The sequence below is a fragment of the Azospirillum oryzae genome (assembly GCF_900177515.1).
Taxonomy (GTDB): domain Bacteria; phylum Pseudomonadota; class Alphaproteobacteria; order Azospirillales; family Azospirillaceae; genus Azospirillum; species Azospirillum oryzae_A.
Genome location: NZ_FXAK01000007.1, coordinates 223,596 through 337,017, shown reverse-complemented (window position 1 = coordinate 337,017; position 113,422 = coordinate 223,596). Strand labels below are relative to the sequence as shown.

At 68.8% G+C, this 113,422-nt stretch carries 103 protein-coding genes and 4 tRNA genes (2 of these 107 only partly in view); 45 read left to right on the top strand and 62 right to left on the bottom strand.

From position 1 onward, the window contains the following. The 6 genes from B9N97_RS14060 to B9N97_RS14035 form a co-directional block, all read right to left on the bottom strand. Nucleotides 1-205, bottom strand: the 5' end (the start) of a protein-coding gene (locus tag B9N97_RS14060) for an acyl-CoA dehydrogenase C-terminal domain-containing protein (protein WP_085087479.1). Its footprint begins 1,616 nt before the window's first position; only the first 205 of its 1,821 coding nucleotides appear in the window; it begins with the start codon at nt 203-205; the stop codon falls past the left edge of the window. A 37-nt stretch (nt 206-242) separates the two neighbouring features. Continuing rightward, nucleotides 243-1,169 carry an electron transfer flavoprotein subunit alpha/FixB family protein gene (locus B9N97_RS14055; RefSeq protein WP_085087476.1) on the bottom strand — a complete coding sequence of 309 codons (927 nt, stop codon included), beginning with the start codon at nt 1,167-1,169 and terminating at the stop codon, nt 243-245. Between the two features lie 226 nt (nt 1,170-1,395). After that, on the bottom strand, nt 1,396-2,145 hold the full coding sequence (locus B9N97_RS14050) for an electron transfer flavoprotein subunit beta/FixA family protein (RefSeq protein WP_085087473.1): 750 nt from the start codon (nt 2,143-2,145) through the stop codon (nt 1,396-1,398). 210 nt (nt 2,146-2,355) lie between these two features. Beyond that, nucleotides 2,356-4,008 carry an acyl-CoA synthetase gene (locus B9N97_RS14045; RefSeq protein ID WP_085087470.1) on the bottom strand — a complete coding sequence of 551 codons (1,653 nt, stop codon included), beginning with the start codon at nt 4,006-4,008 and terminating at the stop codon, nt 2,356-2,358. A 167-nt stretch (nt 4,009-4,175) separates the two neighbouring features. Then, complete coding sequence (locus tag B9N97_RS14040) at nt 4,176-4,898, bottom strand: response regulator transcription factor (protein WP_085087467.1); 723 nt, start codon at nt 4,896-4,898, stop codon at nt 4,176-4,178. 65 nt (nt 4,899-4,963) lie between these two features. Further along, nucleotides 4,964-7,753: a cache domain-containing protein gene (locus B9N97_RS14035; RefSeq protein ID WP_085087465.1), complete on the bottom strand. Its 2,790-nt coding sequence runs from the start codon at nt 7,751-7,753 to the stop codon at nt 4,964-4,966. Between the two features lie 240 nt (nt 7,754-7,993). Here B9N97_RS14035 and B9N97_RS14030 point away from each other — a divergent pair, with 240 nt between their 5' ends. After that, nucleotides 7,994-8,317, top strand: coding sequence for a DUF485 domain-containing protein (locus B9N97_RS14030; RefSeq protein WP_085087462.1), 324 nt, complete (start codon nt 7,994-7,996; stop codon nt 8,315-8,317). Next, nucleotides 8,314-9,984, top strand: coding sequence for a cation acetate symporter (locus tag B9N97_RS14025; RefSeq protein ID WP_085087459.1), 1,671 nt, complete (start codon nt 8,314-8,316; stop codon nt 9,982-9,984). Before B9N97_RS14030 ends, B9N97_RS14025 begins: the two co-directional genes overlap by 4 nt. A 61-nt stretch (nt 9,985-10,045) precedes the next feature. Here the strand turns inward: B9N97_RS14025 and B9N97_RS14020 are convergent, their stop codons facing one another. Both B9N97_RS14020 and B9N97_RS14015 read right to left on the bottom strand, forming a co-directional pair. Beyond that, complete coding sequence (locus B9N97_RS14020) at nt 10,046-10,267, bottom strand: hypothetical protein (RefSeq protein WP_085087455.1); 222 nt, start codon at nt 10,265-10,267, stop codon at nt 10,046-10,048. Nucleotides 10,268-10,320: 53 nt separating this feature from the next. Beyond that, complete coding sequence (locus B9N97_RS14015) at nt 10,321-12,360, bottom strand: sensor histidine kinase (protein ID WP_085087453.1); 2,040 nt, start codon at nt 12,358-12,360, stop codon at nt 10,321-10,323. 306 nt (nt 12,361-12,666) lie between these two features. Here B9N97_RS14015 and B9N97_RS14010 point away from each other — a divergent pair, with 306 nt between their 5' ends. Both B9N97_RS14010 and B9N97_RS14005 read left to right on the top strand, forming a co-directional pair. Further along, nucleotides 12,667-12,909: a hypothetical protein gene (locus B9N97_RS14010; protein ID WP_085087450.1), complete on the top strand. Its 243-nt coding sequence runs from the start codon at nt 12,667-12,669 to the stop codon at nt 12,907-12,909. Beyond that, nucleotides 12,906-13,148, top strand: a complete 243-nt coding sequence (locus tag B9N97_RS14005) for a hypothetical protein (protein ID WP_085087447.1) — start codon at nt 12,906-12,908, stop codon at nt 13,146-13,148. The genes B9N97_RS14010 and B9N97_RS14005 overlap by 4 nt, the downstream gene beginning before the upstream one ends. Nucleotides 13,149-13,176: 28 nt before the next feature. On the opposite strand, the gene irrA is transcribed toward B9N97_RS14005, so the two are convergent. From irrA to B9N97_RS13990, 3 genes are all read right to left on the bottom strand, one after another. After that, nucleotides 13,177-13,599 carry an iron response transcriptional regulator IrrA gene (gene irrA / locus B9N97_RS14000; protein ID WP_432264200.1) on the bottom strand — a complete coding sequence of 141 codons (423 nt, stop codon included), beginning with the start codon at nt 13,597-13,599 and terminating at the stop codon, nt 13,177-13,179. Between the two features lie 222 nt (nt 13,600-13,821). Further along, on the bottom strand, nt 13,822-15,219 hold the full coding sequence (locus tag B9N97_RS13995; RefSeq protein ID WP_167393305.1) for an NAD(P)H-dependent flavin oxidoreductase: 1,398 nt from the start codon (nt 15,217-15,219) through the stop codon (nt 13,822-13,824). A 242-nt stretch (nt 15,220-15,461) separates the two neighbouring features. Further along, complete coding sequence (locus B9N97_RS13990) at nt 15,462-16,217, bottom strand: glycerophosphoryl diester phosphodiesterase (RefSeq protein WP_085087441.1); 756 nt, start codon at nt 16,215-16,217, stop codon at nt 15,462-15,464. A gap of 66 nt (nt 16,218-16,283) precedes the next feature. Between B9N97_RS13990 and B9N97_RS13985 the strand changes: the two genes are divergently transcribed. Further along, nucleotides 16,284-17,321, top strand: coding sequence for a lysine-2,3-aminomutase-like protein (locus tag B9N97_RS13985; protein WP_085087438.1), 1,038 nt, complete (start codon nt 16,284-16,286; stop codon nt 17,319-17,321). 10 nt (nt 17,322-17,331) lie between these two features. On the opposite strand, the gene B9N97_RS13980 is transcribed toward B9N97_RS13985, so the two are convergent. From B9N97_RS13980 to B9N97_RS13955, 6 genes are all read right to left on the bottom strand, one after another. Beyond that, the gene (locus B9N97_RS13980; protein ID WP_244560715.1) at nt 17,332-17,670 is read right to left on the bottom strand and encodes a GIY-YIG nuclease family protein; all 339 of its coding nucleotides are present in this window, start codon (nt 17,668-17,670) and stop codon (nt 17,332-17,334) included. A 79-nt stretch (nt 17,671-17,749) separates the two neighbouring features. Further along, nucleotides 17,750-18,280 (bottom strand): tryptophan-rich sensory protein, encoded by a 531-nt coding sequence (locus tag B9N97_RS13975; RefSeq protein WP_085087432.1) that lies wholly within the window; start codon nt 18,278-18,280, stop codon nt 17,750-17,752. 46 nt (nt 18,281-18,326) lie between these two features. Then, nucleotides 18,327-19,352, bottom strand: a complete 1,026-nt coding sequence (gene holA, locus B9N97_RS13970) for a DNA polymerase III subunit delta (protein WP_085087429.1) — start codon at nt 19,350-19,352, stop codon at nt 18,327-18,329. Between the two features lie 18 nt (nt 19,353-19,370). Beyond that, the gene (locus tag B9N97_RS13965; protein ID WP_085087426.1) at nt 19,371-19,913 is read right to left on the bottom strand and encodes an LPS assembly lipoprotein LptE; all 543 of its coding nucleotides are present in this window, start codon (nt 19,911-19,913) and stop codon (nt 19,371-19,373) included. Next, nucleotides 19,900-22,470 (bottom strand): leucine--tRNA ligase, encoded by a 2,571-nt coding sequence (leuS, locus tag B9N97_RS13960; RefSeq protein WP_085087423.1) that lies wholly within the window; start codon nt 22,468-22,470, stop codon nt 19,900-19,902. Before leuS ends, B9N97_RS13965 begins: the two co-directional genes overlap by 14 nt. A 91-nt stretch (nt 22,471-22,561) precedes the next feature. Beyond that, complete coding sequence (locus tag B9N97_RS13955; RefSeq protein WP_085087420.1) at nt 22,562-23,101, bottom strand: DUF3576 domain-containing protein; 540 nt, start codon at nt 23,099-23,101, stop codon at nt 22,562-22,564. Between the two features lie 334 nt (nt 23,102-23,435). Between B9N97_RS13955 and B9N97_RS13950 the strand changes: the two genes are divergently transcribed. The 3 genes from B9N97_RS13950 to B9N97_RS13940 all read left to right on the top strand — a co-directional run bounded on the left by B9N97_RS13950 (nt 23,436) and on the right by B9N97_RS13940 (nt 27,484). Then, nucleotides 23,436-24,596, top strand: a complete 1,161-nt coding sequence (locus B9N97_RS13950) for a porin (protein WP_085087417.1) — start codon at nt 23,436-23,438, stop codon at nt 24,594-24,596. Between the two features lie 354 nt (nt 24,597-24,950). Further along, nucleotides 24,951-26,045, top strand: coding sequence for a porin (locus B9N97_RS13945; RefSeq protein WP_085087414.1), 1,095 nt, complete (start codon nt 24,951-24,953; stop codon nt 26,043-26,045). Between the two features lie 350 nt (nt 26,046-26,395). After that, the gene (locus tag B9N97_RS13940; protein ID WP_085087411.1) at nt 26,396-27,484 is read left to right on the top strand and encodes a porin; all 1,089 of its coding nucleotides are present in this window, start codon (nt 26,396-26,398) and stop codon (nt 27,482-27,484) included. Between the two features lie 76 nt (nt 27,485-27,560). Here the strand turns inward: B9N97_RS13940 and B9N97_RS13935 are convergent, their stop codons facing one another. Further along, the gene (locus B9N97_RS13935) at nt 27,561-28,163 is read right to left on the bottom strand and encodes a hypothetical protein (protein ID WP_085087409.1); all 603 of its coding nucleotides are present in this window, start codon (nt 28,161-28,163) and stop codon (nt 27,561-27,563) included. 159 nt (nt 28,164-28,322) lie between these two features. On the opposite strand from B9N97_RS13935, the gene B9N97_RS13930 reads away from it, so the two are divergent. Continuing rightward, on the top strand, nt 28,323-29,066 hold the full coding sequence (locus B9N97_RS13930; RefSeq protein WP_244560714.1) for a YggS family pyridoxal phosphate-dependent enzyme: 744 nt from the start codon (nt 28,323-28,325) through the stop codon (nt 29,064-29,066). 27 nt (nt 29,067-29,093) lie between these two features. Here the strand turns inward: B9N97_RS13930 and B9N97_RS13925 are convergent, their stop codons facing one another. From B9N97_RS13925 to ribA, 3 genes are all read right to left on the bottom strand, one after another. Continuing rightward, the gene (locus B9N97_RS13925) at nt 29,094-29,651 is read right to left on the bottom strand and encodes a L,D-transpeptidase family protein (protein WP_085087403.1); all 558 of its coding nucleotides are present in this window, start codon (nt 29,649-29,651) and stop codon (nt 29,094-29,096) included. Further along, nucleotides 29,648-30,619, bottom strand: a complete 972-nt coding sequence (locus tag B9N97_RS13920; RefSeq protein WP_085087400.1) for a hypothetical protein — start codon at nt 30,617-30,619, stop codon at nt 29,648-29,650. Before B9N97_RS13920 ends, B9N97_RS13925 begins: the two co-directional genes overlap by 4 nt. 200 nt (nt 30,620-30,819) lie before the next feature. Next, nucleotides 30,820-32,082, bottom strand: coding sequence for a GTP cyclohydrolase II (gene ribA / locus B9N97_RS13915; protein WP_085087397.1), 1,263 nt, complete (start codon nt 32,080-32,082; stop codon nt 30,820-30,822). 280 nt (nt 32,083-32,362) lie between these two features. On the opposite strand from ribA, the gene B9N97_RS13910 reads away from it, so the two are divergent. Beyond that, nucleotides 32,363-32,893: a glycosyl transferase gene (locus B9N97_RS13910; protein ID WP_244560713.1), complete on the top strand. Its 531-nt coding sequence runs from the start codon at nt 32,363-32,365 to the stop codon at nt 32,891-32,893. Between the two features lie 144 nt (nt 32,894-33,037). Then, nucleotides 33,038-33,742 (top strand): response regulator transcription factor, encoded by a 705-nt coding sequence (locus tag B9N97_RS13905; RefSeq protein ID WP_085087395.1) that lies wholly within the window; start codon nt 33,038-33,040, stop codon nt 33,740-33,742. A 9-nt stretch (nt 33,743-33,751) separates the two neighbouring features. On the opposite strand, the gene B9N97_RS13900 is transcribed toward B9N97_RS13905, so the two are convergent. After that, nucleotides 33,752-34,528, bottom strand: coding sequence for a hypothetical protein (locus tag B9N97_RS13900; RefSeq protein WP_085087392.1), 777 nt, complete (start codon nt 34,526-34,528; stop codon nt 33,752-33,754). A 205-nt stretch (nt 34,529-34,733) separates the two neighbouring features. Here B9N97_RS13900 and B9N97_RS13895 point away from each other — a divergent pair, with 205 nt between their 5' ends. From B9N97_RS13895 to B9N97_RS13885, 3 genes are all read left to right on the top strand, one after another. Then, complete coding sequence (locus B9N97_RS13895; protein WP_085087390.1) at nt 34,734-35,645, top strand: MBL fold metallo-hydrolase; 912 nt, start codon at nt 34,734-34,736, stop codon at nt 35,643-35,645. A gap of 220 nt (nt 35,646-35,865) precedes the next feature. Continuing rightward, nucleotides 35,866-36,699, top strand: coding sequence for a YcbK family protein (locus B9N97_RS13890; protein ID WP_244560712.1), 834 nt, complete (start codon nt 35,866-35,868; stop codon nt 36,697-36,699). A gap of 142 nt (nt 36,700-36,841) precedes the next feature. Beyond that, complete coding sequence (locus tag B9N97_RS13885; RefSeq protein WP_085087385.1) at nt 36,842-37,423, top strand: histidine phosphatase family protein; 582 nt, start codon at nt 36,842-36,844, stop codon at nt 37,421-37,423. A gap of 38 nt (nt 37,424-37,461) precedes the next feature. Here the strand turns inward: B9N97_RS13885 and xth are convergent, their stop codons facing one another. Beyond that, complete coding sequence (xth, locus tag B9N97_RS13880; RefSeq protein WP_085087382.1) at nt 37,462-38,256, bottom strand: exodeoxyribonuclease III; 795 nt, start codon at nt 38,254-38,256, stop codon at nt 37,462-37,464. An 11-nt stretch (nt 38,257-38,267) separates the two neighbouring features. Beyond that, nucleotides 38,268-38,951, bottom strand: a complete 684-nt coding sequence (locus tag B9N97_RS13875; protein ID WP_085087380.1) for a fumarylacetoacetate hydrolase family protein — start codon at nt 38,949-38,951, stop codon at nt 38,268-38,270. A 401-nt stretch (nt 38,952-39,352) separates the two neighbouring features. Between B9N97_RS13875 and B9N97_RS13870 the strand changes: the two genes are divergently transcribed. From B9N97_RS13870 to B9N97_RS34995, 4 genes are all read left to right on the top strand, one after another. Beyond that, nucleotides 39,353-39,847 carry a MarR family winged helix-turn-helix transcriptional regulator gene (locus tag B9N97_RS13870; RefSeq protein WP_244560711.1) on the top strand — a complete coding sequence of 165 codons (495 nt, stop codon included), beginning with the start codon at nt 39,353-39,355 and terminating at the stop codon, nt 39,845-39,847. 280 nt (nt 39,848-40,127) lie between these two features. Further along, entirely contained in the window at nt 40,128-42,152 is a 2,025-nt protein-coding gene (locus B9N97_RS13865; protein ID WP_085087376.1) for a PPC domain-containing protein, read from the top strand. A 112-nt stretch (nt 42,153-42,264) separates the two neighbouring features. Then, nucleotides 42,265-42,633, top strand: a complete 369-nt coding sequence (locus B9N97_RS13860; RefSeq protein ID WP_208621221.1) for a terminase TerL endonuclease subunit — start codon at nt 42,265-42,267, stop codon at nt 42,631-42,633. 120 nt (nt 42,634-42,753) lie between these two features. Further along, the gene (locus B9N97_RS34995) at nt 42,754-43,173 is read left to right on the top strand and encodes a SoxR reducing system RseC family protein (RefSeq protein ID WP_143266709.1); all 420 of its coding nucleotides are present in this window, start codon (nt 42,754-42,756) and stop codon (nt 43,171-43,173) included. Between the two features lie 493 nt (nt 43,174-43,666). Here B9N97_RS34995 and B9N97_RS13855 read toward each other — a convergent pair. Then, nucleotides 43,667-43,757: transfer RNA gene (locus B9N97_RS13855), tRNA-Ser, on the bottom strand. Nucleotides 43,758-43,853: 96 nt separating this feature from the next. Beyond that, nucleotides 43,854-44,648, bottom strand: a complete 795-nt coding sequence (locus B9N97_RS13850) for an alpha/beta hydrolase family protein (RefSeq protein ID WP_085087373.1) — start codon at nt 44,646-44,648, stop codon at nt 43,854-43,856. Nucleotides 44,649-44,764: 116 nt separating this feature from the next. Here B9N97_RS13850 and B9N97_RS13845 point away from each other — a divergent pair, with 116 nt between their 5' ends. Next, on the top strand, nt 44,765-46,003 hold the full coding sequence (locus tag B9N97_RS13845; protein WP_085087370.1) for a glycosyltransferase family 4 protein: 1,239 nt from the start codon (nt 44,765-44,767) through the stop codon (nt 46,001-46,003). A gap of 73 nt (nt 46,004-46,076) precedes the next feature. Then, on the top strand, nt 46,077-46,955 hold the full coding sequence (locus B9N97_RS13840) for a TIGR01459 family HAD-type hydrolase (RefSeq protein WP_085087367.1): 879 nt from the start codon (nt 46,077-46,079) through the stop codon (nt 46,953-46,955). A gap of 46 nt (nt 46,956-47,001) precedes the next feature. Here the strand turns inward: B9N97_RS13840 and B9N97_RS13835 are convergent, their stop codons facing one another. Continuing rightward, nucleotides 47,002-47,325, bottom strand: a complete 324-nt coding sequence (locus B9N97_RS13835; RefSeq protein WP_085087364.1) for a ribbon-helix-helix domain-containing protein — start codon at nt 47,323-47,325, stop codon at nt 47,002-47,004. A gap of 258 nt (nt 47,326-47,583) precedes the next feature. Here B9N97_RS13835 and B9N97_RS13830 point away from each other — a divergent pair, with 258 nt between their 5' ends. The 8 genes from B9N97_RS13830 (at nt 47,584) to tagF (ending at nt 58,497) form a co-directional block, all read left to right on the top strand. Further along, nucleotides 47,584-48,768 (top strand): hypothetical protein, encoded by a 1,185-nt coding sequence (locus B9N97_RS13830; RefSeq protein ID WP_085087361.1) that lies wholly within the window; start codon nt 47,584-47,586, stop codon nt 48,766-48,768. An 11-nt stretch (nt 48,769-48,779) separates the two neighbouring features. Next, nucleotides 48,780-49,805, top strand: a complete 1,026-nt coding sequence (locus B9N97_RS13825; RefSeq protein WP_085087358.1) for an SH3 domain-containing protein — start codon at nt 48,780-48,782, stop codon at nt 49,803-49,805. Between the two features lie 240 nt (nt 49,806-50,045). Further along, entirely contained in the window at nt 50,046-50,315 is a 270-nt protein-coding gene (locus B9N97_RS13820; RefSeq protein WP_085087355.1) for a hypothetical protein, read from the top strand. A 143-nt stretch (nt 50,316-50,458) separates the two neighbouring features. Then, the gene (locus tag B9N97_RS13815; RefSeq protein WP_208621220.1) at nt 50,459-51,664 is read left to right on the top strand and encodes a BaiN/RdsA family NAD(P)/FAD-dependent oxidoreductase; all 1,206 of its coding nucleotides are present in this window, start codon (nt 50,459-50,461) and stop codon (nt 51,662-51,664) included. Between the two features lie 176 nt (nt 51,665-51,840). Continuing rightward, the gene (locus tag B9N97_RS13810) at nt 51,841-54,219 is read left to right on the top strand and encodes a transglycosylase domain-containing protein (RefSeq protein WP_085087350.1); all 2,379 of its coding nucleotides are present in this window, start codon (nt 51,841-51,843) and stop codon (nt 54,217-54,219) included. 222 nt (nt 54,220-54,441) lie between these two features. Further along, complete coding sequence (icmH, locus tag B9N97_RS13805) at nt 54,442-55,701, top strand: type IVB secretion system protein IcmH/DotU (RefSeq protein ID WP_085087347.1); 1,260 nt, start codon at nt 54,442-54,444, stop codon at nt 55,699-55,701. Between the two features lie 10 nt (nt 55,702-55,711). Next, entirely contained in the window at nt 55,712-57,811 is a 2,100-nt protein-coding gene (gene tssM / locus B9N97_RS13800; protein ID WP_085087345.1) for a type VI secretion system membrane subunit TssM, read from the top strand. Continuing rightward, the gene (gene tagF, locus B9N97_RS13795; protein WP_244560710.1) at nt 57,808-58,497 is read left to right on the top strand and encodes a type VI secretion system-associated protein TagF; all 690 of its coding nucleotides are present in this window, start codon (nt 57,808-57,810) and stop codon (nt 58,495-58,497) included. Before tssM ends, tagF begins: the two co-directional genes overlap by 4 nt. A gap of 7 nt (nt 58,498-58,504) precedes the next feature. On the opposite strand, the gene B9N97_RS13790 is transcribed toward tagF, so the two are convergent. After that, nucleotides 58,505-60,064: an adenosine deaminase family protein gene (locus tag B9N97_RS13790; protein WP_244560709.1), complete on the bottom strand. Its 1,560-nt coding sequence runs from the start codon at nt 60,062-60,064 to the stop codon at nt 58,505-58,507. Between the two features lie 184 nt (nt 60,065-60,248). Between B9N97_RS13790 and B9N97_RS13785 the strand changes: the two genes are divergently transcribed. The 4 genes from B9N97_RS13785 (at nt 60,249) to B9N97_RS13770 (ending at nt 64,558) form a co-directional block, all read left to right on the top strand. After that, nucleotides 60,249-61,907 (top strand): tetratricopeptide repeat protein, encoded by a 1,659-nt coding sequence (locus B9N97_RS13785; RefSeq protein WP_085087340.1) that lies wholly within the window; start codon nt 60,249-60,251, stop codon nt 61,905-61,907. Nucleotides 61,908-61,913: 6 nt separating this feature from the next. Next, entirely contained in the window at nt 61,914-63,221 is a 1,308-nt protein-coding gene (locus B9N97_RS13780; RefSeq protein ID WP_085087337.1) for an MFS transporter, read from the top strand. 105 nt (nt 63,222-63,326) lie between these two features. Next, nucleotides 63,327-63,563 (top strand): hypothetical protein, encoded by a 237-nt coding sequence (locus tag B9N97_RS13775; protein ID WP_085087335.1) that lies wholly within the window; start codon nt 63,327-63,329, stop codon nt 63,561-63,563. Nucleotides 63,564-63,847: 284 nt separating this feature from the next. Next, the gene (locus B9N97_RS13770; RefSeq protein ID WP_085087332.1) at nt 63,848-64,558 is read left to right on the top strand and encodes a helix-turn-helix domain-containing protein; all 711 of its coding nucleotides are present in this window, start codon (nt 63,848-63,850) and stop codon (nt 64,556-64,558) included. 59 nt (nt 64,559-64,617) lie between these two features. On the opposite strand, the gene B9N97_RS13765 is transcribed toward B9N97_RS13770, so the two are convergent. Continuing rightward, nucleotides 64,618-65,709, bottom strand: coding sequence for a PA0069 family radical SAM protein (locus B9N97_RS13765; protein ID WP_085087330.1), 1,092 nt, complete (start codon nt 65,707-65,709; stop codon nt 64,618-64,620). Between the two features lie 210 nt (nt 65,710-65,919). Here B9N97_RS13765 and ahcY point away from each other — a divergent pair, with 210 nt between their 5' ends. Further along, nucleotides 65,920-67,218 carry an adenosylhomocysteinase gene (ahcY, locus tag B9N97_RS13760; RefSeq protein ID WP_085090569.1) on the top strand — a complete coding sequence of 433 codons (1,299 nt, stop codon included), beginning with the start codon at nt 65,920-65,922 and terminating at the stop codon, nt 67,216-67,218. Nucleotides 67,219-67,288: 70 nt separating this feature from the next. On the opposite strand, the gene B9N97_RS13755 is transcribed toward ahcY, so the two are convergent. Both B9N97_RS13755 and B9N97_RS13750 read right to left on the bottom strand, forming a co-directional pair. Continuing rightward, nucleotides 67,289-68,734 carry an ATP-binding protein gene (locus B9N97_RS13755; protein ID WP_348520087.1) on the bottom strand — a complete coding sequence of 482 codons (1,446 nt, stop codon included), beginning with the start codon at nt 68,732-68,734 and terminating at the stop codon, nt 67,289-67,291. Continuing rightward, nucleotides 68,731-69,474: a response regulator gene (locus B9N97_RS13750; RefSeq protein WP_085087326.1), complete on the bottom strand. Its 744-nt coding sequence runs from the start codon at nt 69,472-69,474 to the stop codon at nt 68,731-68,733. Before B9N97_RS13750 ends, B9N97_RS13755 begins: the two co-directional genes overlap by 4 nt. Before the next feature lie 241 nt (nt 69,475-69,715). Here B9N97_RS13750 and B9N97_RS36750 point away from each other — a divergent pair, with 241 nt between their 5' ends. From B9N97_RS36750 to B9N97_RS13725, 4 genes are all read left to right on the top strand, one after another. Beyond that, complete coding sequence (locus tag B9N97_RS36750; RefSeq protein WP_085087324.1) at nt 69,716-70,351, top strand: Spy/CpxP family protein refolding chaperone; 636 nt, start codon at nt 69,716-69,718, stop codon at nt 70,349-70,351. Between the two features lie 173 nt (nt 70,352-70,524). Continuing rightward, the gene (locus B9N97_RS13740; protein WP_085087321.1) at nt 70,525-73,062 is read left to right on the top strand and encodes a helicase-related protein; all 2,538 of its coding nucleotides are present in this window, start codon (nt 70,525-70,527) and stop codon (nt 73,060-73,062) included. Between the two features lie 246 nt (nt 73,063-73,308). Next, entirely contained in the window at nt 73,309-73,698 is a 390-nt protein-coding gene (locus B9N97_RS13730; protein WP_085087311.1) for an RNA-binding S4 domain-containing protein, read from the top strand. 114 nt (nt 73,699-73,812) lie between these two features. Then, nucleotides 73,813-74,883 (top strand): Tim44 domain-containing protein, encoded by a 1,071-nt coding sequence (locus B9N97_RS13725; protein ID WP_085087308.1) that lies wholly within the window; start codon nt 73,813-73,815, stop codon nt 74,881-74,883. A gap of 63 nt (nt 74,884-74,946) precedes the next feature. Here B9N97_RS13725 and B9N97_RS13720 read toward each other — a convergent pair whose 3' ends face one another. The 14 genes from B9N97_RS13720 to B9N97_RS13655 form a co-directional block, all read right to left on the bottom strand. Continuing rightward, nucleotides 74,947-75,999 carry an ABC transporter ATP-binding protein gene (locus B9N97_RS13720; protein ID WP_085087305.1) on the bottom strand — a complete coding sequence of 351 codons (1,053 nt, stop codon included), beginning with the start codon at nt 75,997-75,999 and terminating at the stop codon, nt 74,947-74,949. Between the two features lie 19 nt (nt 76,000-76,018). Further along, the gene (locus B9N97_RS13715) at nt 76,019-77,218 is read right to left on the bottom strand and encodes an extracellular solute-binding protein (RefSeq protein ID WP_208621219.1); all 1,200 of its coding nucleotides are present in this window, start codon (nt 77,216-77,218) and stop codon (nt 76,019-76,021) included. A 171-nt stretch (nt 77,219-77,389) separates the two neighbouring features. Next, nucleotides 77,390-78,316: a GGDEF domain-containing protein gene (locus B9N97_RS13710; protein WP_143266707.1), complete on the bottom strand. Its 927-nt coding sequence runs from the start codon at nt 78,314-78,316 to the stop codon at nt 77,390-77,392. A 140-nt stretch (nt 78,317-78,456) separates the two neighbouring features. Continuing rightward, nucleotides 78,457-80,007 carry a chromosomal replication initiator protein DnaA gene (gene dnaA, locus B9N97_RS13705; RefSeq protein ID WP_085087300.1) on the bottom strand — a complete coding sequence of 517 codons (1,551 nt, stop codon included), beginning with the start codon at nt 80,005-80,007 and terminating at the stop codon, nt 78,457-78,459. 567 nt (nt 80,008-80,574) lie between these two features. Further along, nucleotides 80,575-80,835, bottom strand: a complete 261-nt coding sequence (rpsT, locus tag B9N97_RS13700) for a 30S ribosomal protein S20 (RefSeq protein WP_085087297.1) — start codon at nt 80,833-80,835, stop codon at nt 80,575-80,577. Between the two features lie 195 nt (nt 80,836-81,030). Further along, complete coding sequence (locus B9N97_RS13695) at nt 81,031-81,807, bottom strand: enoyl-CoA hydratase (protein ID WP_085087295.1); 777 nt, start codon at nt 81,805-81,807, stop codon at nt 81,031-81,033. Nucleotides 81,808-81,912: 105 nt separating this feature from the next. Continuing rightward, nucleotides 81,913-82,344: a hypothetical protein gene (locus tag B9N97_RS13690; RefSeq protein ID WP_085087293.1), complete on the bottom strand. Its 432-nt coding sequence runs from the start codon at nt 82,342-82,344 to the stop codon at nt 81,913-81,915. A 12-nt stretch (nt 82,345-82,356) separates the two neighbouring features. Next, entirely contained in the window at nt 82,357-83,199 is an 843-nt protein-coding gene (mutM, locus tag B9N97_RS13685) for a bifunctional DNA-formamidopyrimidine glycosylase/DNA-(apurinic or apyrimidinic site) lyase (RefSeq protein WP_085087289.1), read from the bottom strand. Nucleotides 83,200-83,461: 262 nt separating this feature from the next. Continuing rightward, nucleotides 83,462-84,412 carry a prolyl aminopeptidase gene (gene pip / locus B9N97_RS13680; RefSeq protein WP_085090567.1) on the bottom strand — a complete coding sequence of 317 codons (951 nt, stop codon included), beginning with the start codon at nt 84,410-84,412 and terminating at the stop codon, nt 83,462-83,464. 145 nt (nt 84,413-84,557) lie between these two features. Then, nucleotides 84,558-84,634, bottom strand: a tRNA-Arg gene (locus B9N97_RS13675). Between the two features lie 131 nt (nt 84,635-84,765). Beyond that, nucleotides 84,766-85,494, bottom strand: coding sequence for an ankyrin repeat domain-containing protein (locus tag B9N97_RS13670; RefSeq protein ID WP_167393304.1), 729 nt, complete (start codon nt 85,492-85,494; stop codon nt 84,766-84,768). 56 nt (nt 85,495-85,550) lie between these two features. Further along, nucleotides 85,551-86,972, bottom strand: coding sequence for a hypothetical protein (locus B9N97_RS13665; protein WP_085087283.1), 1,422 nt, complete (start codon nt 86,970-86,972; stop codon nt 85,551-85,553). Further along, nucleotides 86,969-87,346, bottom strand: a complete 378-nt coding sequence (locus B9N97_RS13660) for a hypothetical protein (RefSeq protein WP_085087280.1) — start codon at nt 87,344-87,346, stop codon at nt 86,969-86,971. The genes B9N97_RS13665 and B9N97_RS13660 overlap by 4 nt, the downstream gene beginning before the upstream one ends. A gap of 264 nt (nt 87,347-87,610) precedes the next feature. Further along, a tRNA-Arg gene (locus B9N97_RS13655) sits at nt 87,611-87,687 on the bottom strand. A 247-nt stretch (nt 87,688-87,934) separates the two neighbouring features. Between B9N97_RS13655 and gpt the strand changes: the two genes are divergently transcribed. After that, nucleotides 87,935-88,429 (top strand): xanthine phosphoribosyltransferase, encoded by a 495-nt coding sequence (gpt, locus tag B9N97_RS13650; RefSeq protein WP_063636029.1) that lies wholly within the window; start codon nt 87,935-87,937, stop codon nt 88,427-88,429. 167 nt (nt 88,430-88,596) lie between these two features. Next, a complete protein-coding gene (locus tag B9N97_RS13645) occupies nt 88,597-90,237 on the top strand; it encodes a hypothetical protein (protein WP_085087277.1) in 1,641 nt (546 codons plus the stop codon). Between the two features lie 24 nt (nt 90,238-90,261). On the opposite strand, the gene B9N97_RS13640 is transcribed toward B9N97_RS13645, so the two are convergent. The 4 genes from B9N97_RS13640 to B9N97_RS13625 all read right to left on the bottom strand — a co-directional run bounded on the left by B9N97_RS13640 (nt 90,262) and on the right by B9N97_RS13625 (nt 95,475). After that, on the bottom strand, nt 90,262-91,089 hold the full coding sequence (locus B9N97_RS13640; RefSeq protein ID WP_085087274.1) for an ABC transporter permease: 828 nt from the start codon (nt 91,087-91,089) through the stop codon (nt 90,262-90,264). Continuing rightward, the gene (locus B9N97_RS13635; RefSeq protein ID WP_085087271.1) at nt 91,086-92,036 is read right to left on the bottom strand and encodes an ABC transporter permease; all 951 of its coding nucleotides are present in this window, start codon (nt 92,034-92,036) and stop codon (nt 91,086-91,088) included. The genes B9N97_RS13640 and B9N97_RS13635 overlap by 4 nt, the downstream gene beginning before the upstream one ends. A gap of 27 nt (nt 92,037-92,063) precedes the next feature. Further along, nucleotides 92,064-93,569 carry an ABC transporter substrate-binding protein gene (locus B9N97_RS13630; protein WP_085087268.1) on the bottom strand — a complete coding sequence of 502 codons (1,506 nt, stop codon included), beginning with the start codon at nt 93,567-93,569 and terminating at the stop codon, nt 92,064-92,066. 112 nt (nt 93,570-93,681) lie between these two features. Continuing rightward, nucleotides 93,682-95,475, bottom strand: a complete 1,794-nt coding sequence (locus tag B9N97_RS13625; RefSeq protein ID WP_085087266.1) for an extracellular solute-binding protein — start codon at nt 95,473-95,475, stop codon at nt 93,682-93,684. Nucleotides 95,476-95,639: 164 nt separating this feature from the next. Here B9N97_RS13625 and ppa point away from each other — a divergent pair, with 164 nt between their 5' ends. The 3 genes from ppa to B9N97_RS13610 all read left to right on the top strand — a co-directional run bounded on the left by ppa (nt 95,640) and on the right by B9N97_RS13610 (nt 96,752). After that, nucleotides 95,640-96,197 (top strand): inorganic diphosphatase, encoded by a 558-nt coding sequence (ppa, locus tag B9N97_RS13620; RefSeq protein ID WP_085087263.1) that lies wholly within the window; start codon nt 95,640-95,642, stop codon nt 96,195-96,197. Between the two features lie 91 nt (nt 96,198-96,288). After that, nucleotides 96,289-96,552, top strand: a complete 264-nt coding sequence (locus tag B9N97_RS13615; RefSeq protein WP_085087261.1) for a hypothetical protein — start codon at nt 96,289-96,291, stop codon at nt 96,550-96,552. Further along, nucleotides 96,549-96,752 carry a DUF2283 domain-containing protein gene (locus tag B9N97_RS13610; RefSeq protein ID WP_085087258.1) on the top strand — a complete coding sequence of 68 codons (204 nt, stop codon included), beginning with the start codon at nt 96,549-96,551 and terminating at the stop codon, nt 96,750-96,752. The genes B9N97_RS13615 and B9N97_RS13610 overlap by 4 nt, the downstream gene beginning before the upstream one ends. A 34-nt stretch (nt 96,753-96,786) precedes the next feature. Here the strand turns inward: B9N97_RS13610 and B9N97_RS13605 are convergent, their stop codons facing one another. Continuing rightward, complete coding sequence (locus B9N97_RS13605) at nt 96,787-97,737, bottom strand: L-lactate dehydrogenase (protein WP_085087255.1); 951 nt, start codon at nt 97,735-97,737, stop codon at nt 96,787-96,789. A gap of 281 nt (nt 97,738-98,018) precedes the next feature. On the opposite strand from B9N97_RS13605, the gene B9N97_RS13600 reads away from it, so the two are divergent. Continuing rightward, nucleotides 98,019-100,715, top strand: coding sequence for a bifunctional acetate--CoA ligase family protein/GNAT family N-acetyltransferase (locus B9N97_RS13600; RefSeq protein ID WP_085087252.1), 2,697 nt, complete (start codon nt 98,019-98,021; stop codon nt 100,713-100,715). A gap of 318 nt (nt 100,716-101,033) precedes the next feature. Here B9N97_RS13600 and modD read toward each other — a convergent pair whose 3' ends face one another. The 5 genes from modD to B9N97_RS13575 are packed head-to-tail and all read right to left on the bottom strand — an operon-like array spanning nt 101,034 to nt 104,418. Then, complete coding sequence (modD, locus tag B9N97_RS13595; RefSeq protein WP_085087249.1) at nt 101,034-101,864, bottom strand: ModD protein; 831 nt, start codon at nt 101,862-101,864, stop codon at nt 101,034-101,036. Nucleotides 101,865-101,878: 14 nt separating this feature from the next. Continuing rightward, nucleotides 101,879-102,874 carry a magnesium transporter CorA family protein gene (locus B9N97_RS13590; RefSeq protein WP_085087247.1) on the bottom strand — a complete coding sequence of 332 codons (996 nt, stop codon included), beginning with the start codon at nt 102,872-102,874 and terminating at the stop codon, nt 101,879-101,881. Then, a complete protein-coding gene (gene folD / locus B9N97_RS13585; RefSeq protein WP_085087245.1) occupies nt 102,871-103,788 on the bottom strand; it encodes a bifunctional methylenetetrahydrofolate dehydrogenase/methenyltetrahydrofolate cyclohydrolase FolD in 918 nt (305 codons plus the stop codon). Before folD ends, B9N97_RS13590 begins: the two co-directional genes overlap by 4 nt. Nucleotide 103,789: 1 nt before the next feature. Next, a complete protein-coding gene (locus B9N97_RS13580; protein WP_167393303.1) occupies nt 103,790-104,131 on the bottom strand; it encodes a DUF167 domain-containing protein in 342 nt (113 codons plus the stop codon). A gap of 2 nt (nt 104,132-104,133) precedes the next feature. Further along, entirely contained in the window at nt 104,134-104,418 is a 285-nt protein-coding gene (locus B9N97_RS13575; RefSeq protein WP_085087243.1) for a YggT family protein, read from the bottom strand. A gap of 270 nt (nt 104,419-104,688) precedes the next feature. Between B9N97_RS13575 and B9N97_RS13570 the strand changes: the two genes are divergently transcribed. Beyond that, nucleotides 104,689-104,764: transfer RNA gene (locus B9N97_RS13570), tRNA-Ala, on the top strand. Nucleotides 104,765-105,016: 252 nt separating this feature from the next. Here B9N97_RS13570 and B9N97_RS13565 read toward each other — a convergent pair. The 5 genes from B9N97_RS13565 to trpB all read right to left on the bottom strand — a co-directional run bounded on the left by B9N97_RS13565 (nt 105,017) and on the right by trpB (nt 110,654). Then, nucleotides 105,017-105,943: a restriction endonuclease gene (locus B9N97_RS13565; protein ID WP_085087241.1), complete on the bottom strand. Its 927-nt coding sequence runs from the start codon at nt 105,941-105,943 to the stop codon at nt 105,017-105,019. Between the two features lie 95 nt (nt 105,944-106,038). Beyond that, nucleotides 106,039-107,400: a bifunctional folylpolyglutamate synthase/dihydrofolate synthase gene (locus B9N97_RS13560; protein WP_085087239.1), complete on the bottom strand. Its 1,362-nt coding sequence runs from the start codon at nt 107,398-107,400 to the stop codon at nt 106,039-106,041. Between the two features lie 34 nt (nt 107,401-107,434). Then, nucleotides 107,435-108,439 carry an acetyl-CoA carboxylase, carboxyltransferase subunit beta gene (gene accD / locus B9N97_RS13555; RefSeq protein WP_085087237.1) on the bottom strand — a complete coding sequence of 335 codons (1,005 nt, stop codon included), beginning with the start codon at nt 108,437-108,439 and terminating at the stop codon, nt 107,435-107,437. 155 nt (nt 108,440-108,594) lie between these two features. Further along, nucleotides 108,595-109,440 (bottom strand): tryptophan synthase subunit alpha, encoded by an 846-nt coding sequence (gene trpA, locus B9N97_RS13550; RefSeq protein WP_085087235.1) that lies wholly within the window; start codon nt 109,438-109,440, stop codon nt 108,595-108,597. Continuing rightward, nucleotides 109,437-110,654, bottom strand: a complete 1,218-nt coding sequence (trpB, locus tag B9N97_RS13545) for a tryptophan synthase subunit beta (protein ID WP_085090565.1) — start codon at nt 110,652-110,654, stop codon at nt 109,437-109,439. Before trpB ends, trpA begins: the two co-directional genes overlap by 4 nt. Before the next feature lie 239 nt (nt 110,655-110,893). Here trpB and B9N97_RS36745 point away from each other — a divergent pair, with 239 nt between their 5' ends. Further along, nucleotides 110,894-111,754: a response regulator gene (locus B9N97_RS36745; RefSeq protein WP_085087233.1), complete on the top strand. Its 861-nt coding sequence runs from the start codon at nt 110,894-110,896 to the stop codon at nt 111,752-111,754. Nucleotides 111,755-111,769: 15 nt separating this feature from the next. Here the strand turns inward: B9N97_RS36745 and B9N97_RS13535 are convergent, their stop codons facing one another. Both B9N97_RS13535 and B9N97_RS13530 read right to left on the bottom strand, forming a co-directional pair. Then, nucleotides 111,770-111,979, bottom strand: a complete 210-nt coding sequence (locus B9N97_RS13535; protein WP_014249082.1) for a cold-shock protein — start codon at nt 111,977-111,979, stop codon at nt 111,770-111,772. A gap of 288 nt (nt 111,980-112,267) precedes the next feature. Further along, nucleotides 112,268-113,422 carry the 3' portion of a sigma-54-dependent transcriptional regulator gene (locus B9N97_RS13530; protein WP_085087231.1) on the bottom strand. It continues 267 nt past the right edge of the window, so 1,155 of the gene's 1,422 nt are visible here — the last part of the coding sequence; its start codon lies off the right edge, out of view — the gene reads right to left on this strand; the stop codon is at nt 112,268-112,270.

Sequence of the window (113,422 nt, the reverse complement as noted above, 5' to 3'; positions counted from 1 at the left end):
CACCCTGGACGTCGCCGATGCGGTTCAGCGGGGCCAGGATGTTCTCGGCGATCTTCGCCGCCTCGCCCAGGATGCTGTCCACCATGTCGGGGCTGGCATCCTCGAAGCCCGGCAGAGCCGCCACATCGGCCATGCCGGCGAGGTGGTCGAGGACGAAGCGGATCTCTTTCAGCGGCGGGGTGTAGGGGATCGCGGCGGCGGTCATGGGGGACCTCTTCGGGTAACGGAAGGAATGAAAGGGATCAGACGGCCTGCTGCAGCTCCGGCAGCGCCTTGAACAGGTCGGCGACGAGGCCGTAGTCGGCGACCTGGAAGATCGGCGCCTCCTCGTCCTTGTTGATGGCGACGATCACCTTGCTGTCCTTCATGCCGGCCAGATGCTGGATGGCGCCCGAGATGCCGACGGCGACATAGAGTTCCGGCGCCACGATCTTGCCGGTCTGCCCGACCTGATAATCGTTCGGCACGAAACCGGCATCGACGGCGGCGCGCGATGCACCCACCGCGGCACCCAGCTTGTCGGCGATGGCCTCCAGCAGGTGGAAGTTGTCGCCCGACTGCATGCCACGCCCGCCGGAAATCACGATACGGGCGGAGGTCAGCTCCGGCCGCTCCGACTTCGACAGCTCGGCCGAGACGAAGCTGGACAGCGCGGGATCGGCCACGGCGGCGACGCTCTCGACCGGGGCACCGCCGGTGGCGGCAGCGGCTTCGAAGGCGGTGGTGCGGACGGTGACGATTTTCACCGCATCGGCCGACTGCACGGTGGCGATGGCGTTGCCGGCATAGATCGGCCGCTCGAAGCTGTCGGCGGAGACCACGGCGGTGATGTCGGAGATCATCGCCACATCGAGCAGGGCGGCGACGCGCGGCAGCACATTCTTGCCCACCGAGGTGGCGGCGGCCAGCACATGGCTGTAGCCGGGGGCGAGCGACACCAGCAGCGCCGCCACGGGCTCGGCCAGGGCATGCTCGTAGGCGGCATCGTCGGCGAGCAGCACCTTGGCGACGCCGGCCAGCTTGGCGGCCTGCTCCGCCGCTGGCGCGGCGTTGCGGCCGGCGACCAGAAGGTGGATATCGGCGCCGAGCTTGGCGGCGGCGGTCACCGCATGGGCGGTGGCAGGCTTGAGGGTGGCGTTGTCGTGGTCGGCGAGGATCAGGATGGGCATGGCGGATTCCTCTGTCGGACGGAGTGCGGGGAGTGCGGAGACTTGCCCCCACCCCGACCCTCCCCCGCTCTCAGCGGACCTATGGTCCGCCTGCCGCGTCAGCACAAAGCGGAGCTTTGTGCGAGAGCTGGGCGGGGGAGGGGGAAAGTGCTGATGCGGGAGAGCGGCGGCAGTTCCCTCCCCTGCGAAGCGGGGGAGGGTTAGGGTGGGGGCACCGGACAGGCGCTCAGATCACCCGCGCCTCGTTCTTCAGCTTGTCGACCAGCGTGGCGACGTCCGGCACCTTGATGCCGGCCTGACGCTTGGCCGGCTCGGCCACCTTCACCGTCTTCAGACGCGGCGTGACATCGACACCCAGCGCATCCGGCGTGATCGTCTCCAGCGGCTTCTTCTTCGCCTTCATGATGTTGGGCAGCGAAGCATAGCGCGGCTCGTTCAGGCGCAGGTCGGCGGTGACCACCGCCGGCAGCTTCAGCTCCACCGTCTCCAGACCGCCGTCGATCTCGCGGGTGACCGCGACCTTGCCGTCAGCGGCGACGACCTTCGAGGCGAAGGTGCCCTGGCCCCAGCCGAGCAGAGCCGCCAGCATCTGGCCGGTCTGGTTGCAGTCGTCGTCGATCGCCTGCTTGCCGAGGATCACCATCCCCGGCGCCTCCTTCTCGACCAGGGCCTTGAGGACCTTGGCGACGGCAAGCGGCTGGGTCTCGACGTCGGTCTGCACCAGGATGGCGCGATCCGCCCCCATCGCCAGCGCGGTACGAAGCGTCTCCTGCGCCTGGGCCGGACCGATGGAAACCACGACGATCTCGGTCGCGGCACCGGCTTCCTTCAGACGGACGGCCTCCTCGACGGCGATCTCGTCGAAGGGGTTCATCGAGAACTTCACGTTGGACGTCTCGACGCCGGACTGGTCGGTCTTCACCCGGATCTTGACGTTGTAGTCGACGACGCGCTTCACGGCGCAAAGGATTTTCATGGCGCGGGTCCCTAAGGATTGGGCAGCGTGTGGGCGTGGGAGGGCGTTGGCCCCCTCCCCATCCCTCCCCCGCCTTTGGCGGTGGAGGGGGCAGGACGCTTGTCGGCGTGACGTGATTGCCAAAGCGGCGGCAGTCCCCTCTCCCCTCGGCCGGCCGCAGGCCGGTCCGATAAGGGGGAGGGTCAGGGAGGGGGCAAAGTGCCCCGCCCCTTACAGCCCCTCGGTCTGCTTGCGCAGGACGTATTTCTGGATCTTGCCGGTGGAGGTCTTCGGCAGCGGGCCGAACACCACCGTGCGCGGGCACTTGAAGTGGGCCATGTGGGCGCGGCAGAAGGCGATGATGTCGGCCTCGGTCGCGGTGGCGCCGTCCTTCAGAGTGACGAAGGCGCAGGGCGTCTCGCCCCATTTCTCGTCATGGCGGGCGACGACCGCGGCCTCCAGCACCTCCGGATGCTTGTAGAGCACATCCTCCACCTCGATGGACGAGATGTTCTCGCCACCGGAGATGATGATGTCCTTGGACCGGTCCTTGATCTCGACGTAGCCGTCCTCATGCCAGACGGCGAGGTCGCCGGTGTGGAACCAGCCGCCGGCGAAGGCCTCTTCGGTCGCCTTGGGGTTCTTCAGGTAGCCCTTCATGACGTTGTTGCCGCGCATCATGATCTCGCCCATGCTGCGGCCGTCCTTCGGCATCGGTTCCAGCGTGAAGGGATCGGCGACGATCACCGCCTCCAGCATCGGGCCGCGCACGCCCTGGCGGGCCTTGATCGCCGCCTTCTCGTCCAGCGACAGGCCGTCCCAACGGTCGTGCCAGACGCAGACCACGGTCGGGCCGTAGCATTCGGTCAGGCCGTAGACATGGGTGACTTCCCAGCCCATGCGCTCCATGCCGGCGATGACGGCGGCGGGCGGCGCTGCGCCGGCGACCATCACCTTCACCTTCTGCTCGATGCCCTGCTTCAGCTCGGCCGGCGCGTTGTTCAGCATGTTCAGGACGATGGGCGCGCCGCAGAAGTTGGTCACCCGCTCCTCGCGGATCAGCTTCAGGACCGCATCGGGACGGACCTGACGCAGGCAGACGGCGGTGCCGGCGGTGACCGCAATGGTCCAGGGGAAGCACCAGCCGTTGCAGTGGAACATCGGCAGCGTCCACAGATACACGGGCGCGTCGCCCATGTTCCAGGACAGCGCGTTCGACACCGCGTTCAGATAGGCGCCGCGGTGGTGATAGACGACGCCCTTCGGGTTGCCGGTGGTGCCGGAGGTGTAGTTCAGCGCGATGGCCTGCCATTCGTCGGCCGGCAGGGTCCAGGCATGCTCGGTGCCGACGTCGCTGATGAAGGCCTCGTAATCGCGGTCGCCGATCAACTCGCCGCCGCTGTAGGTCGGGTCGTCGATGTCCACCACCGGGATCGGCGCGTCGAGCAGGGCCAGCGCCTTCCTGGCGACGCCGGAGAACTCGCGGTCGACGATCAGGATCTTCGCTTCGCCATGCTTCAGGATGAAGGCGATGGCCTCGGCGTCCAGGCGGGTGTTGATGGCGTTCAGCACGGCGCCGGCCAGGGGCACGCCGAAATGCGCCTCGAACAGTTCGGGCGTGTTGGCGGCCAGCATGGCGACGGTGTCGCCGGTGCCGATCCCGACATTCGCCAGCGCGGCGGCCAGACGGCGCACGCGGACGAAGGTCTCCGCCCAGGTCCGGCGGACCGGGCCATGGACGACGGCCAGCCGGTCGGGCCACACCGCGGCGGCGCGCTCCAGGAAGGTCAGCGGCGTCAGTGCGACGAAATTGGCGGCGTTGCGGTCGAGATCGCGCTCGTACGGATTGGCGCGGACATCGGCTGCGGCAGCAGATTCACTCATCGGACCGTTCTCCCCAGGGGTTCTTTGTTGCGCGCCGACATCGGGCGCGGCGGTGTTGGAAACAGCCTGTACCAGATCAGCTTTGCGCAACTTTCTCAGGATTATGACCAATTGTTATTGGCACTGTTTCGCCGGGGCGCGAGGGGGGCCCCGTCATCGCAACCCAATCACCGCAACCACGTCACGTCTCCCGCGAACAGGTAGCCGGCGCCGTAAACGGTCTTGATCAGCCGCGGCGCGCGCGGGTCCTCCTCGATCTTCTTGCGGATGCGCGAGACGCGGACGTCGATGCTGCGGTCATAGGGAAAATCGTCGCGGTCCTGATCCGGACCCTGCAGATGCTCGCGCGACAGCACGCGCTTTGGCGCCTTCAGCAGCATCAGCAGAAGCGAGGCCTCCGCCGCCGTCAGGCTTTCCTGCCGGCCGTCGTCGGCGGTCAGCGTCAGGTTGCCCAGATCGAACACCCAGGGACCGAAGCGCGCCCGCGCGGTCTCCGCGGTCGCGGCGGCGCCGGACAGCTGTTCGCGGCGGCGGATGGCGCTGTTGACGCGGGCGACCAGTTCGCGCGGCTCGAACGGCTTCACGATATAGTCGTCGGCCCCCAGCTCCAGCCCCAGCACGCGGTCGGAGGTGCCGCCGCGCCCGGACAGGATGATGACGCCGAACCGCACATCCTCCCACAGCTCGCGCACCAGGGTCAGGCCGTCCATGTCCGGCAGGCCGAGATCGACCAGGCACAGGTCGGGAGCCTGGCGCTGGATCGCCGCCCGCGCCTCGCGCCCGCTGGCCCAGCAGGACACCTCATAGCCGTAGCCCTCCAGCACCTCCGTCACCAGCCGGCGGATGTCGGCCTCGTCCTCGACCACATAGATGCGCTTCTTCAATCCCACGCGCGTTTCCCCTCGGCACTCGTCGCCCTGAATTTTTTCAGGTGCATTCCCTTGGCCCGATCATATCAGACCGGCGCGGGTTCGGCGGCGTGGCCGATGGCCGCCACCAGGTCCCGCTTGTCCCATGGCTTGCGCAGTATGACGGCATCGGCGGGCACGTCGCCATACTCGACGGCGAATCCGCTGACCAGAACCACCCGCATGGCCGGCCGCAGCAGCCGGGCGCGCCGCGCCAGCTCCACCCCCGACAAACCGGGCATGACGATGTCGGAGACCAGCAGCGACAGCCCGTCGATCTGCTCCACCAGCTCCGCCGCCTCGTCGCCGCTGGCCGCCTCCACCACCGAGAAGCCGAGGTCGACCAGCTGCTGGCGCATCACCTGCCGCACGTCGTCATTGTCCTCCGCCACCAGCGCAAGTTGGCCGGACCAGCCACCGGGCTGCGGTTCGGCCGAAGCCGGATCGGCGTCCGGCAGGCGCGCCACCGGCTCGGCCCGCGGCAGCAGCAGGGTGACGGCGGTCCCCTCCCCCGGCCGGCTGTCGATGCGCAGATAACCGCGCGACTGCTTGACGAAGCCGTAGACCATCGACAGCCCCAGCCCCGAACCCAAAGCCTTCGTCGTGAAGAAGGGCTCCACCGCACGGGCCAGCGCCTCCGGCGTGAAGCCGGTGCCGGTGTCGCTGACGCGGATTTCCAGATAATCGTCGGGCCGGACCGGCTCGTCGAAGGACTGGTCGCCCTCCACCCTGCGGATGCCCACCGCGATCTCCAGCCGCCCGCCGTTGGCCATGGCGTCGCGCGCGTTGATGGCGAGGTTGACCAGCGCGTTCTCCAGCTGGGTCTGGTCGGCGATGGTCCAGCACTCCCGCCCCTCCTCCGGCACGCCGATGGCGATGGAGCTGGGGAAGGAGCGGCGCAGCAGCACCGCCATGTCGCGCAGCAGGCCGCACAGCTCGATCGGTTCCGGCTTCAGCGGCTGCTGGCGCGAGAAGGCGAGCAGCCGGGCGGTGATGTCGGCGCCGCGGCGGCCGGCGCGCTGGGCCGGCTCCAGATAGGCGTCCAGCCCCTCCACCGCGGCGTAGCGGTCGCGCGCCGCCGACAGGTTGCCGATGATGATCGACAGCAGGTTGTTGAAGTCGTGCGCCAGCCCGCCCGACAGCTGCCCGACCGCCTTCAGCCGTTGCGCCTCCACCAGCTGGCGTTCGGTCTGCTTCTCGTCGGTGATGTCCAGCGTCAGCACGAACAGGCCGGTGACGGCGCCCTCCTCCAGTCCGCCCTCGCCGCGATGCGGGATCAGCGTCGTCTTGGTCACCATGTCGCGGCCGTCGCGCGGGAAGGCGTATTCGAAGGTCACCACGTTTCCCGACAGGCAGCGGTCGAGATGGGGACCGAGCGCCGCCATCGCGCGCCGGCCGACCACGGCGGCAAGGTCGCGGCCGATCACCTCGGCCTTGTCGCGCCCGACCAGCTCGGCCCAGCGCAGGTTGGCGAAGGTCAGCCGCCCGTCGCGGTCCAGCCCGGCGATGCAGGCGGGAATGGCGTCCAGGATCACGCGCTGCCGGGTTTCCGCCTCCGCCAGCGCGGCGGTGCGGTCGCGCACCCGGCTGTCCAGCGTGGCGACGGTGTCGCGCAGCTGCCGGACCATGCCGTCGAAGGCGGTACCCAGCAGCCCGATCTCGTCACCGCGGCGGATGCCGCTCTGGGCGTCGAGATCGCCGGCGCGCACCTGCGCCGCGGTGTCGGCCAGACGGCGCAGCGGCCTGACCAGCCGACCGACCGCGATGTAGCCGAGCAGGCTGCCCGCCGCCATCAGCGCCATGCCGATGGCGAGGATGCGGTTGCCCAGCACCACCGACGACCGCCGCAGCTCGTCCACATAAACGGACGAGGCGATGTACCAGTCGAACCCCTCGAAATGCCGGACCCAGCTGATCTTCTCATAGGCGTAGTTGCCGGGATCGTCGGGCTTGTCCCACAGGTAGGTCAGCGGCACCCCCTTGGCGGCGGCGACCTTCAGATCCTCGGCGATGGGACGCCCGGTTGCCGAATTCAGCCGGTCGCCGAAGGCCGTGCCCTCGATGTTCGAATTCGGGTGGATGATCATCCGGTTCGCCGAATCGAAGATGTAGAGATAGCCGGTGCGGGCGATGCGCAGCTTGCGCAGGGCCTGGCGCAGATCCTCGATGGCCTCGGCCTTGCGCCGCTCCACCTCAGCATCGACGTCGGCCAGATAGGCGCCGGTGCCGACGATGATGCCGCGCTTCGGCAGATCCTTGAAGAAGCTGAGCTTCGGCGCCCGCTCGTCGCCGTTGGGGCGCCACCACGGGTAGGTCTGGAACCCCTCGCCCTCGCGCTTTGCGGTGGCGACGATGGTGGGCAGGATGTGGCGGCCGAGATTGTCGCGCAGGTCGTCGGCCTTCCGCCCCTCATAGTCGGGCGACGGGTGGGACAGGATCACCGAGTCGTAGCCGATGGCCCAGACATAGTCGCCGTTGCCGTAGCGGAAGGCGTGCAGCCCCTCCATCGCCTCACGCCGGGCCTCCTCCATGGTGATCTCGCCGCGGTCGGCGCGGGCATAGACATGCTCGATATAGCCGACCGCCAGCTCCAGCACGTCGCGCAGGCGGGTCTTGTACGACTCCACCGTGGACGTCCGCTGCTCCTCCAGCCCGACGCGGATGCGGCTGACCAGCTCGAACACGTTGTCGAGGATGGTGCGGCTGGCGTCGCGCTCGATCTCGTAAGCCTTCTCCTCGATGAAGGGGACGGAGAAGACATAGGCCGCGGCGGAGAACAGCCCGAGCGAGATCAGGATCGCCGAGAACAGCCGGAGGAACAGGGGCGAGCGGATCATTTTCCGGGCGGTGCGGCAGGATTCGGGGAGTGGGGAGGCGCCGTCATCATCCCAGCTTCGCCGCCGCGCCTCAACGCGAATCGCGTGTGATTGTTGCCTGAATTGCGCTGAAACAATTCGTCATATTTCCGGGAAATTTGCGAAACAGTGTTTTGTTAGCCGAAAAGCCATAAGCCGAATCAGGCATCACCCAACGCATAACCCGACACATAACAAGGACGTCCAGCGTCTGGAGGAAACATGCACTCCCCCGCGAACAACCCGGTTTACGAGAGGGTCCGCCGGAACCCCAAATTCCAGGAACTGGTGCGCCAGCGCAGCCGGCTCGCCCTGATCCTGTCGGTCATCGTGCTGGTCGGCTACTACAGCTTCATGATGGTGGTCGCCTTCGCGCCGGACCTGCTGCACAAGCCGATGTCCGACGACTCGGTCCTCAGCGTCGGCTTTCCCATCGGGGCGGGGATCATCATCCTGTCCTGGCTGCTGACCGGCGTCTATTCCCACTTCGCCAACGGCCGTTTCCAGGACCTGACCGACGAGATCACGCGGGAGACGCTGCAATGACCGCCCGCCGCATCCTCCTGACGGCGGCTGCCGCCACCCTGTCCGCCGTGCCGGCGCTGGCCGCCGGCGATGTCGGGCAGTTGGAAAAGCAGCCGATCAACCTGTCGGCCATCGGCATGTTCATCGCCTTCGTGGTGATGACGCTGGGCATCACCTACTGGGCGGCCAGCCGCACCCGCTCGACTTCCGATTTCTACACCGCGGGCGGCGGCATCAGCGGTTTCCAGAACGGTCTGGCCATCGCCGGCGACTATATGTCGGCCGCGACGCTGCTGGGCCTGTCGAGCCTGGTGTTCGCCAAGGGCTATGACGGCTTCGTCTACACCATCAGCTTCTTCGTCGGCTGGCCGATCATCCTGTTCCTGCTGGCGGAGCGGCTCCGCAACCTCGGCCACTTCACCTTCGCCGACATCGCCTCGTACCGGCTGGACCAGGGCAAGATCCGCACCTTCGCCGCCATCGGCTCGCTGACGGTGGTGTGCTTCTACCTGATCGTCCAGATGGTCGGCGCCGGCCAGCTGATCAAGCTGCTGTTCGGGCTGGACTACAACGTCGCGGTGATCGTGGTCGGCGTTCTGATGGTGGTCTACGTCACCTTCGGCGGCATGATCGCCACCACCTGGGTGCAGATCATCAAGGCGGTGCTTCTGCTGGGCGCCGGCGTGATCCTGGCCTTCCTCGCCCTGTCGCGCTTCGGCTTCAGCCTGGAGGCCATCGCCAAGAGCGCCATCGCCTCGCACAAGGACGGCGTGAAGATCATGGGGCCGGGCACGCTGCTGGCCGACCCGGTGTCGGCGGTGTCGCTGTCGCTGGGCCTGCTGTTCGGCACCGCCGCGCTGCCGCACATCATGATGCGCTTCTTCACCGTCCCCAACGCGCGCGAGGCCCGCAAGTCGGTCTTCTACGCGTCGGGCTTCATCGGCTTCTTCTTCCTGATCGTCTGCGTGCTGGGCATGGCGGCGATCACCATCGTCGGCACCGACCCGCAGTTCTTCGAAGGCGGCAAGGTCGGCGGCAAGCTGATCGGCGGCGGCAACATGCCGGTGATGCATCTGGCCAAGGCGTTGGGCGGCGACCTGTTCCTGGGCTTCCTGTCGGCGGTCGCCTTCGCCACCATCCTGGCGGTGGTGTCGGGCCTCGCCCTGGCCGGCGCCTCGGCCATCGCCCACGACCTTTATGCCCGCGTCATCCGCAAGGGCGAGGCGACGGAGCGCGAGGAGATGCGCGTGTCCAAGATCGCGTCGCTGGTGCTGGGCGTGCTGGCCGTGGTGCTGGGCATCGCGTTCGAGAAGCAGAACGTCGCCTTCCTGGTCGGTCTGACCTTCGGCGTCGCGGCGTCGGTGAACTTCCCGGTGCTGATCCTGTCGATGTACTGGAAGGGGCTGACCACCCGCGGCGCGCTGGCGGGCGGCATCGCCGGCCTGATCTCCGCGGTCACGCTGGTGATCCTGTCGAACGCCGTGTGGGTCGTCGTGCTGAACAACCCGAAGCCGATCTTCCCCTACGAGCAGCCGGCCCTGTTCTCGATGACGCTGGCCTTCCTCGTCACCATCATCGTGTCGAAGCTGGACAGCAGCGCGTCGGCCCGTGCCGAGCGCGACGCCTTCGAGGATCAGTTCGTCCGCTCCCAGACCGGCATCGGTGCCGCCGCCGCGGCCAAGCACTGACAGCCTTGAACTGAGAAAAAAGCGCCCTTCCCCGGCACCGGGGAGGGGCGCTTTCCGTTTGTCAGCCCGCCGAAACGCTGTTGTCCTTGCGGCGCGACAGCTGCACCTGCCCGTCCAGGCATTTGACGTAGCCGGTCTTGCCCGGCTTCAGCCCGTCCAGGATGGTCACCAGCGCCCGCGGGATCGCCGCGAATTCCTTGGAGCCGCGCGACTGGCCGTTGTAGGCGGCGATGTGCTTGCGCAGCTCCTCCTTGGACACCGGCTTCCCGTCATTCCCGATCATCTCGTCCGCCTTTCGATCCGCATCACCGCCAACAGGCTTGAGTGCCGACAGGCTTACGCCGGCAATCCGTCCGCCGCAACCGGCGGGCCGACGCGGGTCGCCGGGAAGCGGATGGTGACGGTGGTGCCGCGGCCCGGCTCGCTGTCGATGCACAGGCATCCGCCATGCAGGGTCATCAGATCGCGGCAGATCGACAGCCCCAGGCCGGTGCCGCCGAACCGTCCGGGGATGCTGCTGTCGGCCTGCTGGAACGGCTCCAGGATACGGGTCAGCGCTTCCGCCGGAATGCCGATGCCGGTGTCGCGCACGGAGATGGCGATCCCGCCGTCCTCCTCCTGCACCGCGCCCACCGTCACCCGGCCGCCGCGCGGGGTGAATTTCACCGCGTTCGACAGCAGGTTCAGCAGCACCTGCCGCAACGCGCGCTCGTCGGCCAGCAGGCGGGGAAGGCCGGGGGCGCCGTCGACCGCCAGCAGCACGCCGCCGGCATCGGCCGGCACCGCGGCCAGCGCCCGGCAATTCTCGATTGTCCCAGCCGGTTCCAGCCAGCTTTCATCCAGCGTGTAGCGCCCGGCCTCCAGCTTCGACATGTCCAGCACGTCGTTGATGAGGTCGAGCAGGTGCCGGCCGCTGTTCTGCACATGGCGGGCATAGTCGCGGTAGCGCGGGCTGCCCAGCGGGCCGAACAGCTCGTGCAGCATGATGTCGGAAAAGCCGATGATGGCGTTCAGCGGGGTGCGCAGCTCGTGGCTCATGGTCGCCAGGAAGGCGCTCTTGGCGCGGTTGGCGGCCTCCGCCTGATCGAGCGCCGCGGCGAGCCGCGCCGCCGCCTCCACCCGTTCGGTGATGTCGCGCGCCTCCACCACCAGCACGGTCACCGCCCCCCGGTCGTCGAACACCGGCTTGATCGTCACGTCCATCACGCGGGTCGCCTCGTCGGACACCACATCCGTCTCGTAGCGGACGAAGCGTCCCGACGCCGCCTTTTCGATGGAGTTCCGAAATGCCGCCGCCAGTTCGTCCGTGCGGGCCCAGCCGCGGAACTCCCAGGCCGGGTGCCCGACCAGGGCTTCGGCCGGCAGCCCGGCCAGCGCGCAGGCCGGCTGGTTCAGCGCCAGAACCCGTCCATCGGGCGACAGCAATCCCATGATCTGGAAACTGCTGTCGAACAGCGCCTGCGACCGCCGGTCGCTGGCCCGCAGCGCCTGCGTAGTCGTCTCCAGCCGCCCGAGCTGCCGCAAGGCCAGCATGGCCAGCAGCATCACCACCACCGAAACCGCCGCGGTTTCCAGGACGCGTTTCCAGCGGTCGTTGTACCAGCCGGCCAGCACGTCGTCGGTGCGGATGCGGACATAGACGTACAGCGGCAACCCCGCCACCCGGCGGACCGTGCCGATGCGCTCGCGCCCTTCCGCCGGGTCGAAGCCGGACAGCGTCCGCGCGGCTTCACCGGCAGGCAGCCGCGGCAGAAAGGCGGCGAAGGCGGAGCGGTCCTGGTCCAATCGCAGACCGGTCCGCGAATAGGCCAGAACCGCGCCATTCTCGCGATAAAGCAGGATGATGCTGAGCGGCCCGATGTTCTGGCTGGCATAGAGCCGGGTGAAGCGGTCGAGGTCGAGCACCGCCACCGCCATCCCGCTGCCGTCCGTCAGGGGCCGGATCATGGCCGCCCGCCAGCCGCCGTCGGCCGTCTGGTATGGCCCGACGAAGGTCGCCGAGCCGCCGCGCACCGCGTCGGCCAGCGGGGTTCCGGCGACCGAGGCCATGTTGTCCAGGCCGGCGGCCTGCCGCACCCGCCCGTCGCGCTCGACGATCAGCAGGGTCCGCAGTGCCAGTCCGGGGCCGGAATCCATGCCCGGCGGCTCCGCCGTGCCGCCCAGCAGATGGGCGGGAATCCGCCCGCTCTCCGTCATCGCGTGCAGGGAATAGCCGGCAACGACCACGACGCGCCGGGCGTCCTCCTCCAGAAGGATCGACAAGTTGACGGTCTGGCGCAGCCCGTCCTGGATCGCCCGGTTGCGCGCACGGTCGAGGTCGGCGTAGGCGACCAGCCAGAATCCGGCGATCACCGCGACAAGCAGGCCGATTCGCAACGCGGCAACCGGCGGCAGGGACGACAGGCGCCACCGTCTCCCGCGTGCGCCACCGTCCGGTTCGGAGAGATCCGTCAAAGAGAATGGCCCGCCGCAACTGAATTCCGAAACGACGTCAAGCCGGAAAGGCCGGACGCGGCGAACTGTAGCATGCCGACGCGGGACATTTCACGTTCGCATACCCCTGATCCGTGCAGAAGTTGCAACGCGGTGCATGATGCCCGGTTCGGGAAAAGTTTGGCTCGACAAAGCCGCCCGCCCGCGCTTCTCTGCCCAACGACGATGTAAGGGAGGGTCCGGACCGGCATGCTGCAGGATTTCATCGATGGCCTGTCTCAGGGGCCGTTCTTGGGGCTGATGCTGTTCCAGATCGCCATCGTCTGGCCCTTGTCGCGCATCCTGCGGCGGGCCGGCTTCTCGCCGCTGTGGGCCCTGTTCTCGCTGGTTCCGCTCGGGCATGTCGTGCCCATCGGCGTGATGGCGCACAGCCGCTGGCCGGTCCTGCCGGCGCGTCAGGCGCGCAAGGTCAAGGCACGGAGGACGGCATGACGGAGACCGTGATCCATCTGGGCTTCTGGGAACTGCTGATCGGCTCGATCGTCACGATGTACATGCTGATCGCCGGCGGCTGGGTCCTGGCCAAGGCGGGGCGCAGCCCGCTGTGGATCCTGCTGCTGCTGTTCCCCTACATCAACGTCCTGGCGGTCTGGGCCTTCGCCTTCATGCGCTGGCCTTTCGTCGACCGCGCGCCCAGCGCCACCGAACCGGGGCCGGTCGACGGGACCTGAGCGCGAAACGGGTTCAGCAGAAACGGCTTCAGTGATCGTCCTGAATCAGCCGGACGATCACGTCGACGCGGGCGACGCGGGTGCCGGCGGGAGCGGCCGGAAGATTCTGCACCATCAGCCGGTCGGCGGGAATGTCCTCCAGCCGGCCGGTGGATTCGACGAAGAAATGGTGGTGATCGCTGGTGTTGGTGTCGAAATAGGATTTTCCCGATTCCACCACCACCTCGCGCAGCAGGCCGGCGGCGGTGAACTGGTTCAGCGTGTTGTAGACCGTCGCCAGCGAAACCGGCAGGTCGGCGGACAGCGCCTCGCCATGCAGCTGTTCGGCGGTGACGTGCCGGTCGCAACCTTCGAACAGCAGCCGGGCAAGGCCGAGGCGCTGGCGGGTCGGGCGCAGGCCGGCAGCGTTCAGCCGGTCGAGGACTCGCTTGAAGGGGCGTTCGGCGGTCATCATGGGCGTGGCCCCCGTGCTGTCGAATTCGGGATCGAACATAAGGTCCAACACTGAACCGCGGCACATGGCCGCAATCCGTTCAACTGTAAAACCATTCGGAAAGGCCGCGCAAGTTATTGTCGCACCGACGTCAACCGGACGGCACAAGCGCGGCGGGGAAACGCAAAGGCCGCCGGCGATGTCCCGCCGGCGGCCTTGCCCGTCCGATGATGGCCCCGGTCAGTAACCGGTGGCGATCCGTTCGACCAGCTGCTTCACCGTCGGGATGAAGCCGTCGTTGTAGTAGGGATCGCTGGCGAAGCGGTAGGCGTTGTGCCCGGCGAACATCAGCTGGTTTTCGCAGTCGTCGGTATGGCTGACCGCCTGGAGCGTCTTCTGGATGCAGAAGGAGCGCGGATCGGCGCGCTTGCCCGTCGTCCCCTCCTCGTTCTGCGCCCAGTTGGAGAAGCCGCAGGCCGACAGGCAGCCCATGCAGTCGACCTGATCGTGCAGGATCTTTTCCGACTGCTGGGGGGTGACGAAGACCAGCGTGCTGTCCGGCGTCTTCAGCGCGGTGGTGAAGCCCTGGGACAGCCAGCCCTCGGCGCGCTGCTTGTCGCTTTCGGTCACATAGACCGGACGGCCGCGCGGACCGACCGGGAATTCGGCCGAATGCTCGCCCACCGGCTTGGACAGGTAGGCGACCTGGCGCTCGGAGCGCGCCATCAGGTCCAGCAGGAACGGGTTCTTCACCGCCGACGAATAGAAGCCGGTGGGGGAGAAGCGGTTCAGGAAGACGTCGCCCGGCTGCAGCGCGACCAGCTTGCGCTTCCACGCCATGGAGATCGGGCTCTCCTGGGTCAGCAGCGGACGGGTGCCGAACTGGAAGGCGACCGGACCCAGGTCGGGGTTGTCGATCCAGTCCTCCCACTCCGACAGCCACCAGACGCCGCCCGCCATCACGATGGGGGTGTCGTTCAGGCCGAAGCTGTTCATCATCTGGCGCAGGGCCAGGACGCGGGGGAACGGATCCTCCGGCTTCTGCGGGTCCTCGGAGTTGGACAGGCCGTTGTGGCCGCCGGCCAGCCACGGATCCTCGTACACCACGCCGCCCAGATGCTCGCGGAACTTGTGGTAGGCGCGCAGCCACAGCGCGCGGAAGGCGCGGGCCGACGACACGATCGGGTAGTAATGGACGCCGTAGCGCACCGCGATCTCGGCGACCTTGTAGGGCATGCCGGCGCCGCAGGTGACGCCGTGGATCAGACCCTGGGCGCCTTCCAGCACGCCGTGCAGGATGTGCTCGGCGCCGCCCATCTCCCACAGGACGTTCATGTGGATGCGGCCATTGCCGTTCGACGTCTCGTGCGCGATGCGCGCCTGGGCAATGCCGCCCTCGATGCCGAAGGCGATCAGCTCGTTATGGCGCTCGCGCCGGGTCTTGCCCTTGTAGATCTGCGGCAGAAGGTTGCCGTTCTCATCATAGCTGTCGGCGTTGACACCCGAGAAGGTGCCAATCCCGCCGGCAGCCGCCCAGGCGCCGGAGCTTTCGCCGTTGGACACGGCAATACCCTTGCCACCCTCGACGAGCGGCAGAACCTCCCGGCCGGACATCGGCAACGGCTTCAACGCCTTCAACGAACCCTCCAAAGACCGAACGTGGCATCCCGTGGGACGCCGGACCAAAGCGGCGGACTACCAGACGACGAAAGGCTCCGCCGGAATCCGCGTGGGTTCCGGCGGGATCGCCAGTGCGGTTCTATATATGAGGAATTGGCGCGCCCTACGAGCGGATTCATCCCCCCGCGCAAAAAACGTTCACGATTTGCCGCAGTCGCGAACGGAAGCGTCAGCGTATCGACCGGTCCCCCGGCGGATCATCAGGCGTCCGATCCGGCGAGCGGTCCCAGTTCCCGCGCCAGCCGGCCGGGCGCGTCGGTGAAGACCGCCGACACGCCCCAACCGAACAGCGTCCGGGCACGCCCGGCGTCGTTGACGGTGTAGGACAGCACCGGCCGGCCGGTGGCACGGTATTCCGCGATGCTGTCGGCGGTCTGGCGGCTCTGGTCGACGTTCAGGGTGGCGGCCCCGATGCGGTCGGCGATCGCGGCCCAATCGGCCGGCGGGTCCCACAGCAGGTAGCCGCGCGGGATCTCCGGCCACAGCCGCTGCGCCACCTCCAGGCAGGGCACCTCGAAGCTGGAGAGCAGGAGCGGCCGGTCCGACGGCCACAGCGGCCGCAGAATGTTCAGCGCCACCTCCGCCGTGATCTCCTCCTGCCCCGGATAGGGTTTGATCTCAAGGTTCAGCCCGAGGCCCAGTTCGCGGATCAGGTCCACCGCCGCCTCCAGCGTCGGCACCCGTTCGCCGACGAAGGCGGCATCGAACCAGCGTCCGGCATCGAGCTGCTGCAGTTCCGCCAGATCCAGCAGCGGCACGGCGCCGGTGCCGGTGGTGGTGCGGTCCAGCGTGTCGTCATGGATCAGCACCGGCCGCTGGTCGCGGGTCAGCATGACATCCACCTCCACCCAGCGGGCGCCCTGGCGGGCGGCTTCGCGGATCGAGGCGAGGGTGTTTTCCGGAGCGCTTTCCTTGGCGCCGCGGTGGCCGATCAGGCGGGGAAGAGTCGACAGCATGGGTCTCGCAGGAGTAAGAGCGGTCGCTTTCCTACATGACCCATTCCGTCGAAGCGGGAAAGAGCGATGAAGGCCCTGCACAGCGTTTCCGATCTGGTGGCCGCCGGGCTGATGACGCCGGAGGCCGGCGAGGCCGTGCGTACGGTCGCCGACCGCTATGCCGTGGCGCTGACCCCGTACCTGCGCGAGACGCTGGCCGGACGTACGGACCCGCAGGATCCGCTCTATGCCCAGTACGTCCCCTCCCCCGCCGAGGCGTACAGCACGCCGGAAGAGCTGGAAGACCCGATCGGCGACGGCGCGCGTAGCCCGGTGAAGGGCATCGTCCACCGCTATCCTGACCGGGTGCTGCTGAAGCCGCTGCATGCCTGCGCCGTCTATTGCCGCTTCTGCTTCCGCCGCGAGATGGTCGGTCCCGGCGGCGAGGCGCTGTCCGCCGACGAGCTGGAGGCGGCGCTGGCCTACATCCGCGATCACCAGGAGGTCTGGGAGGTCGTCATCACCGGCGGCGATCCGCTGCTGCTGTCGCCGCGCCGGCTGCGCGGGATCGTCCAGGCGCTGTCGGCCATGCCGCATGTCGGCATCGTCCGCCTGCACAGCCGCATCCCCGCCGCCGACCCGGAGCGCGTCACCCCGGAACTGCTGGAGGCGCTGACCGCCCCCGATCTCGCCACCTGGGTCGCCGTCCACATCAACCATGCCGACGAGCTGACACCGCCGGTACGCGCCGCCCTCGCCCGGCTGGTGGAGGCCGGCATCCCGCTGGTCGGCCAGACCGTGCTGCTGAAGGGCATCAACGACAGCCATGCGGCGCTGGAGGCTCTGTTCCGCGGCCTGGTGCGCAACCGGGTCAAGCCCTATTACCTGCACCATCCCGACCTCGCCGCCGGCACCAGCCATTTCCGCCCGACCCTGGCCGCGGGGCAGGCGCTGGTGACCGGCCTGCGCGGCAAGCTGTCCGGCCTGTGTCAGCCCACCTATGTCCTCGACATCCCCGGCGGCCACGGCAAGGCCCCCGCCGCCGCGGCCTGGATCGAGGAGCAGGGCGAGGATCGATATCGCGTCACCGACTTCACCGGCCGGGTCCACGATTACCGGGGCTGAGCGCCCGCCCTCAGATCGCCTCCGCCCCCATCGTCGCCGCCCAATGGGCGACACGCGCCTTCAGCGCGGCGGTGCGGGCGAAGGCGAGGTCCTCGTCCTCCAGCCGTTCGACGATGTCGAAGGCCAGCGACTCGGGCCCATGGGCATTCCAGGCCGCCTGCAGGCTGCGGTGCGGACAGCCGCCCATCTTCAGCTGGAACCAGATCCGGTTCTGGATCTTGTCGAGATCGGGCGCGCCGCCCACCCACACCATACCGGCAGCCCCACAGCGGACGGCGAACACGCCGGCCACGCTCTTGCGCTCTTTGTAGGCCGCCACCGCCGCCTTGCGGTCCTCTTTGCCAACCACGCCCGGCCTCCCCGCATGCATCATCGTTCCCGACTGGTTATACCCGGGTGATATTCAGTGCAAGGATTTTATCCGGGTATTATCCCCAGAGGGCCGGGGTGCCGAACAGCGGATCGGGGTTGATCAGCGCGTTGTGGATGCCGACCACCGACGCGAAGCCGGTCCACAGGATCAGCGGCGTCCAGATCAGCGCGATGCTGCGGTCGTCCCGCGCCACCAGCGCGATGCAGACGGAGGTGATGATGAAGAAGGACACCGTCCAGACCGCGGCGAGGATCGAACTGCCCAGCGTGAAATAGACGAGGCTGAAGGTGGCATAGATCACCCAGGTCACCGCCTGCAGGCCGATCAGCAGGCCACGGCTGCGGATCCGCCGCGCCGGGTCAAGCAGACGGATGTCGCCCCAGATCTGGAAGACGTTCAGCGTGAACCACATCACCGGGAACACCCATCCCGGCGGCTGCAGCGGCGACGGCTGGTGCCCGGCGAAGGGCTGGCCGCCGCGTTCGACGAAGCCCCAGGCGTTGACGATGACCCAGAACAGCAGGGGTTGCCACCAGCGCACCCGGAAGGGGGCGGGCGGTGGCGCGGTGTCTATGGCGTCGCTCATGCCCCGCGAATTAGCGCACCGGCCCCAATGGTCAAGTCAGCGCCCCTTAGCGCCGGGCGCCCAGCGAAGCCAGTTGGAACAGCACGCGGGCGCAGAGCGTCTCGTCCGGCATGTTGGTGCGCTTGCAGTCGGCCTCGGCATCGACCAGCCGTTCCAGCGCCTGCCGGACATGGTTGGGCGACCAGTGGCGCGCCTGTTTGACCAGCCGGGTCTTCAGCTTGAAGAAGACCGGCGGGCGCAGCGACTCGACGGCGGCCTCCGGCGACTTGCCGGCGGCGACCTGGGCGGTCAGCAGCTGCAGGCGCTGGAAATGGCGCTGGGCGCCGCGCAGGATCGGCACCGGCGAGGTGCCCTCGGCGAACAGCCGCGCCAGCGAACGGTCGAGCGTGGCGAAATCGCCCTCCGCCGCCGCCCACACCGGCTCGTCCATCGACAGGGCGGCGCTGTCGCCGATGCAGGCCTGGGCATCCTCCAGCCGCACGCGCTTTTCACTGCCCATGTAGAGCGCCAGCTTCTCCACCTCGCCGCGGGCCACCATGCGGTCGCCGACGAGGTTGGCGGCCAGGAAGCTCAGCACGTCGGGATCGGCGGTCAGCCCATGGCCATGCAGGATGTCGGCGATGACGCGGCCGAGCGATGCCTCCTCCTCGACATAGCAGGGGATCGCGGCGGCGGCGTCCGCGCCTTCGAACAGAAGCCGCAGCTTGGAGCGGGCCGACAGGTCGCCCGACTCGACCACCACAAGGCTGTCGCCCGGCGGCAAATTCTCGAAGAAGGCGGTGAAGGCGGCGGTGCTGTTGTCCTCCGCGTCGCGGACGCGGATCAGGCGCCGGCCGCCGGTGAAGGAGATCGCCGCGGCCTCGTCCGCCAGCCGCGCCGGATCGTCGGCGATGGCGCGCCCCTGGAACTCGGCGACGCGGAACGGATCGGACAGGTCCTGCACCACCGTCTTGCCCAGCGTCTGGGCGCGGTCGCGCACGAGGCCCGAGTCGGGGCCATAAAGCAGCACCGCCCGAACCTTGCGGTCCGGGCTGCGCAGAAAACCGTCGATCGCCTTGGGCTGGAGCTTCACCCGTGCATCCCCGGCCGGTCAGGACCCGCGGCCGAGATACATGGCGACGCGGGTGGTGATGTCGTTGGAAATGTCCTCGAGCGCCCGGTCATAGGCGCTCTGCACCGTCACGATGGCGGCGTAATGCTGCTCCAGCGTGTTGTAGCTGATCATCGAGCGCGAGCTGGACTGGAACACCACCTGACCGGTCTGGGTGTCGGTCAGACGGTAGGGGGCGTTGACCAGCAGCTGGGCGCGCACCGCGGTGGCGTCCTTCTGCAGGGCCAGCTTCTGCTCCGATGCCGACAGCGCCACATCCAGCCGGTAGCGCGGATTGCTCGGCCGCTCCGACGGATAGAAGTTGTCGATCAGCAGGTTGCGGAGCTTCTGCCCTTCCCGGTCGGGGATCGACGCGATGTCGACCTCCATCAGCCGGTCCGCCGCGGCGGACCCAACCCCCTTGCCGCCGTAGAGCGGCTGGAAACCGCAGCCCGACAGCGACAGGGCGGACAGGCCGAGCGCGAGGGCGAACAGCCCCCGCGCCACAGCCTGACGGAACGGTCTGGTATCAGACGACGACATTGATCACCCGGTTCGGGACGACGATGACCTTGCGCGCCGGCTTGCCGTCCATGGCGCGCTGGACGTTGGCGTCGGCAAGCGCCGCCTGCTCCGCCGCGTCCTTGTCCATGTCGCGCGGCAGTTCCAGCGTGGCGCGCAGCTTGCCGTTGACCTGCACCGCGACCTTGACGCTGTCCTCCACCACCAGGGTGGGGTCGGCTTCCGGCCAGGGCTGGTCGGCCAGCAGGGTGGAGTGCCCCAGCTGTGCCCACAGCTCCTCGCCCAGATGCGGCATCATCGGGCCGACGAGACGGACCAGCGACTCGAAGCCCTCGCGCAGGACCCAGGCCTCGCCCTCGCCGGTGCCGTCCAGTTCGCCCAGCGCGTTGGACAGCTCGCGGACGCGGGCGACCGCCTTGTTGAAGCGGAACTTGTCGAGATCCTCCGACACGCCGGCGATGGTCTTGTGGACCAGACGGCGGGCGGCCTCGGCCTTCGGGCCGAACGACTCAAGCTTCGGAGCGCCGGCTGCCGGCAGTTCTACCGGCGCCTCGGTCACCATCCGCCACAGGCGGTTGATGTAGCGCCAGGCGCCGTCGATGCCGGCCTCGGTCCATTCCAGGTCGCGTTCCGGCGGGCTGTCCGACAGCATGAACAGGCGGGCGGCGTCGGCGCCATAGGTGCCGATGATGTGCGCCGGGTCCACCACGTTCTTCTTGGACTTCGACATCTTCTCGACGCGGCCGACGGTGACCGGCTCGCCGCTGTCGGCCCGGACCCACTCGCCCTTGTCGTTCTTCGTCAGGTCGGTCGGGGCCAGCCAGGCGCCGGTGCCGGCATCCTTGTAGGTCTCGTGGTTGACCATGCCCTGGGTGAACAGGCCGGTGAACGGCTCCTCCAGATCCAGATAGCCGCAGGTCTTCAGCGCGCGCGTCCAGAAGCGGCTGTAGAGCAGGTGCAGGACCGCATGCTCGATGCCGCCGATATACTGATCGACGCCCAGCCAGTAATCGACCGAGTCGCGGGTGAAGGCCGCATCCTCGGTCTTCGGCGAGCAGAAGCGGGCGAAATACCACGACGACTCGATGAAGGTGTCGAAGGTGTCGGTCTCGCGCAGCGCCGGCTTGCCGCAGGTCGGGCAGGTCGTGTGCTTCCAGGTCGGATGGTGGTCCAGCGGGTTGCCGGGCTTGTCGAAGGTCACGTCCTCCGGCAGCACGACCGGCAGCTGGTCGTCCGGAACCGGGACGATGCCACACGACTCGCAATGGATGACCGGGATCGGGCAGCCCCAATAGCGCTGGCGCGACACGCCCCAGTCGCGCAGGCGGTACTGGGTGGTGCGCTCGCCCTGGCCCGCCGCCTCCAGCCGCTTGCCGGCCTCCTCCTTCGCCGACTCGGTGTCGAGCCCGTCGAGGAAGGCGGAGTTCCGCAGCACGCCGGGGCCGGTGTAGGCCTCGGCCCCGACATCGAAGGTCGCCGGGTCGGCGTCGGCCGGGATCACCACCGGACGGACCGGCAGCCCGTACTTGCGGGCGAAATCCAGGTCGCGCTGGTCATGCGCCGGGCAGCCGAAGATCGCGCCCGTGCCGTATTCCATCAGCACGAAGTTGGCGACGTAGACCGGCAGCTCCCACGACGGATCGAAGGGATGCACGACCTTCAGGCCGGTGTCGAATCCGCGCTTCTCCGCCGTCTCGATCGCTTCCTCGCTGGTGCCCAGCCGGTTGCACTCGGCGATGAACTCGGCCAGGTCCGGGCTGGACGCGGCCAGTTCGGCGGCCAGCGGGTGATTCGGGGAGATCGCGGCGAAGGAGGCGCCGAACAGCGTATCGGGCCGGGTGGTGAAGACCTCCAGCTCCTCGTCGCGCCCCTTGATCTTGAAGCGGAAACGGACGCCGGTGGACTTGCCGATCCAGTTCTCCTGCATGATGCGGACACGCTCGGGCCAGCGGTCCAGCGTCTCCAGCCCCTTCAGCAGGTCTTCGGCATAGGCGGTGATCTTCAGGAACCACTGCGACAGCTTGCGCTTCTCCACCAGCGCGCCGGTGCGCCAGCCGCGGCCGTCGATCACCTGCTCGTTGGCGAGAACGGTGTTGTCCACCGGGTCCCAGTTCACCCAGGACTCCTTGCGGTAGGCGAGGCCCGCCTTCAGGAAATCCAGGAACATCTTCTGCTCGTGGCGGTAATACTCCACGTCGCAGGTGGCGATCTCACGGTCCCAGTCGATGGACAGGCCCATCGTCTTCAGCTGCCCGCGCATGGTCGCGATGTTCTCGCGCGTCCAGGCGGCGGGGTGGACCTTCTTCTCCAGCGCGGCGTTCTCGGCCGGCAGGCCGAAGGCGTCCCAGCCCATCGGGTGCAGGACGTTGAAGCCCTTGGCACGCTTGAAGCGCGCGATCACGTCGCCGATGGTGTAGTTGCGGACGTGGCCCATGTGGATGCGCCCCGACGGATAGGGGAACATCTCCAGCACATAGTATTTGGGCCGGGAGGCGTCCTCGCGCGCGGTGAAACAGCCCTTGCCGTCCCACACGCCCTGCCACTTCGCCTCGGTTTCCTTGACATTGTAACGCGACATGAGCGCGACGCCGTTTTCCGTTGTACCAGATGACCGGATGCTTGCCTGACTTGCCCCCACCGGCCCGAGAAGGCCGGCGGAGGCCGCCGCGTCAGCGGGCGGCGGCGTTCTGCGCGACGCGAAGCTGGCGGGCGCGGGTCAGCACCGCATCCTCCAGCTGGCCGGCGGTCTCCGGCCCGACCGCGACCTCGCGCCAGTCGTTGCCGGTCCGCTGCTGGCGGAACACCGACACCCGCACGCCGTCGGCGCGCAGCTGGCGGTCCATGATGTAGAGGTTGACCTTGAACCGCTCGTTCGGCGACTCGGGCGGGGTGTACCAGTCGGTCAGGATCACGCCGCCGAACGGATCGGCCGAAGCGATCGGCATGAAGGACAGCGTGTCGAGCGAGGCGCGCCACAGGAAGCTGTTGACGCCGATGCCGCCGGAGCTGTCCTGGTCGCCGCCGCGCTTGTTCTTGCCGAACAGGTTCAGGCCGCCGTCGGTGCCGAGCAGGCTGCCGAACTTGTAGTCCTTGTTCTTCATCTGCTCTTCGACGGTTTCGGTCTTGCCGCCCCAGCTTGCGCAGCCGGCGATCGAGACGGAAGCCGCGAGCAGTACAGGGACAAGGCGAAGGGCGGTCGAACGGCGCATGGTCGGGAACCCGGTTCAGAAATGGGGTTGCCGCGCGCGAGTCACGCGCGGAATGCCGGTGAACAGACCATAAGTGGACGGCCCCACGCAACAGCGGAAGCGTCTTTGCCCCGCCTCGCGACAACAGCACGACAACAGGCGGGGTCTGCCGGCTTCGACTGTGGCGGGGCGGACAGGGGGGCCTTCTTAGTGTGCTCCGTGCGACACACTGTCCCCCCAATGCAGCAATCGGGGAGATTTGCCGCTTGCTGGCAAGGGCGGGGGTGCGTACGAAAGTCTCAGCCAGGACGTCAACCAGGCTGAAACATCTGCTGCCAGGATGGAGGCAACAATCATGAACCGTTATCTGCTGGCCGGCGCCGCTGCCGCCGCTCTCGCTTTCGGCGCTGGCGCCGCCAACGCCCAGGCCAAGTTCGAAGTCAAGGTCGGCGGCGACGCCTACTTCGAAGCCGGCTACGTCGATCAGGATCTGGACTCCGGCCTGCGTTCGACCGAATTCCGCAACCGCATGCGCATCAACATCATCCCGTCCGCCAAGGCCGACAACGGCCTGGAGTACGGTGCCCGCATGCGTATCCGCGCCAACTCCGGCGCCAGCAACAACCGCACCACCGACGCTGACCGCGCCTACATCTTCGCGCAGGGCACCTTCGGTCAGGTCCGCATGGGCGTGACCAACTCGTTCAACGACGAGACTTACGTTTCGGCCCCGACCGACTACCTGCCGCTGGCGCTGGTCGATCAGGTCCAGAACTACTTCGGCCCGAACACCAACATCGGTGGCAACGGCCCGGCCACGACCGTTACCGGCAACAGCATCATTTGGCCGTCGCTGAACCCGGACGGCAACGCCACCAAGATCGTTTACTTCTCCCCGCGCTTCGCCGGTCTGCAGCTGGGCGCCAGCTACACCCCGCGTAACGACAGCTCGGGCACGGACGTGAACCGCGTCGACACCGTCGGCACCTTCGCCGCCGGCGGCAACGGCACCTACCAGGACATGGTGGAAGTCGGTGCGAACTACAACAACACCTTCGGCGGCGTGACCGTCAAGGCCAGCGCCGGTTACATGTGGGGTGATGCCGTCGGCAACGTCGCCGGCTCGAACTACAAGGACCTGAACGCCTGGCAAGTCGGCGCCAGCGTCGGCTACGCCGGCTTCGCCGTCGGCGGCAGCTACACCGACTTCGGCAAGTCGGGCCTGAACGACCGTACCGGCCTGTTCACCGAGAACACCCGCAACTGGGTTGTCGGCGCTCAGTACACCACCGGCCCGATCGTCGTCGGCGCCAACTACAAGAACGGCAAGGACGCCGGCTCGGTGGCCCTGGCTGGCGACCGCGAGCTGCAGGTCTACGAAATCGGCGTCGGCTACACCGTCGCTCCGGGTCTGACCCTGCAGGCTCAGTACGACTACTTCGACCTGGACGGCGAGACCTCGGCGCTCAGCGACAAGGGCAACGTCGTGCTCGTCCGCACCGTCCTGGCGTTCTAATCGATCCTCGATCGAACGTCCGGAAACGGAAAGAGAGGGCGGTGGCTTCGGCCACCGCTCTTTTTTTATGCCCAAAACCTGTGCCCGTGGCGCGGGCAGAGCGCCCAAAAGCTGGGCCTCAAATGCGCCAAAAAAGTGGCAAAGCCAATTTTCCCTTTTTTTTCAGCGAGTTAATTGTGTGCTTTTCCCGCAACTGTGTTGCGGATGCGTGAAAGCACGTCAGTTTCCCCCTTGCCGGGCAAAACAACTCGCGATTAAGTCATACACATAAGGTCCCTGACCGGAAGGTCACGGCCGAAAGCACAACCGCCGCTCCCGGTCAAAACGGGGCGTATGCACAAGGATGGACAATCCATGAAGCGCTCTCTCGTCATCGGCTGTGCAGCCGTCGCCCTCGCCGCCGGCTGCGGCACCGCCTCGGCCCAGTCCAAGTTCGACGTCCTGCTGGGCGGCGATGCGTTCTTCCAGGGCGCCTATGTCGACCAGGACAACGACAACGGCCTGCGCAAGACCGAGTTCGCCAACCGCTTCCGCCTGACCGTCACCCCGACGGCCAAGGCCGACAACGGCCTGGAATACGGCGCCCGCCTGCGTCTGCGCGCCAACAACGGCACCAGCAACGCCCGCACCACCGATTACGACCGCGCCTACATCTTCGTGAACGGCACCTTCGGTTCGGTGCAGGCCGGCGTGACCAACGGCCCGTCGGACGACTCGGGCGTCATCGGCCCGAACATCGACGGCATCTCGGGCAGCCCGGACGGCTTCTACAGCATCTACTACGGCGTCACCTCGCTGCCGTACGTGACGGGTGCGCTGCGCACGCTCGAGTCGGGCGACGCCAGCACCAAGATCGTCTACTCGACCCCGAGCTTCGCCGGCTTCAAGCTGTCGGCCGCCTACACCCCGACCTACGGCAGCAGCGGCACCGACGTGAACCGCCGCAAGAACGTCACCTACAACGACATGGGTGAAATCCAGGCCTACTATAAGGGCGCCTTCAGCGGCGTCGGCCTGGAAGCCAGCGTCGCCTACCAGTTCGCCCAGGCCCCGACCGGCTTCGAAGACCTGTCGTCGGTCCACGCCGGCGCCACCATCTCCTACGGCGCCTTCGCCCTCGGCGGCAGCTATGCCTTCAGCGGCGACAGCGGCTATGCCAATGGCCACACCGGCGTCGACGACAACCAGGTCTGGATCGTCGGTGCCCAGTACACCCTGGGTCCGGTGATCCTGGCCGCCACCTACACCGACGCCAAGGGCGCCAATGTCGGCACCGGTGCCGCCACCGCCGCCGACTATGCCCGCGCCCACATCTATCAGGCCGGCGTGACCTACACCGTCGCCCCGGGCCTGACCACGGGCCTGGAGTACAGCTACGTCGACAACAAGTCGGGCGGCATCAACAACGATGCCAACATCGTTCTGTGGGACACCCGCTTCGCTTTCTAAGAAGCGGTCCCCTGGCAGCAGACGCGAAGGCGGCGGAGAAATCCGCCGCCTCTTTTTTTGTTCCGCCGGCCTACTGGATCACCGCGACGTACCAGCCGAAAGAGTTAACCCTTCCGAGTGAGAATGCGGCGATCTCCTTGCAAGCAATCGCCGGAAAATCGCCAAACACTTAGTATATGAATTTACATGATCCGGGAGTGCGTGTTTTTCCCGTCACTGTCATCGGGATGCGGGGACTTCCACCATCGCGGCCACTTGTCCGCCGGTGGGTGACGGGATTAAGTCTTGGAGCACAAGACACCGCTCGCGCCCTGCTTCCCATGGGGCGCATGCATCCAGGATGACACCCCATGAAGCGCTCTCTCGTCATCGGCTGTGCAGCCGTCGCCTTCGCCGCCGGCTGCGGCACCGCCTCGGCCCAGGCCAAGTTCGATATCCTGTTGGGTGGCGACGCCTATTTCCAGGGCGCCTATGTCGACCAGGACAATGACACCGGGCTGCGCCAGACCGAGTTCGCCAACCGCTTCCGCCTCAACATCACCCCGACGGCCAAGGCCGACAACGGCCTGGAATATGGTGCCCGCCTGCGCCTGCGCGCCTCCGGCGGCACCGCCAACAACCGCAGCACCGACAGCGACCGCGCCTTCATCTTCGTGAACGGCGGCTTCGGCACGGTGCAGGCCGGCGTGATCAACGGCCTGTCGGACGAATACGGCATCATCAGCCCGAACGTCGAAGGCATCGAGGGCTCGCCCGACGCCCAGTACCTGAACTACTACGTGAACGCCACCGGCGCCCCCTATGTGCTGGGCAGCCTGCGCACGCTGGAGTCGGGCGACGCCAGCACCAAGATCGTCTACCTGACGCCGAGCGTCGCCGGGTTCCAGGTCGGCGCCGCCTACACCCCGGTGTATGGCAGCAGCAACACCGACGTGAACCGCCGCAAGAACAGCACCGCCTATCACGACATGGCCGAGGTCCAGGCCACCTACAAGGGCGAGTTCGGCGGCTTCGGCGTGGAGGCGAGCGCCGCCTACCAGTTCGCCAAGGCGGCCAGCGGGCTTGAGGATCTGTCCTCGGTCCATGTCGGCGCCAATGTGTCCTATGCCGATTTCAAGATCGGCGGCAGCTACGCCTTCAGCGGCGACAGCGGCTATGCCACCGGCACCCGCGGCGTGGACGATCAGCAGGTGTGGATCGTCGGCGCCAACTACACGCTGGGTCCGGTCATCCTGGCCGCCACCTACACCGACGCCAAGGGCATCGACAGCAACTTCGCCGGCCTGAACTCCCGCGCCCATGTCTGGCAGGCCGGTGTGACCTATACCGTGGCGCCGGGCCTGACCACGGGTCTGGAATACAGCTATCTCGACAACAAGGTCGGCGGCGTGAACAACGACGCCAACATCGTCCTGTGGGACACCCGCTTCGCCTTCTGAGCGCGCGCGATCCCCGACGGCACGAACGCGAAAGGCGGCGGAGAAATCCGCCGCCTTTTCGTTATTCCGGACCGCCTTATTTCTTCGGAGCGGATTTGGGCTGGTCGGCCTTGGCGTCCTTGGCCGCGGTGTCGCACATCATGAACAGCACCGACGACTCCAGCGGCGTCCAGACCAGCAGGTAGCGTTCCTTGTTGCGGTCGGCGAGGAAGGAGATGGTTTCCGGATCGGTCACCGACTTGGGGTGGATTTCCCCCAGCAGATAGCCGAGCCGGCCGTAATTCGCCATCGTCCCCTGGAAGATATAGTCGAGCCGCTCCTGATCGTCCTTCGCGATTTCCCAGCCGAACTGTTCCTGCCGCACGCAGCGGCGGCCGTATTCGTCCAGAATCCTGTCCATGAAGCCGCGATAGGTGCCGTCGTCCGTCAGCGGAAAGGCCGGCTCGCTGAAGCGCACCTTGGTCATCGGCGAGCCGAGCATCTGCTTGGCCTTGCCTTGCTTGGCGCCGGGCTTCGCCTGGGTCTCGGCTTTGGGCGCCGCAGGTTTGGCGGCCGGCTTCCCATGATCCTCGGCGTGGGCGGGAGTGGCGACGGACCAGACGGCGAGCGCGGCGGCAAGGAGGCCGGCGGGGGCCGCCGACGTCAGGACGGAGAGCAGGGAACGAAACGGACTCCGCATGCGGAGGTCTCCTCGATATGCAAAAACGATGACGATCCCCCGCACCGGCGGACCGGACGCAAAGGGCATGGTCGCTTGGGGCGCTTGCGTTTCCGCGGACCGTCCGCTAACACGCCGCGGAAGCGCTGTACACCCGCAGCGACCGGATTGGGGGCGGCCATGACGACGACGCAGGGCACTGGCAGAGATACGCGAACCGGCGCCGAAGCAGGCGGTTCCGCCCACGCGGACAGCGTGGCGGCACGGCTCGACTCGGTGCGCCGCGCCATTGCGGAAACGGCATCGGCCTGCGGGCGCGGCGACGGTTCGGTGACGTTGGTCGCCGTGTCGAAGACCCATCCGGCCGAAGCGGTGGAGGAGGCGCTCGCCGCCGGCCAGCGCGTGTTCGGCGAGAACCGGGTGCAGGAGGCCAAGGCCAAGTTCCCGGCGCTGAAGGAGCGCTTCCCCGAACTGGAACTGCACCTGATCGGTCCGCTGCAGACCAACAAGGTCCGGGAAGCGGTCGCCCTGTTCGACGTGATCCAGACGCTGGACCGCCCGAAACTGGCGGAGGCGCTGGCGGGGGAGATGGCGAAATCCGGCCGCCGTCCCCGCTGCCTGATCGAGGTCAACACCGGCGAGGAACCGCAGAAGGCCGGCATCGCCCCGGCGGAGGTCGAAGCCTTCCTGGCCGACTGCCGCGACCGGCTGGGGCTGCCCGTCACCGGGCTGATGTGCATCCCGCCGGTGGACGAGGAGCCGGCGATGCATTTCGCCCTGCTGGCGGAGATGGCCCGCCGGCTGGGGCTGTCGGAAATCAGCATGGGCATGAGCGGCGATTACGAGACCGCCGTCCGCTTCGGCGCCACCCATGTGCGGGTCGGCACGGCGATTTTCGGCGCGCGCCCCTACCCGGCCCAATAAAGACCGGCCCAGTAAACAACGGCTTCATCACGCGGCCGGGCCGGCGACGCTCAGCGCGCTTCCCGGCCCGCAGTCCTTCAGCAGGCGCAGCATGTCGTCGGGCGCCAGCGCGACGCAGCCGGCGGTCGGCGCCCGGTCCGGGCGGACGAGGTGCAGGAACACGGCACTGCCCAGCCCCGGCACCACCGGGTCGTCATTGTGCCCCATCACCACCACGACGTCGTAGACGTGATCGTCCCGCCACATCTCCTCGTGGCTGGCGGGATAGGGCCGGATGACCGGACGGTTGTAGGCGGGATCCTCCGGCGCGTCGCACCAGCCGTCCTCCTCGGCGATCGGCTGGAGCGGCAGACCGGTCTCCGGCGCAGCCAGCCGGTCGGCGCGCCACAGCACGCGGCGCAGCGGGAAGCGGCCGACGGGGGTGGCGCCGTCGCCCTCCCGCTTGTCGGCGCGGACGCCGCCGCGGCCCAGCACGCAGGGCACCTCGCCCCCCGGCCAGCGCAGCCGGCCGGTGGTGACCGGCCCGCCATCATTGCCGCCATCGTTGCCGCCGTCATCCGGCGTCACGGTGATTTCGACGGTCATCCCGACACCCGCGTGGTGCTGCTCGCGGTACCCTGCGCCGCCTTGCGCGACTGCTCATACTTGGCGAGGTTGCGCATCATCGTCTCCGACAGCATGTCCGGCGGCACCGGAGTCGGCCCGGCCGCGGGGGCCGCTTCGGCCGGCTGATTTGCCGGCTGCCCGGCGGCGGGCTGCGGCTGGCCGCCGCCATTGCCATTGGCAGCCGCCGCACCGGCGGCGCGCGCATTCGCCGTCACCGCGCCGGGGATCGTCGCGGCATAGCGGGGCGCGCTGTGCTTCGCCAGGGCGGAGCTGGCCAGCGGCGTGTCGCGCGCCGGCATCTTGCTGGGGTGCGGAACCGCCCCGGCCGCGAGCTGCGCCGTCAGGACCGGCGAGGCATCCGCGGATTTGGCGGCGGAGGTGGAGGCCGCAAGCCGGACCGGCTGCCCGGCCGCGGGCTGCGCCGGCGCCGACCCGAGATCGGCGGGCTTGGCGGCGGCCAGCGCGGCGGCGAGCCCGCCGGCGGGCGCCTGCTGCGCCTGCTGTGGCTTCGCGGGGGGCTCCGCGGGGGAGCCGGACGCCGCCGGCCCCCCCGAGGCGTCCGCGACGGCGGTGGAGGCGGCGGGATGGTCACCGTCCCCAAAGCCGAGCGAGGCCATGACCGTCTCGCCGACATCCTGACCCGTCGCCTGTTCGACCACCGCGTTGGCGATGGAGGCCATGCCGCCGACCACGCCGCCATATAGCATGTCGCCCATGATCCGCATGGACGGCTGGATGGTGTCGCCGGTGATCTCGCGATAGACGGTGCTGACGATCGGGATGTGCTGCAGCGGGTTGATGATGTCCAGGAAGTCCCAGAAGGACATGTCGCCCTGGATTTCCACCGGGCCGCCATTGTGGCCGTCGCTGATGACCGGCGACGCCTTTTCGCGCGGCGCCGGACGCTGGACGGCGCTGCTGTCGATCATGGTGGCGTCGATGGCCATGGGCGGTCTCCCGGCTCGGTGGTCACGACAGGGTACAGCAAGCGGCGTGCCAAGCCGGGGCGCCCGATCCGAAGCGGAATCGACCGATTCGCGAGGATCCGGACGGCCGGCACCCGGAATCCGATTCCCGTCGCGGTCTAATCGGCAATTACTGCCGGGCCGGCATGGCGATTCCTGCCCCGCCGGCCGCAGCCCTTCAGTCAGAACATATGGCCGCTGCGTTCCGCCTTGGTGCGGAGATAGGCCTCGTTGTGGCCGTTGGCCGGGAAGATGTGGGCCACCCGCTCCACCACCGCGATACCGCAGCGGGCGAGCTGGCGCAGCTTTTCCGGGTTGTTGGTCATCAGCCGCACGGACTCGAAGCCAAGCTGCCGCAGCATCTCCGCCGCCGGCAGATAGACGCGCTCGTCCGCTTCGAAGCCGAGGATCTCGTTGGCGTCCACCGTGTCGAAGCCGCGGTCCTGGATGCGGTAGGCGCGCAGCTTGTTGACCAGCCCGATGCCACGCCCCTCCTGCGCCAGATACAGCAGCACGCCGCTGCCCTGCCGGGCGATCTCGGCGATGGCGCCGCGCAGCTGGTCGCCGCAGTCGCAGCGCAGCGACCCCAGCAGATCCCCGGTGAAGCATTCCGAATGCAGGCGGGCCAGCACCGGCTGCCGCGGATCGGGGTCGCCGATGACGATGGCCAGATGCTCCGGCCCGCCGTCGGCCGGGCGGAAGGCGTAGATGCGCGTGTTTTCCGACCCCACCAGCGGCACCCGCGCGTCGGCGACGCGGCGCAGGGTCCGCACCACATGCACCCGGTAATCGGCGACGTCCGACGCCCGCACCAGCAGCAGGTCATGCTCCGCCGCCCACTCCGCCGCACTCTTCGGGGTGGACGACGGCAGGGGCGGCGGCAGGTCGGCGGTGATGGCGGCGGGCAGCAGGCGGGCCAGCCGGGCGAGGTCCACCGCCGCGGCCTCGCGGCTGCCGGGGCAGGCCTCGACGGCGGCGAGGCCGGGGGGGAGCGCGTCCTGGGCCTGCGGATGCTGTTCGGGATCGGCCAGCGCATGGGCCTGGTCCGCGGTCAGCCCGCCGGGCCGGTCGAGCGTCATGGCGCCGAATGCCTCCGCCGCGGCGCCGGGCGCCTGATCGTCGGCGATGTCGCTCACCGGCTGCGCCGCCTCGGCGGCGGCCAGCCCCAGAACCACGGCGCGGCGGCGTGTGACCACCAGCCGCGGGGTACCGCCGGTCAGCGCCTTCAGCCGCTCCACGGCGTCGAGCGCCACCGACTCCACCGACACCGCGGCGCCGACCGTGCCGTCGGCGGTCTCGATCGCCACCACCTCGCCCCGGCGCAGGGCGGCCAGCGCCCGGTCGACGGCGCGCACTGCGGCCTCGTCGATGGGCGCCGCCGCGGCGGCTGCCGCGGGCGTGGACAGGGTGACCGTGGTGGTGGCGGAGGAGCGTTCGGCTTGCATCGTCAGCGGCTTTGCGTAGCGGGTGCGCCGGATACGGCGCGTAAACGGGACATGGTGCGTTCGGCGGGCGAAGCAAAGCGCAGGTGGCGCGCCCCTGTCCAGCAATTCCCGCGCGCCACACCGTTGCCGGTGACACAACGATCCGGCTAGCCTGCCCGGCGCGGGGACCATCCCGCGCCGCCGACCGGGCGGAGTCGGCACCTCCAACGGGCCGCTCCGCCGCCGGCACCATGGGCGCTAGGATGACCGCCGCAGCCCTTCAACCGGGAGCCTTTCCCCCGTGACCACCCGTTCGACGACCCCCGATCCGACCCTATCCGTGCATCTGGTGATGCCGGCCGATCTTGCAGCGGACGCCCATTCCAACGCCTATACCCGCCGCATGGCCGAGGCCCTGCGCGCCGCCGGGGCCGGCATCATGCTGCACGCCCTGCCCGGCCCGCACCCGCAGGTCGATCCGTCGGCGATCCTGGCCGCCGACGTCGCGCTGTCGCGGCTGCCCGACGGCGCGACGGTCCTGCTGGACGGCAACGCCCTGCCCAACCTCGCCGCCAGCCTGCCGGCCGACAGCCGGCGCCTGCGCTTCACCGCGCTGATCGAACGCCTGCACTGGACCGAGCCGGGTCTGGCCGCCGATGAGGCCGCCGCGCGCCGCAACCTGGAACAGGGGGCGCTGGCCCTGATGCGCCATGTCGCGGTGCCGGACGAGACCGTCGCCGCCGCCCTGCGCGACCTCGGCTTGCGGCCCGAACGGATCGTCCTCGCCGCCGCGGACGCCGAAGGGGCGGCGGCGCTGCTGGCGGTGCTGTAGACGGCCCACCTGGAAGGCGCATCCTCTTCGCCACAAGCCATCACGACAATCCACCGGCGCCATGCTACTAAGGCGCCGCCCCCGGCCCTGCCGACGGCGGCCCCAGACTTCCGAATCCCGACTTCCGACTTCGTGCCGCGGACCATGACCATCGCAAAGCGCATCCTCCTGGTCGACGACGACACCGCCCTGCGCCAGTCGCTGGCCGAACAGCTTCGCCTGCTGGAGGAGCTTGAGACGGAGGAGGCCGGCGACGGCGCCGGCGCGCTGAACGCCGTCCGCAAGGCGGGTGGGGCCGGAACCGGCTTTTCCGCCATCCTGCTCGACGTCGGACTGCCGGACATGGACGGGCGCGACGTCTGCAAGCTGCTGCGGCGCGAAGGGGTGCGCTGCCCCATCATCATGCTGACCGCGTCGGCCAGCGACGCCGACACCATACTGGGGCTGGAATCCGGCGCCAGCGACTATGTGACCAAGCCCTTCCGCCTGGGGGTGCTGATCGCCCGGCTGCGCGCCCAGCTGCGCCAGTTCGAGCAGACGGAGGACGCGGTCTTCGTCATCGGCCCCTACAGCTTCCGCCCCGGCGCCAAGCTGCTGCTGGACGAGGCCGCCAACCGCAAGATCCGCCTGACCGAGAAGGAAACGGCGATCCTGAAATACCTGTACCGGGCCGGCGATCTGGTGGTCGGGCGCGAAACCCTGCTGGGGGAGGTCTGGGGCTACAACGCGGCTGTCACCACCCACACGCTGGAAACCCACGTCTACCGCCTGCGCCAGAAGATCGAGGCCGATCCGTCCAACGCCCGCATCCTGGTGACGGAACCCGGCGGCTACCGGCTGGTGCCCTGAGGCACAAAGTCAGCGCCGGCCGACCGAGGCCAATTCGCGGCGGCTTCCCCGTTCGGCGATGGTGACCTCGCCGGCGAAGCCCAACCAGCGGCGACGCTCGCCGGTCTGCGGCCCGCCCGAAAGCTTGCCCAATCGCGCCGCGCCGAGGCCGCAGGCCGATGGGCCGCCCCACAGCCCACGCCCCCGAGGCACCACCGGCAGCAGCCGCAGCTTGCGGCCGACGATGGCCATCCGGCGGCGCCAGTGGGTGACGTCGTGCGGCGACACGCCGACGCGGCGGGCGATCTCGCGGTCGGACAGCAGCGCGCTGCCGGGGTCCTGCAGCAGGTCCAGCACCGCGCGGCGCTTGTCGCTGTCGGCATGGCGGGAGTGCTTGCGCTCCAGCGCCTTGCCCATGTCCCACAGCTTTTCCGCCGTCTCGCGCGCCAGGGTGCGCCAGCGGTCGGCCTCCTCGCGCTGGCGGTCGGCATCGCCCGCCGCCTTGTCGAGTTGCCGCCGCAGGGTGGCGAGTTCCAGTTCCAGGTCCTTCACCTGCCGGCGCAGGCCGCGGACGAGTTCGTCCGGCGGCGGCGGCGGGGCCGGCGCGCCGGCGGGTTCGGCAGGCTGGGCGGCGGGCGGCGGCTCGGCCGCGGGCGGTGCCGGCGTTCGGGCGCGCTCCGCCAGATCGCGGAAGGACAGGCCGGCGCGGGACAGCATGATGCGGGCGGCGCGCAGGGCGGACAACGCCTCGCCCTGATGCTCCGACTCGGCCATGGCGAGGACTTTGGCGAGCTTGTCAGGATCCATCCGCGTCTGGTTCCGCCGGAGCCGGTCCCCACCCGCGCGGGGACCCTTGGGAAATCATCAAGTCAGGCCGCGCAATGCGCGACAAGCCCCAACCTACCACATCTTATGGGTTTGGACAGATGCCCTTCGTAGGGTGTCGACTCGCGACACGGCCTGTTCGGATTTGCTAGACTTGGGCAAGCGGGGCCGCCACGATGGCGCCGTTATGACCATCGATTCGGCCATCAAATCGACGCGACCGACCGCTCCATCGCCCGCTCCTGAAGAGTCCGGCGGCGGGTCTCCCTTCACCGTGCGCTTCTGGGGCGTGCGCGGCAGCATCGCGGCGCCCGGCCCGGCCACCGTGCGCTATGGCGGCAACACCGCCTGCATCGAGGTGCGCTGCGGCGGCGCCCACATCGTCTTCGACTGCGGCACCGGCATCCGGCCGCTGGGCGAGTCGCTGGCGCGCGACGGCGGGCCGGTCGACATCGACCTGCTGCTGACCCACAGCCATCTCGACCACATCAGCGGCCTGCCCTTCTTCGCGCCGGCCTTCGATCCGGCCAGCCGGCTGCGGCTGTGGTCCGGGCATCTGCCGCCGGAACGGCCCTTCCGCACCGTGCTGGCCGACATGATGACGGCGCCGCTGTTCCCGGTGCCGGTCGAGATCTTCCGGGCCGACTGCCAGTACCGCGATTTCCAGGCCGGCCAGACCTTGGACCTGGCGCCGGGTGTCCCGGCGGGAGTGGTGGTGCGCACCTGCCGCCTGAACCATCCCGACGGCGCCACCGGCTACCGGGTGGAGCATGGCGGCCGCAGCCTGTGCGTCCTGACCGACACCGAACATCCGGCCGAAGGGCGCGACCCGGTGATCCTGGACCTGCTGCGCGGCGCCGACGTGATGGTGTATGACAGCACCTACACCGACGCCGAATACCCGACGCGCATCGGCTGGGGCCATTCGACTTGGCAGGAATGCCTGCGGCTTGCCGAGGCTGCCGGAGTCGGCCGCGCTGTGATCTTCCACCACGACCCGGCCCGCACCGACGACGCGCTGGATGTCATCGCGGCGGAAGCGGAGGCGATGCGCCCCGGATCGTTGGTGGCCTATGAAGGGATGGAGCTGTCCCTGTAGGGTCGCCGCGGCTTAAGTTCAGCATCGTCCGTACCGGTTGAATCCCGAACAATCGGCTCTACCGATCAAAAGCGCTTGTGCGTGTTCATTGCGCCACAGGTTGCTTTGTCACACTGGTCTCCTGTGACAATCTTGGTATTAGATCGGCGTGCAACCCCGCCACGATTGGGGCGGGCGGGGTCGTTGATGCGTGCAAAGCTTGGGGGGAAGAGCGATGCGCATGACCGGTCGTGCCTTGGGTATTCTTGCCGTGCTGACCGTCGCGACGCAGCTTGGCGGCTGCGCCACTGCACCGCCGCTGGAAAGCGCCAGGCTGGACGGCGAACCGCGCAGCGTGGTCCTGCAGCATCCCGCCAGCGGCGAGACGGCGTCCGTCACCTACTGGCGCCCCGGCGACGGGTATGATCCGGCCGCGATGCGCGAGATCGCCGTCCTGTTCCGCGACCGCCGCAGCGACGAGGTGATCCCGGTCGATCCGGCCCTGGTCGACATGCTGGTGGAGTTGCGCCAGCGCGTCGGCGCGCCGCCGGACTCGCCGATCCGCATCACCTCGGGCTACCGGTCGAGCGCCACCAACGCCAGCCTCGCCCGGACGAACCCGAACGTCGCCGAGAACTCCTACCACATGCGCGGTCAGGCGGCGGACTTCTCCATCGCCGGCATCCCGCCTTCGCGGCTGGCGGAGGAAGCGGCGGCGATGCAGCGCGGCGGCTACGCCATGTACGCCCACACCGGCCATGTCCATGTCGACACAGGCCCCTTCCGCACCTGGACGCCGAAGACCGGCGAACCGCGCGCGCCGCAGATCCTGGAGGCGCAGGCCCGCGCCCGTGCCAAGGCCCAGGCGCTCGCCATGAAGCATGGCGGCGGCAAGGGCCGCGTGCAGGTGGCCGAGGCGGCGGACAAGGCGGTCAAACCGGGCAAGCCGCCGGCGAAACCCGCCGAGGCTCCGGCCAAGTCCGCCGTCCGGGCGGCGGCCCCCGATCTGTCGCGCGTCCGCGTGGCGCTGGCCCAGGTGAAGGAAATGCCGGTGCAGAAGCCGGCGAAACGCTAGAGTGCGATCGCTTCAAGCGGAAACGCTTGAAGCGTGAATCACACGGAAAACCAAAAGCTTAGAGCCTATCTGGTGCTTCAATAAGCGCCAGATAGGCTCTAAACTCCGGGCGCAGTCCCGTCACCCGCGCACCGGTACCGTCATGACCAGCCTGCTGATCCTCCGCCACGGCCCGACCGCCTGGAACGCCGAAGGGCGCATCCAGGGCAGCATCGACGAGCCGCTGTCCGACGCCGGCCGCGCACGGGTCGCCCGCTATCGCCTGCCGCCCGAGTCGGCCGGTTTGCGCTGGGTCGCCAGCCCGAAGCGCCGGGCCTGGGAGACGGCGACCCTGCTCGGCCTCGATCCGACGCCGGAACCGCGGATCGTCGAAATGGACTGGGGCGAGTGGGAGGGCGAACGCACCGAGGACCTGCGCGCCGACGGCCGCATGCCGGGCCGTCACGACCGGCTGGGGCTCGACTTCAAGGCGCCCGGCGGCGAAAGCCCGCGCGAGGTGCAGGCCCGTCTGCGCTCCTGGCTCGCCGATCTGGCGGTGGAGGGGCATCCGACCGGCGCCGTAGCCCACAACGGCATCCTGCGCGCGCTCTATTCGCTCGCCACCGGCTGGGACATGCGCGCCGACCCGGCGGAGGAGCTGCGCAACGGCTGCGCCCACCTGTTCCGCATCGCCAGGGATGGCGCGCCGGAGCTGGTGCGGTTGAACATCGGCCTGCTGGAGTAAGGGGGCGCGACGCCCCCTCCCCCTCAGACGGCCAGATCTCAGACGGCCAGATCGACGATCACCGGCACATGGTCCGACGGCTTGGGCTCCCAGCCGCGGGCGTCGCGCAGCACCTTGACGCCCGTCAGCGCCCCTTCCAGCGGCGGGGTCACCCAGATGTGGTCCAGGCGCCGGCCGCGGTTGGAGGCGGCCCAGTCCTTCGCCCGGTAGCTCCACCAGGTGTAGAGCTTTTCCTCCGGCGGAACGAAGCGGCGCATGGCGTCGACCCAGCCGGCGGACGCCTGCATCGCCGCCAGCTTTTCCACCTCGATCGGCGTGTGGGAGACCACGGACAGCAGTTCCTTGTGGCTCCACACGTCCTGTTCCAGCGGCGCGATGTTCAGGTCGCCGACCAGCACCATCGGCCGGTCGGGCGTCCGCTCCGTGCCCAGCCAGTGGGTCATCTCGTCCAGGAACTGGAGCTTGTGGGCGAACTTGTCGTTCACCGCCGGGTCGGGGATGTCGCCGCCGGCGGGGATGTAGACGCAATGCAGTTCGATCCCGCCCGGCAGATGGGCGAGCGCGTGGCGGCAATCCTGCTTGCCGCACCAGTGCTGGACGTCGTGCGACTCGAAGGGCAGGCGCGACAGGATGGCGACGCCGTTGTAGCTCTTCATCCCGTGGATGTGGGCGTGGACATAGCCGCGCTCCGCCAGCGGGCCGAGCGGGAAGTCGGCGTCCACCACCTTGGTTTCCTGCAGGCAGATCACGTCCGGCCGCTCCTCCTCCATCAGGCGGAGGAGGAGGTCCAGACGCATGCGGACCGAATTGATGTTCCAGGTCGCGATGCGCATTTGGCGGCGGCTCAGGCGATGGTCAGGGTCAGGGTGCCGACGCCTTCGACCGCGCCGGTCAGCACGTCGCCGGCCACCACCGCGCCGACGCCCTCCGGCGTGCCGGTGTAGATCAGGTCGCCCGGCTGCAGTTCGACGAAGCCGGACAGGTAGGAGATCGTCTCCGCCACCGACCAGATCAGGTCGGACAGGTCGCCCTTCTGCCGCGGCTCGCCGTTCACCTGCAGGGTGACCGCGCCCTTGGCCGGATGGCCGATGTCGGCGACGGTGCGGATGGCGGAGCAGGGGGCCGACTGGTCGAAGCCCTTGCCCATGTCCCAGGGCTTGCCTTCCTTCTTGGCGGCGTTCTGCAGGTCGCGCCGCGTCATGTCGAGCCCGACGGCATAGCCGAACACATGGTCCAGAGCGCGGTCGACCGGAATGTCGCGCCCGCCGGTGCTGATCGCCACCACCAGCTCGATCTCGTGATGCAGGTTGGCGGTCTTCGGCGGATAGGGGATGGTGGCGCCGTCGGCGACGATGGCGTCGGCCGGCTTCATGAAGAAGAAGGGCGGCTCGCGGTCGGGATCGGCGCCCATCTCGCGCGCATGGGCGGCATAGTTGCGGCCGACGCAATAGATGCGGCGCACCGGGAACGGATCGCCGCCCGCGACGGGGACGGCCGGCTGGGACCACAGGGGAATGGCGAAGGCCATGGCATCGGCTCTCTGGTTGGAACGCTTACCCACAGCTAACCCGAAAGCCGCCAACGGACCAAGCGTCCAACCATCCGCCCTGCCCTGCAAATCGGTTCAGCACTCCGGACGAGGGGCTGCTGAAAACGAAGACGCCCGGTCTGGGGGGGACCGGGCGTCGGAAGCTCCGATTCGGGAACCCGCGCGCGGCAGGGGAAACCGCTGGGCGGGCGATCGGCGTCGAATCGGCGTCGATCACTTCTTGACTCTTCAAGATGGAATTTGTATACCCTCTCACCAATACGTTTCACGCATATCTGGTATGCGTCAGCCTTCCGCCGTGCGGTTCTTGCTGACAAACGAAAGCCTTGCCCGCATTTTATCCGTTCATCCGATAATTCATCCAAAACATGGCATCCACGGTGACTGACAACGAGCGTTCCACCCCCGCCGACCGGCGGTCGCGTCTGCGGCCCGGCAAGAACGGCAAGCTCGCCCTTGGCCCCCTTCCGGAGCTGGTGGGTTACAACCTGCGCAAGGCTCAGGTTGCGGTGTTCCAGAGCTTTCAGAATGCGGTCGCTCCGCATGACATCACGCCCGGCCAGTTCGGCGTGCTGATCATGATCCGGGAGAACGAGGGCCTGTCGCAGTCCGACCTGGGCACGGCGGTCGGCATCGACCGGTCGACCATGGTCGCTGTGATCGACCGTCTCGAGTCGCGCGGCCTCGTCGTGCGCGCGCCCTCGCCCAACGACCGCCGCTCCTACGCGCTGCGCCTGTCGCCGGAAGGCCAGACGCTGATGGACGACCTGATCCCGCGCGTCCAGGCGCACGACCAGGGCATGGTCAAGGACCTGTCCCCGGAAGAGCAGGCGCAGTTCATCGACTTCCTGCGCCGCGTGTCGCGGTCGAAGTAAGGGGCGCCGCCCCTTCCGTTCCAGGCACCGGAAACGACTGACAGCCCGCCCCGCACCGGCAATCGCCGGATGCAGGGCGGGCTTTTCTCTTTGGGCGCCTTAGCGCCCACCGAGTAGAGCCTGCGGTGTCCACGCATCATTTGCACAAAGCTGCGGCAAGAAAACACCTTGCCAGACGATCATATCTGTCTCATACCATAAATACGTGTATTAAATATCTTCCCAGCTCCTTCCAGTATTTTCATAAAATTCAACACCACCGGCAAGAACGGGGCGCACCATGACGTCAACTCCCAGCAACCAAGCGGGTTTCGACGCGCTGAGCTACCTCGCCGCGAACCCCGACCTGATCCGGGCCTTCGGCGTCGACACCACCGCAGCCGCGCAGCACTACTCCACCCACGGAATCGCCGAAGGCCGCTCGACCACATTCGACGCCCTGAGCTACGAGGCCGCCAATCCCGACCTGCCGGCCGCCTTCGGCACCGACACCGTCGCCGCCACGCGGCATTACATCGAATTCGGCCTCAAGGAGGGGCGGACGACCACATTCGATGCCTTGAGCTACGTGGCCGCCAACCCCGACCTTCTTGCGGCCTTCGGCACCGACACCGCCGCCGCGACGCGGCACTACATCGAATTCGGCCTGCGCGAGGGCCGCAACACCTATTTCAACACCGCCGGCTATCTGTCCGCGAACGCCGACCTGCGGGCGGCCTTCGGCACCGACATGACCGCCGCGCAACGCCACTATATCCAGAACGGCTTCCGCGAGGGACGGACGATCCCCATCGACGACTATGCCGAGAACACCACGACGATTGGCCGCGTCAGCAGCGGGACCGCCGCCACCGGCATGATCGAGCGGGCCTACGACGTCGATTGGTTCAAGACGACGCTCAATGCAGGCACGACCTACACGCTGTCCGTGACCTTTCCCGGCAAGGGAACCCACGACTTCGCGCTCATCGACGAGCGCGGCACCATCCTGGCGAGCGACAGCGACCCCAACGGCGATGGCGTCCACACAGTCACCTACACGCCGGGCACGAGCAGTTCCGTCTACGCGGCGGTGAGCGGTTTCAGCACCGGACGCTATTCGATCGCCATGACCGGCGGTGACGTCACGAACACGACGACGACGACGACCACCACCACGATCACCACCACCACCCCGGTCACGCTGTCGGATGATTTCTCCGACAACATCTGGACCACGGGGCGGCTTACGGTCGGCGGCACCGCCAGCGGCGTGGTGGAGAAGGATTTCGACAAGGATTGGTTCGCCGTGACGCTGGAGCGCGGATCGGTGTACCGGTTCGGCACCAGTGTCGGCACCGGCGGCTCGCGTCCGACGCTCAGGCTCTATGACGCCGCGGGCTATCGGATGACCACGCGGTCCTACATGCCGGGCGGGGAGAGCATGACATCCACGCCGGAAATCACGGTGGCGACGACCGGCACCTATTACCTGGAACATGATTTTGTCCTCGGTCCCGGCGCCAGGAGTGCGGTTCCCTACACGGTCTGGGCCCAAAAGGTGGCGATCGATTCCGCGTTTTCCGACGATTTCGGCGACTCGCCGGGCACGGCCGGTCGGATGTCGGTCGGCGAGACGATCACGGGCGCCATCAACCAGACGTGGGATGAGGATTACATCGCCTTGTCCCTGCAGCAGGGCCACAGCTACACGTTCGACGTCACCACGCCGGGTCAGGCGTTCAACCTGGCGATCAACGACGCGCTCGGCAATGAAGGCTGGCTGGGACCGTCGGACGACAGCGCCGGCATTTACTATTACACCTCAAGGGACGGCCATCGTTTCTACAGCTATACGGCCAACAAGACCGAAACCTACCGCATCAAGCTGTCGGGCAACGACGTCGGCCCTTACTCCCTCAAGGCCACCGACAACGGCATGGTCGACGACATCGCCAACGACGCGAGCACGACCGCGGGACTGGCGATCGGCGGCAGCGCCACGGGGCACATCGATTACCGCCCGACCGGTGGTGCCTTGAACGGGGACAGCGACTGGTTCGCGGTGTCGCTCCAGGCCGGCCAGACCTATGAATTCGACCTCAAGAGGAACGGTGACGGCGCCGGCCTGATCCTGCGCGATCAGCAGGGCAATGCCGTGTCCGGCGGCACCAGCGTCGATTTCTGGAACTACACCTGGGGCAACGACAGCCTGCTCTACACCGCGACCCGATCCGGTACCCATTACCTCACGGTGAACGCACTGATGGCCGGAACCGGGACGGATCTGGCCGGCTATACGGTCAGCGCCCATCAGATCGGCTGACCGCCAATCCGCGGCGCCCCAACCGGGCGCGCCGCGGACCGGCCGGTGCCGGGGGGATGGCCAAGGGCCTGTCCCCGGACGTGCAGGCACAGGTCATCGACTCCCGCGCCGCGTGTCGTGGCCCAAGTATGGGGCGCCGCCCCTTCCGTTCCAGGCACCGGAAACGACTGTGCGGCAAGGGTGGGGGACGATAACGCCGGCGATCAAGAAACTGGAGCGCGCCATCATCGGGCGGCAGTTCCAGCACGGCGGGCATGAGGTGCTGCGCTGGTGCTTCGACAACATCCAGGTGGAGACCGACCGCGCCGGCAACCGGCTGTTCAGCAAGGGCAAGGCGCGGGAGCGGATCGACGGTGCTGTTGCCTGCGCCATCGCTGTGTCGCTGTCGCAGGCCACGGCGAAGCGGGAGGCTCAATTTATGATCTGGACGTACCTGACGATGAGTTCTTGGTGTGATTGCTTATTTTGGGAGTTGCTTTAATATTATATGCAATCATAAACTAAGATGAGCGGTACTCCTGCCCACAAGATATGTTCGGCGTTTAAGATTGACCTACGCGATAAGATTTAGGCCTAATTGCACAAAATGGAGGGCGGGGTGATGATCGAAGAGAAAAATGCGATTGTAAGCGCTTATAGTTTAAAGTACCCTGAATTCACTGATATAAATGTCGACGAATTTGCTCAAAATTCTTTTGGCGGCACTTTGGCTGCAGTTTCTTACAAAATAAATGGTCAGAAAAATGACGGAGAAATATGCTTTGTTACTGAAGATGGATCAGTGCAAATATTTGGAACAACCGTTGAGCTTGTCAGATTTTTGAAATACAAGGCAACAGAACATCCTCTGGAAAAGATTTTTTCTCGGCATATATTGTCTGGTATCATTTTCTTTGTTCTAATACTCGCAATATCTATTGCTGGATTTTTCAATTTCAACGATAAGGCTTATACGATACTTGGCGGGGTTGTCGGAGTTGCCGCAGGTTTCTTCTTTGGCTCGAAAAAGGAGCAAAAATAGCAAATCCCCGATGTATTATGACGCGGCAGAGGAAACGGTTAAACCTTTGGACCGCTTGCGTGGCGCTTACACCCTCAACGATCATTTCCTTAACGCGCCGTTATAAAACAATAATATGAAAAAAGGTTCTGGCACTTGGAAAGCCAAGGCTGCTGTCCGGTTGGAAGTGGGGACGCTGAATGTCGCAACCAGGGGCGCTGCCGTTCCGACCTATGTCCCCAACGAGATCCAATCCATTCAATTGGATAGACAGTGCGGAGATGGTGGGAACGCTGAGGACACTGTTTCGTCGCTAATCTTTAACCCTAGCCCTGTAGGTCGTCGCTCGCACAACGTGGCGGGTCATCGCCGATCCGGTTGCAAGAGGCGCTTCCGCCCGCAAACGCCCGCTGACAGCGGCGTCAATCCACCGAAAAATGTAGCGTAAACTGGGGGAGACGCATCCCCCCAAAACGAAAAAGCCCAAGCAATTCAATTGCTTGGGCTGAATTCGTGGCGGAGGGAGAGGGATTCGAACCCTCGATACGCTTTTGACGTATACACACTTTCCAGGCGTGCGCCTTCAACCGCTCGGCCACCCCTCCGTAGAGGCCCGCGTTATAGCCAGAGGTTCGAGGTGATGCAAGCCTCCGTTTCACGCGGGCGACGTTTTTTTGATAGCGCGCTAAACCGCGCCAATCTCATCCGCCAATCTCATCCACCAGCGCCCCGACGGTGCGGCACAGCAGGTCCAGGTCCTGGGGGCGGGACAGGCGGTGGTCGCCGTCCTTCACCAGCGTGACGCGGACATCGTCGCCGGTCAGCGCCTCGGCGATGCGCAGGCTGAGCTGCCAGGGAACATCCGGGTCGCGCTGGCCGTGCAGCAGGCGGACAGGGCCGCCGAAGGCGATGGGGCCGCGCAGCAGAAGGTGGTTGCGGCCGTCCTCGATCAGGGCGCGGGTGATCGGCTGGGGTTCGGGACCGTACTCCGACGGGCGGTTCCAGACGCCCTCCTCCATGATCCGGCGGCGGACATCGGCATCGAAGATGTCCCACATCAGGTCTTCGGTGAAGTCGGGGGCCGGGGCAATGCCGACCAGTCCGGCCACCCGCTCCGGACGGCGCGTTGCCGCCAGCAGCATCATCCAGCCGCCCATCGAGGAGCCGACCAGGATCTGCGGCCCCGTCGTCACCTGATCCAGCACCGCCAGCGCGTCGTCGGCCCACAGGCCGATGGTGCCGTCGGCGAACCGCCCGCTGGAGGCGCCGTGGCCCTGATAGTCGAAGCGGGTGAAGGACAGGCCGCGTTCCACCGCCCAGGCTTCCAGAGTCGTCGCCTTGCCGCCGGTCATGTCGGACATGAAGCCGCCCAGAAAGATCACGCCGGGCTTGCCCTGCCCGGACGGGCCGGCAGGGGTGTGGTGATAGGCTATGGTCGCGGCACCGCGCGTTAGGCTATGGTGCGCGCCGCCCGGACGGGCTGCGGTTTCGGTCATACGGTCACCTTCGACAAACGGACACCGGCACGCGGTCGGGCACCGGGCTCGACGGCGATCCGGCATGCCGGGGCCCGCGGCCGGTTCCGGGCCGCCCCTTGCGAGCAGCCGGCATCATGGATTTCGACCCCCACCTTACCACCGACCACTCCCCGCGCAACGCGGACGCCCACGACGCTCCCAATGCCCCCAACTGGCCGGGCGGCCGGGCGCCGACGGTGCTGCAGGTGGTGCCGACGCTGGTCACCGGCGGGGCGGAGCGCGGCTGCATCGACATGGCGCTGGCCCTGCAGGCCGCCGGCGGCAGGCCGCTGGTGGCGTCGGAGGGCGGGCCGATGGTGCGCGAACTGGACCGCGCCCGCATCACCCACCTGACCCTGCCGCTGGCCTCCAAGAACCCGCTGGCCATCCGCCGCAACGCCCGCCGGCTGGCCGCCATCATCCGCGAGCACAAGGTGGACATCGTCCACGCCCGCTCCCGCGCGCCGGCCTGGAGCGCGTGGCTGGCCTGCCGGGAGACCGGCGCCCGCTACATGACCACCTTCCACGCTCCCTACAATTTCGGCACGGGTCCGGTCGGCGGCCGGCTGAAGCGCTGGTACAATTCGGTGATGGCGCGCGGCGAGCGGGTGATCGCCATCTCCGGCTTCATCCGCGACCATGTGCTGGGCAACTATCCGGTCGATCCGGCGCGGGTGCGCGTCATTCACCGCGGCATCGACCGCGGCGTCTTCGCCCCCGACCGGGTCAGCCCGGCGCGGCTGGTGACGCTTGCCAAGCAATGGAACCTGCCGGACGACCGGCCGGTGATCCTGCTGCCCGGCCGGCTGACCCGCTGGAAGGGCCAGACCGTGCTGATCGACGCGCTGGCCAGGCTGGGGCGCAAGGACGTGCTGGCCCTGCTGGTTGGATCCGACCAGGGCCGCACCGGCTACCGCGAGGAGCTGGAGAACCGCATCGCCAACGCCGGCCTGCGCGGCGTGGTGCGGATGACCGACCATTGCAGCGACATGGCCGCGGCCTACCTCTTGTCGACGGTGGTCGTCTCCGCCTCGCGTGAGCCGGAAGCCTTCGGGCGGGTGATCGTGGAGGCGCAGGCGATGGGCAAGCCGGTGATCGTCTCGGCCATCGGCGCCTATCAGGAGACGGTCGTTCCCGGCGAAACCGCCTGGGTGGTGCCGCCGGACGATCCCGACGCCCTGGCCCGGGCACTGGACGAGGCGCTGTCGCTGACCCCGGAGCAGCGCGAGGCCATCGGCGCCCGCGCCATCGCCTTCGTCGCCGACCGCTACACCAAGGACCGAATGTGCGCCGACACGCTGGCGGTCTATGCGGAGTTGCTGCAACCACGCTGAGATCGGCCTGTCGACGCAATCCGATCCCCGACCCACCTATCACCAACCCCACCCATCAAACCGACCGGACACCATGGCCGACATCCGACAGATCTCCGGCATCGCCGACGTCATCGACCGTTATGACGGGTTCATCCTGGACCTGTGGGGCGTGCTGCATGACGGCGAACGGCCCTATCCCGGCGTGCCCGACTGCCTGGACCGCATGCGCGCCGCCGGCAAGACGGTTTGCCTGCTGTCCAACGCGCCGCGCCGCACCACCGGCGTGATCGAGAAGCTGGACGGCATGGGGCTGGGGCGCGGGCGCTACGACCATGTCATGACCTCGGGCGAGGCGACCTACGAGGCGCTGCGCGACCGCGACGACCCCTGGCACGCCGCCCTCGGCCGCCGGCTCTACCACATCGGGCCGGAGCGGGACATCGACGTCTATGACGGGCTCGGCTATCAGGTTGCCGCTACGCCCGATCAAGCGGATTTCGTCGTCAACACCGGCATCGTCACCTTCGGCGAGACGGTGGCGGATTATCAGCCGCAGCTGGACGCCTGCCTCGCCGCCGGCCTGCCGATGATCTGCGCCAACCCCGATCTGGTGGTGATGGTCGGGCCGATGCTGGTGATCTGCGCCGGCACGCTGGCCGCCCGCTACGAGGAGATGGGCGGCGACGTGCGCTGGCACGGCAAGCCCCATGCCCCGGTTTACGAACGCTGCTTCAAGCTGCTGGGGATCGACGACGGCAGCCGGATCCTGGCGGTGGGCGACAGCCTGCGCACCGATGTCGCCGGCGCCAACGCCGCCGGAATCGACGTGGCGCTGGTCACCGCCGGCATCCATCAGGAGGAACTGGGGGGCGCCGCCTGGGGGGCCGCGGTCGATCCGGTCAATCTGCGCGCTCTGGCCGATGCGTCGGGGCACATGCCCACCTACGCGGTGCCCAGCCTGCGCTGGTAACTCTTCAAAGACGGGAGCGTGGAGGCGACCTGCCCGCGTTCCCGTCTCAATCCAGCGGGACGGCGTCGTCCATCGCCTTGTGGAGCAGGGGCGACTGGCCGTCTTCGGCAAAGCCGCGGTTGCCGATCGCGGTGCGGTAATAGCTGACGATGAAGACGCGGATGGAGGCGGTCAGATTGGCCTCGCCCCGCCGTTCGTCGATCTGGGTGCAGATTTCGTTCAGCGTCAGCCTTTCACGCTCGCAGATTTCCTTCAGCGAGTCCCAGATGTACGGCTCCATCCTCAGGCTGGTACGGCGACCGCTGACCTTGACGTTGCGGCAGAGCAGCCCCGGTCCTTCCCTCCCCCTGCCCGCGCCCGTGCCCCCCATCGGAAACCCCGTTCCCCATTCGTTGCGCCGCCCGCTCTCTCGATGCGGGCAAATACATCCATTTGTGTGACCATATTGCAAGTGGCGTGTGCCGTCCAAGGGCAATTCGACCCATGGCTGCGGATGGACGCGACAATCGAGCGCAGGCGGGTATTGCCCCCAACCGCAGATCGGCAGATTGCGGGGAAAAGCCGCTTCCTTTGGCCTGTACCTTCGCTATACCAGTGCCGGATGGCGGAAGAAGGGGAAGGATCGGCGATGACGCGACCGGAGAACGGACGATTCACGGCCCGCATCGCAGCCGGGTTCGCCATCGGGCTCCTGGCTCCCTGGGCTCCCGGGATCGTTGCCGCGACACCGGCCGGAAGCGCCTGGGCCGCCGATGCGGCCACGGCCGCCCCCGCCGAAACCATCCCGGACTCCCTCCTCCGCAGCCGGGTCGAGGCGCTGCTGCCGGCGCCCTGGCGCATCGAATCGCTGATCGTGGAGCCGCTGACCGCCCCGCCATCTCCGGAAGCCGGAATGTCGGCGCGGGTGACCGCGACGGTGGTGCTTGGCGGCCCGACCTATCTGGTCGACAGCCGCGAGGGGCCGGTGACCTTCCTGCGTCCGGCGGCCGAGGCCGGGCTGACCAAGAGCTGGGTCGCGACGGCGCTCGCCAGCCGCGGGCCGGGCGGCTGGACCGTCGCGCTGACGCCGCAGAGCCCCGGCCTGCTCGACGGCATCGGCAAGCCGGCCGCAGAACTGCCCGGCCGCACGGTGGTTCTCGGCACGCCGGAAGCAAAAAGCCTGCGCGAGCAGTTGGACCGCGACGCCGCGCAACGGCTGGCCGAGGACACCGAGCGCCGCCGGCGCGAGGAGGAGCGGCTGGCCCAGCAGACCGCCGCGGCCAAGGCCGAGGCCGCCCGCGCGGAAACCGAACGCCGCGCGGTCGAGGCGCGCATCGCCCAGGTCGCCGACCTGCGCGGCAAGCTGGCCGGTCCCGACCGCGCGGCGCGGCTGGCCGCCTTCGAAGCGGCGTTGGGCGGCAACGATCCGGCATTGCGCCAGACGGCGATGGACGCGGCGCTGCAGAGCCGCGATCCGGTGGTCGCCAATCTGGCGCTGAAGGACTGGATCGCCCGCCACCGCGCCGTTCCGGTCCAGCTCTACGCCACCAAGGAGGATCCCAGTTCCGAGGTGGTGGTGCAGAATCTGGGGCCGATGACGCTGGAGATCGACGGCTTCAGCCCGGTCAACGGCGCGCTGGCCGGCAAGCTGGGGGCGCCCGGCTACAGCATCGCCCGGCCGTCCAGCATCGTCGGCACGCTCGCGCAGACCGAACTGGCGGTGAACTCCTTCGGCTGCGCCCTGACGTTGCGGCTGGCCGAGCACCGGACGCTGGACGGGCTTCTGCGCTGCCAGACGCTGCCGACGCTGATCGCCCGCATCACGCTCGATTGAAGGGGGATGCGATGGGCCGAGTGCGGCGGAACTCCACCCTGCGGGTCGCGGCGTCCGCCCTGCTGCTGAGCCTCTGCACAGCCGGTGCGCTGGCCGAAACGCCGGCCACTACGCCGGCCGACCGGCTGACTCCGCTCCCCGCCCCCATCGTCGCCCTGCCCCGCCTGACGCCGGGACAGCCCCTGTCGCCGCCGCTGACCCCGGGCGTGGTCTGGGAACATCCGCCGGACGCACCGGCCCCGCTGTCGCCGCCGGGTCCGCGTCCCGCCCCGGCCGGACCCGGCGCCGACCGGACGCCGGTACCGCCCCCCGCGGTGAAGCCGCCCGACGCCAAACCCGCCGAGCCGCCCCCGGCCGTCGCGCCTCCGCCCCTGCCGCCGCCCTTGCCGCTGGTCAAGCCGCCGGGCGACGTGGCGCTCCAGCCCGCCCCCGCCGCGCCGCCCGAGAAACCGCCCGCCGAAAAGCCGGTCACCGTGGAACCGCCCGCCAAGCCGACCCCCAAACCCCCTGCCACCGCTCCGGCGCGGCGCGGCGTGACGGCCACCGCCGGCATCTACCTGCGGGCGACCCCGGATGCCAACGGCCGGGTTCTCGATACCGTGGAAAAGGGCGAGCAGGTGACCGCCTTCGGCCCGCCCGTCGACGGCTGGCAGCGGGTCGGCCGGGATGGGAAACCGCAGGGCTACGTCGCCGCCGAATATCTGGCGGACGCCACGCCGACCCACACCGCCAGCACCACCGCGCCCAAGCCCGGCCGCTATGCCAAGGCCGATCCGGAGGACCGCGGCTGCGCCCTGCCCGACGATTTGCCGGAGCGGGCGCAGCGCCCCCGCCTGCCCGGCGGGACCGTCGCCCGGCTGCGGGCCGCCGCCAACCTGCGCGTCGCCCCGGTCTGCGACGCCAAGGTGCTGGACGTGCTGGACGAAGGCGAGCGGGTCACCGTGCTGGAGGCCGCCGGCGGCTGGTACAAGGTCGGGCGGAAGGGCAAGGCGCTGGGCTATGTCGGCGCCGCCCTGCTGGCGCCCCTCAGGCGCTGAACCGGCGACGCCGCGGAACCGGTACGAGGCTACCCGGAAGGGCGCGCCACGGCCCCCCGTGAAGGGGCTTGTTCGGCCGTGAAAAAGGATTCTACAACAAGGGGGAGGCCGAACTATCGCAGACGAACGGAGCTCCCGACAAGCCCACCCCGTCCGATGGTTCGACCACCCCCGCCGGCCATGCGGCGCCGGTCCGGCCGGGCGGGGATGCGAAGCACGACCGGGACAAGGATCCACACGATGTCGACTCAACACAAACAAGCCATGGACGCGGTCCTGCAGGCCGCCGCGCACGACATCGTCGCCACCCTTCAGGAGCGGGACGTCGCCGACCGCCACAGCGAGGAAGGGGACCTCGTCGTCCTCGACGTCGCCATCCTGCACGCCTACCGCATCTTCATGCGCATCTGCGAGGAGAACGGCCTGGACGTCGACGCCGGCTATTTCGCCGACCTCGCCGCCGATTTGGCCGAGGAAGTGTCGCAGGACCAGGACGACTACGAGGACTGACCCCAAGGGGAGCTGCCCCGGGACCTGAGGTCGAGACCGGAATGCCCCCGCCCTTCCCCGCGCTGCATGGGAACGGCGGGGGCAATTCCTTTTTGTGAAAGCCCTGCCAAGTGCCCCATCCCACCCCTGACGTGGCCCCAGACGTGGCGATCATCGGCGCCGGCCCCGCCGGGTTGATGGCGGCGGAGATCGCCGCGGCCGCCGGCCTGCGGGTCGCCGTGTACGACCACACGCCGACCCCGGCGCGCAAGCTGCTGCTGGCCGGGCGCGGCGGGCTGAACCTGACCCATTCGGAGCCGCTCGACCGCTTCCTGTCCCGCTACGGCGCCGCAGAGCCGCTGTTCCGCCGCCTGCTGGCCGGTTTCTCGCCGGACGATTTGCGCGGCTGGGCGGCCGGGCTGGGCATCGAGACCTTCGTCGGCAGCAGCGGCCGCGTCTTCCCGGTGCAGATGAAGGCCTCCACCCTGGTCCGCGCCTGGCTGCGGCGGCTGGACGGGCTGGGCGTCACCCTGCACAGCCGCCACCGCTGGACCGGCTGGGACGACACCGGCGCCCTCACCTTCCGTCATGGCGCCTTCGACCAGGAAGGGGAGACCGTCACCGTCGCCCCGCGCGCCACCCTGCTGGCGCTGGGCGGGGCAAGCTGGCCGCGCACCGGCTCCGACGGCGGCTGGGTCCCGCTGCTGGAGGGTCTGGGGGTGGAGGTGGCGCCGCTGGCGCCGTCCAACATGGGCTTCGAGGTGCCCTGGTCCGATCACCTGCGCGACCGCTTCGCCGGCCAGCCGGTGAAGAGCGTCGGGCTGTCTGCCGCAGGAAAACGGCTCAAGGGCGAGTTCGTCATCACCGAGACCGGGATCGAGGGCGGCGCCGTCTATGCGCTGAGCGCCCCCTTGCGCGACGCCATCGCCGCGGAGGGCTGGGCCACCCTGACGCTGGACCTGCTGCCGGACATGGCCGAGGCCGAGTTGGTCAAGCGCCTGCGCCGCCGCGGTGCCGAGTCGCTGTCCACCTTCCTGAAGAAGTCGCTGTCGCTGACCGGCCCGCGCGCCGCCCTGCTGCGCGAGTTCGCCCCCGCCGCCGACCTGACCGATCCGGTGGCGCTGGCCCGGCAGATCAAGGGGCTGTCGGTGGTGCTGACCGGCGTCCGCCCGATCGAGCGCGCGATCTCCAGCGCCGGCGGCGTCCGCCTGTCGGAACTGGACGACCGGCTGATGCTGATCCGCCGCCCCGGCCTGTTCCTGGCCGGCGAGATGCTGGACTGGGAGGCGCCGACCGGCGGCTATCTGCTGCAAGGCTGCTTCGCCATGGGCGTCGCGGCCGGCAAGGGGATGGTGGAGTGGCTGCGGTGAGAAGAGGACTCCCCCGCAATTTCAGATAGCGTCATCCTTTCGCCACGGTCGGGAGACAAATAATCGTCGGCCCGCCGCCGGTCTTCCGGCGGCGCGGATGTAGGCGTATGAGGACCGAAGCGGGAACGTTCCCCGCACTCACCGCATCGACCCGATGGGGCTTCAGCGAGCGCGCCGTGACCGCCGACCGACCCGACCACCACAGGGACCAGAGGACGGGCCAGCTCTACGCCGGCCCCCGCCCGGTCCGCACCCGCGAAGACCCGTCGCCGCTCGACCGGCTGACGGCGGGCGACGTCGCCCGCGCGCTGGCCGCCAAGGCGTTCGAGATCGCCCGCGACCGGCTTTCCGCATTGGGTCAGGGCAAGCCGCGCCGCAGGCAGCCGCCGCCCTCCGCCGCCCCGCCGCCGACGCCCTACAGGCAGCCCCGCCGGCCGCGCCGTCGCGGCCTGCCGTCCTTCACCCTGCCGTCCTTCACCCTGCCAAGGATCTCCTTGCCCAAACTGAAGCAGTCCGCCCGCAGGGCCGGCGGTTCCCAGCCGCCGCAGCCGCCATCCCCTCCCGCCGGCCGCCCCGGCCGCGCGCCGCAGCCTCCCAAGAAAAACGGCTGGATGAGACAGCTTGTCCAATGGGGCCTCGTCGCCGCCATCTGGTGCGGCATCGGGCTGGGTGCGGTGCTGGCCTGGTTCGCGCTCGACCTGCCGGACATCTCCAAGGTGGCGCAGTTCGAACGCCGCGCCTCGATCACCGTTCTGGCCGCCGACGGCAGCGAGTTCGCCCGCTTCGGCGACCTGCACGGCACGACGCTGAGCGTGAAGGATCTGCCGCCGCATCTGGTCGACGCCGTGCTGGCGATCGAGGACCGCCGCTTCTACAGCCATTTCGGCATCGACCCGCTGGGCCTTGCCCGCGCGATCTACGTCAACTGGCGCTCCGGCCGGGCGGTGCAGGGCGGCTCCACCATCACCCAGCAGCTCGCCAAGAACCTGTTCCTGACGCCCGAGAAGTCGCTGAAGCGCAAGATCCAGGAGGCGATGCTGGCGCTGTGGCTGGAGAGCCGCTTCACCAAGGACCAGATCCTCACCGCCTATCTGAACCGGGTCTATCTCGGCGCCGGCACCTTCGGGGTGGACGCCGCCGCCCGCACCTATTTCGGCAAGCCGGCGACCGAGGTCGACGTCCGTGAATCGGCCGTCCTCGCCGGCCTCTTGAAGGCGCCGTCGCGCTACGCCCCCAGCTCCAACCCCGACGAGTCGGCGGAGCGGGCGCGGGTGGTGATGGCGGCGATGCTGGACGCCGGCTATCTCACCCAGGCGCAGTATGACGCCGCCCGCACCGCCAAGCCCTCGCCCAAGCGCAGGCCCGGCGGCGACGGCCGTTACTTCGCCGACTGGGTGACCGATCTGGTGCCGGGCTTCGCCGGTCCCGACCATGGCGACGTCATCGTCCGCACCACGCTGGACCTCAGGATGCAGCGCGCCGCCGAACAGCGGATGGAAGCTCTGCTCGCCGGCCCCGGCGCCGCCGCCAACGTCCGCCAGGGCGCGCTGGTCGCCATGAGCCCCGACGGCGCCGTGCGCGCGCTGGTCGGTGGCCGCGATTACGACAGCAGCGAGTTCAACCGCGCCACCCAGGCGCTGCGCCAGCCGGGCTCGGCCTTCAAGCCCTTCGTCTATCTGGCCGCTCTGGAAGCCGGCTGGACCCCCGACAGCTTGGTCGACGACGCCCCGGTCCAGCTCGGCACCTGGAGCCCCGGCAATTACGACGGCAAGTACCGCGGCAGCATCACGCTGGCCTCGGCGCTGGCCCATTCCTCCAACACCGCGACGGCGCGGCTGATCGACCGGGTCGGCACCGACCGGGTGCGGCGGATCGCGTCCGACCTCGGCATCTCCTCGCCCTTGACCCGCGACCTCTCGCTGGCGCTCGGCACCAGCGAGGTGACGCCGCTGGAGCTGGTGCGCGCCTATGCCGGCATCGCCAACCGCGGCGTCCCGGTCTGGGCCTATGCCATCACCGAGATCAAAAGCCGCGACGGTGTGGTTCTCTACCGGCGCCAGGGCGGCGGCGGCGCGCCGGTGGTCGACCCCGCCCATGCGGTCCAGCTCGCCCGGATGATGAGCGGCGTGCTCGACTACGGCACCGGCCGCAGCGCCCGGCTGAACCGCCCGGCGGCGGCCAAGTCCGGCACCACCCAGGACTATCACGACGCCTGGTTCGTCGGCTTCACCGCCGATCTGGTCGCCGGCGTCTGGCTCGGCAACGACAACAACGACCCGATGAAGAAGGTCACCGGCGGCACCCTGCCGGCCAAGCTGTGGCGCGAGTTCATGCTCGACGCCCATACCGGCAAGCCCGCCCGCCCCCTCCCCGGCCTCGACGGCGCCCCCGCCTGGACCCCGCCGCCGGGAAGCGTGCCGCCGAACGGCGTCCCGATGGCGTCCGCCGACGCCCAGCCGGGCGGCGCCATCGGCTCGCTGATCGAAAGGATCGCCGGCGGTTCCGGCACCGCACCGAAGGTGCAGCACGACTACAGCAACAGCGGGGTGCGGTAGACGCCCTCTCCCGCCCCGGGAGAGGGAAGGGGCCTATGCGGAGCATGGGAAGGGTGAGGGGTGATCCGGACATGGATTCCTGATCCTTGCTCACCCCTCACCCTCCCCACGCCTGACGGCGCGGGTCCCCTCCCTCTCCCGGGGCGGGAGAGGGCTTGAAGTTCCCCCCACCGCCCCGACCCTGCTATACCTCCCCCCGACTTTCCCCACGGCGGACCACACATGCAGGCGGACGAGCGGCAAGCGGACGAACGACCGGACGAAGCGGACCTGCCGGCGAAGGCCGCGCCCCCGCCGGCCGCCGACACCGCAACTCCGCCCACCCGTCCCCGCGACGCCCTCAACCCGCTGCTCAGCGTCGCCGCCCCGGTGCTGGCGCTTGCCACCTCGCTCCGCGACCGCGCCCTGACCGACCCGCCGCGCGCCGCCGCCGCCGCGGCGCTGGAGCGGTTCGACCGCGCCGCCTTGACGGCCGGCCTCGACCCCGACGACATCCGCGCCGCCCGCATCGCGCTGGCCGCCACGCTGGACGACGTCGCCCGCGCCGCCGGCCATGGCGGGGCGGCGGTGGCCGAGCCCGGCGCCGGGGTGCGCTTCTTCGACCTGCTCGACGGCATGCTGGGCGACCCGCGCCGCCACCGCCATGCGCTGGAACTGTTCTACGCCTGCCTGTCGCTGGGCTTCGAAGGCCGCTTCCGCGACAAGCCCGGCGGCGCCCACGACCTCGCCCGCCTGCGCGACGAGCTGTACCGCATCCTGCGCCGTGCCCGCGGCGATGTCCCGGCGGAGCTGTCTCCCGCCTGGACCGGGGTGGCGGAGCCGTTCCGGCCCATCGGCAACCGGCTGGGCAACCGGCTGGGCGGCGGCTTGCCCGGCTGGCTCATCTGGGCGGCGGTGGCGCTGGGCCTGTCCGGCCTCTACGTCCATCTCGCCGGTGGCCTCGACCGCCGGGCGGAGCCGGTGGCCGCCCGCATTGCCGCGCTGGTGCCCGACCGGCCGATCGAGATCGCCCGGCTGGTCCCGCCGCCGCCACCCACCGCCGGCCCGGCCCTGATCGCCCGCATCACCGGCCAACTCGCCCCGGAAATCCGCAGCGGCTCCGTCGAGGTGCTGGCGGGGGAGGACGGCGCCCTGGTCATCCGCATCCCGGCGGCGGCGATGTTCGCCACCGGCAGCGACGCCGTGAAGGCCCGCCACCGCGCCATCGTCGAGCGGGTGGGCCAGACCCTGGCGACCGAGTCCGGAACCGTCCTGGTGGTCGCCCACACCGACGACCAGACCCCGCCCACCGGCCGCCTCGCCACCGCGCAATCCCTGACCGACGCCCGCGCCGAAGCCGTGCGCAAGCTGCTGGAGCACAGCATCGCCCCCGCCCGCCTGTCGGCCGAGGGCCATGGCGACCAGGAGCCGGTCGCGCTGAACGACACGCCCGCCGGGCGCGACGCCAACCGGCGGATCGACATCCGCCTCTACCCGCAATAGGGCGCCCGCCATGGCCGATCCCCGTCCCAACAAGGCCGGCGCCACTCCGGCGACGAAGACCGTGGCGCAAAAGGCTGCGGCGAAGAAGACCGTAGCGAAGAAAGCCGGCAGGCGCCGCAAGCCCGCCGCCGCCCCCTCGCCGCACCGCTCCGCCCGCGCCCGCTGGGCGACCTCGCTGGCGGGTGCGCTGGCGCTCGGGCTGGCCGGCTGGCTGCTGCTGCCGCGTCTGGCCGCCTCCGCCGCCCCCCATCTGCTGCCGACCATCCAGGCCGACTGGAGCGTCCGTCTGCTGCCGCTGGTCCTGGCGCTGGCGGTGTGGATCGCCGTCAACCGCCGCACCGACTCCCGCGAGCGCGCCGCCAACGCCCGCCTGCTGGAGGCGCTGGCCGCCGGCCGCGACCCCGAGCTGAAGGCCTCGCTGGAGGAGATCGGCACGGTGCGCAGGCGCCTCGACGCCGTGCTGGCCCAGCTGCGCAAGCGGCGGGGCGGGCGCTATCTCTACCAGCTGCCCTGGTATCTGGTGATCGGCGCCCCCGGTTCGGGCAAGACGACGGCGCTCGCCAACACCGGCCTCGCCACCCCGCTGCTCAACGGCACCGTCACCGGGCCGCTGGCCGGGCTGGCCGGCACCCGCAACTGCGACTGGTGGTTCACCGACCGTGCCGTGCTGATCGACACCGCCGGCCGCTACACCACCCAGGACAGCCGGCGCGCGGTGGACGGCCGGGTGTGGTCCGGCCTGCTCGACCTCTTGAAGGAGCATCGCCCGCGCCAGCCCGCCAACGGCGTCCTTCTCACCGTCAGCATCCCCGAACTGACCGGCTGGACCGATGCCGAGCGCCGCAACCACGCCATCCTGATCCGCCAGCGCCTGAACGAGCTGCGGGTGCAGCTGGGCGTCCGCCTGCCGGTTTATCTGCTGCTGACCAAGGCCGACCTGCTGGACGGCTTCACCACCTTCTTCGACCCGCTGGACCGCGAGGCGCGCAGCCAGATCTGGGGCCTGACCCTGCCGGCTGAAGAACCGGAAACCGCCAGCCCGCTGCCCCTCTTCCGCGACCTCTATGCCGGTCTGGTGCGCCGGCTGGACGAGCGGCTGCTCGACCGGCTGCACCAGGAGCCCGACATCCGCCGCCGCAGCGACGCCTTCACCCTGCCGCTGCGGGTGGCGGAGCTGGAGCCGGCGCTGGCCGATATCGTCGACACTGTCTTCGGCTCCGAACATGGCGAGGAGACGCCGCGACTGCGCGGCCTTTACCTGACCAGCGCCACCCAGACCGGCGGCCCGCTCGGCCTGCTGGAGCCGGAGGCCGACGGCCCGGCCTCCACCTATTTCCTCGACCGGCTGCTGCCCGACCTCGTCTTTCCGGAGGCCAACCTCGCCCAGGTCGACCGCGCGGTGGAGCGCGCCCGCCGCCGCCGCAACGCCCTGTCAGCATCTGCCGCCCTGCTGCTGGGCGCCGCGCTCGGCGGCTGGTGGCTGGTCAGTGCCCAGGGCAACGCCGCCCTGCTGGACCGCGCCGACGCCGGCGCCGCGGCGGTGGAGGCGGCGCTGCGCCCGCTCGACACGCCGCCGCGCGCCCTGACACGGGTGGACGATGCCGACCCGGCGGCGATCCTGCCGGCGCTGGACGCCCTGCGCGCCCTGCCGCACGCCTTCGACGAGGCCCAGGGCTGGGCCGAGCCGAAGCTGGCCGGCGGCCTCTACCAGGGCGCGCGCATCGCCGTCCCGGCGCGGGAGGCCTATGCCCGCGCCCTGCGCAGCCAGTTCCTCGCCCGCATCGCCTTGCGGCTGGAGGAGCGGCTGCGCGCCGACTGGGCCCTGCCCGACCAGTTGCGTCAGACCCTGCGCCTCTACCACATGGTCGGCGGGGCCGAGCCGATGGACGCCGGCGCGCTGGCGGAATGGCTGGCGCTCGACTGGCAGCGCACGCTTCCCGGCCCGGCCAACGAGGCGGCGCGCCGTGCCCTCGGCGACCATCTGGCCGCCCTGTTCGCCGTCGGCTTCGCCCCGGTTCCGCCTGACGAGCCGCTGGTCGCCCGCGTGCGCGAGGTGCTGGCCGAATCCTCTCCGCAACCAACGCCGGCCAGCCGGGCCGCCCTGCCATGATGGGTTCCTTCGGCACGCCGCGCGGCCTTGCCGCCGGGGTGGGCGCCGATCCGGTGATGGGCTTCCACGGCAAGGTCCCGGCGCGCGGCGATTTCGTCGGCCACGGCCTGCCGCCGGCCGTGCTCGGCCCGTGGGACCGCTGGCTGTCGGCGGCGCTGGGCGAGGCCGGCCGCCAATTGGGCGCCGAGTGGGAATCGCTGTTCGCCCAGGCCCCGGTCTGGCGCTTCGCCCTGTCGGCCGGGCTGTGCGGCGGCGCCCCGCTGATCGGCGTGTGGATGTCCAGCACCGACCGCGTCGGCCGCCCCTATCCCTTCACCATTGCCGCCGGCCTGCCCGCCGGCTTCGACATCGCCGACGCCCCCGCCGCCTGCGCCGCGTGGCTGACCCGTGCCGAGTCGCTGGCCGCCGACGCCTGCCGCGCCGGTGCCGATGTCGAGGGCTTGCCCGCCCGCCTCGCCATCCTCGGCCGTCCGGAGCCGGAGCGCGTCGGCGCCGCCACCCGCGCCCTTCTCGGCCGGCTGTCCGGTCCCTTGCCCGCGGATGCCAGCCTGTGGTGGACCCGCGGCGCCGGCCGCGTCGCGCCGTCCCTGCTGTCCTGCCCCGGCCTCCCCGCCGCCCCCCGCCCGACCGCCTTCCTCGACGGCGCCTGGACCCGCTGGGGCTGGGAGAATGCGGAGGAGGGGTAGGGGCGCGTTACGGCGTCCCCGCCATCTCGCTCTCGAACCGCGCCAAAGCCTCTTCCAGCCCCCACTGCACCCGCGCCTTCTCGCTGCGCGCCGTCACCGCGCGGCAGGCATCCTCTCGAACCGGCGGGACGCAGCCGGGGGCGGACCACAGGCTGTCGCCGGGCAGGAAGCTGTGCTCCAGGCTGGCGCGCGCCAGCCCGACCAGATCGACATAGCCCAGCCCGAATTCCTCCACCGCGCGCTGCAGCTCGTTGGTCAGGTCGATCCTACTGACGCCCTCGTCGTCGGTGGACAGCACCACCGGCACCCCGGCGGCGCGATAGACCGGCAGCGGGTGGTTCCTGCCGCTGACGCCCAGGATCTTGTCGTTGCTGGTCAGGTTGATCTCCACCGCCACCTTGCGCGCGGCCATTGTCCGCAGCAGGCCCTGGGGATCCTCCTCGTACATCACGTCGACGCCATGGCCGATGCGCCTGGCGCCGGCGATCTCCACCGCCTTGCGGATGTGGTCGCGCAGCCGCTCCGGCGGGACGAGGCCCAGCGTCAGCTCGCCGGCATGCAGCGCCACGTTGGTGCCGGGATGGCGCCGCACCGCCTCCGCCACCATGCGCATGTGCAGGTCGTAATCGTCCAGCGCCACCGGATTGTCCTCCGGCGCCACGAAGTTCAGGCCGACGATTCGCCGCTCCTGCGCTTCCAGCAGGGCGTTGAACAGGGTGGTGGCGAAGACCGGCCCCGGCGCTTGCGTGCGCGCCACCTGCTGCAGGTAGCGCACCGACACCGCGCAGCCCGGCCGCGCCGCCGGCGTGCCGCAGCCCAGCACGCTGCGCATCCGCGCCTCTGCCGCGTCGATCTCCTGCCTGGCCGGGGCGACCAGCGCCGGCAGCCCGGCGGCGATCAGCCGGTCGGCGGTGCCCGTCAGGTCGGCCGCCGCCTGCGGGGTCCAGGGGAAAGCCTTGCCGATGGCGGCGGCCGGACCGGTGCCGAAGGACACCATCAGCTCGACATGGCGCTCGCCCTGCCGGCCGGCGCGGTCCACCACCTCGGCCAGCAGGTCGCCGGTGGAAGTGGGGGTGGAGGCGGTGGCGGGACGGAACCGCGAGAAGGTGGCGAAGAACTGGTCGTGCAGGCTGTAGCCGGAGACCGGCAGCGCGTCGCGCGTCGACAGCGCGTCCAGCGCCACCGGATAGAGCACGCTGTCGGCGATCACCGCCGCCGCACCCGGCCGCCCGGCCTTGGGCTCGCAGGGCGCCTGCGCCGTCGGCGCCACCAGCGTCTTGGCCGTCACGTCGAAGCACAGCCCGGCATCCGCCGCCATCCGCATGTAGCTCTCGGCATAGACCGCGCCGGTCAGGTGGCTGTGCAGGTCCGCCCCCTTCGGCATGCGGTACAGGAAGGCGCGCAGCTCCGGCGGGCTGGTCCGCACCGCCTCGAACCGCCGCGCCGCCGCCGATCCTGCGACAACGCCCCCGGCGGAGCCGCCCGCCATCTCCGCCGTGGCGCAACCGGCCAGCAGCAGCGTCGCCGCCAGCACACCCGTCACGCCACCCTTCACGCGCCCGATCATTCCCATGTCCGACATATGCCCGCCCCACAGATCTCCTTATGCGGGTATGAGTGCCTTGATAATCGCGCGCACGCAATGACCCAGCCCGGTGGACGGTTGCGGATCGAAAGGCTGTAGCGGGGCGGCAATTCCCGGTATGGTGCGGCGATCTTTTCGTGTTCCCGCCGACCCTGGAGCCGCAGCGATGACCGACACCCCCGCCCCGACCCTGCTCGACGCGGCCAAGCGTTTCCGCAGCAACGATCTGGCGGGGGCGGAACGGGACTGCCGGGCGATCCTGGCGACGGATCCGCACAATGCCCAGGCGCTGCATCTGCTGGGGCTGGTCGCCGCCCACACCGACCATCCGGAGAACGCGCTGGCCCTGTTCGCCCAGGCCATCGCGGAGAACGGCAACGACCCGTCCTTCCACAACAGCCGCGGCAGCCTGCTCTTCCAACAGGCCCGCCCGGCGGAGGCGGAGGAGGCGTTCCGCGCCGGCCTCGCCATCAACCCGCGCCTGCCCGAACTGCACGGCAACCTCGGCAACGCGCTGAAGGCGCAGAGCCGGCTCGACGAGGCGGCCGACTGCTTCCGCACCGCGCTGGACCTCCGTGCGGAAGCGCCGGAGATGCACCATTTCCTCGCCGCCACCCTGCGCGAACTGGGCGAGTTGGAGGAGGCGGAGCAGCATTTCCGCACCGCGCTGGAGCAGGCCCCCGACTATCTCGATGTCCATTACAGCCTGGCGGAGCTGCTCTCCACCCGCGGCCGGCTGGCGGAGGCGGAGGCGGAATTCCGCATCGTGCTCGCCGCCGCCCCGCGCTTCGTCCCGGCCCAGGTCGGTCTCGCCCATGTGCTGCAGAGCCTGGACCGCGCGGCGGAAGCCATCGAGGTGATCGAGGCGGCGCGCGAGCAGGCGCCCGACCACCCGATGGTGAAGTTCACCCGCCGGCTGATCTATTCCAACGCGGTGCCCGGCTGGCACCTGCCGATGATCAACGACTTCGAGCGGAACGAGGCCTACAAGCAGTCGCTGGAACGGGCGGTGAAGCCGGAGTCGCTGGTGCTGGAGATCGGCACCGGCTCCGGCATCGTCGCCATGATGGCGGCCCGCGCCGGCGCGAAGAAGGTGGTGACCTGCGAGGTCAACCCGATCCTCGCCCGCGTCGCCAAGGAAACCGTGGCGCGCAACGGCTACGCCGGCCGCATCGACGTGGTGCCGCGCCTGTCCACCCAGCTGACGGTGGGCGAGGGCGGCGACCTGCCGGAGAAGGCCGACGTCTTCGTCTCCGAACTGATCAACATCGGCATGCTGGCCCCGCGCATGCTGTCGGTTCTGCAGCATGCCCGCACCCATCTGGTGAAGCCGGGCGGCGCCATCATCCCGCGCGCCTCCACCGTCTACGCCATGCTGGTGGAGACGCCGGAACTGGCCCGCATCAACCCGGTGGAGACCATCGACGGCTTCGACATGGGCAGCTTCGACGTCTTCCGCTCCCCCGGCTACCAGCAGATCGACCTCGGCGCCGACGCCCACACCCCGCTGTCCAGGCCCTTCACCGCGCTGGATTTCGACTTCACCCGCAACATGCCGGAGGAGGGCGAGCGGGTGATCGACGTGACCATCGTCACCGCCGGCACCTGCCACGGCGTCGCCTTCTGGTTCGACCTCTTCATGGACGACGAGGTGGTCTACAAGTCGGAAAGCCGCGCCCGCACCAACCACTGGAAGCAGGCGATGACCTTCCTGGAAAAGCCGATCGCACTGTCGGCCGGCGACCGCCTGCGCATCGTCGCCCGCTACGACAACAACCAGATCTCCTTCGGGGTGGACGGGTTGGCGGGGGGCGAGCAGGGGTAAGCGGGCGTGACCGAAGCCACCACCGACGCCCCTTCCCCCGACGCCCCCTCCCGCCGCGCCATCGCCTCCTGGTGCCTCTACGACTGGGCGAATTCGGCCTACAACACCATCATCACCACCTTCGTCTTCGCGGTCTATTTCGGCCGCAGCGTCGTCGGCGATTCGGTCGAGGGCACCGCGCGGTGGAGTGCCGCCATGACGGTGGCCGGCGTCGCCATCGCGGCGCTCAGCCCGGTGCTGGGCGCCATCGCCGACCGGGCCGGGCGGCGCAAGCCGTGGATGGCGCTGTTCACGCTGGTCACCGTCCTCTTCACCGCCGCCCTCTGGTGGGTGCGTCCCGATCCGTCGGATGCCATGTTCGCGCTCGCCTGCGTGGTGGTCGCCACCGTGTCGTTCGAACTGGCCAACGTCTTCTACAACGCCACCCTGCCGGGTCTGGTGCCGGCGCGGCTGATCGGCCGGGTGTCGGGCTGGGGCTGGGGCATCGGCTATTTCGGCGGGCTGGCCTGCCTTGTCCTGGCGCTGGTCGGCTTCGTCAAGGCGCCGGCCCCGCTGTTCGGCCTGTTCGGGATGGAGTGGGCAGACTGGGGGCCGCAGGCCAATGTCCGCGCCACCGCGCTGCTGGCGGCCGCTTGGTACGGCATTTTCGCGCTGCCCTATTTCCTCTGGGTGCCCGACGAGCCGTCCACCGGCCACGGCCTGATCCGCGCGGCGCGCGAGGGGGTGGCGACGCTGATCGCCACGCTGCGTCAGGTCCGGCGTTACCGCGAGGTGGCGCGGTTCCTGGTCGCCAGCGCCTTCTACCGCGACGGCATCAACACCATCACCATGTTCGGCGGCATCTTCGCCGCCGGCACCTTCGGCATGAGCTTCGAGGAAATCCTGGTCTTCGCCATCGCGCTCAACGTGGTGGCCGGGGCGGGAGCCATCGGCTTCGCCTGGATGGACGACCGGGCGGGGGCCAAGCCGGTGATCCTGATCGCACTGGCCGGCATGGCGTTGTGCGGCCTGCCGCTGCTGCTGGCGACCGAGCGGCTGTGGTTCTGGGTCTTCGCGCTGGGGCTCGGGCTGTTCTTCGGGCCGGCGCAGGCGGCCGGGCGGTCGATGATGGCACGGCTGGCCCCGCCCGGCATGGCGGGGGAGATGTTCGGGCTCTACGGCCTGACCGGCCGCTTCGTCGGCTTCTTCGGGCCGCTGCTGTTCGGGCTGGCGACCCAGGCCTTCGACAGCCAGCGCGCCGGCATGGCGACGGTTCTGGCTTTCTTCGTCATCGGCTTCGGGCTTATGCTGGCCGTTCGCGAACCGGCCCGTTAGAAAAAGGGCCGCGTCAAAGCGCCGCACGTGAGACCATTCGAGGGCAGAGCTGTTACCTTCGTTTTTGCTGCGACGCACAAATGTCGAAGCCGAGGGGCACGGACCATGCTGCACATCAAAGACATCGAAGCCTTCGCCCGCATCAACGAGGCGCTGAACGACGAGTCGGCCGAGCCCGATCAGGCCGCCCACGACACCGCCGCCGCGGCGGGTCCGGCCCATCCGGCCCTGGTGATGGCGATGCTGGCGACCGGTCGCCTTTCGCTGTCGGCGCTGTCGTCCTCCGGGCAGAAAACCGCCGCCCCGCTGCCGCCCTGGGGCAAGACGATCCGCCGGTCCTGACGCCAAGCCGCGGAGATGGCGGGCAAGATCGACACGGATGTCACGGATTAAGACACGGATGTCACGGATGCGGCGTTCCGAAGCCATGGCTTCCGGTCGAAGCCGAAGCGTCCGCAAGACCAAAAAATCCGTGTCATCCGTGTCTGCATCCGTGACATCCGTGGAAATGTTGCCCCGGACGCCGCGACCTCCCCGGTCAGCGACCGCATTTGCATAAAGTCTCCGCAATCTGAAACTATTCCTATAAACTTTCCGCAGACCCCTCATTCCTGCGGAGCCGCCCCATGCCCGTCGATCCCCGCACCCTGAACGACGACCGTTTCCCCTGCTGGGCGGAGGAGCCGCCGGTTCCCGCCGAAGGCTCGCTGGTCCCCGGATCGCAGTTCCACGAGGAACAGTGGATCATGGCCGCCGGCATGCTGGCCCGCGGCAACAGCTTCCTTCAGGTCGCCCGCGCCATGGGCTGCAGCCGCACCACGCTGTGGCGCGCCTATTACGGCTCCAAGGATTTCCGCCTGCGCGTGTGGTGGGAACGCGAGGCGCTGAACCGCGAGGCCGAGTTGCGCCTGTCCTCGCTGCGCGCCCTGGTGGCCGAGCAGATCGAACGGCTGGTGTCGGCCGGCGACCCCACCACCGTCCGCTGGCTGGCCGAGCGGCTGGGGCTCATTCCCGGCGCCGCCTCAGGCCGGGAGACCATGAGGAACGCCCACAGGGACATCCCGCCCAGGGACATCCCAAATGCCGGGCCGCAGCCGCCCCGCCCCGAAGATCCCCCCGCCGTCACCGTTCCCGAACTCGACGACGACATTCCCGGTGCGCTGCGCGAGCGCACGCCGCCCGATCCCGCCATGATCGCCGCCGTCCTGGCCCGGCCGGAAGCCGCCGGCCCCAAGGGTGTCTTCCCCTGGACCGTTAACCAGTACGAACCTTACCCCAACCTCAACCCCGGCCCGGTGAGCCGCCGCGCCGCCGGCGCCTTCTCCTGGCGCCGGTAGGCATCAAGGGATGAAACACCACCCGGATCCCTGTTCCACGCTGTTCCACCCCCCGCCTCTCACAGAAGCGACAGCTGGTCCCCGGCGGCCGGCGGCACGCGGAAGCGGCTGCAGTCGAGCTGCCAGCTCCGGTCGCCCAGCCCGTGCTTCCTGCAGGCCAGCTTGAAGCGATGGCGCAGCAGCTCGGCGTAAGGGCCGGTGCCCTTCATCCGCGTCCCGAATCCGGAGCGGTAGAGCGCGCCGTCGCGGCTCTGCCGCATCAGGCTCAGCACGCGGTCGGCGCGGTTGGGGGCATGGACGCGCAGCCATTCCTCGAACAGACCGGCGATCTCCAGCGGCAGGCGCAGCAGGATATAGCTGGCGGCGCTCGCCCCGGCCTCCGCCGCCTCCTCCAGGATCGCCTCCAGCTCATGGTCGTTCAGCGCGGGGATCATCGGGCTGGCGAGCACCGCCGCCGGCACCCCGGCTTGGCTAAGGGCGCGGATCGCCTCCAGCCGGCGCGGCGGCGTGCTGGCCCGCGGCTCCATCACCCGGGCGAGATCGCGGTCCAGCGTGGTGACGGAGACCGCGACCGACGCCAGCCCCTCCGCCGCCATCGGCGCCAGGATGTCCAGATCGCGCAGGACCAGAGCCGATTTGGTGATGATGCTGACCGGCTGCTTGAACTCGCGGCAGACCTCCAGCACGCGGCGTGTGATCCCCTCCGTCCGCTCGACGGGCTGGTAGGGATCGGTGTTGGCCCCCAGCGCCAGCGGCTGGCAGACATAGGATTTCGCCCGCAGTTCCTTCGCCAGCAGCTCCGCCGCGTTGCGCTTGGCGAACAGCTTCGTCTCGAAATCCAGCCCCGGCGACAGGCCGAGATAGGCATGGGTCGGCCGGGCGAAGCAGTAGATGCAGGCGTGCTCGCAGCCCTGGTACGGATTCACCGACCGGTCGAAGGGGATGTCGGGCGACTGGTTGCTGGTGATGATCGACTTGGCCGAGGCCGGCGAGACAATGGTGCGGACCGGATCGGACAGCGCCTCGTTCCCGCTCTCCGCATAGCCGGTCCAGCCATCGTCGGTCAGGACGCGGGTCTCGCGCTCGAACCGCCCGGTGGCGTTGCTGACCGCGCCGCGGCCCTTGATCGGGGATCGCCGTATCTCGTCCATGCCCGCAGCTTAGCCGCGGCAGATAGGAACGTAAAGCGAACAAACGACCGAGGACGGCATCTCTCATCACCCTACCCAACAAACATAAAGATATCTTTATGCTTGCATGGTTCCGATGCCGCTGATACACCCTTGGCAAATTACAGCGGCAAGGCCGGGGATTCGAACCGGCCGGCCCCAACCATCACCGCCCACCAGGAGTCATCCCTCATGGCCGCCGAATTCACGGACTACAAGGTCAAGGACATCAGCCTCGCGAGCTGGGGCCGCAAGGAGATCACCATCGCCGAGACCGAGATGCCGGGCCTGATGGCCCTGCGGTCGGAGTTCGGCGATTCCAAGCCGCTGGCCGGTGCCCGCATCGTCGGCTGCCTGCACATGACCATCCAGACCGCCGTGCTGATCGAGACGCTGACCGCGCTCGGCGCCACCGTGCGCTGGTCCTCCTGCAACATCTTCTCGACGCAGGACCAGGCCGCCGCCGCCATCGCCGCCGCCGGCATCCCGGTCTTCGCCTGGAAGGGCGAGACGGAGGAGGAGTTCTGGTGGTGCATCGAGCAGACGCTGCGCGGCCCCGATGGCTGGACCCCGAACATGATCCTGGACGATGGCGGCGACGTCACCCAGATCATGCACGACAAGTATCCGGAGATGCTGGACGGCGTCCGCGGCCTGTCGGAAGAGACCACCACCGGCGTCCATCGTCTCTATGAGATGATGAAGAAGGGCACGCTGAAGGTCCCGGCCATCAACGTGAACGACAGCGTCACCAAGTCGAAGTTCGACAACCTCTATGGCTGCCGCGAGTCGCTGGTCGACGGCATCAAGCGCGCCACCGACGTCATGGTCGCCGGCAAGGTCGCCGTGGTCGCCGGCTATGGCGACGTGGGCAAGGGCTCGGCCGCCAGCCTGCGCTCGCAGGGCGCCCGCGTCATGGTGACGGAGATCGACCCGATCAACGCGCTCCAGGCCGCCATGGAAGGCTATCAGGTCATCACCATGGACGAGGCGGCGCCGCTGGGCGACATCTTCGTCACCGCGACCGGCAACGTCGACGTCATCACGCTCGACCACATGCGCGCCATGAAGGACCGCGCCATCGTCTGCAACATCGGCCACTTCGACAGCGAGATCCAGATCGAGGCTCTCCGCAACTACAAGTGGGAAGAGGTCAAGCCGCAGGTCGACGAGGTCGTCTTCCCCGACGGCAAGCGCCTGATCGTCCTGGCCCAGGGCCGTCTGGTCAATCTCGGCTGCGCCACCGGCCACCCCAGCTTCGTGATGAGCGCCAGCTTCACCAACCAGGTGCTGGCCCAGATCGAGCTGTGGACCAACGCCGCCAACTACGAGAACAAGGTCTACGTCCTGCCCAAGCACCTGGACGAGAAGGTCGCCCGCCTGCATCTGGACAAGATCGGCGCCAAGCTGACCGTCCTCAGCGACAAGCAGGCCGAATATATCGGCGTCAACGCCGCCGGCCCCTACAAGCCGGACCACTACCGCTACTAAGCGGTCGCGGGGTAGAAAAAGAAGGGCCGTTCCGATGGAGCGGCCCTTTTTCTTTGCGGTACTTGGCAGGTCAGAGCGGCAGCGTCACCGTGGCGCGCAGGCCGCCCTCGCCGCGGTTGGCCAGGGTCACGTCGCCGCCATGGCCGCGGATGATGCTGCGGGCGGTGGACAGGCCCAGACCGACGCCGCCGGTGTCGCGGGAGCGCGAGCGCTCCAGCCGGTAGAAGGGAGCGAAGACCTTCTCGAACTCCGCCTCCGGGATGCCGGGGCCGTCGTCGTCGATGTGGATCAGGGCTTGGCGGCCGGCGCCGTCGGGACCGGACTCCAGCCGGACGGTGAAGCCGCCGCCATACTTGATGGCGTTGTCCATCAGGTTGGCCAGCGCCCGGCGCAGCGCCACCGGACGGCCCTCCGCCACCACATGGGCCGGGCCGTCATAGAGGGCGCGGTGGCCGGCATCGACGCGGTCGTCGCACAGGCTCTGCAGCAGGTCGGCGAGGTCGAAGCGGCCGCGCGGCTCGCGCTGGGCGTCGTCGCGGGCGAAGGCCAGCGTGGCGGAGATCATCGCCTCCATCTCGTCCAGGTCGGCCAGCATCCGGCGCTGCATCTCCGGATCGTCCACCAGCTCGGCGCGCAGGCGCAGGCGGGTGATCGGCGTGCGCAGGTCGTGGCTGATCGCCGCCAGCATCTGGGTGCGGTCGGCGACGAAGCGGGCGAGCCGCGCCTGCATCCGGTTGAAGGCGCGGGTGGCGGCGCGCAGCTCGCGCGGGCCTTCCTCGGTCAACGGATCGGCCTGCCCGTCGACGCTGAGCCGTTCGGCGGCGGCGGCGAAATTGGCCAGCGGCGCCGTCACCCGGCGGGCGGCCAGCAGCGACACCAGCAGGATCACCGCGGCGATCGCGCCCATCCACAACAGGAAGCGGACGATGCCGAAGGGACCGGCCAGCGGATCGCCGCCGGTGAAGCTGAGCCACGACCCGTCGCCGAGCCGCACCGACAGCCGGACATGCGGCCCCCAGCGCCGCGGCTCGTCGCCGCCCATGAAGGGAGGATGCTGGTGGTCGTCACGGGGCGGGCGCTGGACCTCGACCAGGATGTTGCGGTCGGCGGTGTCGAGCGACTCGCGCAGCCGGCGCTTCAGCCCGTCGAACCGGCCGCTGGAAATGGCGTCGGGCGCCAGCGGCGGCGGGCGATCGGGGCGCCATTCGACGCGCAGGACCGGATCGTCGATGGCGCGCACCACCCGCTCGCGACCCGGCGGCGGCGTGCTTTCCACCAGTTGGACGATGGCGGTGATGCGCTGGATCAGCACGTTGGGACCGTGGATCGGCGGCCCCTCGCTGCGGTCGGTCAGATAGACCAGCGCGCTGATCGCCTGGGTCAGCAGCAGCGCCAGCACCACCGTCAGGGCGATGCGTGCGGCGAGGCTGTCGGGGAAGCCCAGACGCAGGCGGCGCAGGCTGCGGCGGCGGGCCAGCCTGGATTTCGCCGTCATCTCTTCCGGCCGGGTGGTCACGATGCCAGTCCGCCGCTGCCGACGGTCGGGGTGAAGAGATAGCCGCCGCCGCGCACCGTCTTGATCAGCGTCGGTTCGGCCGGGTCGGGTTCGATCTTGCGGCGCAGCCGGCTGACCTGCACGTCGATGGAGCGGTCGAAGGGAACCGCCGACCGCCCGCGCGCCAGATCGAGAAGCTGGTCGCGGGTCAGCACCCGCTGCGGATGCTCGACGAAGGCGACCAGCAGGTCATACTCGCCGGCCGACAGCTGGACCAGCACCCCGTCGGGCGAGCGCAGCTCCCGCTTGGTCAGATCGAGCGACCAGCCTTCGAAGCGCAGCACCGTGCCGGCCGCCGCCGGGGCGCCCGCCACCGGCGGGGCGGAGACGCGGCGCAGCACCGCCTTGATGCGGGCCAGCAGCTCGCGCGGGCTGAAGGGCTTCGCCAGGTAGTCGTCGGCGCCCATCTCCAGCCCGACGATGCGGTCGGTCTCCTCCCCCATGGCGGTCAGCATAATGACGGGGGTCTGCGCCGTCTGCGGCGTGGCGCGCAGCCGGCGGCAGAGCGACAGCCCGTCCTCCCCCGGCAGCATCAGGTCGAGGACGATCAGGTCGACGCGGGCGCCGTCGAGCGTGCGCATCATCTCCGCCCCGTCCCTGACCCCGGTGACACGATAGCCGTGCTTGGTCAGGAACTGGGCGACGAGAGAGCGGATTTCGCGGTCGTCGTCGACGACGAGGAGGTGGGGCGTGCGGTCCATGGCTCCATGATCGGGCGAGGCGCGTCGGGGGTGAAGGGGAAATGTGTAACGCCCGGTTACGGGACGGCCGGCGGTTACACTCTGTTACCAAATGACCGGTTTGCGGACATTCGACCGCAACGTTCGGCGCCCATTGTCTGGTCATCGGGACAGCGGCGGCGATCCAGCCGGCAAGGTCCCAACGGAATAAGCCCCCTCCATCCGGGGTTTAGACAGCACCAAACACTGAGGAGTCGACACCATGAAACGCGCCCTTCTGACCTCCGCCCTGCTGGTCGCCGGTCTCGGCGTGGCCGTTCCGGTCTTCGCCCAGGGTGGTCCGCAGCCCGGCGGTCCTGGCATGGGTCCGGGCGCCGGCGGACCCGACCGCCACTTCGCCCGCATGTGCGAGGACCAGGAAGCCCGTCTGGCCGGCAAGCTGGCCTATGCGGAGAAGAAGCTGAACATCACCGATCAGCAGCGCGCCGCCTGGACCAAGTTCGCCGACGCCGCCCGCTCCAGCCTGAAGCCGACGCAGGATCTGTGCGTCAAGTTCAAGGACGCCCCGCGGCCTGCCGCCCTGCCGCAGCGCCTGGAGCGGGCCGAGCAGATGATGCAGGCCCACCTGCAGCAGATCCAGACCGTCCGCCCGGCGCTGACCGACCTCTACGCCCAGCTGACGCCCGACCAGCAGAAGCAGGCCGACCGCATGCTGAACCAGGGTCCGGGCGGCATGGGCGGACGGATGGGCGGCCACCATGGCGGCCATATGGGTGGCCCGGGCGGCTGGGACCATGACGGCCCGCGCCATCACGGGATGGGTCCGGGTGGAATGGGGCCGGGCAAGGGCCCGGGACCGGGTCCGGCGCCGGCACCGCAGGAGCAGCCCAAGCAGTGACGTAACAGACAGACTCCCGGCGGCGACCCCAAGCCCCCCAACGCAGCCGCCGTGAGACCATGGGCCGCCGAATCCCCCTTCGGCGGCCCTTGTCTTTTTTGGGACGGGACAGAAGGTGCAAAAGACAAGCCGTCGCTTGCATTGCGGGCCTTCGCACCCCAAAGCTTAACCCCATGACGTCCTCTCACGCTTCGGCGGGCGGCGGTCTCGGGCGGGGGGGCCGTGTGGTCGCCGTGCTGGGGCCGACCAACACCGGCAAGACCTATCTGGCGATCGAGCGCATGCTCGGTCACCGGTCCGGCATGATCGGCTTTCCCCTGCGCCTGCTGGCGCGGGAGAATTACGACCGCATCGTCTCGATCAAGGGCCGGAACGCGGTCGCGCTGGTGACGGGGGAGGAGAAGATCCTGCCCCCCAACCCGTCCTACTGGGTCTGCACCGTCGAATCGATGCCGCTGGACCGCGCCGTCGATTTCCTGGCGGTGGACGAAATCCAGCTCTGCGCCGACCCGGAGCGCGGCCACATCTTCACCGATCGGCTGCTGAACGCCCGCGGCATGGTCGAGACGATGGTGCTGGGGTCCGATTCGATGCAGCCGATGATCCGCCGGCTGGTGCCGAAGGCGGAGTTCATCAGCCGGCCACGCTTCTCGCAGCTGACCTATGCCGGCTACAAGAAGCTGACGCGCCTGCCGCCGCGCTCCGCCGTCGTCGCCTTTTCCGCCACCGACGTCTATTCCATCGCCGAGATGATCCGGCGCCAGCGTGGCGGCACTGCCGTGGTGCTGGGGGCGCTCAGCCCGCGCACGCGCAACGCGCAGGTCGAGCTCTATCAGGCGGGCGAGGTCGATTATCTCGTGGCGACCGACGCCATCGGCATGGGGCTGAACATGGACGTCGACCATGTCGCCTTCGCCCGCATCGTCAAGTTCGACGGCTTCGCCCCGCGCCGCCTGCGTCCCGCCGAGGTGGCGCAGATCGCCGGCCGCGCCGGGCGCCACATGCGCGACGGCACCTTCGGCACCACCGACGAGGTGGGAGAACTGGACGCCGATCTGGTCAACCGCGTCGAGAACCACGAGTTCGAGACGGTCAAGACGCTGTCCTGGCGCAACAGCGACCTGCGTTTCGACACGCCGGGCTTCCTGCTGAAATCGCTGGAGGAACGGGCGCCGATCCAGGAGCTGTCGCGCGTGCGCGAGGCCGACGACCATCTGGCGCTGCAGGCGCTGGTGCGCGACCCGGAGATCATGGACCTCGCCCGCGGCCGGGACGCCGTGAAGCTGCTGTGGGAGGTCTGTCAGGTCCCCGATTTCCGCAAGGTGCTGTCGGATGCCCACACCAAGCTGCTGGCCCAGGTCTTCCGCAGCCTGCGAGGGCCGCTGCGCCGGCTGGACGACGATTGGGTGGCGAAGCAGATCGCCCGGCTCGACCGGACGGAGGGCGACATCGACGCGCTGGTCGCCCGCATCGCCCATATCCGCACCTGGACCTACATCTCCAACCGGCCAACCTGGCTGAAGGACCCGCTGCACTGGCAGGAACGCACCCGCGCCATCGAGGACCGGCTGTCCGACGCCCTGCACGAGCGGCTGACCCAGCGCTTCATCGACCGCCGCTCCGCCACGCTGTCGCGGACGCTGAAGGACGGGCGGTCGCTGCTGGGCGGCGTGCGGGCCGACGGCGAAGTGGTGGTGGAGGGGCATGTCGTCGGCCGGCTGGAGGGCTTCCGCTTCGTCCCCGACGCGCCCGACCGCTCCGACGAGGCGAAGTCGCTGCTGACCGCTGCGCGGCGGGCGTTGCGCGACGAACTCGCCAAGCGGCTGCGCGCCTTCGAGGCGGAGCCGGACGACGTCTTTGCGCTGGGGCCGGACGGGGTGCTGAGCGCCGACAATTTGCCGGTGGCGCGGCTGGCCGCCGGGCCGTCGGTGCTTGCACCGCTGGTGGTGCCGTTCGACGAGGGCATGCTGGATCAGGCCCAGCGCGAGCGGGTGCGGGCGCGGCTGGACCGCTGGCTGAAGGACCACATCGCCGCCCGGCTGAAGCCGCTGTTCGCGCTGTCCGCCGCCGAGGGGCTGTCGGGTGCGGGGCGCGGGTTGGTCTTCCAGCTGGTCGAGGGTCTGGGGGTGCTGCCGCGCGCGCCGGTCGCCGACATGGTGGAGCGGCTGGAGCGCGAGGACCGCAAGGCGTTGACCAGGCTGGGCGTCCGGCTGGGGGTGTCGCACCTCTATCTGACGGCGCTGGCCAAGCCGGCGGCGGTCAGTTTGCGCGGGCTGCTGTGGGCGGTGGCGCAGGGGCATCCGCTGCCGGTGCCGATCCCGCCGCCCGGCCGCGTGTCGGTGGAGGCGCCACCGGTGAAGGAGGGCGGCGCGCCGCCTGCCTTCTGGGAGGCCATTGGCTATCCGCTGGCCGGCGGGCGGGCGTTGCGCGTCGACATGCTCGACCGGCTGGAGACGGAACTGCTGACCGCGTCCAAGGCCAATGCGCCGATCCGCGAGGTGGCGCTCGGCCAGCGCGTCGGCCTGTCGGCGGAGGAACTGGGGACGGTGCTGACCGGGCTTGGCTATGTGCGGATCGTCGCCGAGGACGGGACGGTGGCCTGGAAGCGGAAGCGGCCACCCAGGCAGCAGCAGGCGAACCGGCAGCGGCGGGAGAAGCCGACGAACGAGGACCACCCGTTCGCCAAGCTGCGGCAGCTTTCGAGGATGTGAACTGGTTTTTTGAGGGGGTGGAATGAACGCACAATCGATCAGCACCTATTCTCCCTCTCCCCCCCGGGGAGAGGGTCGGGGTGAGGGGGATGCACTGCGTGCCTTCCCGAGAATTCACGCCACGCGCCCCCCTCACCCTAACCCTCTCCCCGCTTTCGGCGGACCGGAGGTCCGCCTGTCGCGTCAGCGCAAACAAAGTTTGCGCGTGAGCGGGGGGGAGAGGGGATCCTGGGCGGAGGTGCCGCGATGACCGACACCGAAGACACCACCCCCGGCCGGCTGCGGATCGACAAGTGGCTTTGGTATGCGCGTTTCTTCAAGACGCGCAGCCTCGCCGCCAAGCTGTGCAACGACGGGGGCGTGCGGCTGTCAGGGACGGTGGTGACCAAGGCGCACGCGTCGGTGAAGCCGGGCGACGTGCTGACCTTCGCCCAGGGGCGGCACATCCGCGTCGTCAAGGTGGTGGCGCTGGGCAGCCGGCGCGGGCCGGCGCCGGAAGCCCAGGCGCTGTACGAGGACCTCGCCCCGCCGGTGCCGGAGGAGCGGCTGCAGGATCCCTACCGGGCGCCGGGCGCGGGACGGCCGACCAAGCGCGACCGGCGCGCCATCGATGCGCTGCAAAGTGAGACCGATTAGGCGGCCGTGCTGATTGTTGCTCGAAAAAAGTGAGACCGCCTCTTAAACGGAGGCGGCACCACCCCCATCTGGCAAGGCTGGACAACAGACCAGATGCGACAAGCGAGCACGATCATGAGCGAGAAGACCCGACCTTCGAGCCTTTCCGCCACCTCTAAGACCAAGCGGGGCGCCCGCTCCGCCACGGCGGTGGCGGTTGCCCTGGTGATGGCGCTGGCCGCCGGCACCGCCGACGCCCGCGCCGGCAAGAGCAGCTCTTCGGGCAGCCGCGGCAGCCGCACGACCGAGGCGCCGGCCGCCACCTCCACCGCGCCCAACGCGGTCTCGCCGATGGAGCGCTCCGCCGCCCCGGCGGCGTCGCCGGGAATGCAGCGCCCCGGGTCCACCGCCCCGGCGGCGGCGCCCTCGCGCAGCTTCTTCGGCGGCGGCTTCATGTCTGGCCTGATGGGCGGCCTGATCGGCGCCGGCATCGGCGCGATGCTGTTCGGCGGCGGCTTCTTCGACGGGCTGGGCAGCTTCTCCGGCATCCTGGGCTTCCTCCTGCAGATCCTGCTGGTCGTCTTCCTGGTCCGCCTCGCCATGCGCTTCTTCCGCAACCGCTCGCAGACGGCCAACACCACGGCGTCCGGCGGTCCGCTGGGTGGGAACCGGCCGGCTTATGCCGGTGGTCCGCAGGGTGGACAGATGAACCGCGACTCGGCGGATGTCGGCTATAACCCGGTGGGTGGAATGGGCGGCGGCAATGCCGGCCCGGCCCCGCGCCGTCAGGCGGCCGACGAGATCGGCATCCAACCGAGCGACTTCGAGGCGTTCGAGCGGCTGCTCGTCACCGTCCAGACCGCCTATGGGCGCGAGGATGCCGACGCGCTGCGCGCCGCGACAACGCCGGAGATGTTCGCCTACTTCGGCGACGATCTGGCGGAGAACCGCAACCGCGGCGTCGTCAACAAGGTCAGCGACGTCCGCCTGCTGCAGGGCGATCTGGCCGAGGGCTGGCGCGAGGGGGCGCAGGAATACGCCACCGTCGCCATGCGCTTCTCGCTGATCGACGTCACGGTGGACCGCGCCAGCGGCCGGGTGATCGAGGGCAACGCTTCGCAGCCGACCGAGGCGACGGAGCTGTGGACCTTCGTCCGCCCGCGCGGCGGCCAGTGGCAGCTGTCGGCGATCCAGCAGACGCACTGACGCTTGCGGATTTGACAATGCGAAACGCCCCGGCCGGTTGGCCGGGGCGTTTTCGTTTGCGGTTTATGCCGTCGGCAGCACCACCGCATCGGCGGCGCGGAAACCCAGCCGCACGGTTTCGCCGGGGACGAAGGCCGGCTCCTGGCCGAGATGCGGCATCTGCACGGTCAGGCCGCCGTCGAGAAACGCGTTGACGAAGGCGCCCTCGAAGTCGCTGTGACTGACGCGGGCGGTCAGGCTGTTGTCGCTATCGCCCGGCGCCAGACGCTCCGGCCGGACATAGAGGGTGGCGCGGTCGCCGGGGCCGAGTCCGCGCGGGTTGCGGCCGCGCAGAGGCCCGAAGGGGGTGTCGAGCACCGCCCAGCCTTCCGCCGCCTGGGTAACCGGGCCGGCGAATCGGTTCGACTCGCCGACGAAGGAGGCGACGAAGGCGGTGTCCGGGTGGTCGTAGATGGTCTTGCCGTCGCCCACCTGTTCCAGCACGCCGCGGGACATCACGCCGATGCGGTCGGACATGGTCAGCGCCTCGCCCTGGTCATGGGTGATGTAGATGAAGGTGACGCCGGTGCGCTTCTGCAGTTCGCGCAACTCGGCGCGCATGTGCTGGCGCAGCTTGAGGTCGAGCGCCGACAGCGGTTCGTCAAGCAGCAGAACCGCCGGCTCCACCGCGAGCGCGCGGGCGATGGCGATGCGCTGGCGTTGGCCGCCGGATAGATCGGTCACCCGCTTGTCCGCCGTATCGGGCAGCGCCACCAGCTCCAGAAGTTCGCGGACGCGGCGCTTGCGGTCTGCCGACGGCACGCCGCGCACCTCCAGCCCGAAGCCGATGTTGTCCGCCACCGTCATCAGCGGGAACAGCGCGAGGTTCTGGAAGATCAGCGCGGTCGGCCGCTTGTTCGGCCCGATCCCGCGCATGTCCCGCCCGCCGATGCGGATGACCCCGTCGGTCGGCTCCATGAAGCCGGAGATCATGCGCAGGATGGTGGTTTTGCCGCAGCCCGAGGGGCCGAGGAAGCTGAAGAACTCCCCCGCCCCGATGGTCAGCGACACGTCGCGGACGGCGACGGTGTCGCCGAACCGCATGGTGACGTGGTCGAGTTGGACGTCTTGGCTCATGTACCCTGCTGTATGCCGATCACGCCGCCAGGAAGCGGTCCTGGTACTCGTTGCGGATGGAGACGTACCACGCCTCCTGGATCGGCCACCACCACAGCTTCTGCAGCGCGTCGCCGGGATAGGCGTCGGCGAAGAACTGCTTGTTCAGTTCGGTCAGGTGGGCCTCGGCGCCGACGGCGGTGCTGGAGATGCCGGAGTGATTGGTGTAGAGCGCGCCGGCCTGGGGCGTATAGAACCAGTTGATCCAGGCATAGGCGTTCTCAAGGTTCTCCGCCTTCTTCGGGATGGCGAAGCCTTCCATCCAGGCGAGGGCCCCCTCCTTCGGCGCCACGAAGCGGATCGGCAGGCCTTCCTTGCGGAGCGCCACGGCGCTGCTGTCCCAGGTCTGGCCGATGACGCAGCCGTTGGTGCGGAAGGCGCCCTGGGCCTCGTTCTCGTTGGTCCAGAACTGGGCGACCGACTTCTTGTTCTCCGCCGCCACCTTCAGGATGGCGTCGAAATTGGCGCGCGCCTTCGCCTCGTCCTTGAACTGGTCGCGGACGGGGTGCGGCAGCTTGCCCTGGCTTTCCAGCCAAAGCGCGATGCCGATCAGCGAGGAATGGCCGCGCACCGTCACCTTGCCGGCGTTGGCCGGCGCCCACAGGTCGCCGTAGCTGGCGGTGCCGTAGCTCAGCGGCGCCTTCTTCATGTCGTAGGCCAGCGCCTCCGTCCCCCAGTCGGCCGGGGCGAGATAGCGCTTGCCGCCGACGACGCCGCCCATACCGGCGGAGCCCTCGACCGACGATTTCAGGCAGCCGTCCCACTTCACCTTCGATTCGTCGAGCGGCTGTACCAGCTCGTATTCGACATAGTTCGGCACGCGGTCGACGGTGGGGTGGATGATGTCGAAGCCGGCGCCGCCGGTGGCCTTCAACTGGTTCAGCAACTCGTCGTTGGTGCCGTATTCGGTCAGGGACGCCTTGACACCGGTCTTCTTCTCGAAATCGGCCAGCATGTCCGGGCTGATGTAGCCGGCCCAGGAGAAGATCTTCACCGTGCCCGACGCCGCGCGGCCTTCGCGCAGGACGAAGGGACCGACCGAGGCGACGCCGGCGGCAGCCGCCGCGCTCTGCAGCAGCAGGCGGCGGGTGAAGCTCTTCGCGGCGCGCTGGGTCTCGGCGCTGGACCGCTGGGACTCGGTCTGGCCATGAACAGTCTGAGCATGCTCGATCTTGGACATGACGTCCGGTCTCCCTGGCTCTTGAATGGCGTTTGGACGGGTGCCGGCCACGCTTGAGGCGCCCCGTTTAAGGTGGAAAGTGTGCCTTAGACAAAAGCGGTCCGTCCATGGGGGAAGACGCGGCTCCGCCAAACTTCATAGAGCCGTCACATGAGGGGGAAAGAGAAAGGGTTACATCACGTAGAAGCGGGCCTTCACCGTCACCCCTTCGGCGCCGCGCAGGACGGTGCGGTTGCGGCCGCTGCGCTTGGCGAAATAGAGCGCCTCGTCGGCCTGGGCCATCAAGTCGTTGACCGAGACGGTGTCCTGGTCCAGGCACATGCCGATGCTGACGGTGAAGCCGAAGCTGGACCCGCTGCCGGTTTCCACCGTCAGTTCGGCGGTGGAGCGGCGGATCGCCTCGACGCACGCCAGCGCCGCATCGAGGTCGGCGGCAGGCAGACACAGGCAGAACTCCTCCCCGCCCAGCCGGCCGAGGAAGCCGCCGTCGGGCAGCCGGGCGGCGCAATGGTCGGCGAAGCGCTTCAGCGCGAGGTCGCCGTTGCTGTGGCCGTGGGTGTCGTTGATCGTCTTGAAATGGTCGATGTCGAACATCGCCACCGCCAGCGGCGAGCCGGTCTCCTTCGCGGCGCGGTAGGCCTGTTCCAGCCGTTCCATGAAATAGCGGCGGTTCAGCACCCCGGTCAGGTAATCGGTGTGCAGCATCTCCACCATCACCCGGTGCATGCGGGTGATACGCTCCCCGGCGCGGACGCGGGCGCGCAGCATCGACAGGTCGATGGGCTTGGCCAGGAACTCGTCGGCGCCGGAATCGAAGGCCTCAATCCGCCGGGCCGTCTCGGTGTCGCCGGTCATCAGGATGGTGAAGGTGCGGTGCTGGTCGTCCTCCGCCCGGACATGCCAGCACAGTTCCAGCCCGGTCATCACCGGCATTTCCAGATCGGTGATCAGGATGTGGATGTCGTGGCTGCGGTAGAGCGACAGCGCCTGCGCGCCATCCTCCGCAAGCAACACATGGTAACCGTTGCTTTCCAGATCTGTCCGGATCAGGTCGCGAAAGAACAGGGAATCATCGACGACAAGAATATTCGTTTCCACCACAACACCCACGCCGTCCGCAAAGATTCCGTGCGTGCGGACCTTAGCAAACTTCCCGGCGCGATGGGATAGCGACGTGGCGACACGTCGCGGTTGCTTGGGCGGTTGCTTGGGCGGTTGATTGGTGGACCGAACGAACGTCAGCTTTCGAGCATGCGCCGCAGCAGCTCGACATCTTCGGCGAAGGACGGATCGGTGGTCCGCAGTTCCTCCACCTTCTTCACCGCATGCATGACCGTTGTGTGATCACGGCCGCCGAACTTGCGGCCGATCTCCGGCAGGGAGCGGGCGGTCAGCTGCTTGGCCAGATACATGGCGATCTGGCGCGGGCGGGCCACCGCGCGGGCGCGGCGGGCGGAATGCATGTCGGCGACGCGGATGTTGTAATGCTCCGCCACCCGCTTCTGGATCTCGTCGATGGTGACGCGGCGGTCGTTGGCGCGCAGCAGGTCGTGCAGCACCTCCTGCGTCGTCTCCAGCGTGATGGCGCGGCCGACCAGTTCGGCATGGGCGACGATGCGGTTCAGCGCCCCTTCCAGCTCGCGCACGTTCGACGTGATCTTGTGGGCCAGGAACTCCAGCACCTTCATCGGAATGCTGGCCTGGAGCGCATCGGCCTTGGCCTGGAGGATGCCCAGCCGCAGCTCGTAGGTGGTCGGGTGGATGTCGGCGACCAGCCCCCAGCCGAGGCGGGAACGCAGCCGCTCCTCCATGCCTTCCAGGTCGGACGGGCTCTTGTCGGCGGAGATGATGACCTGCCGGTTCTGGTCGACCAGCGCGTTGAAGGTGTGGAAGAACTCCTCCTGCGTGGAGTCCTTGCCGCTGATGAACTGCACGTCGTCGATCATCAGCACGTCGACCGAGCGGAACTGCTGCTTGAAGGCCATCGTGTCCTTGAAGCGCAGCGCCCGGATGAACTGGTACATGAACTTCTCGGCCGACAGGTACAGCACCTTGCGGTTCGGGTCGTTCTTGCGGATCTGCCAGGCCAGCGCGTGCATCAGGTGGGTCTTGCCCAAGCCCACCCCGCCATAGAGGAACAGCGGGTTGAAGGTCACGGTGGTAGCATCGGCGACGCGCCTCGCGGCGGCGTGGGCCAGCTCGTTCGGCTTGCCGACGACGAAATTCTCGAAGGTGAAGCGCGGGTCGAGCGCGGCCGACAGGTCGGAGCGGTCCTCCAGGATCGCCGGGACGGCGTTCGGCGATTCGTCCGACGCCCCGCCATAGGAGGCGGAGGTGTAGACGGTCGACGGCGCCGGTTCGGCGGAGGACGGCGGCAGCGGACGGGGAGCCGGGCGGGAGTCGGCACCACGGGAGTCGGCGGCTCGCGATTCGAAGCCGCGCGGGGGCGGAGCGGCGCGAGCATGGTCGCGGCCGTCATCACGGCCATCATCACGGTCGTCGTTGTCGGCGACCAGCGCCGCCGGCGGATTGGTGGAAGCGACGATGACGTCGATCGACTGGACTTCCGGATTTTCGCCGGACCAGAGCGCGCGGATGCGGTCGGCATAGTGGGTCAGCACCCAATCGCGCATGAAGCGCGTGGGCACGACGATGCACACCTCGCCGCCGACCAGGCTGGCGACGGACAGCGGCTGAAGCCAGCTCCGGTAGGCGATCTCGCCCACCTCTTCCTTCAGGCGTCCGCGAATGCGCGCCCACTGCTGATCCAACGACACGCCGACCGACATGCTCCCTTACTCCCGCTCCTTCCGCCGGCCGGCCCCACCGCCGTGGCGGCGCGGGATCACCCCGCAACCGGTTCCGCAACCGGAATAGCCGCCCATCTGGTCCAGCCCGGAAGACTCCAGGCGAGGATAACCCCGAACGGAACACTATACCCAAAAAGCACGCGCAAGAGTCGACGGGATCGTAAATCCCGCCCCAAGCACGACAGCTTGTAAGTAAAAGAAGATCGTGCGAACGACCGGGACTCAACAAGCCCTGATCCGGCGTAAGACCTTCAGTATTTCACTGCTGTGTTCAACCGGACACAGAGTGTTGCATCACCCCAATTCGCCCGGCCGAATGGATCAAAAGTCTAACCATGCCGCGGAAATCTGGCAATGGGACAGATGGCGAACGGCCCAAAAAGATAAAAACGTTCGCTTTGACCACAAGACCGATCCCGAATCTCATACGCGACCCTAAGAACAATCTAAGACAATTGTCGAGCATCCGCATATTTACTTTAAACGCAAAAAGCCGCGCCCCGAGTCACGGGCGCGGCTTTTTGAAACCAGCGGATGAAGACTCTATCAGAGAGCCTTGATCGCAGCCGACAGACGCGACAGCTTGCGCGACACGGTGTTCTTGTGCAGCACGCCCTTGGACACGCCGCGCATCAGTTCCGGCTGAGCGGACTTGAACGCCTCGGCGGCGGCGGACTTGTCGCCGCTCTGGATCGCGCCCTCGACCTTCTTCACGAAGGAACGGATGCGGCTGATGCGGGCACGGTTGACTTCCGTGCGACGCTCGGTCTGACGAATGCGCTTTTCAGCGGACTTATGATTGGCCATGGAAACCCTACTCCGAACGACACGGCTGTCGTGATGCGAGCGCGCCTTATACGCGGCAGCGCACCCCGAGTCAAGGCGTGGTCGCCCGATGATTTTGACTAATCGTACTTAAACGACATCTTGATGGGATCTGAACCGTCCCCCGCAAGATGCAGGGGACGGTTCAGCAGGCAGAGTCGAGGGAGAGTCGACGACTCAGCGATTCTTCCAGCCAGGCTGGCGCTTCTCGGCGAAGGCGGCCATGCCTTCCTTCTGGTCTTCGGTGGCGAAGGTCGAATGGAACAGGCGGCGTTCGAAGCGGATGCCTTCGGCCAGGGTCGATTCATAGGCGACGTTGACCGCCTCCTTCGCCATGGCGATGACCGGCTGCGACAGCGAGGCGATCTTGGTGGCGACCTTCACCGCCTCCTCGACCAGCTCGGCCGCCGGGACGACGCGGGAGACGAGGCCGCAACGCTCGGCCTCGGCGGCGTCGATCATGCGGCCGGTCAGGACCATCTCCATCGCCTTGGACTTGCCGACGAAGCGGGTCAGGCGCTGGGTGCCGCCGGCGCCGGGGATGGTGCCGATGGTGACCTCCGGCTGGCCGAACTTGGCGGTGTCGGCGGCCAGGATGAAGTCGGCCATCATTGCCAGCTCGCAGCCGCCGCCCAGCGCGAAGCCGGCAACCGCGGCGATGGTCGGCTTGCGGCACTTGGCAAGCCGCTCCCACTTCGCGGTGATGAAGTTGGAGTTGTAGACATCCATATAGGAGAAGCCGGCCATCTCCTTGATGTCGGCGCCGGCGGCGAAGGCACGCTCCGACCCGGTGACGACGATGGCGCCGATGGCCGAATCGGCCTCGAACGCGTCCAGTGCCTGACCCAGCTCGGTCACCAGCTGGTCGCACAGCGCGTTCAGCGCCTTCGGACGGTTCAGCGTGATCAGGCCGACCGGGCCGCGGGTCTCGACGAGGATGGTTTCATAAGACATGGCTGCAGCACTCTCCCGATGGGGCGAGCCCGGTTGCCTCCGGGACTCGTGGTTGTTGAGATGTTCGATCCTGAACCGGCGCGAGTATGGCGGGTGCCCCCGCGATCAGCGCGGCGTCAAAGTGAAGCGGACGGCGGTCGCGACTTGCCCGCCTGCCGGTTTGGGGAATTCCAGCCGCAGTTCCTCGCCCTCGCGGACGAAAACGCGGTCGGCGGTTCGGCGCCAGCCCAGCTGCGGCAGCGTCTGGTCGTAGAAGGCCAGCACCGCCTGACGCGGCACTTCGCCCGACAGCACGGCCTGGACGATCCGCCCGCCCGGCTTGTCGAAGACCAGCGGTTCCGATTCGGCGGTCGCCAGCCCCGGCATCACCGGAACGTCGGCGGTGCCGGGGACGAACGGCCCGGACTCGGCGACAGCCGGTTGGGCCGCAAGGGCCGGAGGAATGGGAACGAGGAAGCTCCCCAGGCCCGCGACCGCGGGGCCGGCAAGGAGGAAAGCGGCGGACGCCGCCCGGAGCATGGCCGGTAGAGCCGTCATGCCCCAGCTATATCACCGTTGGCGCGCCGCACAAAAGAAAGTCGAGCGGCCGGACTGTACAATCCGCTGAACGCCCCCCGTTCGGGCACGGTCGCAGTCGCAATCGGGGCAGCCCTCCCCCTCCCGGTCGTAGACGGCGAACTGGTGCTGGAAATATCCCAGCTCCCCCGACGCTTGCCGGTAGTCGCGCAAGGAGGAGCCGCCGGCGGCGATCGCGCGCTCCAACACCTCGCGCACCGCCGTGGCGAGGCGGTCGACCTCCTCCGAGATCAGGCTGGCGGATGTCCGGGTCGGCAGGATACCGGACTGGTACAGCGCCTCCGACACATAGATGTTGCCGAGGCCGGCGACGATGCTCTGGTCGAGCAGGGCCGCCTTGATCGGGGTGATCTTGCCGGCCAGCCGGCGGGCCAGATCTGGGCCGGAAAACTCGTTGCCCAGCGGCTCCGGTCCCAGGTTGCGCAGCATCGGGTGGTCGCCCAGCGCGTCGGCCACCGTCAGGTCCATCAACCCGAAGCGGCGGGCGTCGTTGAAGGTGACGACGGTGCCGGCGTCGGTCTCGAACACCACATGGTCGTGCTTGTCGAAGGCGTCCGGCCGTTCGGGCGCGATGATCATGCGGCCGGACATGCCGAGATGGGCGATCAGCACGCCGCCGTCATCCAGATGCATCAGGATGTATTTGGCCCGCCGCCGCACCGACTCGACGCGCCGGCCGGTCAGCCGCTCGCAGAAGCGCGGTGGAAAGGGAGTGCGCAGGTTGGGCCGCCGCTGCTCCACACGGACCAGCCGCCGGCCTTCGAGATGCGGGGCGAGGCCCCGGCACACCGTCTCGACTTCGGGAAGTTCAGGCATCGGCAGAGTGTGGGGTGGGAGGAAGGCGGGTGCAAGGGCGCGAGGCGGTCGGCGGGACGGGAGGTTCGGGAGTTGCGGGCAAGATGAACACGGATGTCACGGATTACAGCACGGATTTCACGGATGTGGCGTTCCGAAGCGGCTGCTGTCGGGTCTGGCCGGCGCACCGCCACGCTCAAGAAAAATCCGTGTAATCCGTGCCTAAATCTGTGACATCCGTGTCAATCTTGTCCTCCGATCCAGCGTCTCCCCGAAACTCCCGTCACCGATACTCCTTGAACCGCTCCGTCGCCTGGATCAGCGCGGCGCGGATGCCGGGTTCCATGGCGGAGTGGCCGGCGTCGGGGACGATGCGGTAGTCGGCCTCCGGCCAGGCGCGGTGCAGCGCGTCGGCGGAGATCACCGGGCAGACGATGTCGTAGCGGCCCTGGACGATCACCCCCGGCAGATGGCGGATGCGCGACACGTCGCGCAGCAGCTTGTCCTCCGGTGTGAAGCGGTTGGAGCGGAAGTAATGTGCCTCGATCCGCGCCAGCCCCAGGGCGTGACGGTCCTCGCCGCTGGCCGCGATCAGGTCGGGCGACGGCAGCAGGGAGGAGCAACTGCCCTCATAGACGCTCCACACCCGGGCCGCGGCCATGCGCACCATCGGGTCGGCCGAATCGAGCCGCTTCCAGTAGGCCTCCAGCAGATCGTCGCGCTCGTCCTCCGGGATATGGCCGGCGAAGGCGGCCCAGGCCTCGGGAAAGAGGATGCGCATGGAATAGAGGAACCAGTCGATCTCCGCCTTCCGCATCAGGAAGATGCCGCGCAGGATCAGGCCCAGGCAGCGGTCGGGATGGGTCTGGGCATAGGCCAGCGCCAGCGTCGAGCCCCAGGAGCCGCCGAACAGGTGCCAGCGCTCGATGCCCAGATGCCGGCGCAGCGTCTCGATGTCCTCGACCAGCCTCTCCGTGGTGTTCTCCCGCGTTTCACCCAGCGGCGTGGAGCGGCCGGCGCCGCGCTGGTCCATCACGACGATGCGGTAATGGGCGGGGTCGAAGAAGCGGCGGTGGGTGGGCGAGGCGCCGGCCCCCGGCCCGCCATGCAGGAACATCACCGGCACGCCGCGCGGGTTGCCCGCCTGCTCCCAATAGACCGTGTGGATCCCGTCGACGGCGAGCGTGCCGGTCTGGAACGGGTCGATGGGCGGATAAAAGTCGCTGCGGGGCATGGCCATGCATCCAGTGGTCCGGGCCACAAGTGTAGAGGAGCCACTGGGGCTTGCGCCAGCGCGACGAAGTCGTGAAGCGACCCGTCAAACGACAAAGGCCGCCCGGAGGCGGCCTTGCGTGTCGATCATGTCTTTCCAGGGAAGATGGCGCGCCCGAAGAGATTCGAACTCCTGACCCTCAGATTCGTAGTCTGATGCTCTATCCAGCTGAGCTACGGGCGCGCTGTGTCGTCTTCACTGTCGGCACCGGCGGTGGGCCGTCGGCGTTGAGGCGCGCAACCTACTCAAAAGCTTCACCGGGCGCAAGCGCTTTTCTTCGAAAAAATTCCGGCGCGTCGCCCGGCCGATTTCCCCTACAGCCGGTCGGCCATGCCGGCGCAATCCAGCACCACACCGCGCCGCGCGAAGGCGGCGAACAGGCCGCGCACCGCCTCGCGATGGGCCGGCGGAATGCGCAAGGGGCGCGGTCTGGTGAAGAAGTTGCAGAAGGACTCGCCGGCGGTGAACTGGGTGCGGCCGCCGGGGCTGCGCCAGCCGGTGTCGGCCCCCAGGTCGAGCAGCGCCGTAGCGCTCGCCCAGCTCATGCTCTCCACCGCCGCCAGGAGCGGCGTCGCGTTGCCCCATACGACATTGAGATCGACGCCGGCGCGGGCCAACAGCCGCAGATGCTCCGGCTGGTCGGAACGTACGGCCTCGTGGATCACCGGCTTGTCGTTGCTCCCACGGGCATTGGGATCGGCCCGCCCGGCCAGCAGGACGCGGGTGAAGGCGGGATCCTCCAGGCGCACCGCATAGATCAGCGGCGGCTCGCCTGCCGCCGTCTTCACATTGGCGTCGGCACCGGCGGCCAGCAGCGCCTTGGCCGTCTCGTTGGTCGGAGCGGGAAAGATGAAGAAGATCGGGCGGAAGCCGTCGCGGCCGACGCCGTTGGGGTCGACACCGCCGCGCAGAGCCTCGACCACCCTGGATACGCGGCCTTCCTGCACGTCGTCGGCCAGGGCCGCCAGCTTCGGATCGTCGAAATAGCGGCTGGTGTCCAGTCTGCGGGCGGTGGCGCCCATGGCGTTGCTCTCCTGACTCATTGCACATCCGGCGGCGAGGACGACCGCCAACATCACACGGAAGACCAGCCGGAGCCTCATCCGGACGCCCCCTGCCCCGATGCCTCTTGCCCCGGCATATCCTGCAGGGTGGCGACGTCCTCGCTCTTCTCGCGCTCGATGCCGTTGATGGCGCTGAGGATGGAATGCTGCCCGCCCGGGCTGGTCATCGGCACCGGGTTGCCGGCATCGTCGAGCGCCGGGACGGTGACGACCGGCCCGATGGCCGGCGGCAGCAGGTTGCCCTGACTGACGAGATTCTTCAACGCGCGGGGGAAAGCGGTGGTTCCGCCTTCCACCAGCTGGCGCGTGTCGGGGGAAAGAAAAGGAAAGCCCAGCTTGTCGGCGACGAAGTTGCCGGCGGCCACCGGCATGCCGATCCCGGACCCCAGACCGCCGGCCAGCAGCCCGACCCCCGATTGCAGGGCGGCCGAGTTCTGGATGCCGGTCAGGGGATCGCCGGGTGTCCGGAACTGCAGGAAGTCCGAAGGATCGCCGGTGTCGCCGCCCACCGTATTGGGATTGAGGCCGGCGGCGTTGAACATCATGCCGGTCAGGCCGCCGGACACGCCCGCCGCCTGCGCCTTGCCGCCGCCGAGCGAATGGCCGGTGACCATGACGTCGGGACCGAGCTTGTTGGCGACGTTGGCGCCGAGTTGGGCGGCGGCCTTGTACTGGATCGTCTCGCCCCCCAGCGCCTGATCCATGTTCGTCTGCAGGTCTTCCATCTCGCTCGGCACCGTGCCGCGGAAGGCCAGGACCGTCTGCTGTCCGCCCGGCCAATCGGCAGGCGTGCGGTAGATCGTGGCCTTGGCGTCGCGCAGCAGCGCCGGATCGATGCCGGCCTCGCCCAGTTCCGAGTCGCTTATCGCCGTCCAGCCGAGTGGCGGATCGTTCTTGGGCGGCTTTCCGTACTGGTCGTAGGTGTCGCCCGACAAGCGGGCCAGTTCGACCGCCCGGTTGTCGCGGGCCAGCCGTTCGGCCGCCGCCTTCTGCGCCGGGGTGCTGCCGGGGCCGCGCCCCTTGTCGATCAGGGACTGGCGCTGGTTCAGCCGGTCGATCTTGGCCTCGACCGAGTTCGGGCAGGCTTCGACCACCCGCCGGCGCGGCGTGCGGGCCGGGGACAGCTGCTCCTTCGCCGCCTTGTAGAGGCGGCCGACCACCGGATGCGACTCCATCGCCTTGTCGGCGAGATAAGCGGTGCCCTGGACCGCCGCCTTCCCGGTCTCGGCGGCGGCGCGCATGCCGAAGCCGGCAACGCGGCCGCTGGCCTTGGCGGTCTCGACCACCGCGTCGCCCGCGGCACTCGCCGCCGATTTGGCCATGTCGGCCGCCGCCGAAGCCATATCGGCTGCCGCCGACGCGGCGGCCTGCGCGGAGGAGGCGGCCCGCACCGCGGCTTGCCGTGCGGCGTCGGAGGCCGCCGCGTAGGCCTCGGCCAGCGCATCGCCCCAGCTCATGCCGCGCCGTCCTTCCGGCCTTCCGCCAGCAGGGCGAAGAGGGTCAGGGCGGTGCGCTCGACGGCATCGGCCTTTTCGGTCGGCGTCAGCGCCGGATCCTTCAGGATTTGGGTCATGGCCGGAAAGCGGCGATCGAAGTCGATCCCCATCGTCCAGGCGGTGACGATATAGCGGCCGAGGTCGCGCTCCGTCTCCAGCCCGTATCCCCGCGCCCGCTCATATTGCTGGCGCAGGGTCTGCCGTCCCTCGGCAGTGTCGAGAACCGGGCCGGCCTTGGGATCCGACTGTGTCAGGATGCGGGTCATCTTCCACAGGAATCCTTCCACCGCCAGCGTTTCGACCTGCTGGTCCGAAAGCGTGAGACCGGATGCCATGCCCCTCTCTTCCGCTCGCAATAAAGCCGCATCGGAGTGCGACTGTATGAGGGCAACCGAAGACGCAACAGCAATTTCGGGGGCATAGGCCGGACGGCCGAACTCCAGTGGGCCGAACTTCAGTGGGCCGAACTCCGGCGGCTCAAATCCGACACAGGAAGGGCCGGCAAAGGAAGGACGGCAAAGCCTGAAAGCAGAAAAAGCGGCCGAAGGGCCGCCTGCTGTCAAATCACCGGATTTTCAGGACTTGTATTCGAAGCAGAATGGCGCGCCCGAAGAGATTCGAACTCCTGACCCTCAGATTCGTAGTCTGATGCTCTATCCAGCTGAGCTACGGGCGCGCTGTGTATTCTGCGATGTCCGGCCATATCGCCGTTCATCCATCCCGGCGTGGGCGGCAGGCCGTCGGCGTCGAGGCGCGCAACATACTCAAAGCCCCCCTGCCCCGCAAGCGCTTTTTTCACGAATTTTTGCCCGCCCGGCGACACCCCTGCGACCGCGGGTCCAGTGTATACGAATCGCCCCCGATTGCCGGGCGGCGGCGGCTGGGTTATACAGTCCGCTTGCTGTTTTTGGAGAGTCAGTACCGTGGCCGAAGCCCCCTTCAACAAGCATTTCCCGGTGTCCTGGGAAGAGCTCCACCGCAATGCCAAGGCGCTGGCCTGGCGCCTGATCGACCGCGGCCCGTGGAAGGGCATCATCGCGATCACGCGCGGCGGCATGGTTCCTGCGGCGATCATCGCGCGCGAGCTTGAGATCCGCATGATCGACACCGTCTGCGTCTCCAGCTATGACCACCAGCAGCAGCGCAACGCGACGGTGCTGAAGGGTGTCGAGGGCGCCAATGCCGGCGACGGCGAGGGCTGGCTGATCATCGACGATCTGGTGGACACCGGCAAGACGGCGGAAGTCGTGCGCAAGATGCTGCCGAAGGCGCATTTCGCCACCGTCTACGCCAAGCCGGCCGGCCGGCCGCTGGTCGACACCTTCATCACCGAAGTCAGCCAGGACACCTGGATCCACTTCCCCTGGGACATCGAGCTGCAGTTCTCGCAGCCGATCGCCAAGCTGCGCAACAGCTGAGCGTCCAGGGGCCTCGGCGCGGCCGTCCGCAACCGGCGGGGCCGCGCCGCCCCCCCTGTGGTCTCTTCGGTTCATTACATAAAAATTTACCGTTTGCGTCCTAAATGACGCGCGGCGGCGCCTGTGCGCCCGCCCATCGCCTTTCAATATCGCGTGGCGGCCCGCGCATGACCGACGAAATACGCCCGGAAGAGCTGCACCAGGACGAGCTGCGGCACAAGATCGACGCCCTGGTGGCGCGGCTGCCGGCCAGCCTCGTCTACAGCCTGCTGAGCGAGATCGAGGGCATGGACAGCGAGCCGACCGACCGCGTCCAGCTCGTCCGCCAATATGTCATCGAATATCTGAACCGCCAGCGCACCAACCGCGCCCGGCGGCTGTTCACCAACCTGTTCGAAGCCTTCCTGATCGACGACGACGTGCTCTATCACGGCGGCGTCGCCATCCCCGGCATGCTGCAGCGAGTCGATGTCGGCGCCCTGTGGGAGGCGCTGAGCCGCGACGCCTTCCCGCTGCTGGCGGTGGAGGCGCAGGAGACGCTGGACGAGATGGCGCGCGGCGAGGTGATCGACCGCATCCTGCGCTCCCCCGTCGCCATGGTGATGAAGGAGCGGATGCGCGTCGCCGCGGTCAAGCATCTGGACGCGGTGCTGGCGAACAAGAAGGCGACGGACGAGCTGCTGGCCGGCATGTCGCGCAACCGGCCGCGCCGCACCCGGCTGATGTCGGGATTCCTGGAAAAGACGCCGGCCATCGACGTCAACACGCTGCGGCTGATGCATCTGGTGCTGACCCATGCCGAGGGCGCCGGCAAGGCGGTCGCCGACCGGCTGGAGGAGTTCCCCGCCAGCTGCGGCGGCGAGGTGGAGGCGAACCGGCTGGCCGACCGGCTGCTGGATGCGACGGACCAGTTGCGCGACCGCTGCGGGGACGATCTGGCCAACCTGCTGCCGCTGTCGGTGCTGACGGTGAAGCGCAACTATCCGGTGGCGGCGCTGTATATCCGGCAGAGCGGCGTCGATCCCGGCCGCGGCGACGCCATGACCGCGGCGCTGACCGGCCATTTCATCGGCGTCACCCGCGCGCTGACCGCGGCGCTGACCGTCATCCTGAAGCTGAACGACCGGGTCCCCGGCTCCGCCATCCGGCCCAGCGCCAAGGAGAAGGCGCGGCTGGAAGCGCTGGTGCAGCGTCTGGACCAGCTGGTCCACGCCGCCACCTCGGCCGGGTTGATGGAGGATCGCCGCAGCGAACCGGCCTTCCGCAACGCCTGGACCCAGGCGGCGAAGATCATCGGATCGCGCGTCGCCGCGGTGGCGATGGAACGCTCCGCCCAGGCGGCAGCCGCCCGGCGCCAGCCGGTCATCGACCATGCCGACATCGTGTGGCTCGACCGGCTGCTGTGGCGCTGGCAGGGGATGTCGCGCGATTTCGGGTTCGAGACCTACGATCTGGTGAAGTGGCGCGAAAGCCTGCTGGAGGAGCTGCGCGCCAATGTCGAGAAGGCGATGAAGTTCGAGGAGACCGACCCGCTGGACGAGCGGATGGAGCATCTCCTGCGTATCGACGGCATCGCCGGCGTGTTCGGCCAGCGCGTCAGCGCCTGGATCCCCACCTTCAGCCACAACATGACCCGCCTGCTGTCGCACCGGCTGGAGCGCGGCGGCGAACTGAGCGCGGAGGAGCAGGCGATCATCGACGACCTCGTCGCCACCGCGCGCACGGAGGTCGGCAAGTCGCGCTATTGGAAAAGCAACGAGCTGATGGACCTGATCGAACTGTCGGAGCGGACGCGGCAGGTGGGGTGAACGGTCGCCCTTGCATCACCCCCCTCACATGACTCCAGACGACCGATGCCGCGGGTCGAGCCAATCCCGCAAGCCATCCCCCAGCATCGTCAGCCCCATGACGCTCAGCGCAATCGCCACACCCGGAAACACCGCCTGCAAGGGCGCGGTGAACAGGTAGGTCTGGGCGTCGCCCAGCATCCGGCCCCAGCTTGGGCTGGGCGGCTGGATGCCGAGGCCGAGATAACTCAGCGCCGCCTCGTTGACGATGGCGACGGCGAACAGGACGGTGGCCTGGACCACGACGATGCCGGCGATGTTGGGCAGCACATGCACCAGCGTCGCCGACAAGGGACCCCGCCCCAGCGCCAGCGCCGCGCCGACGAAGGGCCGCCGCCACACCGCCAGCGCCGCGCCACGGGTGACGCGGGCCAGCACCGCGGCATTGAACAGCGCCAGCGCCAGCACGACGTTGACCGCCCCGGCGCCCAGCACCGCCGTCAGCAGGATCGCCGTCAGCACGGCCGGAAAGGCGAAGACCAGATCGCCCAGCCGCGCCACCACCTCGTCGCCCCAGCGGCCGAGCGCGGCGGCGAGCAGCCCCAGCGGCACCCCGCCCAGCAGCCCCAGCCCGACCGCCGCCGCGCCGACGGCCAGCGAGTTGCGGGCGCCGACCATGATCATCGACAGCACGTCGCGCCCGAAATGGTCGGTGCCGAGCCAATGGGCGGCGCTGGGCGGCTTCAGCCGGGCGATCACCCGCACCTGCTCCGCCGGATAGGGCGTCCACAGCAGCGACAGCAGCGCCATGGCGACCAGCAGCAGGGTCAGCGCGGCGCCGAGATGAAGGGAGAGGGGGAGACGCCGCCTCACGACGACAACCCTTTAGGCCGCGGATCGGCGAGCGCGCAGGCGATGTCGACCAGGGCGTTCACCACGACGACGAACAGCGCCAGCAGCACGACCACCCCCTGCACCACGATCAGGTCGCGCTGGCCGATGGCCTGATAGAGCAGCCGGCCCAGCCCCGGCAGGGTGAAGACATTCTCCACCACCACCGCCCCGGCCACCAGGAAGGAGATCTGCAGCCCAAGCACCGTCGCCACCGGGATCAGGGCGTTGGGCAGGGCATGGCGCAGCAGGACTGCGGCACGGCCGACGCCCTTGGCGCGGGCGGTGCGGATGTGGTCCTCGGCCAGCGTGTCGAGCACGGCGGTCCGGGTAACGCGGGCGAGGATGGCGGCCTCCGGCAGCGCCAGCGCCAGTGCCGGAAGCAGCAGCGCATGCAGGGCCGGGCCGATGCCGCCGCCCCAGCCCGGAAAGCCGCCGGCCGGGAACCAGTGCAGGGTCAGCGAGAACAGCAGGATCAGCAGGATGGCGATCCAGAAGCTGGGCATCGACACGCCGAGCTGCGAGAAGCCCAGCACCGCCCAATCCCCGCCCCTGCCCCGCCGCGCCGCCGCCAGCAGGCCGAGCGGCAAGGCCAGCGCCGTGCTGATGACCAGGGACAGCAGGGCCAGCGGCAGGGTCACCGCCAGCCGCTCCACCACCAGCTCCGCCACCGGACGGGCGTAGGTCAGGCTGACGCCGAGGTCGCCGCGGGCGAGCGCACCGGCCCACTGCAGGTAGCGGGTAAGGATCGGCTGGTCGAGCCCCATCTGGCCGCGCAGGGCCGCCAGCGTGTCGGGCTGCGCGTTGACGCCCAGCATCAGCAGGGCCGGGTCGCCCGGAACCAGCTGCAGCACCGCAAAGACCACGATGCTGGCCAGCCAGACGGTGACGATCAGGCTGACCAGCCGTCGCAGCAGGAACGCAAGCACGCCGGGGCTATCCTTACTTGGCTGAAGCTATTTCCAGGAGACGCCGGTGACGTCGTTGGCCTGGATCGGGCGGTTCACCCACATTCCGGTCAGGCCGGCCTTCTGCACCGTCACCGACGGCAGCATGAAGAGGAAGCCGTTGACCGCATCCTCCGCCAGCACCTTCTGCTCCTCGCCATAGAGCGCGTTGCGCTTGGCCGGGTCCTGGGTGCGGTTCAGCTCGTCGTTCAGGGCGTTGAATCGCTCGCTCTTGTAATTGAAGTAGTAGTCGGGCCGTGCATAGATGTCGATGTCCAGCGGCTCGGTGTGGGCGATCATGGTCAGGTCGTAATCCTTGCCCTTGAACGTCTTTTCCAGCCAGGCCGCCCATTCCACCGGCTCGATCTTCGCGCGGATGCCGACCTCCGCCAGCATGGCGGCGACCAGTTCCCCGCCGCGCCGCGCATAGGGCGGCGGCGGCAGGCGCAGCGTGGTGTCGAAACCGTTCGGGTATCCCGCCTCGGCCAGCAGCGCCTTGGCCTTGGCCGGGTCGTAGGGGTACAGGCCGGTCAGGTCGACATAACCCTCGCGGTGCGGCGGGAAATGGCTGCCGATGGCAACGCCGTTGCCATAGAGCACGCCGTCGATCAGCGTTTTGCGGTCGATGGCATGAGCCATGGCGCGGCGGACGCGGACATCGTCGAAAGGCTTGCGGGCGTTGTTGGTCGACAGGATCGTCTCGCCCTCCGTCGAGCCGACCGTCACCGTGAATTTCGGGTCGTTGCGGAACTCGGGCAGCGCTTCATAGGTGCTGAACAGGGTGAAGGCGTCGATGTCGCCGGCCTTCAGCGCCGCCACCTGGGCGGCGGGGTCGCTGATGAAGCGGAAGGTCACGCGGTCGAGCTTCGGCTTCACGCCGTCATAGTCGGGGTTGCGGTCCAGCACGACGCGGTCGCCGGCGACCCAGCGGTCGAACCTGAAGGGACCGGTGCCGACCGGCTTCTGCTTGTTGGTCGCCGCCGATTCCGGGGCGACGATGGCGGCGTCGCCGCTCGCCATGTGGAACAGGAACAGGCCGTCGGGGCGCGACAGGGTGACGACCACCGTCTGCGGATCCGGCGTCTCTATCTTGGAGATCGGGGCGAAATAAGCCTTCTGGGCGTTGACGGAGTCGGCGGCGCGGGCGCGGTCCAGCGTGAACTTCACGTCGGCGGAATCGGCGGCGGTGCCGTCATGGAACTTCGCGTTCGGGCGCAGGGTGAAGCGGTAGGTCAGCCCGTCGTCCGACACCGTCCAGCGTTCCGCCAGACCGGGGATCAGCTTGCCGTCGGCATCGACGCGCAGCAGCGGTTCGAACAGGTTGGCGTAGGTGACTTCCTTGATGGCGCCGGCCGCGCCGGCGGTCGGGTCCAGATGCGGCGGCTCCAGCGCCATGCCGACGACGAGGTCGGTGCGCGGCTGGGCCGTTGCCGTCAGGGAGGTGGCGGCCAGCGCCAGGGACGCGAAGGTGGCTGCTGCGGCAGCCAGGGTGAAACGCTGCTTGGCGGTCGACATGGTTGGCAAACTCCCCCGTCTCGTCGTTATCGACGTTCTCTTTGCCGCGATGATGCGGTGCGGCGCGGGAGAGCGCAAGCGAAGCCGCCGCCGGTTTCCATTGCCCCTCCGGCTATTCCACCCACCAGCTTTCCAGCATCGGGCCATAGAGCGGCGTGACGGCGGGACGATGCAGGGTCGACCAGCGGGCGATGCGGTCCACCGGGCTGTGGAACAGCGGGACCATGTAATGCCCCCACAGCAGCACCCGGTCCAACGCCCGCACCCGGCCGACCAGGGCGGCCCGCGTCGTGGCGGCGGCGATGGAGCGGGCGAGCGCATCGACCACCGGGTCGCGGATGCCGGCAAGGTTGCGGCTGCCCTCCTGCCCCGCCGCATCGGATCCGTAATAATAGAGCTGCTCATTGCCCGGCGACAGGCTGGACGCCCACCAGCGCATGGTCATATCGAAATCGAAACCATCAAGACGGGCCTGGAACTGCGCGCTGTCCACCGTGCGGACGCGCGCCTCGATTCCCAGCGGCTCCAGCGAGCGGGCGAACTCCAGCGCCACCCGCTCCTCCGCCGGGTCGGACAGGAGGATTTCGAAGGCGAAACGATTGCCCGCCGCATCTCTCAGCCGGCCATCGCGCACCCGCCAGCCGGCCTGCTCCAGCAGCCGCATCGCCTCGCGCCGGTTGGCGCGCAGGCCGGCGGGGCCATTCCCGCTGTCGGGCAAGGTGAAGGGCCTGGTGAAGAGGTCGGGCGGCAGGCGGTCGCGGAAGGGTTCCAGCGCCCGCAACTCCTCGCCCTCCGGCAGGCCGCGGGCGGCGAGTTCGGAGTTGGGATAGTAGCTGGCGGTGCGGGTCAGCAGGCCGTGGAACAGGTTGCGGCCGATCCAATCGAAATCGGCCGCCATCCCCAGCGCCCGGCGCACCCGGACATCGGCGAAGATCGGCCGGCGGGTGTTGAAGATCAGGCCGCGCGCCGGTTCGGGGCGGTGGTTCGGCAACTCCTCCCGGACGATGCGGCCGTCGCGCAGGGCAGGGCCGTCGTAGCCGGTGGCCCATTTGGCCGGATCGCTTTCGTAACGAACGTCGCCCTGCCCGGCCTTGAAGGCCTCCAGCGCCACCGAATCGTCGCGGTAATAGTCGAACTCCAGGCGGTCGGCGTTGAACTGGCCGACGCGGGTCGGCAGGTCGCGGCCCCAATAGTCGGGCACCCGCTCGTAGACGATGCGGCGGCCGGGATCGACCGAGGCGATGCGGTAGGGACCGCTGCCCAGGATCGGCTCCAGCGTCGTGCGGCTGAAGTCGCGGGTCGACCAGAAGGCCTTGGAATGGATCGGCATCAGCCCCATCAGCAGCGGCATCTCGCGGTCGACGGTGCCGTCCGGGTTGGCGGCGAAGGCGAAGCGGACGGTCTGCGGGTCGGGCGCCTCGGCCGCCGCGACCTTGGCGTAGAACAGGCGTCGGTTGGGGGTGCCGTGCTGCCGCTGGGCCTCCAGCGAGAACAGCACGTCGCCGGCGGTCAGCGGCGTCCCGTCCTGCCAGCGCGCCTTGGGGTTGATGTGGAAGGTGACGGCGGAGCGGTCGTCCGCCACCTCCACCCGGTCGGCCAGCAGGCCGTAGAGCGAGAAGGGCTCGTCCCACGACCGCGTCAGCAGCGTTTCGAAGACATAGCCCATCCCAAGCGCCGGCACGCCCTTGACGATGTGCGGATGCAGGCTGTCGAAGCTGCCGGTCACCGCCTGCCGGATGGTGCCGCCCTTCGGCGCCGCCGGGTTGACGTAAGCGAAGGCGGTGAAATCCGGCGGCAATGCCAGATCGCCGTGCATGGCTATGCCGTGGTGGGGGGACTCAGCCAGCGTCGAATGGGGCGCCAGCAGAGCCAGAAGGGTGAGGAGAAGAGCGATCGGGCGGGCCATGGCCGTCAGGGTTGCCGCTTTGCCGCACCTGCGCAAGAGCCAGCGCAAGTTCCTTGGACTCAGGGTGCGTTCCGCCTAAACTCCCGCCCCGCGTGGCGCCGGACCGGGCATCGGCGCCAAAACAAGAACGTGCCCTGAATACGCCAGTCGAAGGAACGCGATACATGGATCTGAGCAAGCTCGCCGCGGGCAAGAATCCCCCCTGGGACGTCAACGTCGTCATCGAGATTCCGATCGGCGGCCAGCCGGTGAAGTACGAGGTCGACAAGGAATCGGGCGCGGTGTTCGTCGACCGTTTCCTGCACACCGCCATGTTCTATCCCTGCAACTACGGCTTCATCCCGCACACCCTGTCGGGTGACGGCGATCCGGTGGACGTCTGCGTCGTCGGCCAGCATGGCGTCGTCCCGGGCGCGGTCCTGCGCTCGCGTCCCATCGGCGTCCTGTACATGGAGGACGAGGCCGGCGAGGACGAGAAGCTGCTGGCCGTTCCGGTCGACAAGCTGCACCCGTTCTACACCGACGTGAAGGACTACACCGACCTGCCGTCCATCGTGATCGAGCAGATCGCCCACTTCTTCGAGCACTACAAGGATCTCGAGAAGAACAAGTGGGTGAAGGTCCGCGGCTGGGGCAACGCCGAAGAGGCCGCCAAGAAGATCGAGGAAGGCCTGGCCCGCGCCCTGGAAGCCAACAAGGGCACCCCGGGTCCGGTGGTCTGAAGGTAGCGGCGATTTCGGATCGCCCATGAAGCGGCCGGCGTCGGTGACCTGACGCCGGCCGATTTGCGTTTACCGGAGAATGACGAGAGCCATGGCCGAACCGGAGCGACTTCCTCCGCCGCCGTTCTGGCGAACCCGGTATTTCGCCTTCGACGTATTGCCACGCCGTCCCGATCTCGATCCCTTGGAGATCAAGCGCATCATCGCGCGGCCGGAAGCGCGCGTCGTCCAGACCGATGGCCGCATCCGTCTTTATGGGTACTCGGAAACGCTCCGCTGCTTTCTGCGCGTCGTGCTATTGTCGGACGGCGTTACAGTTCACAATGCGTTTCCTGACGAGCAATACACGTCATGAAAACCAGCTATGACCCCGGTACCGACAGTCTCTATATCGAGGTTCGTCCGCTGCCGTCGAAACGGACGGTCGAGGTCGAACCGGACGTGATGGTCGATTACGGTGCCGATGGCGAACCGGTCGGCTATGACATCCAGCACGCCTCAGCCAAAACCGACCTGATCGGACGCCTGATCCTGATGCCGATGGCAGCCGAATAAGGCCGCTCGGCGAATGGTCGTTCCCGGGTTGGCCTCAACTGCTCCAGCCCATCCGGCGCTCCACCCCGTCCGCCGCCTCCTTCAGGATCTCGGCGCTGTGGCGGAGTGCCGATTCCTCCTCCGCCGACAGGTTGGGCAGCACGGTGTCGATCACGCCGCCGGCGCCGATGACGCGCGGCAGCGACAGCACCACCTGCGGGACGCCGCAGACATCGTCGGTCAGCATGGCGCAGGTCGTCACCAGCCGTTCGTCGGCGCCGATGGCCGAGACCAGCCGGGCCAGCCCGCCGCCGATGCCGAAGGCGGTGTGGCCCTTGCCGTTGATGATGCGGTAGGCGGCGCGGCGCACCCCCTCGTCGATGGCGGCGCGGTCCTCCGCCGTCAGGCTGCGGCGGAGTTGGGCGGCCGCCTGCTCGACGGACAAGCCGGCGACGGTGGCGCTCGACCACAGCAGAACCTCCGAGTCGCCATGCTCGCCGACCACATGGGCGTGGACGGAGCGCGGCGTCACCGCCAGTTGTTCCGCCAGCAGGGCGCGGAATCGCGCGGTGTCCAGCACGGTGCCGGAGCCGATGACCCGGCTGCGCGGCAAGCCGCTGATGCGGGTGGCGATCTGCGTCATCACGTCCACCGGGTTGCTGGCGACCAGCAGGACGGCGTCGGGGGCGGCCTTCAGCACCTGCGGGATGATGGCGCCGAACACCTTGGCGTTGCGCTCCAGCAGTTCCAGCCGCGTCTCGCCCGGTTTCTGGGCGACACCGGCCGACAGCACGACCACCCCCGCCCCCTCCAGCGCGGCATAGGAGCCGGCGCGGACGGTGACGGCATGGGTGAAGGGCACGGCGTGGGCGATGTCCTGCGCCTGGGCCTGGGCCAGCGCCTCGTTCATGTCGACCAGCACGACCTCGCTCGCCGCACCGGTGGTCACCATGGCGAAGGCGGCGGTGCTGCCGACGAATCCGGCCCCGACGATTCCGACCTTCATGAACAGGCTCCTTTGCGCAGGTTGACGACTGGTCCGGGAGACAGCTTGGCGGCGGTCGGCGTCCCGCCGCAAGAGCGCATCGGACCGCTTGCGGGCTTTGGTGGGCGGTTTTGCATAGGCGCGACGAAACGCCCCCTTGCCCAATGGTCATACCAGCCCGTAATGTTGCGCCGCAGCAAATGGCAGGGATGAAAGTCCGGGCCGGCGCTGTTCGTCATCAAAACCGTCGGCATCCCGTGGCAGACTGGGGCCGGCGCCTTTTCCCAGCACCGGATCCGGTCATGACCGTTCGCAACCTCGACAAGCTGTTCAAGCCCGCCTCCATCGCCCTGATCGGCGCCAGCCGCAAGCCCGGAACGGTTGGGGCCGTGGTGGCCCGCAACCTGTTCCAGGCCGGGTTCGACGGGCCGGTGATGCCGGTCAACCCGACGGAGCGGGCGGTGGAAGGGGTGCTGACCTACAAGACGGTGGACAGCCTGCCGATCACGCCGGACCTGGGCGTCATCTGCACCGCGCCGGCCACGGTGGCGGCGACCATCGACGCGCTGGGCAAGCGCGGGACCAAGGCCGCCATCGTCATGACCAACGGCATGTCGGCCGAGCAGACACAGGCGATGCTGGACGCGGCGAAGCCCTATCTGATGCGGGTGCTGGGGCCGAACAGCCTGGGCGCCATGGTGCCGGGCCGCGGCATGAACGCCAGCTTCGCGCCGGTGGCCCCGCGCAAGGGCGACGTGGCGCTGGTGGCGCAAAGCTCCATGGTGCTGACCTCGGTCGCCGACTGGGCGACGTCGCGCGGCATCGGATTCTCGCATCTGGTGTCGCTGGGCGACCGCGGCGACGTCGATTTCGGCGACCTGCTGGACTATCTGGCCTCCGACGTCACGGTGCGCGCCATCCTGCTCTATATCGAGAGCATCACGCATGCCCGCAAATTCATGTCGGCCGCCCGCTCCGCCTCGCGCCAGAAGCCGGTGATCGTCATCAAGGCCGGCCGCTCCGACGAGGCGCAGGAGGCCGCGGCGTCGCACACCGGGGCGCTGGCGGTGTCGGACGCTGTCTATGACGCTGTGTTCCGCCGGGCCGGCGTGCTGCGGGTGAACGATCTGGCCGAGCTGTTCGACGCCGCCGGGACACTGGGCACCGGGGTGCCGATCACCGGCGACCGGCTGGCGATCCTGACCAACGGCGGCGGCATGGGCGTCATGGCCACCGACAAGCTGATCCAGGCCGGGGGCCAGCTGGCCGCCCTGGCGCCGGAGACGCAGGAGGCTCTGACCAAGGCGCTGGGACAGCCGCCGACGGGCGCGCCCTTCCGCAACCCGCTGCGCATCGGCGCCGACGCCACGCCCAAACGCTATGCCGAGGCGCTGAACGCGCTGATGCAGGACACCGGCAACGACGCGGTGCTGGTCCTGCACTGCCCGTCCGCCCTGACCGACAGCGAAGCCATCGCCCAGGCGGTGGCGGAAACCGTGCAGGCCAACAAGGCGCGCCGCCACCCGGTGCTGACCAGCTGGATCGGCGACCAGTCGGCGATGGAAGCGCGCAAGCTGTTCGCCGACAGCCGCATCCCGACCTACAACGGTCCGTCCGACGCGGTGCGCGCCTTCATGCATCTGGTGCGCTACCGCCGCAGCCAGCAGCTTCTGATGGAAACCCCGCCGTCGGTGGCGGAGGATTTCCAGCCCGACGAGATCACCGTGAAGAAGGTGGTCTCCCGCGCCATGGCCGAGAAGCGCGAGTGGTTGAGCGAGTATGAGGCCAAGCGCGTGCTGGCCGCCTACGGCATCCCGGTGGTCGACACCCGCGTCGCCGAAACGCCGGAGGAGGCGGCCAACGCCGCCCGCGTCATCGGCGGCCCGATCGCGCTGAAGATCCTGTCGCACGACATCACCCACAAGTCCGACGTCGGCGGCGTCGCGCTGGGCCTGACCGGCCCGGAGGACGTGAAGGCGGAGGCCGAGGCGATGCTGGGTCGCGTCGCCGAACTGGCGCCCGACGCGCGGATCGAGGGCTTCACCGTGCAGGAGATGGCCGTCCGCCCCGACGCCTATGAACTGATCGTCGGCATGACCGAGAACGAGATGTTCGGCCCGGTCCTGCTGTTCGGCGAGGGCGGCATCGGCGTGGAAGTGGTGGAGGATTACGCGCTGGCCCTGCCGCCGCTGAACATGAAGCTGGCGGCCGAGCAGATGAGCCGCACCCGCATCCACCGGCAGTTGCAGGGCTACCGCTCGCGCGCGGCGGTCGATCTGGACGCGGTGGCGCTGACCCTGAACAAGGTCAGCCAGCTGGTGGTCGATTTCCCCGAGATCGCGGAGATGGACATCAACCCGCTGCTGGCCGACGCCGACGGCGTGCTGGCGCTGGACGCCCGCATCAAGGTCGGCGTGCCGGCGCTGGCGGGAGCGGCACGGCTGGCGATCCGGCCCTATCCCAAGTCACTGGAAGACCGCATCACCATCAAGGACGGCCGCCAGTTCTTCGTCCGCCCGATCCTGCCGGAGGATGAGCCGCTGGTGCACCATCTGGTGGAGAACCAGACGGCGGAAGACCTGCGCCTGCGCTTCTTCGCCCCGCTGAAGCGGCTGTCGCACCAGGCGGCGGCGCGGCTGACCCAGATCGACTACGACCGCGAGATGGGGCTGATCGCCGTCGGTCCCGACCCGCAGACCGGCGACACCATCATGTATGGCGTGGTGCGCATCACCGCCGATCCCGACAACCGCCGCGCCGAATATGCGGTGATGGTGCGGTCCGACATGAAGGGCCAGGGGCTGGGCTATATCCTGATGAACAAGATCCTGGATTACGCCCGCTCGCGCGGCATCAAGGAGGTCTATGGCGAGGTTCTGCGCGAGAACACCAACATGCTGAACATGTGCCGCGCCCTGGGATTCGTCCGCAAGGAGAACCTGGACGAACCCGGCGTGGTGGAGGTCCGCATCGAACTGGGCGGCGGGCTGGCGGCCTGAGGGTTTCTATACCGGCGGTTGACTATCGGATGAGATGAGGCAATATCAGGCTTGGCGGACAGGGGCGCCTATCCCCTGCCCGCCGGCCCGATCCTTACCGGTAGAGGTCAAGCAACCGCTTGACGATCTCCAGAACGAGGATCAGGAGCTTGAGGATTTGCGACATCCTCTTCACTCCTCGTAAGCGGCGGGGATGGCGGCCAGTCCGCCATCCCGTCCGCGCCGCCACTGTGGCGCACGCATAGGTATTGCGGAACCGCCTTCATTCGCAAAATCAAGATTGTGAAGGGCTGCGACGCGCCGTCGCGGGCTTCGGCCTTACGCCGGCCCCAGCACCACCTTCACATCGGCAGGCTGCCCGAAGAAGGGTGCCGAGGTGATCAGCAGGCGGCAGCCGGCAGCGGCATAGGCGGCGGCGTTCGCCTCGGTCACGCCGCCAGCCGGGGCGACCACCGGCGGCGGGGTCAGGTGCCTTGTCGCCCCGATCACCGCGCGGGCGGCGTCGGGCGGCAGCTTTTCCAACTGGATCACGTCGGCGCCGGCCGTCGCGAAGGCCACCGCCTCCTCGACAGATCCGACCTCGACCACGATCTTCTTTTCCGGGGCCTTGCGGCGCAGCGCCGCGATCCACGTCTCCACCGGTTCGCTCAGAAAGGCACGGTGTTCGGGGAAGACCAGCAGCGTTTCCGACAGGCCCAGCCGGTGCATCACCGCCCCGCCCGCCTGCACCGCCTTGACGCTGAGGTCCTTGGCACCGGGAAAATTCTTGCGGGTGCAGGCAACGGTGACGCCGGGAGCGGCATCGACGATACGCCGGGCGCGGGTGGCGATGCCGGAGGCATATTCCACCAGGGTCTGCGCCACTTTCCAGGCCCGATGCAGCGACCCGGCCGGCCCGTCCGCCTCAAGGAAGACCGCGCCGGCCTCGACGGCGGTGCCGCTGGGCTCGACGCGCCGGATGCGACCACCGGCCTTCTCCACCAGCCGCGCCGCCTCCTCGGTCCCTGCAAGCACCATGGCGCCGCGGGCGGCGAAGCTCATCCGCGCCGGACGGGCGGCGATGCCCAGAGCATCGGTGGTCAGGTCGCCGTAGGGAACATCCTGCGCCAGAAGCGCGTCGAGGGCGGCGTCGGGCAGGATGGTCGTCATCGGAATTTCCGTTATTAAAGCCAGCCGCGCCGGCGGAAGTACCAAAGCGGGACCACCGCCGACAGCACCATCAGCAGGATGGCCATGGGATAGCCGAAGTCCCAGTCCAGTTCCGGCATGTGCTTGAAGTTCATGCCATAGGCGGACGCGATCAGCGTCGGCGGCATCAGCGCCACCGAGACGACCGAGAAGATCTTGATGATGGCGTTCTGTTCGATGTTGATCAGGCCCAGCGTGGCGTCGAGCAGGAAATTCGCCTCGTGCGCCAGGAAGCCGGCATGTTCGGTCAGGGAGCGCAAGTCGCGCGTCATCGTCTTCAGCGCTGTCTTCTGTTCCTTGTTCAGCCGGCCGCCGCTGACCGAGGTCATGAACACCACCAGCCGGTCGAGCCCGGCCAGGCTGTCGCGCACCTTGTGGGTCAGGTCGCCGGCCCGGCCGATGCCGCGCAGCACGTCCTGCAGTTCGTCCGGCTTCTTGGCCGCCTTGCCGAAGCCGCCGCCGTCCAGCGAATCGTCGAACACACGGGCCGACAGTTCGTCGATGCGGCCGCCGACCAGCTCCAGCACGTCGGCGACCCGGTCGATCACCGCGTCCAGCAGACCGAACAGCGCGCTCTCCCCCGTCGCCAGCAGTTCCGGCTGGCGGACGCAGCGGGCGGCGAAGGTGATGACCGGCAGGGGTTCGGTGTAGCGCAGCGTGATGAGATGGCGCGGGGTCAGCACGAAGGTCAGCTCGCCCTGCTCCGGATGGGGCGAGGTGGCGCGCGAGATGATGGGAGAGGTCATGTAGATCCCCTCCCCCTCGACATAGAGCTGGCTGGAGGCCTCGATCTCCTTCATCTCCTCGCGCGTCGGCAGATCGCAGCCGGTCAACGCGCCGACATGGGCGCGCTCCGCTTCGGTCGGACGCAAGAGGTCGATCCAGACCGCGCCGCCCGGCAGATCCTCGCCGTGTTCCAGCGGCTGGCGCACCACCCGCCCGTCTTCGGCACGGGCGTGGACGGTGATCAACGCGCAGCCCCCAGGCTCGCCTCTTCCGGTACCGGCGCGCCGGCAGCGCGGCAGGCGGCGGCCAGCGTGTTCAGCATCAGGCAGGCAATGGTCATCGGGCCGACGCCGCCGGGGACGGGCGTGATGGCGCCGGCGACCCTCACCGCCTCGTCGAAGGCGACGTCGCCGACCAGCCGGGTCTTGCCCGGCTCCGCCGCCGCGACGCGGTTGATACCGACATCGATCACCGTGGCGCCGGGCTTGATCCAGTCGCCGCGCACCATCTCCGGCCGGCCGACCGCCGCCACCAGGATGTCGGCGCGGCGGCATTCCGCCGGCAGATCCACGGTGCGGGAATGGGCCATCGTCACCGTGCAGTCCGCCTGCAGCAGAAGCTGGGCCATCGGCTTGCCGACAATGTTGGAACGGCCGAGCACCAGCGCGCGCTTGCCCTTCAGGTCGCGGCCCAGCGTGTCGCGGATCAGCAGCAGGCTGCCCAGCGGGGTGCAGGGCACGATGGCGCCCGGCTGGCCGGTGGCGAGCAGGCCGGCATTGACGACGTGAAAGCCGTCGGCGTCCTTTTCCGGGACGATGCGGGCAAGCACCTTCTGGCTGTCGATGTGCTTGGGCAGCGGCAGCTGAACCAGGATGCCGTGCACCGCCGGATTGGCGTTCAGCCGGTCGATCAGGGCCAGCAGGTCGGATTCGGCCATGTCGGCCGGCTCGTGATGGTCGAAGCTGTTCATGCCGAGTTCGACCAGCGCCCGCTCCTTGGAGCGGACATAGACCTGGCTGGCTGGATCCTCGCCCACCAGCACGACGGCCAGACCGGGGGTGACGCCATGGCTGGCCTTCAGCGCCGCCACACCATCCGCCACCCGCGCACGCAGGCCGGCCGCAAAGGCCTTGCCGTCGATGATCTTCGCGTCCGCCATGCTACTCTCCACCCTCGCTACCCACATCGTCGATCAGGGGCGACAGCCGGGCCAGCAATGCCGCCGGGTCGCCCGCCACATGCAGAATCTTGTTCCGGTCGGTGGCGCCGGCCACCACCGTCAGGCTGGTCTTGGGCAGTTTCCATGCCTTCGACAACAGTTTTATGACGGCCTCGTTGGCTTTGCCGTTTTCCGGCACCGCCGTGACCGCCAGTTTCAGGACCCTCCCCCCGCCGGCGGTGTCGGCCGTCCCGGTCACCGCGTTGCGCGACGCCTTGGGTGTCACCCGGAGGGCGATGCGCAGGCCGTCGGCGACCGCCTCGATGGGGGAGGAGGACGCCACGGTCAGAAGCGCGGCCAGTATTGCGCCATCAGGTTCTGGATGAAGGAGATCGCCAGTAGCACGACGATCGGCGACAGGTCCAGCCCACCCATGTTGGGCAGGACGCGGCGGATCGGGCGCAGCACCGGCTCGGTGATGCGGTACAGGAAATCGCCGATCAGATAGACCGCGCGGTTGCGCGTGTTCACCACGTTGAAAGCCACCAGCCAGCTGAGGATCGCCGACAGGATCAGGACCCAGAAGAACAGGTCCAGGATGGTGTTGATGAGCAAATACAGCGCGATCATGCCGGGCCAGCTCCAGTGCGGTTTTTGCGACGGCCGCGCGCAGAGCGTTGCGCTGCGGGCGCCAGCCTTTTCCGGGCACCCTAAGCATAAGCGCGGAGACCTGTCCAGTACGGCGGCCCGCAGATCGGCCGAGCGGCCTGCGGCGGATCGGCCGTCCTACGCCCTCCCGCGCCCACTTCATTTTTTCTGAATCAAGCGCTTGACAGCACCCCCCGTGATGGACAATATCCGCGCCACGCCGGGGCGACGAAGACGCCACGGTGTGAGTGTGGGGCCGTAGCTCAGCTGGGAGAGCGACGCGTTCGCAATGCGTAGGTCGGGAGTTCGATCCTCCTCGGCTCCACCATTTTACCCTTCTTTCCCGGAAGGGTGAGACAACTCGATGGATCGTCCGCGGGCGTTGCCGGGAAGGCATCTGGCCCGCTTTTTTGTGTTTGGGCGTCAGGCCGGCGGCAGGTTTTGCCGATCGCCCATGGCCCTCCAGGAAGCCCGGCATTGCCCCTCTCCCTGGTTGCCTGCAAAATATGAATTTGAAGGCAACTCGTCGAGGAACCTTGTAGACGAAGCCTATAGCCTCCCGGTGGTTCCGGTCCCATTGCTACTCGAAGAAATCTTCGTCCACCCTCTTGATATGCATGGTCTCCTCGATCCTGCACCCAACCCCGTGGCGGATCATCAACTTGGCGAGTTGGATGCCGTCGATCAGCACGATGCGGGTGCCAAGCCGGTCTGCCGTCTCCCGGGCCGACGCAGTAAAGGCGGAGGTGGTGACGAACAATCCCTTGGTTGCCTTGAACAGGTTCAGGCTTCCAAAGAAGTCGCGAATCGCTCCCGCTCCGACGGTGTTGCCGTCAGCGTACCTTTTGGCTTGGACATAAACGCGATCCAGCCCCAGCGGATCCTGGTCGATGACGCCATCGACCCCGTCATCACCGGACTTGCCGACCAGTGCCTTGTCGAGATCCGTCACAGACCCCCCATAGCCCATAGTGACCAAGAGGCGGACGACAGTCTTCTCAAAGAATGCTGGCGTTCCTGAGCGAACCCTTTGGAGGATTTCTTCTGCCAAAGACGCTTCAATACGCAGGTATGCCTGTCGCATCACCTCATCGGGGGTCAGAGGACTCTCAGTGACCGGCAGCACCACCTCGGCAACACCCGAAGCGTCAGCTATCTCGGTTTCACCGTCGCGGAAGCCCTTGAAGCTAGGAAATTGCTCAAGAAAACGAATGGTAATCCGCTCAGGCGGTGCCCTCAGCACGTCGCGTCCCGCTGGGGTGATGCGGAAATGCGCCCGCCGCGTCAACTCCACCAACCCGGCCTTGCTGAGATAGCTCTTCGCCCAATGGACCCGGTTCGCAAAGGTCGTTTGCCGTCCCGAGGGCAAAAGGTGGGCTCGCTCCTCGTCGGTCAAGCTGAACGTATCGGCAAGCCGGTCCACCACATCGCCGATGCGGACCTCGCCGCCATCGACAGCGGTTTTCAGCACAGGCAGCATCAGAGTCTGGAAATCAGGAATAGCCATCACTGGTCCGGGATCGCTTCGGAGGTGCATAAAGATCGGGCCACTTTACCAGATCGCGTACACTCTGCGAGAAGCAATCCCAGACGTGGGGATGATCAGCCGTTCTCCGCCAGCACCGAACCGGCGAGGTAGAGCGAACCGCAGATCAGCACACGCGCCGGACCACTACGGCCCGCCACCAGATCGGCTAGGGCGGCGCCCACACTGTCCGCGGCGCCGTGGTCGCGAATGCCGCAGAGCTTGGCGGTCTCGCAGGATTCCTCGGCGGTGAAGCTGGCCTCCTCGCCCGGGATCGCCACCGCGCGCAGGGCATGGGTGAAGGGAGCCAGCGGGCCCAGGAACTCGAACGGGTCCTTGCTGGACAGCATGCCGTAGATCAGCAGAAGCGGCAGGGCCGGGCCGCCGTCCGATCCTTCGTTGGACTGCTGGCCGCGCGACCAGTCGACCGCCTGACGGGCCAGAACCTCGCCGGCGGAATCGTTGTGGCCGCCGTCCAGCCACAGTTCCCAGCCCGGCGGCAGGCTCGCGGCCAGCGGGCCGCGGGTCAGGCGCTGCAGGCGCCCCGGCCATTCGACGGTGGCGAGGCCCCGGCGCACCGCGTCGTCGTCCACCGCCAGCGGCAGATGGTCGAGGCAGGCGATGGCGACGCCGGCGTTGGTGATCTGGTGGACGCCGGCCAGCCCCGGCATCGGCAGGTCGAGCTTGCGCTTCGCGCTCTCGAAGCGGAAGCCGTCCGGACGCTCCTCCACCGACCAGCTCTGGATCGGTGCGGCGATGGCGTTGGCGCGCAGCTTCAGCACCCTCAGCGCGTCGGCTTCCGGCTGCGGGGCCAGCACCACCGGGACGTGGGGCTTGAAGATGCCAGCCTTCTCGCTGCCGATCTCCAGCAGCGATTCGCCCAGGAACTGGCGGTGGTCGTAGGAGATGCGGGTGACCGCCGTCACCGCCGGCTTGTCCACCACGTTGGTGGCGTCCAACCGCCCGCCCAGCCCGGTTTCCAGCAGGACCACGTCGGCCGGCACCCGGGAGAAGGCGAGGAAGGCGGCGACCGTCGTCACCTCGAAGAAGGTGATCGGATTGCCGGCGTTGGCAACCTCGCATTCCTCCAGCAGGGCGGCCAGATGGTCGTCGTCGATCAGCCGGCCGGCCAGGCGGATGCGCTCGTGGAAGCGGACGAGGTGCGGCGAGGTGTAGACATGGACGCGGTGGCCGGCCGCCTCCAGCATCGCGCGCAGGAAGGCGACGGTCGATCCCTTGCCGTTGGTGCCGGCGACATGGACCACCGGCGGCAGCTTGCGCTCCGGATGGTCCAGCGCCGCCAGCAGACGGTGCACCCGGTCCAGAGACAGGTCGATGACCTTGGGATGAAGCCCCTTCAGCCGGTCCAGCACCGGGTCGGAACGGGTCGCAGCCGGCCCGGCAGGCGGGTTGGCGAGCGGAAGGGCGGCGTCGGTCATGATCGTCTCTGGTCGGATGGGCAGGGGGTGCCGGTCAGTCGTCGCCGGCCTGGACGGGAGCCGCCGGCTGGGCGGCGGCAGGCTGCGTCGCGACCGGTTGGGCCGCCGTCGGCTGCGCGGGGAGCTGGGCCGGCTCGCCGTCGGCCGCCTGGGCGGCGGACAGGTCGATGTCCTCCGCCACCGCGTCGAGGCGCGGCGTCATCAGCAGGCCGATGGTGCGGACCAGCGTCGGACGCAGGTCGCGGCGGTGGACGACCATGTCGACCATGCCGTGCTCCATCAGGTACTCGGAACGCTGGAAGCCTTCCGGCAGGGTCTCGCGGATCGTGCTCTCGATCACGCGGGCGCCGGCGAAGCCGATCTGCGCACCCTTCTCGGCGATGTGGATGTCGCCCAGCATGGCGAAGCTGGCGGTGACGCCGCCGGTGGTCGGATCGGTCAGCACGACGATGTAGGGCAGGCCGGCTTCCTTGACCATCTCCACCGCAATGGTGGTGCGCGGCATCTGCATCAGCGACAGGATGCCTTCCTGCATGCGCGCCCCGCCCGAAGCGGGCACGACGATCAGCGGCGCGTTCTTCGCCACCGCCAGACGGGCGGCGGTCAGCAGCCCTTCGCCGACGGCGATGCCCATCGACCCGCCCATGAAGCCGAAGTCGAAGGCGGCGACCACGGCGGCATGGCCGCCGATGCGGCCCTCGCCCACCACGATGGCGTCGGTGCGGCCGGTCTTGGTCTGGGCCTCCTTCAGACGGTCGGTGTAGCGCTTCTGATCGCGGAACTTCAGCGGGTCGGCGACCGACTTCGGCAGCTCGACACCCTCATAGGCGCCGTCGTCGAACATCGACTCCAGCCGCTTGACCGGGTCGAGCCGCATGTGGAAGCCGCAATGCTGGCAGACGTGCAGGTTCTCTTCCAGCTCGCGGTGGAACAGCATCGACTCGCAGCTCGGGCACTTGTGCCAGAGGTTGTCGGGCACTTCCTTGCGGGCGTAGAGCGCGCGGATCTTGGGACGGACGTAGTTGGTAAGCCAGTTCATGGAACGCCTTTCAACGACATGGCGGTACGCCGAAGCCCGGCGCCGGCTGGACATCGGGTCCGTGCCGCACCGGGCTCTTCAGCCGTTCGTCGCCATGAGCGATCGTGTTGCAGGTGTCGTAAAGCGGTTTGCCGCCGTTGTAAACCGTCCGTCCCTCAGCCCCGCGCCGCGCGCACGCCCTTGGCCAGTTCGCCGACGAAGCCCAGCACATCCTCGACCGTCCCCGGCTTGACACCACCGGACGCGTCCAGCCCGTCGGCCAGACGGGTCACGATGGCGGAGCCGACCACGGCGGCGTCGGCGACGCGGGCGACCTCGGCGGCCTGATCCGGCGTCTTGATGCCGAAGCCGACGGCGACCGGCAGGTCGGTGTGGCGCTTCAGCCGGGCGACCGCCGCGTCGATGGCGGTGTTCGACGCGCTGGCGGTGCCGGTGATTCCGGCGATCGACACGTAATAGACGAAACCGGAGGTGTTGCGCATCACGGCCGGCATGCGCGCCTCGTCGGTGGTCGGCGTCGTCAGGCGGACGAAGCTGACGCCGGCCTTCAGCGCCGGGATGCACAGCTCCTCGTCCTCTTCCGGCGGCAGGTCGACGACGATCAGGCCGTCCACCCCGGCCTCGCGCGCGGCCGCCAGGAAGGGCTCCACCCCATAGGCATGGATCGGGTTGAAATAGCCCATCAGGATGATCGGGGTGTCGGCGTCCAGCTTGCGGAAGCCGCGCACCATCTCCAGCGTCTTGCGCACCGTCATCCCGGCCTTCAGCGCGCGCAGCGAGGAGGCCTGGATCGCCGGGCCGTCGGCCATCGGATCGGTGAAGGGCATGCCCAGCTCGATCAGGTCGGCGCCGGCGGCCGGCAGGCCGTTCAGCACCGCCTGCGACACGGCGGGATCGGGGTCGCCGGCGGTGATGAAGGTGACCAGACCGGCGCGTCCCTCCGCCTTCAGCGCGGCAAAACGGCGGGCGATGCGGCCATCGGCCAAAATGTCGGCACTCACAGTTCCACTCCCAGATGCTTGGCGACGGAGAAGATGTCCTTGTCGCCGCGGCCCGACAGGCACAGCACCATCAGGTGGTCCTTGGGCAGTTTCGGTGCGCGCTTGATCACCTCGGCAAGGCCGTGGGCGGATTCCAGCGCCGGGATGATGCCCTCCGTGCGGGCGCAGAGCTGGAAGGCGTCCAGCGCCTCCTGGTCGGTGGCGTAGGCGTATTCGACGCGGCCGACGTCGTGCAGCCAGCTGTGCTCCGGCCCGATGCCGGGATAGTCGAGACCGGCGGAGATCGAGTGGCCTTCCAGGATCTGGCCGTCCTCGTCCTGCAGCAGATAGGTGCGGTTGCCGTGCAGCACGCCCGGACGCCCGCCGTTGATCGAGGCGGCATGGTCGAGCGGCCCCTTCTCGATGCCGCGGCCGGCGGCCTCGACGCCGACCATCTGCACCGACGGATCGTCGAGGAAGGGATGGAACAGGCCGATGGCGTTCGACCCGCCGCCGACGCAGGCGACCAGGCTGTCGGGCAGGCGGCCTTCCAGCTCCTGCATCTGGGTCCGCACCTCGTCGCCGATCACCGACTGGAAGTCGCGGACCATGGCGGGATAGGGGTGCGGGCCGGCGGCGGTGCCGATGATGTAGAAGGTGTCGGCGACGTTGGTGACCCAGTCGCGCAGCGCCTCGTTCATCGCGTCCTTCAGCGTGCCGCTGCCCGAGGTCACCGGGCGGACCTCGGCGCCCAGCAGCTTCATGCGGAAGACGTTGGGCTGCTGGCGGGCGATGTCGGTCTCGCCCATGTAGATGACGCAGGGCATGTTGTAGAGCGCGCAGACCGTCGCGGTCGCCACGCCATGCTGGCCGGCGCCCGTCTCGGCGATGATGCGGGTCTTGCCCATCCGCCGGGCCAGCAGGATCTGGCCGATGCAGTTGTTGATCTTGTGCGCGCCGGTGTGGTTCAGCTCCTCGCGCTTGAAGTAGATCTTGGCGCCGCCCAGCTGTTCGGTCAGACGCTCGGCGTAATAGAGCGGGTTGGGCCGGCCGACATACTGCTTCAGCTGCTGGCGCATCTCGCCTTCGAAGGCGGGATCGGCCCGCGCCTCGCGATAGGCCTTCTCGACCTCCAGGATCAGGGGCATCAGCGTCTCGGCGACGAAGCGGCCGCCAAAGATTCCGAAATGCCCGCGCTCGTCGGGACCGGAGCGGTAGGTGTTCAGTTTGGTCATCGTCTGCGGCACTGCCTGAAGTCGAAGGGAAGCTGCTGTCGGTCGGGCGGCACATCCGGTCCGGACGCCGGCCAAGCGCGACACCATACCGGCGGGACGCGCCGATTTGAAGCGCCGGACGGCCGGTCTCCACGAAATCGGCCCCCCATGCATACAGTCCGCATAGATGGAGCGGGGCTTTGCAGCGGCAAGGCCGCGCCCTTACACTGGCCCCTCCTTTCTTGTGGAGCCTCCTTCCGATGACCGAGCGGACGCCGCCGTCGCTTCTCCCCACGGATGTTCAGCCGGTCCCCTGCCGGATTCTGGTGGTGGAGGACAGTCCGCTGAACCAGATGCTGGTCACCGCCATCCTGGCCCAGGCCGGCCACCGCGCCGAGACCGCGAACAACGGGCTGGAGGCGGTGATGGCGGCGCAGGCCGGCGGCTATGACCTGATCCTCATGGACCTGTCGATGCCGGAAATGGACGGCCTGACCGCCACCCGGCTGCTGCGCGACCTGCCGGGGCCGGCCGGCCGGGTGCCGGTGGTCGCCATGACCGCCGACACCGACGAGGCCGACCGTGTCCGCTGCCAGGACGCCGGCATGAACGACCATGTCGCCAAGCCGGTGGACCGGGCGGTGCTGCTGGAAACGGTGGAGAAGTGGCTGCGGGCGTCGTCGGCGCCGGGACTGTCGGCCGGCTTCGGCCCCTGCGCTCCGGCGGTGCCGGCGGCGGCGGGCGAGGTGCTGGACCGCGAGGTGCTGGCGCAGCTGGCCCAGGATCTGGAGGCGGAACTGCTGGCCGACGTGCTGCGGCAGTTCGTGGAGGAGACGCGGGAACGGGTGGCGCGCATCGCCGGGGAGACCGACCGCGCCGTTCTGACGCGCGAGGCGCATACGCTGAAAAGCACCGCCGGGACCTTCGGCGCCCGTGCCCTGTGCAGCGCCGCCCGCGCGCTGGAGATGGCGTGCCGGGCATCCGTTGCGGAACCGAAGGGGGCAAGGGGAGAAGAGTCGGGAGACGGGGCGGCGGACGCGGTGGAGAGGCTGCGCGGCGAGATTCCCCAACTGGCCGGGGACGCCATCGCGGCCTACCGCGCCGCCGGATATCCGGTCTGACTCAGGTCGGGCGGGTCACTCGACGACGCTGATGTTCACCGCGGAATCCTTGCCGTTGGTGCCGCGGGCGACCTCGAACTGGACGCGCTGGCCTTCCGACAGGGCATGCAGGCCCGAGCGCTGGACCGCGGTGATGTGAACGAACACGTCCTTCGAACCGGCCTCCGGCGCGATGAAGCCGTATCCCTTGGTGGTGTTGAACCATTTGACGGTGCCGTTTGTCATGGGCCTCCCCCTAGTCACTGCGAAGCGGGTCTTTGCAAAGCACATGGGTCCGGGATCGCCGGCATCGGCCGCGCCGTGAGGCCTGCCGGGCAAGCGGAACCAAGACATTGTGCGGGGAGGCTAGCCGCATGCTGTGGTTGCGGGCAATTCCATCTCACGGCATAGGACAAACGATGATCGACTTGGGAGTGGAATTACGACCAAGGCGGCAACGCTTTGTCGAAGGGTATTAGCCCGTTTCTTGCAGCGCCGTGAGAGCCGACAAGAAATCCTTTCTGAAATAAAGGCTTAGATTTTCCCTTCCGCCTGCCAGGCCAGACGCTTGCGGTAGATCGTCGAGGCGCTGATCTGCAGCAGGGCGGCGGCGCGCGGGATGTTGCCGTCGCAGGCGGCGATGGCGTCCTCGATGGCGTCCTTCTCCACCTCCCACAGCGGCTTGATCGAGTCCGGGGAGGGCGGGATATGCGGGCGCGGGGCCGAAAGAGCGCCGGCCGGCGCGACGGCGGCGGCGGCATGGACCGGCAACGGCTGCGGCGTGCCGAGCGGCGGCGGCAGCATCTCCGGCGTCACCGTGTCGCCGTCATGCAGCACCGCGACGATGCGCACGACGTTCTGCAATTGGCGGACGTTGCCCGGCCAGTGGTAGTGGCGCAGGGCATGCTCCGCCTCGGGCGAGAAGCGGGTGAAGCCCTTCTTCTCCTCCTTCGCGAACTCCGCCAGATAATGGCGGGCGATCTCCAGCACGTCGTCCTCGCGCTCGCGCAGCGGCGGCAGGTGGATGGGAATGACGTGCAGGCGATAGTACAGGTCCTCGCGGAACCGCCCCTCCTCCACCTCGCGCAGGGGATCGCGGTTGGTGGCGCAGACGATGCGCAGGTCGACCTTCTCCAGCTTCGACCCGCCGACGGGGGTGAAGGTGCCGGTCTGGATGAAGCGCAGCAGCTTGGTCTGCAGGTCGGGCGCCAGCTCGCAGATCTCGTCCAGGAACAGGGTGCCGCCGTCGGCGCGGGCCGCCGCGCCCTCGCGGTCGGACACCGCCCCGGTGAAGCTGCCCTTCACATGGCCGAAGATCTCGCTTTCCATGAGATCCTTCGGGATGGCGCCGCAGTTGATGGCGATGAAGGGGCGCGCCGCGCGCTGGCTCTGGCGGTGGATCGCCTCGGCGCAGACCTCCTTGCCGGTGCCGGATTCGCCGGTGATGAAGACGGTGGCGCGCGAGGAGGCGGCGCTGTCGACGATGCGGTAGACCGCCTGCATCGCCAGCGACGAGCCGATGAAGCCGTGGTAGCGGGCGCGGTTCAGGTCCTTCTCGAAGGTGTCGACCAGTTGGGCCAGCCGCAGCCGCTCCATCGCGTTGCGGACCGTCACCACCAGCCGGTCGGCGGAGAAGGGCTTCACCAGGAAATCATAGGCGCCGTAGCGCATCGCCTCCACCGCCGCCTT

Bases quoted from the DNA above. Each gene is read 5' to 3' on its own strand.
- B9N97_RS14055 (WP_085087476.1), bottom strand. From the start codon at position 1,169: ATGCCCATCCTGATCCTCGCCGACCACGACAACGCCACCCTCAAGCCT.
- B9N97_RS14050 (WP_085087473.1), bottom strand. From the start codon at position 2,145: ATGAAAATCCTTTGCGCCGTGAAGCGCGTCGTCGACTACAACGTCAAG.
- B9N97_RS14045 (WP_085087470.1), bottom strand. From the start codon at position 4,008: ATGAGTGAATCTGCTGCCGCAGCCGATGTCCGCGCCAATCCGTACGAG.
- B9N97_RS14035 (WP_085087465.1), bottom strand. From the start codon at position 7,753: ATGATCCGCTCGCCCCTGTTCCTCCGGCTGTTCTCGGCGATCCTGATC.
- B9N97_RS14030 (WP_085087462.1), top strand. From the start codon at position 7,994: ATGCACTCCCCCGCGAACAACCCGGTTTACGAGAGGGTCCGCCGGAAC.
- B9N97_RS14025 (WP_085087459.1), top strand. From the start codon at position 8,314: ATGACCGCCCGCCGCATCCTCCTGACGGCGGCTGCCGCCACCCTGTCC.
- B9N97_RS14020 (WP_085087455.1), bottom strand. From the start codon at position 10,267: ATGATCGGGAATGACGGGAAGCCGGTGTCCAAGGAGGAGCTGCGCAAG.
- B9N97_RS14010 (WP_085087450.1), top strand. From the start codon at position 12,667: ATGCTGCAGGATTTCATCGATGGCCTGTCTCAGGGGCCGTTCTTGGGG.
- B9N97_RS14005 (WP_085087447.1), top strand. From the start codon at position 12,906: ATGACGGAGACCGTGATCCATCTGGGCTTCTGGGAACTGCTGATCGGC.
- irrA (WP_432264200.1), bottom strand. From the start codon at position 13,599: ATGACCGCCGAACGCCCCTTCAAGCGAGTCCTCGACCGGCTGAACGCT.
- B9N97_RS13990 (WP_085087441.1), bottom strand. From the start codon at position 16,217: ATGCTGTCGACTCTTCCCCGCCTGATCGGCCACCGCGGCGCCAAGGAA.
- B9N97_RS13985 (WP_085087438.1), top strand. From the start codon at position 16,284: ATGAAGGCCCTGCACAGCGTTTCCGATCTGGTGGCCGCCGGGCTGATG.
- B9N97_RS13975 (WP_085087432.1), bottom strand. From the start codon at position 18,280: ATGAGCGACGCCATAGACACCGCGCCACCGCCCGCCCCCTTCCGGGTG.
- B9N97_RS13965 (WP_085087426.1), bottom strand. From the start codon at position 19,913: ATGTCGTCGTCTGATACCAGACCGTTCCGTCAGGCTGTGGCGCGGGGG.
- leuS (WP_085087423.1), bottom strand. From the start codon at position 22,470: ATGTCGCGTTACAATGTCAAGGAAACCGAGGCGAAGTGGCAGGGCGTG.
- B9N97_RS13955 (WP_085087420.1), bottom strand. From the start codon at position 23,101: ATGCGCCGTTCGACCGCCCTTCGCCTTGTCCCTGTACTGCTCGCGGCT.
- B9N97_RS13950 (WP_085087417.1), top strand. From the start codon at position 23,436: ATGAACCGTTATCTGCTGGCCGGCGCCGCTGCCGCCGCTCTCGCTTTC.
- B9N97_RS13945 (WP_085087414.1), top strand. From the start codon at position 24,951: ATGAAGCGCTCTCTCGTCATCGGCTGTGCAGCCGTCGCCCTCGCCGCC.
- B9N97_RS13940 (WP_085087411.1), top strand. From the start codon at position 26,396: ATGAAGCGCTCTCTCGTCATCGGCTGTGCAGCCGTCGCCTTCGCCGCC.
- B9N97_RS13935 (WP_085087409.1), bottom strand. From the start codon at position 28,163: ATGCGGAGTCCGTTTCGTTCCCTGCTCTCCGTCCTGACGTCGGCGGCC.
- B9N97_RS13930 (WP_244560714.1), top strand. From the start codon at position 28,323: ATGACGACGACGCAGGGCACTGGCAGAGATACGCGAACCGGCGCCGAA.
- B9N97_RS13925 (WP_085087403.1), bottom strand. From the start codon at position 29,651: ATGACCGTCGAAATCACCGTGACGCCGGATGACGGCGGCAACGATGGC.
- B9N97_RS13920 (WP_085087400.1), bottom strand. From the start codon at position 30,619: ATGGCCATCGACGCCACCATGATCGACAGCAGCGCCGTCCAGCGTCCG.
- ribA (WP_085087397.1), bottom strand. From the start codon at position 32,082: ATGCAAGCCGAACGCTCCTCCGCCACCACCACGGTCACCCTGTCCACG.
- B9N97_RS13905 (WP_085087395.1), top strand. From the start codon at position 33,038: ATGACCATCGCAAAGCGCATCCTCCTGGTCGACGACGACACCGCCCTG.
- B9N97_RS13900 (WP_085087392.1), bottom strand. From the start codon at position 34,528: ATGGATCCTGACAAGCTCGCCAAAGTCCTCGCCATGGCCGAGTCGGAG.
- B9N97_RS13895 (WP_085087390.1), top strand. From the start codon at position 34,734: ATGACCATCGATTCGGCCATCAAATCGACGCGACCGACCGCTCCATCG.
- B9N97_RS13890 (WP_244560712.1), top strand. From the start codon at position 35,866: ATGACCGGTCGTGCCTTGGGTATTCTTGCCGTGCTGACCGTCGCGACG.
- B9N97_RS13885 (WP_085087385.1), top strand. From the start codon at position 36,842: ATGACCAGCCTGCTGATCCTCCGCCACGGCCCGACCGCCTGGAACGCC.
- xth (WP_085087382.1), bottom strand. From the start codon at position 38,256: ATGCGCATCGCGACCTGGAACATCAATTCGGTCCGCATGCGTCTGGAC.
- B9N97_RS13875 (WP_085087380.1), bottom strand. From the start codon at position 38,951: ATGGCCTTCGCCATTCCCCTGTGGTCCCAGCCGGCCGTCCCCGTCGCG.
- B9N97_RS13865 (WP_085087376.1), top strand. From the start codon at position 40,128: ATGACGTCAACTCCCAGCAACCAAGCGGGTTTCGACGCGCTGAGCTAC.
- B9N97_RS34995 (WP_143266709.1), top strand. From the start codon at position 42,754: ATGATCGAAGAGAAAAATGCGATTGTAAGCGCTTATAGTTTAAAGTAC.
- B9N97_RS13850 (WP_085087373.1), bottom strand. From the start codon at position 44,648: ATGACCGAAACCGCAGCCCGTCCGGGCGGCGCGCACCATAGCCTAACG.
- B9N97_RS13845 (WP_085087370.1), top strand. From the start codon at position 44,765: ATGGATTTCGACCCCCACCTTACCACCGACCACTCCCCGCGCAACGCG.
- B9N97_RS13840 (WP_085087367.1), top strand. From the start codon at position 46,077: ATGGCCGACATCCGACAGATCTCCGGCATCGCCGACGTCATCGACCGT.
- B9N97_RS13835 (WP_085087364.1), bottom strand. From the start codon at position 47,325: ATGGGGGGCACGGGCGCGGGCAGGGGGAGGGAAGGACCGGGGCTGCTC.
- B9N97_RS13830 (WP_085087361.1), top strand. From the start codon at position 47,584: ATGACGCGACCGGAGAACGGACGATTCACGGCCCGCATCGCAGCCGGG.
- B9N97_RS13825 (WP_085087358.1), top strand. From the start codon at position 48,780: ATGGGCCGAGTGCGGCGGAACTCCACCCTGCGGGTCGCGGCGTCCGCC.
- B9N97_RS13820 (WP_085087355.1), top strand. From the start codon at position 50,046: ATGTCGACTCAACACAAACAAGCCATGGACGCGGTCCTGCAGGCCGCC.
- icmH (WP_085087347.1), top strand. From the start codon at position 54,442: ATGCAGGCGGACGAGCGGCAAGCGGACGAACGACCGGACGAAGCGGAC.
- tssM (WP_085087345.1), top strand. From the start codon at position 55,712: ATGGCCGATCCCCGTCCCAACAAGGCCGGCGCCACTCCGGCGACGAAG.
- tagF (WP_244560710.1), top strand. From the start codon at position 57,808: ATGATGGGTTCCTTCGGCACGCCGCGCGGCCTTGCCGCCGGGGTGGGC.
- B9N97_RS13790 (WP_244560709.1), bottom strand. From the start codon at position 60,064: ATGATCGGGCGCGTGAAGGGTGGCGTGACGGGTGTGCTGGCGGCGACG.
- B9N97_RS13785 (WP_085087340.1), top strand. From the start codon at position 60,249: ATGACCGACACCCCCGCCCCGACCCTGCTCGACGCGGCCAAGCGTTTC.
- B9N97_RS13775 (WP_085087335.1), top strand. From the start codon at position 63,327: ATGCTGCACATCAAAGACATCGAAGCCTTCGCCCGCATCAACGAGGCG.
- B9N97_RS13770 (WP_085087332.1), top strand. From the start codon at position 63,848: ATGCCCGTCGATCCCCGCACCCTGAACGACGACCGTTTCCCCTGCTGG.
- B9N97_RS13765 (WP_085087330.1), bottom strand. From the start codon at position 65,709: ATGGACGAGATACGGCGATCCCCGATCAAGGGCCGCGGCGCGGTCAGC.
- ahcY (WP_085090569.1), top strand. From the start codon at position 65,920: ATGGCCGCCGAATTCACGGACTACAAGGTCAAGGACATCAGCCTCGCG.
- B9N97_RS13750 (WP_085087326.1), bottom strand. From the start codon at position 69,474: ATGGACCGCACGCCCCACCTCCTCGTCGTCGACGACGACCGCGAAATC.
- B9N97_RS36750 (WP_085087324.1), top strand. From the start codon at position 69,716: ATGAAACGCGCCCTTCTGACCTCCGCCCTGCTGGTCGCCGGTCTCGGC.
- B9N97_RS13740 (WP_085087321.1), top strand. From the start codon at position 70,525: ATGACGTCCTCTCACGCTTCGGCGGGCGGCGGTCTCGGGCGGGGGGGC.
- B9N97_RS13730 (WP_085087311.1), top strand. From the start codon at position 73,309: ATGACCGACACCGAAGACACCACCCCCGGCCGGCTGCGGATCGACAAG.
- B9N97_RS13725 (WP_085087308.1), top strand. From the start codon at position 73,813: ATGAGCGAGAAGACCCGACCTTCGAGCCTTTCCGCCACCTCTAAGACC.
- B9N97_RS13720 (WP_085087305.1), bottom strand. From the start codon at position 75,999: ATGAGCCAAGACGTCCAACTCGACCACGTCACCATGCGGTTCGGCGAC.
- B9N97_RS13715 (WP_208621219.1), bottom strand. From the start codon at position 77,218: ATGTCCAAGATCGAGCATGCTCAGACTGTTCATGGCCAGACCGAGTCC.
- dnaA (WP_085087300.1), bottom strand. From the start codon at position 80,007: ATGTCGGTCGGCGTGTCGTTGGATCAGCAGTGGGCGCGCATTCGCGGA.
- rpsT (WP_085087297.1), bottom strand. From the start codon at position 80,835: ATGGCCAATCATAAGTCCGCTGAAAAGCGCATTCGTCAGACCGAGCGT.
- B9N97_RS13695 (WP_085087295.1), bottom strand. From the start codon at position 81,807: ATGTCTTATGAAACCATCCTCGTCGAGACCCGCGGCCCGGTCGGCCTG.
- B9N97_RS13690 (WP_085087293.1), bottom strand. From the start codon at position 82,344: ATGACGGCTCTACCGGCCATGCTCCGGGCGGCGTCCGCCGCTTTCCTC.
- mutM (WP_085087289.1), bottom strand. From the start codon at position 83,199: ATGCCTGAACTTCCCGAAGTCGAGACGGTGTGCCGGGGCCTCGCCCCG.
- pip (WP_085090567.1), bottom strand. From the start codon at position 84,412: ATGCCCCGCAGCGACTTTTATCCGCCCATCGACCCGTTCCAGACCGGC.
- B9N97_RS13670 (WP_167393304.1), bottom strand. From the start codon at position 85,494: ATGAGTCAGGAGAGCAACGCCATGGGCGCCACCGCCCGCAGACTGGAC.
- B9N97_RS13665 (WP_085087283.1), bottom strand. From the start codon at position 86,972: ATGAGCTGGGGCGATGCGCTGGCCGAGGCCTACGCGGCGGCCTCCGAC.
- B9N97_RS13660 (WP_085087280.1), bottom strand. From the start codon at position 87,346: ATGGCATCCGGTCTCACGCTTTCGGACCAGCAGGTCGAAACGCTGGCG.
- B9N97_RS13645 (WP_085087277.1), top strand. From the start codon at position 88,597: ATGACCGACGAAATACGCCCGGAAGAGCTGCACCAGGACGAGCTGCGG.
- B9N97_RS13630 (WP_085087268.1), bottom strand. From the start codon at position 93,569: ATGTCGACCGCCAAGCAGCGTTTCACCCTGGCTGCCGCAGCAGCCACC.
- B9N97_RS13625 (WP_085087266.1), bottom strand. From the start codon at position 95,475: ATGGCCCGCCCGATCGCTCTTCTCCTCACCCTTCTGGCTCTGCTGGCG.
- ppa (WP_085087263.1), top strand. From the start codon at position 95,640: ATGGATCTGAGCAAGCTCGCCGCGGGCAAGAATCCCCCCTGGGACGTC.
- B9N97_RS13615 (WP_085087261.1), top strand. From the start codon at position 96,289: ATGGCCGAACCGGAGCGACTTCCTCCGCCGCCGTTCTGGCGAACCCGG.
- B9N97_RS13610 (WP_085087258.1), top strand. From the start codon at position 96,549: ATGAAAACCAGCTATGACCCCGGTACCGACAGTCTCTATATCGAGGTT.
- B9N97_RS13605 (WP_085087255.1), bottom strand. From the start codon at position 97,737: ATGAAGGTCGGAATCGTCGGGGCCGGATTCGTCGGCAGCACCGCCGCC.
- B9N97_RS13600 (WP_085087252.1), top strand. From the start codon at position 98,019: ATGACCGTTCGCAACCTCGACAAGCTGTTCAAGCCCGCCTCCATCGCC.
- modD (WP_085087249.1), bottom strand. From the start codon at position 101,864: ATGACGACCATCCTGCCCGACGCCGCCCTCGACGCGCTTCTGGCGCAG.
- folD (WP_085087245.1), bottom strand. From the start codon at position 103,788: ATGGCGGACGCGAAGATCATCGACGGCAAGGCCTTTGCGGCCGGCCTG.
- B9N97_RS13575 (WP_085087243.1), bottom strand. From the start codon at position 104,418: ATGATCGCGCTGTATTTGCTCATCAACACCATCCTGGACCTGTTCTTC.
- B9N97_RS13565 (WP_085087241.1), bottom strand. From the start codon at position 105,943: ATGGCTATTCCTGATTTCCAGACTCTGATGCTGCCTGTGCTGAAAACC.
- B9N97_RS13560 (WP_085087239.1), bottom strand. From the start codon at position 107,400: ATGACCGACGCCGCCCTTCCGCTCGCCAACCCGCCTGCCGGGCCGGCT.
- accD (WP_085087237.1), bottom strand. From the start codon at position 108,439: ATGAACTGGCTTACCAACTACGTCCGTCCCAAGATCCGCGCGCTCTAC.
- trpB (WP_085090565.1), bottom strand. From the start codon at position 110,654: ATGACCAAACTGAACACCTACCGCTCCGGTCCCGACGAGCGCGGGCAT.
- B9N97_RS36745 (WP_085087233.1), top strand. From the start codon at position 110,894: ATGACCGAGCGGACGCCGCCGTCGCTTCTCCCCACGGATGTTCAGCCG.
- B9N97_RS13535 (WP_014249082.1), bottom strand. From the start codon at position 111,979: ATGACAAACGGCACCGTCAAATGGTTCAACACCACCAAGGGATACGGC.